Genomic DNA, 92,607 nt, shown 5'->3' with positions numbered 1-92,607 from the left:
AATTGTTAAAGAGCTTTGTTAATAATAATTATAATAATTCGTTATGCTAACTCTGTTGACCTTATTAGTCAAGTTTTTCTTGTCTAAATATACTGATTAATTATAAATATCTTGACTATATTATAATATTATTAAATATTGTCTATCGAGATATTATTATATTTTGATAATTATTAAATTAAAAGATTATTATTTAAATATCATAAAATGAAATATTTAGAATAAGTAGCAAAATATTTTATTGAAAATAAAAATTAATGTCATTTTCATGGTAATATTTTACTATTTTTACAAGAATATTAAAAATATTTTTTTATAAATCGATTTTAATATTATTAATTAAAAATAATTATCTATTATATCATTAAATAATGATTTAATTATCAATATGCAAAATCATATAATGATATTTTGTTTATTATTATTAATAAAACTAAAATTATTTTTTTTGATAAAAATAAATATTTTATAAGTTAAATAAATTATTTAAAATTATATTAATTGGATTGTTAATGCGTACTAGTAAATATTTATTATCCACTCATAAGGAGATTTCTGCCGAAACGGAAATAATTAGCCATAAACTAATGATACGTGCAGGAATGATTCGTAAATTATCTTCTGGTTTATATATTTGGTTGCCTACTGGTATTCGTGTCCTTAAAAAAATTAAAAATATAATACGCAGAGAAATGAATAAAATAGGCGCAATTGAAATCTCTATGCCAATGGTACAGCCTGCTGATTTATGGAAAAAAAGCGGTCGTTGGGAAATATATGGTCCAGAATTATTAAAAATAAAAGATCGTCACAACCGTTTATATGTTCTTGGTCCAACACATGAAGAAGTAATCACCAATTTGATAAGAAATGAATTAAGATCATACAAACAACTCCCAATAAATTTATACCAAATTCAAACTAAATTTCGTGATGAGATGCGTTCACGATTTGGTGTTATTCGTTCACGTGAATTTATTATGAAAGATGCTTATTCTTTTCATCTATGTAAAGAATCTTTAGAAAAGATGTATACAACCATGTATGATTCTTATAATAATATTTTTAATTATATGGGTTTAAATTTTCGGATAGTACAAGCAGATAATGGATCTATAGGTGGTAATATTTCACATGAATTTCAAGCAATAACAAATAATGGTGAAGATCTAATAGTTATTTCAAATCAATCAGATTACGCTGCTAATATTGAATGTGCTGAAGCAGTTTCACAAAAAAAAGAATTTATTTTACCAACTAAAAAATTACTTCAAATTGATACTCCAAATATAGATAGTATTGTATCACTTGTAAATAATTTTGGTATTTCAATAAAAAAAACCATTAAAACATTAATAGTTAAAGGTAGACAAGAAAAAGGATTTAATTTAATTGCATTATTAATTCGTGGAGATCACGAATTAAATGAAAAGAAAATAGAAAAAATTAATATAATAGCATCACCTTTAACATTTGCTAGTGAAAAAGAAATACGTTTTAAGATAGGAGCTGGACCGGGATCGATAGGTCCTATAGGTTTAAATATACCAATTATTGTTGATAGAACTGTAGCTAATATGACTGATTTTGTTGCCGGTGCTAATATTGACGGCAAATATTATATTGGAATTAATTGGGAAAGAGATTTACCATTAGCTAGAGTAGCTGATATACGTAATGTAGTTGAAGGGGATTCAAGTCCAGATGGAAAAGGAGTATTACAAATAAAACGGGGTATTGAAGTAGGACATATCTTTCAATTAGGTACTAAGTATTCTGAAATGATAAAAACATTAATTCAAGATGAATATGCAACTAGTAAAACAATATTAATGGGTTGTTATGGAATAGGTATCACACGTATTGTAGCTGCTATCATTGAGCAAAATCATGATAAACAAGGTATTATTTGGCCTATTTCTTTATCTCCTTTTGAAATAGCAATTATTCCAATAAACATACATAATTCTTCGAATGTAAGAGAATTTGTAGAAAATATATATAATATATTAATTAAAAAAGGAATTGATGTTATTGTTGATGATCGTAAAGATAATCCAGGTGTTATGTTTGCAGATATGGAACTAATTGGTATACCACATATTGTAATAGTCAGTGATAAAAATCTTCAAAATAAAGTAATCGAATATAAGTTACGTAATACTGGTGAAAAAAAATTGATTCAACAGAATAAAATTCTAGATTTTTTACTTAATATTCTTAATAAAAAATAATATTTTTTTAGATTAGAAATAACAAACAGAAATTTATTTATTGCAATTATTTTAATAGATTAACAATCTTTATTAATATATGAATATTTTTCTGTTTGATTGTGTTTATCTTTATTTTGATCCCATATTACTTGCCATCCATTATTATCATTTAAAACAGTTCCATCAACTGTAATGAATAAATTTACTGCACATATAAGAATTTGATTATAGTATATCAAAGGAATACGATGTCTATTCCATGGTGGAATATTGAATTCTTGCCATATTTTTTTTATTTTATATTTATTTTTACGTCCTACTAAATGACAAGAGCCATTCGCATAAAATTGAATAGTAACATATTCATTATAAATAGGTAAGCGTATCAATTTATTATTGTAATTAGCTTTAAGTAATCCTAAATTTTGAGGAAGAACTAATTCTGTATTTAAATTTTTCCAATTGATTGTAATATTTTTTAATGATTTGTTTATTGGTAATATATATAGATAATTACGAAATCTCCTTATTTCATATGAACCTAATTTAAGACGAGGTTGTGCGTCTTTACGACTTAAAATAATTTCATAATAAATTACTTTTAATTTGTTATAAGAAGGCATTAAACTTCCTTGTTTAGCAATCCATCTACGCAATAAGGCATAGACTTTAATATCACTCATTTTTAATAAAGGAAGAAAATATAAACTGCCATCTTTTGATATAAGATTTTCTAGCTGATCTAATAATAACTCATCAATTAAAAGCTCTTGTTTTCTACATAACAACGAAGTTCTTGTGGTAGTTTCTATAAAATTTGGCCATTTAGCAATTATTTTTGGTAAAATCAAATTACGCAAAAAATTACGATCAAAATCTATATTATAGTTGCTTTCATCCTCTATCCAATTAAGATGATATTTTTTTGCATAGCTTTTTATTAATTTACGTGGATATTCTAAAAATGGTCTTAATATTTTATTATTACCAATTATAATTAAAGGATATATAGCACCTAAACCTAATGGACCACTACCCCGTTTAATTGCCAATAAAAAAGTTTCGCATTGATCATCAAGATGATGTGCAGTCAATAAGATTTCTTCAGGATATAAAGAAGATATTAATGCTTTATATCTTTCTTTACGAGCTGTTGCTTCAATACCTTTTTTGTTAGTATTTTTAATTTTTATTTTTAATATGCTACAATTGATCTTCCATTTTAAACATAATTTTCTACAATGACTAGCCCAACTATTTGCATTTATGTTTAATCCATGATTTATATGTATGGCTCGTAAGTTAGATTGAGGATGAACTTTATGCCATATAGATAAATAATGCAATAATGCAGTTGAGTCTAAACCGCCACTAAATGCTATTACAACTCTTGAATTGTTATAAAGTAATGAGTCAACTTTATTGAAAAACATAAATATGTGATCCTTATTTTTAATAAAGACATAAAAATTATCCGTTAACTATTAACTATGAAATATCTTGCATTAATTTTCTAACTGTATAGGTTTATTAATGGTTAATTAATATACAATAAGTTTTGATCATTTATTAAATGATAATGAAGACTATTATGATTATTTCTTTATAATTAAAATATAATAAATAATTAATATTAAAATATTTAAACATAAATTTAATAAGATATTAAACATATCCATAACTAATTAAACGTTTATAACGGCGAGCGAGCAACATTTCAGTGGTTAATTTATCTAAATCATTTAAATCAAATAAAAGTTGTTGTTTCATATTATTTGATATTTCAATAAGATTTCGATGAGCTCCTCCTAATGGTTCCGGAATAATTGTATCTATTAATTTAAGTTCTTTTAAATAATTAGCAGTAATACCCATAGCTTCTGCTGCTAAAGGTGCTTTATTTGCATCCTTCCATAAAATAGAAGCACACCCTTCTGGAGAAATTACTGAATATGTACTATATTGAAGCATGTTTATTTTATCTCCAATACCAATTGCTAAAGCACCACCAGAACCTCCTTCGCCAATGACAGTACATATTATTGGTACTCTTAGCATTGACATTTCACTTAAATTATGTGCTATCGCTCCACATTGACCACGTTTTTCAGCACTTACACCTGGATAAGCACCAGGGGTATCTATAAAAGTAATTACTGGCATTTTAAATTTTTCTGCCATTTTCATTAGACGCAATGCCTTACGATATCCTTCTGGACCTGACATTCCAAAATTTCGGAGTATTTTTTCTTTAATTGCTCTACCCTTTTGATGACCTATTACCATTACTGGACGTTGATCTAAGCGTGAAATACCGCCAATAATAGCTTTGTCATCCGCATATAAACGATCTCCTGCTAGCTCGTCGAAATCATCAAATATATTGCAGACATAGTCATAGGTATAAGGACGCAAAGGATGACGTGATAGTTGTAAAATTTGCCATGCATTTAAACTTGAAAATATTTTATGAGTCAAATCAGCACTCTTTTTATTCAAGCTTTTTATTTCTTGATCAATATTTATGTGTGAATTATGAAAATAATTAATTGAATTAAGTGAATTAATTTTTGTTTCTATTTCTACTATCGGTTGTTCAAAATCTAAATATTTAAGATTCATATATTTATACTTTATCGAAATTTAAGTTCTACCTGATTATTTCCAATCAACAATCTTAAGTCAGTAATTAAATTATCGTTAAGAGAGACAAATAATTTTTTTTTGTTTTTTAACTTTGATAGTATATTATTTTTATTCACATAAATGTTTATAGGGATTTTTCCTGAGCAATATGATTCAATTAATTCATAAATTAAATTTAATAATTTGTTATTAAATTGTTCATCTTTAAGTAATATAGAAACCTCAGTTACATGTTTTTTACGTGCTTGATCTATATTCATTACTTCGTAAGCAACCATTTTAATGCTATCATTAAAATTATCAATCTTTATTTTGCCTTTAATAATAAAAATATTATCTTTCTTTAAGAATGATTTATATTTGCTAAAAATTTCACTATAAAATATTATTTCTATTCGACCATAACTATCATCTAATGTACAAATGGCTATATAATGTCCTGTTTTAGTTAACATCGTTTTTATGTTGATTATTATTCCAACAATAACAATTGTTTTTCTATGATCTAAAGAATGGATAGTACTTAAATTTATTCCATTAGAGTAATAAGCAACTTCTTTTAAATAAGCATTCATAGGATGACCAGTAAGATATAAACCAAGAGTTTCTTTTTCAGCATCAAGTTGTTTTTGTGGAGACCAAAATATGTGATTTTTATTAATCATGTTAATTTGTTTTGGTTTTTTAATTAACACTTCAAACATATCAAATTGTCCCGTAATTTTCTTTTTTATATTATGATTAGAAATCTTAATTGCTTCATCGATTGAATTCATCATTAAAGCACGATTCGAACATAAGCAATCTAAAGCACCAGACATAATTAATTTTTCTATTATACGACGATTTATTTTCCTTAAATCAATCCTTTGACAAAAATCAAAAAAATTACTAAAGCTTCCCTCTTTACATCTTGTATCAAGAATTGATTCAATATGAAGTTTTCCTATACCTTTAATTGCACCTATTCCATATAAAATTTCTCCTTCTTGATTAACATGAAATTCATATAAACTATGATTTATATTTGGTGGTAATATTTTTATTTTCATGCGATAACATTCTTCTACCAAGCTAATAATTTTTTCAATATTATCAATATCTGCAGTCATCGCTGCTGCAATAAATGCAGCAGGATAATTGGATTTTAACCACAACGTTTGATAAGATACCAAAGCATATGCAACAGAATGTGATTTATTAAAACCATACCCAGCAAATTTTTCTAATAAATCGAAGATCTTCATTGCAAGTTTAGTGTTAACACCCATAAGTTCTGCACCTTCTTTAAAGACTGATCTCTGTTTTGCCATTTCTTCTGGGTCTTTTTTACCCATTGCTCTACGTAAGATATCTGCTTTACCTAGAGTATAACCAGAAAGTACTTGTGCAATTTGCATCACTTGTTCTTGATAAAGAATTATACCGTAAGTAGATTCTAATATGGGTTTTAAATTTTCATGTTGCCACTTAATATCTGGATAATATATTGTTTCTTTTCCATGTTTTCTATTAATAAAATTATCGACCATTCTTGATTGCAAAGGTCCAGGGCGAAATAATGCTAATAATGCAATTATGTCTTCAAAACAATCAGGTTGTAAACGTTTAATTAAATCTTTCATACCACGCGATTCAAGCTGAAATACTGCAGTTGTTTCTGCTTTTTTTAGCATTTTAAAGCTTTTTTCATCTTTAAGGGAAATTGTTTCAATATTAATTAATGGTTTTTCTTGTTGCTTATTACGAATATTAACCATATTTATAGTACTATTTATAATAGTAAGAGTTTTTAATCCTAAAAAGTCAAACTTAACTAATCCGATGTATTCTATATCATTTTTATCAAATTGTGTAACCGTATTACAACCATTTTCATCACAATAAATAGGAGCAAAATCAGTAATTTTAGTTGGAGAAATGACTATACCACCAGCATGTTTACTTACATTACGTATAACACCTTCTAACTTACGTGCTGTATCTATAAGCATTTTAACTTCTTCATCTGTTTTGTATAAATTTATTAAACTTTTTTCTGTTATAAATGCTTTTTCTAATGTAATACCTATATCAGATGGAACTAATTTAGCAATTTTATCTATAAATCCATAAGGATATTCTAATACTCTTCCAACATCTCTAATGACGGCTTTTGCTGTCATAGTTCCAAAAGTAATAATTTGAGAAACTGCTTCTTGTCCGTATATTTCAGCAACATGTTCAATAACTTTATCTCTTTTTTCCATGCAAAAATCAATATCAAAATCAGGCATTGACACACGTTCTGGATTTAGGAAACGTTCAAATAAAAGATTGAATCTTATAGGATCTATATCAGTGATTTCAAGTGCGTAAGCTACTAGAGAACCAGCACCAGAACCTCTGCCAGGACCAACAGGTATATTGTTATTTTTTGCCCATTTAATAAATTCCATCACTATTAAAAAATAGCTAGGAAAACCCATTTTATTAATAATATTAAGTTCTAATTGAAGACGATGATCGTATTTAATTCGTTTTTTACTACATTCTATGCGATCCTTAAAGATAAATTTGAGACGTTTATTCAACCCTAATTTTGATTGAAAAACTAAAAAATTTTCTGGATTCATATTACCTGTTTTAAATTTTGGCAAATAATATTTCCCTAACTTTAGGGTAACATTACATCTTTTAGCAATTTCAACAGTGTTTTTAAGTGCTTCAGGAATTTCTGAAAATAAATCGCACATTTCATCTTCACTACGCATATATTGTTGATTACTATAATTACTATGAAGTTTAGGATTGCTAATAGTATATCCACTATTTATAGCTACGCGAATTTCATGAGCATTAAAATCTTCTTGATTAAGGAAACGAACTTCATTAGTAGCCACTACTGGTAAATTTTCGGTAATAGATAATTCTATTGCCTTATTTAAATAAATTTCTTCATGTGGTCGACCCGTTCTTGTTAATTCTAAGTAGTAATTATCAGTAAAATATTTCTTATAAAACTGTAAACACTTCGATACTAATAATTTATTATCAAGTAGTAAATTGCGGCCAACATCACCATAACGTCCACCAGAAAGAATAATTAATCCTTCTTTTAACTCACATAACCAATCTAACTCTATAGTAGGACCATTAAGTCCATAACCACGTTTGTAGGCACGAGAAATAAGTAAAATTAAATTTTGATAACCAATATTATTAGAAGCAAGAATAGTAATTTTAGTACAATGATTACTTAATATATTATTATTAACTTTAAAATCCGTACCAACAATGGGCTTAATACCCATATTATGTGAATTACAATAAAACTGTATTAATCCACAAACATTAGTAAAATCAGTAATAGCAATAGATGGCATACCAAGTAAAAATGCTTTTTTAACTATAGATTTGATTTTAATTAAACCATCAATCATAGAATAATCGCTATGAACATTTAAATGTATAAATTTAGGTTCAGTAGTCATTATAATATTTTATATTAATTTATATATTTTAAATTAGAGTATTTAATACAGGTGCAAAACTACGTCTATGATAAGGGGTAGCGCCATATTTTTTTAAATTATTAATATGCACCTTAGTAGGATAACCTTTGTGTTGTGCAAAACCATATTGGGGATATAATAGGTCTAAATTAATCATTTCTTGATCTCTTGTTACTTTAGCTATGATAGATGCAGCACTAATTTCACTGATAATGCAATCACCTTTTATTATGGTTTTTGTTGGATATATCATTTTAGGACTATGAGTGCCATCTACTAAAACATAATTAGGTGTAATAGATAATCCATCCACCGCACGTCTCATTGCCAACATTGTTGCATGGAAAACATTTATCCTGTCAATCTCTTCTACTTCAGCGTAACCAATACTTAAATCTAATGACTGTCTTATGATTTCATCATAAAGAATCGTTCTTTTCTTCACAGATATTTTTTTTGAATCAGATAAACCTCTTATTTGGCTACCAGGAAGTAAAATAACTGCTGCTGTTACTATTCTTCCGACCAATGCTCCTCGTCCTACTTCGTCTACACCAGCAATAAATTTAATATCAGGATAGCGATTAAAGTCAAACATTATTAAAAAATCCAATTTAAATTTGTTATATATTTAATTAATTTATACAATCTAAGATTGATAATAGAACTTATAATTAAAGTGTTTTAATAATTTTTTTAATTAATATATTAAAAAACATAGCTCCTTAATATTATCTAACTTCTAGGTCATACCATTAAAGTATGTTACACAAATACTATAAAAAATTTAATTTGATAATGTAACGATAATTTAAGAAGTGATATGTTTTTCAATGTCTAAATAATAACTAACCATTTTCTGATTTAATTATTATAATATAGTAAAATAATTAATTGCATCATGATTTAATAACGTCGTTTTGTTTTATATGTTTTAGATAATCAACTACAATATACTAACCAATTATCGTTACAAAAAATAGTTTAAATCTAGACTCACAATTTACTTATTTAAAATTAATTAAATTTACATACTAATATAATTAATAAGATAAATTATTAATTATATTCCTACGGACACACATCATAGTAGCTTCGCAAACTGTTTTTCCATCAACGGTAGCTACACCCTTAAAACGAGTTATACCAAAACGAGTTTTTTCTAATATAACTTTCATAATCATTTGATCTCCTGGTATTACTGGGTGTTTGAAACGAGCATTTTTAATTCCAGCGAAATAATAAAGCTCATTGGATTTTAATTTACCAACACTCTTGAAAGCCAAAATACCAGTGGCTTGAGCCATTGCCTCTAAAATAAGCACCCCAGGAAAAATAGATTTTCCTGGAAAATGTCCTTGAAAAAATGGTTCATTAATTGAAACATTTTTCAATGCATATAAATACTTATTTTTTTTAAATTCTAATACACGATCAACCAATAAAAAAGGATAACGATGTGGAATTAACCTTAAAATATCTTCAGCTTTAAGAGTATGAATTTCAATAGTCAAGATAGTTTTCCTGATTTAAAACCATAAAATCATATAACCATAGAATTAGTTTAAAATATTTTTGTAATTCAATAATAAATATCTCTTCATGATATAAGATATAATTTAAATTAAATAATATTCAGTATAACTGCATGAATATAAGTATTGTATAAACATCCTCAATTATACTGATTTAAGCAGTAAATATATCATTTTTTAACTATTTTTAATACTTCACCAGTAATGTTGTTTGCCTCAGAAGATATGTAAGCAGTCGCTTTAGAATCTATTACCATATCATAATTACGTTTCTTTGCTACCTGCGTTATTGCATTCTGGATTTTAATTAGGATTTTATTACGCTCTTCTATTTGTCGACGTATTTTATCTTGTTCAAAAATCTGTAATTTAGAGGAAAATATTTCTCTGTGTTTAATAATGTATTTTTCAAGCTTGTTTTTTTCACTTAATTTCATTATTGATTTATCACGATTATATGAATCAATTTTATTTTTTAAATTACGTTCTTGATTTTTTAGTTCATTTTCACGAATTTTAAATTCAATTTCTATTTTTTTAACGAAATTGGTTTTTGTTGATAATTTTTGTAAAATATCATATAAATTTACAACCGCAATCACCTTATTAGAAGCTTGTGAATAAGTTGAAAATGTAAAAATAATAACTAAAGATGCTAGAAATAAAAATTTTTTCATAAAAATACCTATACTTGATTAAAAATCAAGTTATAAAAATATATTTTTTTATACTATTTAAATTTAATATTACCATGTTTTACCAATAAAAAGCTGAAAATTTTCTATTTGATCTCCATCATATTTTTTAATTGGTATTGCATAAGATAATTCTATAGGACCAATAGGTGATAACCATTGTAAAGTAATCCCTGTTGACATTCTAATTTTTTCAGGAGAATTATAATTTGGTAGATTTTCTATTAACTTCCCGTCATAAGTTGTTTCCCACTTAGTATCCCATACGTTACCGACATCAAAAAATAATGATGTACGAAATGAACTTACATATTTTTCGTTAATAAATGGTGTAGGGAAAATTAATTCTAAATTAGAAGAAATTGTTGCGTTTCCTCCTACTGGTGTATCCGATAATATACATGTTCCCTTTTTAATGCAATCAGAAGTAACTGTATCTTGTTTTAAGTAAACAGCTTTTGGACCAATGCTATTAATTCCAAAACCTCTTAAGGTCTTTGGGCCACCCAAATAAAAATTTTCATAAAAAGGCATTTCATGATCTTTACCAAGACCATAACCATAACCTAAATGTGAATGTCCTAAGAGTATCCAATTTTTTTCTTTATCAATTGGTATATATTTAGTTCCGTCTAATGAAAATTTTAAAAATTTATTTGTTGATCCAACAAAGGTAATTTTATTTTTCAAGTTTATATAGTTACCTTCAGAAGGGAAAAAATTTCTATCTAGTGTATTGTAATTCCAACCATAATTAAAGTTAATATCACCTACAACAACACCTCTATAACTAGGGAAACATTCAAAGTCTTTAACTGATTTAAAATAACGATAGGCAGCTATTTGAGGGCCTACGTTGAGAATTTTAGAATTAATATAACCTACACCGAGATTTAATCTATTGTTTTCATTAAATGGAAAACCTATTGTACTATCAAAACCATAATTTTCATTACTATATTCATTAGATGAATTATCTTTGAATAATTTACTATAAAAAAAACGATTACTTAAACTAATACCATTTATTGTAAGGTATGGATCAATTAATAAGACTTCAGCTTCAGTTTGTTTTTTATTTTTAAGAGCATTCAAACTAATACTACTTCCAGTACCAAATAAGTTGTCTTTATTTATGCTAAATTGAAAGTTTAAATTATTAGTTATACCATATCCTAGTCCAAATTTAATACTACCAGTATTACTTTCTTTTACTTTATAAATCAAATCTACTTGATCAGGATGATTTGGTAGAAATTTTTTTTCTAATTCAACTGTTTTAAAAAAACCAGTTCTTTTTAACAGTTCTGTGCTTTGGTCAATAAGATTACCACTTAACCAAGTACCTTCCATTTGTTTTATTGTACGACGCAATACAATATCTTTTGATACGTTATTACCTTCAAAATCTATATTGCGTACATAATAACGATTGCCCACATTAGCATTGAAATCTAATCGAACTTTCTTATTTACATCATCTATTTTGTAATGGACTGTTACAACAGGAAAGGAATAGCCAAAATTCATAATTAACTTTTTAATATTATTTTTTACTTCTTTTATATCATTTATACTATACAAATCATCGACAGAAATAGAAATTGTAATTAGATCATGAGCTTCTTGCGTATGACCGTCTAAGTTACCTTTTAGAGATATGCCTGAAACTCTATACTGGTCACCTTCATCAATATATATCGTAATATAAATTCCTTTTTTATCTGGTGTTAAACTTAATTTAGTAGATTTTACTTTAAAACGTAAATAACCATTTTCAAGATAAAAATTACGTAAATTTTTAAGATCAGATTCTAATATTTCTTTTTGATATCTATTTATTTTTGTTATATTCCACCACGATCTTTTATCTCGTAATTTAAATAAAGAAATTAATTTATCTGAGGTAAATTTATTATTTCCAACTATATTTATTTGATAAATATTTGTACAAACACCTTCATTAAATATAAATTTAATATCAACATAATTATTAGGCAAAGGAGTGACAATCGATTTTATAACAGTATTATAATTACCTATATTAGGGTAAAAACTCTCTAATCCCTTGTTAATTGAAGATATTACAGATGGATTAAGAATATTGCCTACAAACACACCATGATCTTCAAGAACTTTTTCTATTTCTTCATTCTTAATTATTTTATTACCCATAAAAGTAATTCTAGATATTATTGGAAGTTCTTTCACTCTAATAGTTAATTTCTTACCATTTTGAAAAACTTTAATATCTTCAAAATTATGAGTAGAATACAATGAATTAATTATTTTTTTTATTTTATTATTATTAATTTTATCACCAATTTTAATTGGTATTTTTGATAATACTAAATTTGAAGATATTCGATGCAAACCTTCAAAATTAATTTTATTAATTTTATCAGAACCATAACTATTAATTGTTATGAAAAACAGAAAAAATACAAATAATTTTTTTATTGCCATTTTTTGTGACTTTCCCTTAATGTATTTATAGTTAATCAAATTTTACCAATAATAAAATTTGAAAAATCATTAGATAAAGCAACTATTATTAAAATTATTAAAACACTAAATCCTATTATATAAAAAATATTCTGAACTTGCTCAGATAATGGTTTACCTCTAATTTTTTCTACTATCAATAATAATAAGTGTCCCCCATCTAAAACTGGTAAAGGAAATAAATTAAAAACACTAAGATTAATACTAATTAAAGATAAAAATAATAAATAATTAATTATTCCATGTTTTGCTGATGAGCTTGCTCCTTTAGCAATCGAAATTGGACCACTTAATCCATTTAAATGCGTATTACCTTTAATTAAATTCAATAGTGAATAGAAAGTTAATTTCATTAATTGATAAGTTCTTTTAACAGCCTTAATGAATGAAAGTAATATATCATTATTTTGTGGAAATTTATAATAAATAACGTTATATAATGGAGCTAAAGACAAATTTTTTTTAACGTAATGTCTCATTATTTCATTTGAATTTATTACTAATTTTATGATCTTATCATGACGATTGATATCCAACGTTATATTTTTGTTTAAATATGGTTTTATATTATTGATAAAATATTTCGAATTAAATTCATTATATTGCAAATTTAACTCATTACCTTCTAATTTAGTAATTTCATCTCCTAATTGTAAACCATTTTTCACAATTTCTTTATTTATTTTAGTAACAACTAATTTTTTTGTTAGATCTAATGGAATAATCCCAATTATCTGTAAAGGATCTTTGATATTATTTGTAGTATATTTTAATTCACTTAAATTTATTTTTCTTCTGTAAGTAATTTTGTTATCAATATTTACAAGTGTTAATAAAATGTTTTCATGCATATCAATTTTTGACATCAATATCATACGTACTGTATTCCAATTTGGAGTATCGATATGGTCTATTTTTTTAATTGCCATTCTAGATTCAATTTGAGCTTTTTCTACTATAGATCCTTTTTTTATATGACCGATAACTGGGCAGGAAACCATTGATCCTTTTAAAAATACAAGTAGATAGATAAAAATAGCTAGTATTGCATTGGCAGCAGGACCTGCTAAGATAATAAAGGCTCTTTTCCAAATAGGTTTATTATTGAAGGTTTGATTAAGTAATGCTACAGGGATATCATCAAAACGTCCATCAAGCATCCTAATATATCCACCAATAGGAATTATTGAAATAGCAAAGTTAGTATCACGAATATTAAACTTGACTATTTGTTTGCCTAAACCAATAGAAAAAAGATTAACTTTAACACCATAAAAGCGTGCCATATAAAAATGTCCAAACTCATGCACTGTAATTAGCAAACCAAAAGTTATAATAAAAAATATAAAATCCCAGACCATATTTAACATAATAATCCTTACAATCTATTTAAATAGAATTTACTACTACCATTACGCCAAACATCGGAACAACTATAGTTAAACTATCTATGCGATCAAGAATACCACCATGACCTGGAATAATATTACTACTATCTTTAATACCAATTTCACGTTTTAGCATGCTTTCTGTAAGATCTCCTAAAAGAGATGCAAAAGTTATTATGAAAGAAAAAAATATTAAAAATTTTCTTGAAAAATTTATCAAATTTAAATTTGAAAATAAAAAAATTATCATAAATAAAAAAAACAAACTACCTAAAAAACCTTCCCATGTTTTATTAGGAGAAATTATAGGTGCGAGTTTATATTTACCAAAAACCTTACCAAAAAAGTAAGCGCTAGCATCAACACAAGATACTAAAAAAATAATAAATAATATTAACCAAGATCCAGCAAATCGATCTGTATCGTAATATAAGTATCTAAATGTAGTTAAAAAATAAAAAAAGGGAATAAGAGTAGACATTCCAAAAGATATACGAATTAAATAGGAATTTTTCCAAATAAAAGAAGATACAGGATAAGTTAATACCAATAACAATGCTATTAACCACCAAATTCCAGAAATAGATAATAAAAAAATTACTATAAACGAATGTATATCGTATCGATTAATTTTAAATAAAAATATTAATATTAAACCAAAAAATACAGCTACTAATAAACGTTGATAACATAATGTTATCCCTGATAATTTGCTCCATTCCCAAGCTGCAAGCATACATATTAATGTATTCACTAATGCAAAATTTAAAGGAGATAACAAGAATAATGAAATAATTACAAAAAAAGTTAAAATTAAAGCAGTAAAAAAACGGTTTTTTAACAAAAATATTACCTCTTAGTTAATTTTTTTATCAGACAAAACTCCACCATATCTACGTTCTCTTAAATAAAATGATTTTAAAGCTTTTTCAAAAATATTTTCATCAAAATCTGGCCAAAGAACTTTTGTGAAATAAAATTCAGCATAAGCAATTTGCCATAATAGAAAATTACTAATTCTATATTCTCCACCTGTTCTTATCAGCAAATCTACTGATGATAATTCTTGCATACAAAGTTGAGATGTCAAACTATCTTCAGTTATTTGATCAGGACATAATAATCCTTTATGTACCTTTTTTGCTAATTTTTTCACACCTTGAATTATATCCCAACGTCCGTCATAATTAGCTGCTATATTCAGTATCAGTCCATTATTGTTTTTAGTTAATGCCTCAGAATACTTAATACGATCTTGAATATTATCACTGAAGCAACTTACATCACCGATAATGCGCAATTTAATGTTATGCCTGTGAAGGCTTTTTACTTCAATTTCTAAAGTTGAAACAAATAATCCTATTAAAGCTGCTACTTCTTGTTGGGGTCGTTTCCAGTTATCTCTACTAAAAGCATAAAGTGTTAATGCTTTTATTTTATGATTTATAGCAAAATTCACTGCCCTTTTTACTGATTGAATACCAGCTTTATGACCGTGAATACGCAGTTTTCCTTTATTAATAGCCCACCGTCCATTGCCATCCATAATAATGGCAACATGATACAAATTATTTTTTTTTCTAATATCATAATTACTATTATAAAGTGACATAATACATAATCAGCTCGTTAATATTAAATAATTAGTTTAGTTAATAATATATTGATATTAATCATAATTTCTGTAGTATTTTATCTCAATATTTCTAACAATAATGTCGTTAAAAAAATTAATTAAATATTATTATTTAATAATATTTAATTAATTATTGAAAAAGACAAATATTTTTTTTTGCAATCTTACGAGCTGTTTGATCAATTTCAAGTACTGCTTCTATTGATTTTGGTTCTTGACAAGAAAAAGATGATAAAACTTCTTTATTCAATGATATTATATCCATAAATTTGATTTGATAATTTAGAAATGCTGAAACAGCAATTTCATTAGCAGCATTTAATGCAATAGTTGCTGCTTGTCCATCACTAAAAGCATCTATCATTAATTTTAAACAAGGATATCGGATAAAGTCTAGTTCAATAAAAGTAAAGGCAGGAACCTTAATAAAATCTAATGGTTTTACTCCTGTATTAATTTTTGAAGGCCAAGCCATATTTTGAGCGATTGGTATACGCATATCAGGAGTGCTTAATTGAGCCAATATACTGCCATCGCAATAACGTACCATTGAATGAATTATTGATTGAGGATGTAATATTAATTCTATTTGACTTGCACTAGCATTAAACAAGCATCTAGCTTCAACATATTCAAAACCTTTATTCATCATAGTTGCTGAATCTACAGAAATTTTACGACCCATAGACCAATTTGGATGAGTACATGCTTGTTCTGGAGACATGTTATTTAAATACTTTAAATCTATATTAAGAAAAGGACCCCCTGATCCTGTAAGGATAATTGATTCAATACCATTTTCCTGTAAACTACAAAAACCTAAATGGTTTTGTATAGAAAACGGTAAAACCTGAAAAATGGCATTGTGCTCACTATCTACAGGAAGTAGTTTTGCATTGTACTTTTTTACTGCCTCTATAAAAATTCGACCACAAGTAACAAGAGATTCTTTATTTGCAAGTAATACAGTTTTACCGGCACAAATTGCAGACCATGTAGGTAGTAAACCTGAAGTACCAACAATAGCAGCCATTACTTGATCAACTTCACCAAGTTCTGCTAATTCACATGCTACTTTAATCCCTGAGAAAACTTCAGTCTTTACATTAAGCAATTTTAATCTTTTGCTAACTTGTAAAGCCGATTGTTCATCAGCCATAGCAGCATAACGCGGTTGAAATAATTTACATTGTTGAACCATTAATTCAATATTGTGACCAGCAACTAATGCTATAATCTGGTAAAGTTTAGGATTAACACGAATTACTTCTAATGTATTAATACCAATAGATCCTGTTGAACCCAATATAGTTAATCTTTTCATAAAACCATCCACTCAAACTAAAAAATTATTAGTATAAATTTTTAGTTATAAATACTTAATAACAATTTGTTTTTATACTTATAATTTAAAATTTCATTATTTCTATCTCTTTTTCTAAAATAAAATTATCAATATTATTAACATATTTTTGAGTTATTTTTTGAATTTCATCTTGTATATTATATTCTTGATCTTCACTAATTTTCTTTTCTCTTAACATTATCTTTATTTTTTCATTATTATCTCGTCTAATATTACGTATTGAAATACGACTTTGTTCTGCTGAGTTTTTTATTATTTTAATTAGTTCTTTTCTACGCTCTTCAGTTAATGGGGGTATTGGAATATAAATATTATTACCTTCTGAAGAGCTAGGGTTTAAACCTAAATTAGATGATCTGATTGTATTTTCAATTACAGCAATAATAGAAGAATCAAATACATTTATTTTCAATGTACTTGAATTTTCTAAAGTTATATTAGCTAATTTATAAATAGGAGTTAAATGGCCATAATATTTTATAGAGATATTATCTAACAAGGTAGTTGAAGCACGTCCAGTACGAATTTTACTTATTATTTTTTTTAATAGTTCAATACACTTACTCATACGTATTTCAGTATCTTTTTTTATATCATTAATCACTTTACATAATCCTTATTTTTTATATTATTATACTATTAAATTAAAATGGATTATTTAATCTAGTTAATTTAATTATATATTTCATATTTCGTATGCGTATTAATTTTTTATTAAAGTTCCCTCTTTCTTTCCTATTATTATGCATTTCAATGCACCAAATTTATTTATATTAAAAACATGGATTGGCAGATTATGAGAACGTGCTAATGTAAATGCAGTAAGATCCATAATTTTTAATTCCTTCTCTATTACTTCGGAATATGTTAATTGATCATATAAAATTGCATCTAGATTATAATTTGGATCAGAAGAATATACACCATTGACTTTAGTAGCTTTTAATACTACATCGGCTTCTATTTCAATTCCACGTAGACACGCTGCAGAATCGGTAGTAAAAAAAGGATTACCAGTACCAGCAGAAAATATAACTACATAGTTCTTACGTAAAAGAGTAATAGCTTTTGACCAATTATAATTTTCACATAAATTATTTAAAGGAATTGCTGACATTAAACAAACATTTAGATAAACACGATTTAGTGAATCACGAAGTGCTAGACCATTTATTATAGTTGCTAACATTCCCATGTAATCAGCTGTTACTCGATTTATTCCTAACTCTGCAAGAGTTGCACCTCTAAATACATTACCTCCTCCAATAACAACTGCAACTTGCACACCTAGTTCAACCAATTCTTTGATATCTTGTGCTAAATAATTAAGAAAATTTACATCAATACCAAAACTTTCCTTTCCTTGTAGTGCTTCGCCACTTATCTTTAACAAAATACGTCGATAAACAGTACCTATGTTTTTTATCATGGTCAATTATTCCTGAGGCAAATTAGAGATAAAGGAAATATAAAATATGATATATTGCTTATTTATTATGACTAAATATCACTAAGATATAATAAGATAATAATCTTTATTATTGTTGTATATATTAAAAAAAAACCGCTATACTTTAAAGCGGTTTTTAAAAGATTAACATGATTTATTTTTTTTCAAAATTCCTATTTTTTCACCTAATTCAAAACGTATAAAATTGATTATTTCAGCCTTTGATTCTTTTAGAATATGACCAACAGTTTTATTTAAATCCATAATGAACATTTGACCAGTTAAAGAAATTTCATTTACAAACTTTTTCATTCTTCCCTCTACTATTTTTTCTGTAAAATTTTTAGAAGAGTTTGATTTTTTTGCAATTTCCATTTGGATTTTATATTCTTTTTCAAGAATATTACTAGGTATATCTTCTGGTGTAATAAAAATTGGTTGACTTGCTGCAATGTGCATTGCAATATTCTTAATTAATGTTTTATTAATATTTAAGCCAGAAACTAATACACCAATACGATCTCTATGTAAATATAAGCCTAACTCATTCCCTTTTAGTATATTTATACGTTTTATTAAAATATTTTCACCAATCTTAGCGATTAGTTCAGATCTTTCTTCTGCAAATTGTTTGTTTAGTTGAATAATATCAATTTTAGGATTTATACTAACTGCATCTATTAATTTGTCAGCAAAATTCAGAAAATCACTGTTTTTTGTGACAAAGTCTGTTTCACAATTTAATTCTAAAATTATTCCATAATTACCTAAAATTTTAGCTCTAATTACACCATTAACTGCAACATTATTTATTTTTTTCAGTGCCTTAATAGAACTAGACTTGCGTATATTTTCTATAGCTAAATCAATATCACCATTTACTTCAATTAATATTTTCTTGCACTCCATTATTCCTGCACCAGTATATTCTCGAAGTTTTTTTATTAATGCAGCATTAATGTCAGCCATTTTGTACCCTCAGTTGATGTTTTTATGAATTTATATCTTGTTAAAGGATATAATATATTCAAATAAAATTATATAAACAATCCAAGATAATAGCTATAAACTTAATAAAATAGCGAAAAATAAAATATCAAACCTAAAAATCATCAATTATTTAGTGAAATTATTTTATTTAATTTTAGAGTCAAGATCCTTGAGAATAACTTTCATGTATAGCAGTTACCACTATATTTAAATACAGGTTGACCGCACGCATTGCATCATCATTACCAGGAATAACAAAATCGATACCATCTGGATTAGAATTTGTATCAACTATAGCAAATACAGGAATACCCATATTGTTTGCTTCTCTAATTGCAATATTTTCCTTATTAGCATCAATAACAAATAAAGCATCAGGTAAACCACCCATATCTTTAATACCACCTAAGCTATTTTCTAATTTAGCTAATTTACGTATACGTAACAAAGCTTCTTTTTTAGTAAGCTTATTGAGAGTACCATCTTTAGACTGTATTTCAAGTTCTTTTAATCGCTTAATAGATTGCCGAACAGTTTTCCAATTAGTTAGCATTCCTCCTAGCCAGTGATTGTTAACAAAAAATTGTTCACATTTTAATGCAGATTTTTTTATTGATTCACTGGCAGCACGTTTAGTACCAACAAATAAAATTTTTCCTTTGCGAGAAGATACTTTACTTAATTCAACAATTGCGTTGTTAAACATTGGTATAGTTTTTTCAAGATCAATAATGTGAATTTTATTACGAGAACCGTATATAAAAGGTCTCATTTTAGGATTCCAATAACGAGTTTGATGACCAAAATGAACACCAGCCTTAATCATATTACGCATGGAAATAATTGCCATTAATACCTCTGGATTTTTTATAGTCTGAATTTATTATAGATAGACCTTTCTACTATATCTTAGTATAAAGCTAATTTAGCTTATTATAAGTATAAGCTGATTTTTTTAAACGATAATTTAAAATAAATTCTACAGCATATAGTTAAATATATATGATAATAAATAACTAGCAATTTATAAAACAAATTAAATGTACTGTCTTTAATGATGTTTATTTAATAAATGAATGTTAACATAAAAAAATTATTAATGTTAGACAAAATTTGATAAATTTGGATTAATACAATGTCTTTTATAATAAAAACTAATGAAGAAATAGAAAAAATACGCATTGCTTGTCATTTAGCTGCTGAAGTACTAGAAATGATAGAAAGATATGTTAAACCAGGCGTAACAACAGGAGAGTTAGATAAAATATGTCATGAATATATGATCAATAAACAAGGAGTTATTCCTGGTTGTCTCGGCTACCAAGGATTTCCAAAATCAGTATGTATTTCTGTAAATGAAGTTGTATGTCACGGTATTCCTAATGATAATCAATTATTAAAAAATGGAGATATTATTAATATTGATGTAACAGTTATTAATAATTCGTATTATGGCGATACATCTAAGATGTTTATAGTTGGAAAACCAACTATTCAAGGTCAAAATTTATGTAAAATTACACAAGAAAGCCTATATTTATCACTAAAAGTTATAAAACCAGGCATTAGTATTAATAAAATTGGTTGTGTTATCCAAAAATATGTAGAATCAAATGGTTTTTCCATTGTACGTGAATATTGTGGACATGGTATAGGAAATAATTTTCATGAAGAACCACAAATTTTACATTATAAAACAAAAAATAATAAACTGATTTTACAAGAAGGCATGATTTTCACTGTTGAGCCAATGGTAAATATTGGTAATCATGATGTTTACACTATGAAAGATGGCTGGACTGTAAAAACCAAAGATCATAGCCTTTCAGCACAATACGAACATACAGTTTTAGTGACTAACAAGGGATGTGAAATTTTAACATTGAGAGAAGATGATACAATTCCAGTATTATTAATTAATACATAATATTGATTATTTTCTATTAAGACTAGTGTTATCTTTGATTAAGAAAAACGTTTAATTCTTGATTAATTTAAACAATAAATTTTAAAAAATAATAATTTTTACTTTTAATTATATATAATTATTACAATACAGTCTAAATACAAGTTTCATAATTTTATATTATAGATATGATCATGATAAAATTTATTATATTATTTTAATAAAGACAGTTATACAAAAATTATTTATAAAAGTATCTGAATAATTATAATCTATTAAATCTATAATTTGATATAAAATTATTCAACTAACAATTAGAATATATTTTGGAAAAAATATGCAATACTTAAAAAATATTATAGAAGACTTTTTTGAAAAAAAAAACGATATTAAACAAAGTGTTAATAAAGAAATAAAAGATGCTGTAAATCACACAATAAATTTATTAGACCAAGGAAAATTACGCGTAGCTGAAAAGAAAAACGGCTGTTGGATTACTAATCAATGGATAAAAAAAGCAATATTGCTTTTTTTTTATATTACTGAAAATAATATAATATATGGTGCTGAAACTAATTATTTTGATAAAATTAATATGAAATTTTTCGGTTGGAACGAATCTGATTTTAAAAAACAAGGCATAAGAATTGTACCTCCAGCTTCTGTTCGTAAAGGTTCCCATATAGGATATGATAGCATAATCATGCCTTCTTTTATAAATATAGGTGCTTTTATTGATGAAAGTACCATGATTGATACATGGGCTACTATTGGTTCATGTGCTCAAATAGGTAAAAATGTACATATTTCAGGTGGAGTTGGAATTGGTGGTGTTTTAGAACCACTACAAACCAATCCAACCATAATTGAAGATCATTGTTTCATAGGAGCTAGATCTGAAATTGCTGAAGGAGTAATTATTGAGGAAGGATCAGTAATATCCATGGGTGTTTATATAGGTCAAAGTACCAAAATTTATAATCGCAATTCTGGAGAAATAAGTTATGGTCGTGTACCTGCTGGTTCTGTAGTTGTTTCTGGTAACTTACCATCTAAAGATAATAAATATAGTTTATATTCTGCTATAATCGTAAAAAAAGTAGACTATAAAACTCTTGACAAAATAAGTCTTAATAAAATATTGCGTAATCAATAAAATAAATTAATAATGTGTCACTGTTAGAACTTATTTAATAATTAATTTTAAATCTATATTATTACTTAATTTAAAGTGAATATTGGGAATTTCCCATAGTTTTTTTATAAAAATTCATTTTTATACCAGATGATAAAAATGATTATCTGGTATTAAATTAAGTATTTATTATCATCTATATCTTATATAAAAACTAGAAACGATTATCAATTTTCCCTAATTAGATATATGCGACCTTAGTTGCTAATAAATTCATTTTTAAAATTAATATTTTATCTTCAATTGAATTCAATATAATGCTAAAATGATTAAATTTTATTATAACTACTAGAGATAGTTTATTACATAATGATATTATCCTTCCAAAATCAGATCTGTAAAGACAGTAATAAAATTACAAGAATTGATTATTTAATCATATGTTATAAGATTAACTTTTTTTATACTACAATAACGATCAACATACGCATATTTAATATTATATTAAAAAAGAGATTTTTTATGAAAATAGCTATTATAGGAGCAATGGAAGAAGAAATTCAGTACATACGGGATAGTATTGATGAATATAAATTGCTTTCTATTAAAGGTTATAAAATTTATATAGGAAATACAAAAAAAAATAAAATATTTTTGCTAGAATCAGGAATTGGTAAAACTATAGTTACATTAACTACTACATTATTAATAAATTTATATAACCCAGATTTAATAATTAATATAGGTACAGCTGGTAGTCTTTCATCAAATTTAAAAATAGGAGATATAGTAATATCTAAATCAGTTTGTTACCATGATGTTGATATGACTGCTTTTGGTTATATGATGGGACAAATAAGTGGTTTTCCTGCTGAATTTACAGCTAATAAAAGTCTTGTAATCCATGCAAAAATATGTGCTAATCAATTAAAATTGAAATCCAAAATAGGTCTTATAGTTAGTGGTGATGCTTTTGTTAATAATATTCATTCGTTGATGAAAATTTGCAAATATTTTCCTAAAGCAGTCGCTGTTGAAATGGAAGCAACATCTATTGCTCACGTTTGTTATGTATTTCAAATACCTTTTATAGCAATACGTTCTATTTCTGATACTGTAGATAATAAATCTTATCTTAATTTTAGAGAACATTTAATTAATAGTTCTAAAAAATGTTGTAAAGTTGTTAATAAATTTTTAACAAATGTTTCTTTATAAATAATTATTGTTAGACATATTATTTAATAAGTATAAAAATAGTAAAAAATCATCATTTGGTTTTAATTAAATGTTATTAATTAAAAATTAAACACCAAAAGATAAACCACAACTACAAGTTATTTTAGCATTGGGATTTATTACCACAAAACGAGAACCTTCTAAACTTTCTTTATAATCTATTGAACTTCCTGATAAATATTGAAGACTTATAGGGTCAACAATTAAATTTATACCTTTTTTTCTGATTATTATATCCTGTTCATTAACTTTATCATCCAAAACAAAACCATATTGAAAACCACTACAACCTCCACCGGTTATATATATGCGTAGTCTTAATGATTTATTTTTTTTATCACTGATTAGATATTTTACTTTACTTGCCGCAGCACTAGTAAAATTCAAAGGTGTTGCTGATAAATCTATATTCATATTTTAATTCCAATTGAAATATTAAAGGCAATACATATTATTTTAAGTGTTTATTAACATAATAACATAAATGGATTAATTACATACTTAAATAAAATGATAAATCATTTTTAATTCTTCTATTTGATATTTTTTACTACAATTATAATGCGTGACAAATAATGTTGTTTTGAATAATTTTATAGTGATCAAAATGAATAATTCTAATAAACTATTTTTAATTGCAAAAAATTTTATGCCAGGAGGAGTAAATTCTCCAGTAAGATCTTTCAATAAAGTAGGTGGTAGCCCTTTTTTTATTCAAAGAGCTCAAGGAGCTTATCTATACGATATAGATAATAGACATTACATAGATTATGTTGGTGCATGGGGATCAATGATCCTAGGTCATAATAATACTGTTATTAGTGAATCAGTTATTAAAACCATAAAAAATGGTTTAAATTTTGGAATACCTACGAAAATAGAATTGCTTATGGCTCAGTTAATTTGCAAATTAGTGCAAAGTATAGAAATGGTACGTATGGTAAATTCTGGTACTGAAGCTACAATGAGTGCTGTTCGTTTAGCTCGTGGATTTACTAAACGTAAAAAAATTATCAAATTTAGAGGTTGTTATCATGGTCATGTAGATCAATTATTAGCTAACAATGAAGATCAAAATCCAACAGGAATACCTTATGATTTTATAAAACATACGCTAATTTGTGAATATAATGATTTGCATTCAGTACGTAAACAGTTTATTAGGTATCCTAAAGATATAGCTGCAATTATTGTAGAACCAATAGCTGGAAATATGAGTTGTGTTTTACCAAAATTTAATTTTTTGCAAGGATTACGTAATTTATGTGACGAATTTAATTCATTACTTATTATGGACGAAGTAATGACTGGTTTCAGAGTTGCATTAGGAGGAGCTCAAGAATTATATAATATAAAAGCAGATATTACTTGTTTAGGAAAAATAATAGGTGCTGGAATGCCTATTGGCGCCTTTGGAGGGAGCAAAAAAATCATGAGCAATTTATCTCCCACTGGAGAAGTTTATCAAGCTGGAACATGTTCTGGAAATCCGGTGGTAATGGCCGCTGGGTATAATTGTTTAAAACAAATTACAGAAATATATTCATATAAAACACTAAAAGATTTAACTGATAATTTAACTGTAGGTTTGCGTACAGTAGCAAAAAAAAATAATATTCCTCTAGTAATAAATAGTATTTGTGGTATGTTTGGTTTTTTCTTTACTGAAAAAGATAATGTAATTTATTATTCTGATGTTATAAAATGCAATACTGATATATTTAAGAAATTTTTTCATTTAATGATGAAACAAGGAGTGTACTTTGCACCATCTCCTTTTGAAACAAATTTTGTATCATTAGCACATAATGTAAAAGATATTAATAAAACTATAGATGCTGCTAATGTTTGTTTTTCTGAACTATAATTTTATATTAATGATTTAAATATATAATAAATAAAATTAATTTTTAATTTCATTATATTTGTTATTTTTAATATAAAATAAATATAATAACTATACATTAAATTGAAGTTTATTTGACTAAAAAATCATTAATAAACTAAATATATTTTTAAATAAAAAATTTTTATTTAATACTTTAAACTATAGACATTCTAAAATCAAAAATTTAGGATATTATATATAATATCCTAAAGGAAATGCATGTTATCATCATACTATTATGTATAGTAGATCTATACTCTAATATAACTTAAGGTATTATAATATAAGGATATATATTAGTGATTGAGATATAGTATTTTGTATTTATAACTTTTTAGTAATTTACATTATTTAACAAATACATAAATTTAAATTAGTTGTGTTTTATATAATTTTAATTAATCAATAATTGCATATTTTCTAATATATTTTTTTAAATTAGATTAACTTATTAACAAACATTAACTACTTATACATATAAATTAATATAATTTTTTATCTTTTATAAAAATTAGAATACAAAATATTTATGAACTATATCCATTATCTAATGGTATAAAAATTATTAAACTTTAAGATTATTATGTGGGAGAAACAATATGCAAGAAGGAAAAAAACGTAAGATTTCATCTTTAAGTATTCTTGCTATAGCTGGAGTTAAAGCTTATCAGGAAAAACCAAACGAAAAATATATGAATTCCAATCAATTAAATCATTTTCGTAAGATTTTAAAAGCATGGCGTAGCCAATTACAACATGAGATTAATCGTACTTTAATTCATATTCAGGATGAACCTTCTAATTTTCCTGATCCTATAGATCGTGCTTCACAAGAAGAAGAGTTTAGTTTAGAATTACGTACTCGTGATCGAGAACGTAAATTAATAAAAAAAATAGAAAAAACATTAAAAAAAGTGGAAGATGATAATTTTGGTTATTGTGATTCTTGCGGTATTGAAATAGGTATTCGTCGTTTAGAAGCACGTCCAACTGCTGATTTATGTATTGATTGTAAAACAATAGCAGAAATTCGTGAAAAACAGATTGCTGGTTGATAAATTATTAAAATTTATCGCACAATCAATAGAAGTATTGTTACTAATTGTGCGATATCTTTAAATCATTGTAAAGAAAATTAAATTTACCTAGTCTAGGTTATATTCTATATTTTTTATATCTTTATTATCTAATATTTTCATAAAATCTAGTATAATGATTTTGCATAATATAATATTATTTACTAAAATTTTTAATTGTTATACGATAAGTTGAAGTATAGTTCTTTATATTTTATTTGTAGTAATATCATAAATATGATATTACTACAAATATTAAAATTGATTATAACAAATTTGATTATTGTTTAGACAATAACAATTTGTTGTTTTTTAAAGTTTTTAAAAAGTATATGGTTAATGTCTTAAATTTTTAATAATATTTTAATAATAAAGGAGGTACCAGTAAGGTGTAAATATACTCATGATAATGACTTCTCGTATAAGAAAAATGATATCTAGAAAAAATATTAGCAAAAATGCTCTTAAGGTTCTCTACAGACTTAATAAAGCTGGTTATGAAGCTTATCTAGTAGGTGGTGGTGTTCGTGATTTATTGTTAGGACAAAAACCAAAAGATTTTGATGTAACGACTAATGCTACACCAGAACAAATGATCAGATTATTCAGAAATTGTCGTTTAGTTGGTCGTAGATTTATATTGGCTCATATAATTTTTAGTTCTGAAATAATTGAAGTCGCTACTTTTAGAGGTGATCATTTAGAAGAAGATCACAATAAAAAATATAGTAATTTTCAATTTAATAAAAAAAATGGTATGTTATTAAGTGATAACATATTTGGTAGTATTGAAGATGATGCATATCGTAGGGATATAACTATCAATAGTTTATATTATAGTATGACTGATTTAAGTGTACGAGATTATGTAGGAGGTTTAAGAGATTTAAAACAAGGTGTTATAAGGTTGATTGGAGATCCAGAAACTCGTTATCGTGAAGATCCAGTTCGTATGTTAAGAGTAACAAGATTTGCTGCAAAATTAAACATGAGTATCGCTCCAGAAACAGCTGAACCTATACCAAGGTTGGCACTATTACTACATAATATTCCATCATCAAGACTTTTTGAAGAATCTCTCAAGCTTTTTCAAACAGGTTATGGTTATATTACTTATTGCAAACTATGTAAATATCAATTATTCCAATTATTATTTCCAACATTAGCGCGTGATTTCACTAAAACTGGTAATAGCACAACAGAACGTATGCTAGTTCAATTATTAAAAAATACAGATGATAGAATACAAAATCAAATGCGTGTAAATCCTGTATTTCTATTTGCTGCAATGTTTTGGTATCCTCAATTAAAGACTGCTGAAATAATTTCTCAAAACAATTCTAGTTCTTTAACATATTATGATTCGTTCTCCATTGCTATAAATAATACATTAGGAGAAGCATGTCAAGTCTTAGCTATTCCTAGAAAAATAACATCTTTGATAAGAGATATTTGGAAATTACAACTATATATGTCACGTATATATGGCAAACCCGCTAAAAAATTAATGTTACACCCAAAATTTGGAGTAGCTTATAATTTACTAACATTACGTGCTACAGTTGAAAAAACTCCAGAATTAATAGAACTTAGTAAAAATTGGAATAAAAGACAATTGTTATAAACAAAGCAACGAGAAAATACTATCGTTAATGTCAATAGTTGTTACATTCAATTATCAAGGATAAATAATTACATGGTAAAAATATATGATTATAACTTATCTTGCCTTAGGAAGTAATCTCAACAATCCTTTCTGTCAAATTAAAACAGCTTTAACAACTTTAGATAAAATTCCAAAAACAAATCTTATTAAAACTTCTGAATTTTATCGTACCATACCGTATGGTTTAAAGAATCAACCCGATTACCTTAATACTGTTGTAAAATTAGAGACTGAACTTTCAGTAATTAAATTACTTGAATTTATTCATAAAATAGAACTTAAACAGGGACGTATACGTAAAAAGGAACGTTGGGGACCACGCACTTTAGATATCGATATACTTTTATTTGGTAATGAGATAATTAATACCAATAATTTAACTATACCTCATTATGATATGATAAATCGTATTTTTATGTTGCTGCCTTTAATTCAAATAGCTCCAAATATTATATTACCTAATGGAAATTCAATTAATAGTGCTATTGCTAAACTTAATACTGGTATTATTAAGCTGTGGAAAGCATAAATTATAAATTATGTGTGTAATTTATTACATTTTCTGATGATATTCATCAAGATAAAATCTTGACTTTTTAATTAAAAAAAAATGAAATTAACTACTATTTCTTGTTTAAATGATTTAAAAATAAAAAGAAAAAAATTTGCTGTTTTAACCGCATATGATTTTAGTTTTGCAAAATTATTCTCCAGTGAAGGTATAGAAGTTTTATTAGTAGGTGATTCTCTTGGAATGACATTACAGGGTCATAATTCAACTATCCCAGTAACAATTAATGATATTGCCTATCATACTTCTTCTGTACGTCGTGGAGCACCACATGCATTGATCATTTCAGATTTTCCTTTTTTGAGTTATGCTACACCTCAACAGTCTTTCAAAAATGCTGCAAAATTGATGCGTGCTGGAGCTAATATGGTAAAATTGGAAGGTGGTAGGATATGGGTTATAGAGACAATTCGTATGCTTACAGAACGTTCTGTATCTGTTTGTGGACATATAGGTTTGACACCACAATCAATAAATATTTTAGGTAAATATAAAGTACAAGGTTTTGATAAAAAAAATGCAGATATTATATTTGAAAATGCACAAGCAATTGAATCAGCAGGGGCACAATTATTAATTTTAGAATGTATACCAAATAAATTAGCTAAAATTATTACCAAGACATTAAAAATACCAGTTATAGGTATTGGAGCAGGAAATAATACGGACGGACAAATTTTAGTAATGTATGATATTTTTGGTATAACTGATGGTAATATTCCCAAATTTGCTAAAAATTTTCTTTCTGAAACGGGAGATATACGTGCAGCAATTCGTCAATATATTTCTGAAGTAAAAAATGGTAATTTTCCATCAATTGAGCATTGTTTTTAACAATTCAATAGGAAAAATATTGTGTTAATCATAAAAAAATTACCAAAATTAAAGTATATAATCAAGGAATTTCATAAAAAAAATAAAAGTATTGCATTAGTTCCAACTATGGGAAATTTACATGATGGACATTTAAAATTAGTTAGCGAAGCGCGTAAGAATAGCGATATATTAGTTGTGTCTATATTTATAAATCCCATGCAATTTAGTGATAATAATGATTTATTAACATATCCTCGCACTTTAAACGAAGATTATAAAAAATTAAAAAAACATCATGTTGATTTGGTTTTTGTACCAAAATCCACCGAAATATATCCCAATGGATTAAAAAATCAAACATATGTTAACGTACCTATATTATCTTCTTTTCTTAAAGATATGTATTGTCCTATTCATTTCCAAGGAGTTACAACTATAGTTAGTAAATTATTTAATTTAATTCAGCCAAATATGGCGTATTTTGGTGAAAAAGACTTTCAACAACTGGTAATTATTCGCAAAATGATTATTGATATGAATTTCAGTATTGATGTTATTGGTATTCCAACTGTACGTAATAAAGACGGTTTAGCATTAAGTTCTCGTAATATTCATCTAAATCCACAAGAACTTAAATTAGCAACTAATTTAAATAAAATAATGAACTATATTGCTTATCAATTAGTTAATAAAAAATTAAATATTAATCAAATTACTACACAAGCAAAAGAAATGTTACTTAACAAAGGATTAAAACCAGATGGTTTAGCTATATGTGATGAGATAACACTAGATAAATTAACAATACAAAGTAGAAATGCGGCTATTCTAATTGCAGCTAAAATAGGCAATACCAGATTAATAGACTATCAAAAAGTTATTTTATAATAACTAACTTTAAATTAATCAATTATTAAAATTTATTTTTATTTAATCAATATAACTTTTCCAATATAAGGTAAATTGCGATATTTTTGTTGATAATCAATTCCAAATCCAACAACAAACTCATCAGGTATAATAAATCCAACATATTCAATATTTATTTTTGTTTCTCTTTGTTTTGATTTATCTAATAAAGTACAAATAACTAATGATTTCGGTTGACGAGATTGTAAAATTTTACAAACGCTTTTCAATGTATTTCCAGAATCTATAATATCTTCAACGAGTAATACATCTTTATCACGAATATCTTCATCTAGATCTTTTAAAATTTTTACGTCATTTTGCCTAGACATACTACCATAATAACTAGACGCAGTAATGAAATCAACTATATGTGGTACCTTTATTGCACGACATAAATCTGCCATAAACATAAATGAACCACGGAGTAATCCTATAATTACTATATTGTTATTTCTGCCATGGTAATAGTTATTAATATCATTGCCTAATTCAATTATACGCATAGCAATTACCTGTTCTGGAATCATCATTTCAATAACATGTTTCATATTTTAGCCTAACTATTATAATTAAAACTTATTGAGTGGTTAATATTTAATTTAAGCTAATTTTTATAATTTAAGTATATTAAATTAAAAATTATTTTATGATTGCTAGTATAAATTTTTATTATTTAAATAAGTTACTTTTATTAATATTTTTAAACAGAATAACATATAATTATTAATGATATAATAATATAATAAACATAAACACCTTTAAGATAAAGTAAATTACAAAATTATAAATATAAAAGCTAATTTAAAATCAGTTATTACAGGCAAATTGAAATATATTACATTTAGATATTAGAAAATATTTATTTATAATTAGATTATTTATTAAGTATAAAAAATACAAACTTATCTAGTTTTAATCTTTAATATAATTGAATTTTGTTAATGTTACTTTTGAATAAACATTATATTTTATTGTAAAAATCATTTATTGGCTTTTTGTGTATTAATTAAATCAGTAATAGTACCTTCATAAATTTCAGCCGCCAACCCTATCGATTCATATAAAGTAGGATGAGCATGTATAGTTAAAGCAATATCTTGTGCATCACAACACATTTCAATTCCTAAACTTATTTCTCCTAATAGTTCTCCTCCATTACTTCCAACTATTGCACCACCTATAATGCGGTTTGTTTTTTTATCAAAAATTAATTTAGTAATACCGTTTTCACAACAAGAAGTTGTGGCACGACCCGAACATGTCCAAGGAAAAACAGATGTTTTATATTGGATATTTTTTTCTTTTGCTTCTTTTTCTGTAACACCTACCCATGCTATTTCTGGTTCAGTATAAGAAATACATGGAATAACTTTTGGATTAAAATAATGTTTTAATCCAGAAATAACTTCTGCAGCAATATGACCTTCATGTATACCTTTATGAGCTAACATTGGTTGTCCAACCATATCACCTATTGCATAAATATGAGGAATATTTGTACGCATTTGCTTATCAACAATAATATAATTATTATCTAGTTCAACCCCTATATTTTCAAGACCTAAATTTATTCTATTTGGAACTCGACCAATAGCAATTAATACTGCATCATATCGTTTAATTTTATCCGGATAATCCTTTTGTTTAATAGATACATAAACACCATCATGTTTTGATTGGATTTCTGTTACTTTTGTTTCTAACATTATTTTAAATTTATTACTAATAGTAGCAGTAAACATTTTAACAACATCTTCATCAGCAGATGGTATTATCTGTTTATTAATTTCTATTATTGAAATTTCAGAACCTAAGGCTTCATAAATAGTAGCCATTTCTAAACCTATTATACCACCCCCTATAATTAATAAACTTTTTGGTATTTCTTTTAACTTAAGAGCATCAGTTGAATCCCATATTCTATTATCATTTGCTTCATAAGGAAAATAAGTAGGTTTTATTGGACTAGAACCAGCAGCAAGAATAACATTGTCAAAAATGATTTTTATTATTTTATTTTCATTTTCTACTACTATAGTTTTTGCATTAACAAACTTACCAAATCCATTAACAATTCTAATTTTACGAATTTTTGCCATACTTGCTAAACCATTATTAAGTTTAGCAATGATATTGGATTTCCAAGATCTGACTTGATCTAGATTGATAGATATATCATTGAAATCAATACCTTTATGTTTTAGAGATTTTGCTTCTTTAATCGTTTTAGCTATATGTAATAAGGCCTTGGATGGAATACAACCTACATTTAAACATACACCACCAAGATTACAATAACGTTCTATTAGTACTGTTTCTAAACCTAAATCACTACAGCGAAAAGCAGCTGAATAACCTGCTGGTCCTCCTCCTAATACAACAACTTGTGTCTTAATATCAATATTCACTTTAACCTCTTTCTTATACTTAACCAATTTATTAGTTTCTTAAATTATTAATAAACGAATATCTGTTAGTATATTGCTTATGAATTTTATGAAACGAGCACCATCAGCACCATCAATTACTCGATGATCAAAAGAAAGCGAAATAGGTAACATCAAACGTGGGGAAAATTCTTTATCATGCCAAACCGATTCTATGGAAAATTTTGAAATTCCCAGAATAGCAACTTCTGGCGCATTAACAATAGGTGTAAAAAATGTTGTACCAATATTTCCTAAGCTAGAAATAGTAAATGTTCCATCTTGCATATTTTCTGGAGTTAATTGACCTTTAATTGCTTTTTTTGAAACATCTATCAATTCTGTAGATAATTGAAGAATGCTTTTTTGATTAATTCCTTTAAATACAGGAACCACTATCCCTTTCGGGGTATCAACAGCAACACCAATATTAATATTTTTTTTAATTATTACCTTTTTAAAATCTGTAGATAACGAACTATTAAACCTTGGCATTTGATTAATTGAATAATTAACTGCTTTCATTATGAACGCTAAAAGACTAATTTTTTCATTTGGGTTTGTCTTTTTTATTTCTATATTTTGTTTATTACGAAATTCTTCTAAATTAGTAACATCAATTTTTTCAAAAAGTGTAACATGTGGAATAGTTTGCCAATTTTTAGTTAAATTACTACTAGAAATTTTCTGAATATGACTTAACTTAATTTCTTCAAAATCATTATATTTATCAATATTACTAATGTTTTCATGCAAAGATTGTTTATTTACTTCATTGAAGTTATTTATCTTATTTCTGGATGATAACTCAAAAAATTTAACAGATTCTTTTATATAATCGTAAACACATTCTTTTAGAATTCTATTTTTTCTACCAGTTCCCTTAACTTTGGTCAAATCAATATCAAACTTATTTGCTAAACGACGAACAACTGGAGTTGCATGAACAAAATTTTCATTTGATTGATCTAAATTTAGTAATCCTTGTATATCTTTATCAAAGTTAATACATGATTCATCTTTCAATACCATAATTAACGAACCAGTTTTTACTTTATCACCAGTAATAATTTTAATATTTTCTACAACTCCATTTTGTGGAGATGGTATTTCTAATGCTGTTTTATTTCCTTCTACAGTAATTAGTGATTGCTCTATTTTTACTTTGTCACCAACTTTAACTAGAATTTCAGTAACTTCAAATTCCCCTTCCCCAATATCTGGTATATTAACTTTAATATTCATTATTATATTATCTCTTAAGCCAAACGTGGGTTTATTTTATTGGTATCAATATTAAATTTAATAATCGCATTTGATACAACATTTTTATCAATTTTACCACATTTAGCTAATTCAGCTAAAGCTGCAACTACAATATAAGATACATCAATTTCAAAGTGATGTCGCAAATTTTCGCGACTATCAGAACGACCAAACCCATCTGTACCTAATACTCTATAGTTACTTGTTGGGATATAATTACGAACTTGTTCAGCAAATAATTTCATATAATCTGTTGAAGCAATAGTAGGTATATTTTTCATTATTTGAGAAATATAAGGTACACGAAATTCTTTATCTGGATGTAACATATTCCAACGTTCACAATCTTGACCATCACGAGCTAATTCAGTAAATGACGTAACACTGTACACATTAGAACTGATATTATAATTTTTTAACAATACCTTGGCAGCTTCACGTACGTGTCTTAATATGGAACCAGAACCTAATAATTGAACTTTAGTTTTTCCTCCTTCTAAAGTTTCTAGTTTATACATACCCTTACATATACCTTTTTCAACTCCTTTAGGCATTTCAGGCATATAATAATTTTCATTTAGAGTTGTAATATAATAATAAATATTTTCTTGCGATTTTCCATACATGCGTACTAGACCATCATGCATAATTACAGCTACTTCATAAGCATATGCAGGATCATAAGATATACAGTTTGGAATAGTTAATGAATAAATATGACTATGCCCATCTTCATGTTGTAAACCCTCACCATTAAGAGTAGTTCTACCAGAAGTACCTCCTATTAAAAACCCTCTTGCTTGTTGATCTCCAGCTAACCACATTAAGTCTCCAATTCTTTGGAAACCAAAAATTGAATAATAAATATAAAAAGGAATCATTGGTAAATTATTTGTGCTATAAGATGTAGCAGCTGCTAACCAAGATGAACCAGCACCTAGTTCGTTAATCCCTTCCTGTAAAATTTGACCTTTCCTATCTTCCTTATAATAAGCTACTTGTGATCGATCTTGAGGAATATATTTTTGGCCGTTCGGATTATATATGCCAATTTGACGAAACAAACCTTCCATACCAAAAGTACGTGCTTCATCAGCAAGAATAGGGACTAACCTATCTTTAATTGAATTATTTCTTAACATTATATTTAAAGCACGAACGAAAGCTATTGTAGTTGAGATCTCTTTTTTTTGTTGTTGCAGTAATGAATTAAATTCATCTAAACAAGGGATTTTTAAATTTTCCGTAAATTGAGATTTACGTTTTGGTAAATAACCACCTAATTTTTTTCTTTGTTCATGTAAATAATTATATTCTTTAGAGTTATTTTTAAAAATTATATAAGGCAATTTTGCAATTTTTTCATCTTCTATTTCCAGATTAAATCTATCTCTAATATACTTAAGATTATCTGTATTTAAATATTTTACTTGATGTGCAGTATTTTTACCTTCAGCAACATTTCCAAGCCCATAACCTTTAATTGTATGAGCTAAAATTACAACCGGTTTATTTTTAGTATTTTTTGCTTTTTTTAAAGCAGCATAAATTTTTTTAGGATCATGACCCCCACGATCTAATGCCCATATTTCTTCATCAGACATATCTTTGACAAGGGCAGCTGTTTCTGGATATTTGCCAAAAAAGTATTTACGAACATAAGCACCGTCACGTGATTTAAAAGTTTGATAATCACCATCAACAGTTTCATTCATTAATTGTATTAATTTACCACTTTTATCTTTATTTAATAATTTATCCCAACAACTACCCCAAATTACTTTGATGACTTCCCATCCTGCACCAATAAAAATCCCTTCTAATTCATCAATGATTTTACCGTTTCCAGTAACAGGTCCATCTAAACGCTGTAAATTACAATTAATTATAAAAATTAAATTATCTAATTTTTCACGAGTTGCAATAGTAATTGCACCTTTTGATTCTGGTTCATCCATTTCTCCATCACCAAGGAATGCATAAACGGTTTGTGCTGAAGTATCTTGTAAACCACGGTGTTTTAGATATTTTAAAAACTTAGCTTGATAAATAGCTGATAAAGGACCAAGACCCATGGAAACTGTTGGAAATTGCCAAAAATCTGGCATCAATTTAGGATGTGGATAAGAAGACAAACCATTACCGTAAACTTCTTGACGAAAATTGTTCATTTGCTCTTCAGTTAAACGACCTTCAAGAAATGCTCTGGAATAAATCCCTGGAGAAATATGTCCCTGAAAATATACTAAATCACCTCCATCTTTACTATTTGATGCACGAAAAAAATGATTAAAACATACTTCGTAAATAGTGGCAGAAGATTGGAAAGACGAAAGATGACCACCTAAATCTAAATCCTTATTTGACGCACGTAACACTGATATAATAGCGTTCCAACGAATTACAGAACGAATACGACGTTCTAGCAAAAGATTACCTGGATAAATTGGTTCATCTTCAACAGATATAGAATTAATATAATCGCTAATTAATGAACTTGATGTAGTTTTAACACCGTTTTTGCGGGCTAACATTGATATTTGGTTAATTAAGTATTGTGCCCTTTCAATACCTTCTTCACGGATAACCGATTTAATCGCCTGCAACCATTCACGAGTTTCAATCGGATCCACGTCATTGCATACACCACCACCTGACATGGCATCTTCCTTATTTCTCCTACACATACATTATTCTATTTTAAAACAAAAAAGTGATTAACTTATAATTATAAATTATATTATACATATTTTCTTATATTTGTAATTAGTTATTAAATAATAAATTATTTTTACAAAATTTTTCCGAGTAATATTTATCATTTATAATGATAAAATTTCTATTATTCATAAATAAAAACAATAATTATTAATGTTTTTTAATTTTTATAATAAAAAATCTGAACGTATTTTTTATTATATATTAATATTGAGTTTTAACACAAAATTATTTTAATTTATTATATATACTTTATAATGACCTAATGATTACATTTTAATTATTTAATATTTCATACTTTATTAGTATGAAACTATAGTTAACATCATTTTTTCATAACATAATAATATTATTATTGTTTTTAGAAAACTGATAATAAAAGACAACTGTACGTTAATTTATTCAAGAAAATAATGATTATTAAAATAATGTAATTAATTTTATAGTATATTTTTCATTATCTGAATTATGATTTAATAATCAATAAATAAAAATCTTATTAAGATTATTAACCTCAACAATTTTATATCAATTCCAGTTAATTTATTTAAATTATTATATTTAAACGAAGAAATGACAAAAACAATAATTACTTAATGATTTTAAATATATTTTTAATTAAAACTTCACTGTTACTATTAATAATTAATCTTTTTACTTGTTTAATAATATAACAGTTATTAATAGTAAAATCAATATTATACTTTATATTATTTACTATAAATTAATATACAATATTTAAATAATTATTTTTTTGAAATTATAAATTTTTACCTTCAATAATTTTTATGCTTTAATATATTTTATGATTATATCAATAATATTTAATGAATAAAATTTTTAATTTGTTGAAATTATTTATTTTATGTTTACATTAGCAATTAATATATGATCAAGCAAATTTATTATTTATATAAATCAATTGATTATTATTATAATAATATAAAATATTTTTTAGATTAAATTAAAAATTTTTATTTTTATAAATTTATTAAGGATAATAATAAAATAACATATGTCTAATATATGTGATTTAAACAGACGTTATTACGAATTAATTGAATTACTAAAAAAAGATATACCACAAGTTGTTATTAGAGCTTTAAAAGAAGATTTAGGAGGACAAATTGATGTAAGTAACGACATTACTTCTAATTTATTACCAACAAATATTAAGGCATTTGCTCGGATTATAACTCGTGAAGTAGGAATTTTTTGTGGCAAACGTTGGGTAAAAGAAATATTTAATCAATTAAATCAAAATATAACTATAATTTGGCATGTAACAGATGGACAAAAAATAACACCAGGACAATTGCTATTTGAAATTGAAGGATCAGCACGTATACTTTTAACAGCTGAGCGTACTGTTTTAAATTTTATACAAACTTTATCCGGTATTTCAACTAAAGTTAGTTATTATGCTTCTTTATTAAAAAACAGTAGTACAAAGTTACTAGATACACGCAAAACTTTACCAGGATTACGTACTGCTTTAAAATATGCTGTAATATGTGGTGGAGGCATTAATCATCGTATTGGGTTATCAGATGCTTTTTTAATTAAAGAAAATCATATTATTGCGATTGGATCAATCAAAAAAGCTATTAAAAAAGCTATTTCAATATTTCCTGATAATCTGATAGAAATAGAAGTAGAGTCGATAGATGAATTAATTCAGGCTATAAATGCTGGAGCTCATATTGTAATGCTAGACAATTTTGGTTTAGAAGAAATACATCAAGCAGTAAAATTTAATAAAGGACGTGTAATTTTAGAAGTATCTGGCAATATTAATGATTTTTTTATAAAAAATATTGCCAAAAGTGGTGTAGATTATGTTTCAGTTGGTGATTTAACTAAAAATATATGTTCAATCGATATGTCAATGAGGATAAAAATAAAATAACAACTTATTTCTTAATTAAACTTTAAAAACTAATTTTCTAACAATTATTATTTGAACAAAAATCGCTTAATATAAGATAAAACGTTAATTTTTAATTTAGTGAAATTATATATTTGATTGCTATTATATTAAAATTGTTATTTGTTTAGTTCATGCTATGTTTTATTTATAAGTATTATTTAAATTTACTTAAAAGAGTTAATAAGTGAATAATGCTCCTTATGTAGTAGCGCTAACAGGTGGAATTGGTAGTGGTAAAACCACTATTGCAAGTATTTTTGCTAAATTTAATATCAATATTATAGATTCTGATTTAATTGCACGTAAAATAGTGCAACCAGGTTCATATACTTTAAAAACTATTATTAATCGTTATGGTAATTCAATCTTAACTAAAAAAGGTTGCCTTTTTCGATCTCGTTTACGTGAAATTATTTTTCAAAATGACAATGAAAGAAACTGGTTAAATAAAATTTTACATCCAATAATTGAAGAAAAAACTAAAAATCTAACAATAATATCAAAGTCTCCTTATGTTTTATGGGTGGTTCCTTTATTAATAGAAAACAAACTACAATATCAAGCTGATCGTATATTAGTAGTTAATATAAATAAGTCTATTCAATTTGAAAGAGTACGGACTCGTGACAATGTTTCTATAACACATATAGAAAAAATAATTTCAATACAAGCATCAGAAGAGCAACGGATTACTTTTGCCGATGATATTATAAATAACATTGGCACATTAGAAAATACGTTTTTGCAAGTTGCTAAATTACACCAATTTTACCTTAAGTTAGCAAAAATGAAACAGGAATAATCTCATGAGTACATCTGTGCTATTTGAACATCCGTTAAATGAGAAAATGAGAACATGGTTAAGAATAGAATTTCTTATCAATCAAATAGATGAAACTACTCCTATAGATAAAACCATAAATGCATTGATTTTCTTTAGGCTTATTGATGAACTGTTAGATATTTTTGAGCGTGGTGATATAAGAACTCAATTACTACATGAACTAGAACGTCAAAAACAAAAGTTACTTATGTGGTCTAATACACCAGGTGTTGATGTAGCAATTATTGATAGAATAAATCACAAATTAAAAATCCTATCAGATCAATTAATGAACTCACCAAAAATAGGCCAACAATTAAGAGAAGATCATTTAATTGGACTTGTACGTAAAAGATTAAATATTCCAGGTGGTTGCTGTAGTTTTGATTTACCAGGATTACATATTTGGTTACATTTTTTACAAGCAAAACGTAATAACCAAGTCAGATCATGGATTGAAACCTTATCACCAATTCATAAAACTTTATCTATAATTTTGAACTTAATTAGACAAGCGGGAACTTTTAGTACACAAACTAGCATAAATGGATTTTATCAAGATAATGCTATAGGAGCAGATTTACTACGCTTACAAATTGATATTAAAGATAATTTCATTTATCCAAAAATTTCAGGACATAAAAGTCGTTATTCTATCCGCTTTGTACCACTTAGTAAAGAACATGGAAAAATTCCGTTAAAGTTTAATTTTAAAATATCTTGTTGTTAGACATATTGAATAAAATATATTAAAGTATTAATTGCAAAAATTTTTAAATTAAAGCACCATGACAACGTTTGTATTTTTTACCAGAATTACACGGACAAGGGTCATTACGTCCGATTTTATAATTAATATCAATGTCTTTTATTGAAAGATTTTCTTCATCTAATGACAATTTAAACTTGCTTAATTTACTAATTACTTCATATTTTATATTTTCTAGCATTGAAGTAAACATTAAGAAAGACTCACGTTTATATTCTTGTTTAGGATCTTTCTGTGCATATCCTCTAAGATGAATTCCTTGACGTAGGTAATCCATAGCTGCCAAATGATCTTTCCACATTGAATCTAAAGTATGTAACATTATTTTTTTTTCTGTGTTACGCATCATCACTAGGCCTATTTCTTCTTCTTTTTTCTTATAATGTTCTTCTGCTTTTGTATTAATATAATTAAATAAGATACTTTCTTCCATTTTTAGTTTTTTGTTTTTATTAAACCATTCTGTAAGGTTAATATATAAATCAAAATCACTAACTAAAAGCTCATCTAATATAGAAATATCCCAACTATCTTCTAGTTGTGTAATTATATAGTCTTTAACTATTGTTTTATAAACGTCTGTATGGATGTTTTTAATGGTTTTACTTATATCACAAACATCTAGAATATTATTACGTTGTTCATAAAAAACACATCTTTGTTCATTTGTTACATCATCATATTCAAGTAGCTGTTTACGAATATCAAAATTACGATTTTCAACTTTACGTTGAGCGTTTGCAATTGCTTTTGTAATCCATGGATGCTCAATTGCTTCTCCTTTTTGTATTCCTAATTTACGCATTATTATAGAAATGCGATCTGATGCAAAAATTCGCATTAGTGTATCTTCCATTGATAGATAAAAACGAGAAGATCCAGCATCCCCTTGACGACCAGCACGCCCACGTAATTGATTGTCTATACGACGAGATTCATGACGTTCAGTCCCTATAACATGTAACCCTCCAGAAGATATAACATAATCATGACGTGTTTTCCAAGATGATTTTATTTCTTCAACTTTGTTTTTAGAAAATTCCTTTGTTTTAGATATTTCTGTACGCCAATTACCACCTAGTACAATATCAGTACCACGACCAGCCATATTAGTAGCTATAGTTACTGTTCCAGGTCTACCGGCTTGTGCAATAATATCTGCTTCGTGTGCATGAAATTTAGCATTAAGTACACTATGTTTAATACCAGCTTTTCTTAATTTGTTTGATATTATTTCAGATTTTTCAATTGAGATAGTACCTACTAACACCGGTTGTTTACGTTCTATACATTTACGAATATCCTCAATAATAGCATTTATCTTTTCTTTCTCACTTATATAAATTAGATCAGGTAGGTCTTGTCGTATCATTGGTCGATTAGTTGGAATTACCACTGTATTTAGCCTATATATAGAATTAAATTCAAATGATTCTGTTTCGGCAGTACCAGTCATACCAGCTAATTTATCATAAATACGAAAGTAATTTTGGAAAGTAATTGATGCTAAAGTACGATTTTCATTTTGTATTGTAACATTTTCTTTTGCTTCTATAGCTTGATGCAGACCATCAGACCAACGACGACCTTGCATAATACGACCAGTATGTTCGTCGACAATGAGTACTTCATCATTCCTTACAATGTAATCAACATCTTTAATAAATAATATATGGGCGCGTAAAGCAACATTCACATGATGCATTAGTATTATATTAGTTGAAGAATAAAGTGATTCTCCAGGCTTTATAATATTTTTATTAAATAATAGTTCTTCTATTTTAATCAAACCGCGTTCAGATATGTGCACTTGCTTCATTTTTTCATCGATCCAAAAATCACCTTCTCCTTGAAAGGTATCTGAATCTTCTTTGTCTTGACGTATTAAATAGGGCACTATTTTATTGATTTTAATGTATAAGTCAGAGCTATTTTCTGAAGGACCTGAAATAATTAAAGGTGTACGTGCTTCATCAATTAAAATAGAATCAACTTCATCAACGATTGCATAATTTAATTTTCTTTGTACCCGTTCTTCTGGGAGAATTGCCATGTTATCACGTAAGTAATCAAATCCATATTCATTATTTGTACCATAAGTGATATCAGCAGCATAAGCTAATTTTTTATTCGGTATAGACATTCCTGGTAAATTAACACCAACAGTTAACCCTAAAAATTCAAATAAGGGAGTATTATTATCTGCATCTCTTCTAGCTAAATAATCATTAACAGTGACTATATGAACTCCTAATCCTGTCAAAGCATTTAAATAGGCAGGTAAAGTTGCTGTTAATGTTTTACCTTCTCCAGTGCGCATTTCAGCAATACAACAGTTGTTTAATACTAGACCGCCAATGATTTGTACATCAAATTGACGCATCCCAAATATTCGTTTACTAGCTTCTCGTACTGTTGCAAATGCTTCTGGAATTAAATTGTCTAGTTTTTCTCCTTCTTTTAATCTTGCTCGGAAAATTTCCGTTTTATTTTTAAGATCATCATTAGATAATTTTTCAAATTCAGGTTCTAATCTGTTAATATTTTCTACTATTTTATGTAATTGGAGAAGAACGCGATCATTATTATTAATGAAAAATTTAGTTACCCATTTTATTAAATTCATAAATTTATTCTCATATTTAATTTAATCTTTGATAATTATAGTAATAATCATAAGATTAAAATTATATAAAATAGCTAAAATAAACATTATTAAATTAGTTAAATATCATTTTATGCCATAATATATAGTAAATTAATCAATTTAATAAATTATTAAAATCTAACCATAATTAATGGTTATTATTAAACATGAAGTTAATTAATTTTACTAAGCACAAAATAAAAATCAGTTAAATATCTTTAATAAAATTCTATTTAATACATATATTATTCAAATTACTTAATTCTAATTACTAAAAAAGATAGATCAACAAATTTAATTAACTGTTTTATAAAAATCAATTTATATCCCATGATTCTTAGATAATTTTTTATTCTAGGAAATTTATTAAAAATAAATAATATCCACAAATAAGGAAAATAATTTCAATAAACTAATAAAAACATATAATAAAGTTCGGTATTACTAAAAAACTTATTTCTAAAAATATTTTTATTTAATTTAATAAAATTATTGCATAATAAAACGTTTGTAAATTATGTGATTATTAAATTTGTTTTTTAATGTTTTTATCAGTAAAATACTAAATAACATATAATATTTATTAAATATTAAAATACCTTAAAATAATTATCTTTAATACTTGTTTCATAATCACTTATTAAGTTATAAATAAAAATTCTAATATTTAGTATCTAATCACGTTATTTAGTAAATAAGATATGCATTAATTAAATTAATAATTACTAAGTTCAGTAATTAAATTGTATAAATTAATATATAGCTTTTTATTGGATTTCAAAGTAATTATTATTCATATGTTTTATCTTAATTTAAAAAAACGACATAATATTCATGATTAACTACAGTAAAATATATGATTAAGACTATTTTAAGCAAAATTAAATTTTAATATACTCATTTATTGTAACTATTTTTTAATAATATTTAGTATTATTTAATATTATTATTGTAATAAATATTAGATATTGATTATTCAAGATAATTTTTATTTAATCAGCCTGTTTGCGTAAAAAAGCTGGAATATCTAAATAATCAGGTTCCTTATTTATTTTTTGTATTTGATTAAATAACTTAGCAGATTTTTGTTCTTTTTGCATTAATGAAATTTCATTTTGTTGATAACGACAATCTATAATTGGTTGATTTGATGATTTATTAGACAATACTTTAACATCTTGATTTTTATCATTTCCAATACCTGTGGCAACCACAGTAACACGTAATTCATCATTCATTTCTGCATCTAAGGAAGTCCCAATAACAACAGTTGCATTATCAGAAGCAAAAGCACGAATAGTATTGCCAACAGTTTCAAATTCATCTAAACGCAAATCAAATCCGGCAGTAATATTAACCAACACTCCTCGTGCACCAGATAAATCAATATCTTCTAGTAACGGACTGGAAATAGCTATTTCAGCAGCATCTTCAGCTCGGTCTTCTCCACAAGCTATGCCAGAACCCATCATTGCGTATCCCATTTCTGACATCACAGTACGTACATCAGCGAAATCAACATTAATTAAACCAGGACGAGTAATAAGTTCCGCTATACCTTGAACTGCACCCTTAAGTACATCATTAGCTGCACCAAATGCATCTAGTAATGAAATACCGCGACCTAACACTTTTAGTAATTTATCATTAGGAATTATGATTAAAGAATCAACATACTTAGATAACTCTGCTATACCCTTTTCAGCAAAAGACATGCGTTTTTTACCTTCAAAATTAAATGGCTTAGTAACAACTGATACAGTTAAAATTCCTAAGTCTTTCGCTAATTCTGCTACTACAGGTGCAGCACCTGTTCCAGTACCACCACCCATTCCAGCTGTAATAAATATCATATCTGCACCTTCTAAAGATGATCTTAGTGAATCACGATCTTCTTCAGCTGCATTACGACCTATTTCTGGATTTGCACCAGCCCCTAAGCCTTTTGTAATTTTATTCCCAATCTGTATAGTTTTCCCCACTGCTGCTTTTCTTAATGCTTGTGCATCAGTGTTTATAATAAAAAATTCTACTCCTTCAATGCGTTCACGTACCATATGTTCTACAGCATTGCCACCACCACCACCTACACCTATAACTTTTATTATTGCATCGTTATTTAATTCAATAGATTCTAACATTGTTTTCTCCTGAATGGATCTATTTCTTATTAAGTAAAATTACTTATAAAAATTTAAATTTTTTATAAAAATAAAGATGTAATTTAATTAAAATAAAATCAACCATGTTAATATTTGTAATATTAAAATATGAAATTACAATACTTAATTACTGATATTCGTTACATTAATTAGCTAATTCCAAAATCTTAATAACTAATTTTGAAAACGATATTCCTGCTTGTTCGGCAGCCAAAGGAATTAAGCTATGATCAGTCATACCAGGGGAAGTGTTGACTTCTAGTAAATAAAATTCTCCATTAATATCTGTCATCACATCTATACGACCGCAACCTTTACATCCTAAAACATGCCAAGCCGATAATACTAACTTCTGTAAGTTTATTTTTTGTTTATTACTTAGTTTATTAGAAAAACAATATTGAGTATTATTAGAAAAATACTTATCCTGATAATTATAAAAATTACTACTAGTTTTTATTTGTATTAAAGGTAAAATTTTATCTCCTAAAATACCGACAGAATATTCTTCTCCAACTATAAATTGTTCAATTATTATATCCTTATCGTAATTAAACGCAATTTCTAACGCTTTTGGTAACTCATTTATTGTATTTACTTTACTGATACCTATGCTAGATCCCTCTCGATTTGGCTTAACTAACAGAGGTAAACCTAAAATTGAAATAGCATGCTTAATTTTTTTATTTAATTCATCTGATACTTGATCATATGTTAACCAGATAAAATTACTGGACTTTAATCCATACCCTTTCCATATTAATTTAGTTCTAATTTTATCTATAGAAATAGATGAGGCCATAACTCCACTTCCAGTATATGGTAGATTTAAAAAATCTAAAATTGCTTGTACTGTACCGTCTTCACCACCACGACCATGTAATGCAATAAATACTTGATTAAATCCTTCTCGTTTAAGATCTAATATAGAATATTTTTTTGTATCAATAGCGAAAGCATTTTTATTTTCTTTATGTAGACTAGCTAAAATTGCATTTCCTGACATTAAAGAAATTTCACGTTCTGATGAATTACCTCCCATTAATATTGCTATTTTTTTGTTATTATTCATAATATTTTTTTATTTAATCTGTTGGTATTAACTTAAAATTAGCAAGATTGATAGCAATATTACCAATATTGCCAGCTCCTTGAGTTAAAATCACATCATTACCAGAAATGAATGATGCTATAGTTTTTGATATCAAATTATGTTCTTTTATTAAAATTGGATTTCTTTTCCCATAACTACGAATTATATTGCAAAGTGAATCACTGTCAGCGCCAGAAATTATCATTTCTCCTGCTGAATAAACATCTAACATTAATAATATATCCACTTTTGATAATACATAAGCAAAATCATTCAACATATCACGAGTACGCGTATATCTATGTGGTTGAAAAAGCATTATTAATTTTCTTTTCGGCCAACCTGATCTAATAGATTTAATTGTTACATCAATTTCAGTAGGATGATGACCATAATCATCTATTAGTATAGCGTTTCCAATATTACCATTTATAGGTTGTGTTGGAAATTTACCTAAAATTTCAAAACGTCTTTTAGTTCCTTTAAAGCTTTTTAAAGAATTAACAATATGTTCTTCATTAATTCCTTCTTCATAAGCTACTGCTATAGCAGCTGCAGCATTTAGTGCATTATGATGTCCTGGAATATTTAACACTATTTTTAAACATAAATAATTTTTTATTTTTAACTTAAAATAGCTTTTATGACCATGTTGTACATAGTTTTTAATTATTAAATCAGCATCTTCGCTAAAACCATATGTAATAATTTTTCGATTTATATAAGGTATCAAATTACGAATAACCATATCGTCTATACAGATAACTGTATAGCCATAAAAAGGTAAATTATGTAAGAAATTGATAAAAGTTTTCTTAAGATTCTCAAGCTTGCCCTTGTATGTATCCATATGGTCACACTCAATATTTGTTATAATAGCAACTATTGGTTTTAGATATAAAAATGATGCATCGCTTTCATCTGCTTCGGTAATAAAATAATTACTACTACCTAAATGTGCTTGAGTACCTTTTATATTTACTATTTCAGCATTTATGAATGTTGGATCTAAACCACTGTTAATATATATAGTTGATAAGATAGCAGTAGTAGTAGTTTTGCCATGAGTACCAGAAATGGCTATTCCATAACGAAAACGCATTAATTCGGCTAACATTTCAGCTCGATTTATTATAGGAATATTTTTTTTTCTTGCAGATATTAACTCTGAATTATTATGTGATATAGCACTGGAAACAACTATAACATTAGCATTGTTTATATTTTCAGGATAGTGATTAAGATAAATCTTTGCACCTAATTGAGATAGATTTTGAGTAATTAAGTTAGAAACAATATCAGATCCACTAACATAATATCCTAAATTAATTAATATTTCAGCTATTCCACCCATACCACAACCACCAATACCTATTAAGTGAATGTGTCTAATTTGGTTCATTTTGGGTATAGTATAATTTACTTTTAATAATTTTATTTTATCCATTCTTATAAATAATCTTTTTGCTTTAAATTAAATAATAAAAGAAAATAAATTTTATTTATTAGATACAATATCAACTATTTCTTTAGATATACGTTCAGTTGCTTTGCAATTTGCCAACCGTCTTGCTTTTTTAGCCATTTCAAGCAAGATTGATCTATCCCAAAAAAGAAGTATTTTTACTATATTTGCAACAGTAAATTCTTTAGGTTCAAATATTTTAGCAGCACCTATTCGTACAAGATGTAAAGCATTCAAATATTGTTGACGATCTTTATGTTGGAATGGTATAAAAATAGCTGCTAATCCTACAGCTGAAATTTCGCTAACTGTTAGGGCACCTGATCTACAAATAATTATATCTGCCCATGAATAAGCAAAGAAAATATCATTTATGAATTCAGTTATAATATGTTGATTTTGACCTGAATTAAAATAAGATTTTTTAACTTCTTGTTGTTTATTTTTTCCAGTTTGATGCCATACAATAATTTTTTTATTTAGATAAAATGCGACTTTTGGTAAAATATTATTGATAATTTCTGCTCCCTGACTACCACCTATTACCAAAACCCTTAAAGGACCAGTACGGCCTATAAAACGTTCAGTTGGTAAAGCTACTTTCGATATATCTTTACGGATAGGGTTGCCAACTACATTTGTATTAGGAAAAGCACCAGGAAAACCTTGTAATACTTTAGTAGCAATTTTTGATAACCACTTATTAGTCAAACCAGCAATACTATTTTGTTCATGCAATAATAAAGGAATACCATAACTCCAAGCAGCTAATGAACCAGGACCTGAAACGTAACCACCCATACCTATGACCACATCAGGTTTATATAGTTTAAGAATTTTTCTTGACTGAAGAAATGCATTTAAAATAGATATAGGAGCTAATAATTGGGTTGTGATTCCTTTTCCACGTAGCGCATTTATTTTAATAAAATAGATTTTAATATCATATTGAGGAACTATATTACTTTCCATATTGTTAGCAGTTCCTAGCCAACATACATTCCAACTTAATTTTTTTATCATATAATCAGCAATAGCTAATCCTGGAAAAATATGTCCTCCAGTACCTCCTGCTATAATCATTAACTTTTTATTCATTTATTAACCTCAAATAATTATTTAGTCTTTTTTGCTATTTAAAAATATTTTTAATTGACTATTAAATTATTCGGAACTCATATCATATATGATCTTATTTATACTAAATTAAGATTAATTTAGTAAAATTATTTAATATCTATTTCATAGAATATGTTTCAATAAACATGATAAAGTTACTTTACATGTATATTTTAAATAATATATTGATTAACATCAATCTATTAATTTAAATTATTAATATGTTATCAAACATTATAATTGTAGTACTAAAATATAATTGTGTAATTAATAATGTATGAGAAATATATTCTTGTATCCATAAAATAAATAACTTATTTATTATTTATATAATTTTCGTTAGATAAAATAATCTAATTATTGACTATTTTTTTTACTAATTTAATAAACGTATCACCACGGTGCTCAAAATTATCAAACTGATCAAAACTAGCACATGCAGGCGATAAAAGTACTACATCACCAGGTCTAGCTAAAATGGTTATTTGTTTTACTGCCTGTTGCATTGTTTCAGTAAGTGTTGATATATTAGGATATAGATTAGCTATCTTATTACCATCTCGACCAAAACAAAAAATTTTAATATTTCTGTTAAATATATAGGGCATTAATAAAGAAAAATCAGCATTTTTACTATCGCCACCAAGTAGTAGCCATAATGTAAATCTGTAATAATCTAATTTTAGACTGCATAACGCAGCTTCAGTACTTTTAATATTAGTTGCTTTAGAATCATTAATCCAACTAATGTTATTATGTTTGCATATCAACTGAAAACGATGTTTTAAACCTATAAAAGAAACTAATGCCGATAAACTAGAATTATATGGAAATCCGATTGAACCTGCTAAAGCTAACGCTGATAATGCATTAATATGATTGTGTTGTCCTAATATTTTCATTTCTTCAGTATTAAAGATATCATCATAAAACATACTTTTTATCCATACCTTCCCATTTTTATTAATAAGATGATAATCACCTTTTTTAACACCAAAACTAATAAAATTTTGAGTCTTACTAAGTATAGGAACGGTCAATAAATCATCTTTATTAATTACACAAGATAAAGCATTTTTATAAATACGCATCTTGGTATCTTGATATTGTTTTAGTCCTAATGGATATCGATTTAAATGATCCTCTGATATATTTAATACAGTAGCTACACTAGCCTGCAAACTATTAGTAACTTCTAATTGAAAACTAGATATTTCTAAAATATATAATTGCTTTATAGGCATTTTTAATAATTTAAGTACAGGAAAACCAATATTACCTCCTACACCTACTTCATAACCTGATTTTTTTGCCATTTCCTTTACTAAAGCAGTAACAGTGCTTTTACCGTTTGATCCTGTAATTGCTATTATAGGAACATTTAATTCCCGACAGAATAATTCTATATCACCAACAATATCTATCCCTTTATAAATTGCTTGTTGTAAATCTGGATGCGCTAAACTTACTCCTGGACTAATAACTATCAAATCAGCTTTTAATAACCAATCAGTATTAAATCCTCCCAAATGTGATTCAATATATTTAGGTACCATTTTGAATTTATGAGGAGATATATTAGTATCAATTACACGAGGTATAACTCCTTTTGTTAAGAAAAAATCAATACATGAAAGTCCAGTTATACCTAATCCAACTATAACAACTTTTTTATCTTTATAATCAACCATAATTAACGCATCTTTAGTGTAACTATACCCAATAAAAATAATATTAAAGAAATAATCCAAAAAGATAAAATAATAAGGGGTTCCGGCCATCCTTTTAATTCATAGTGATGGTGAATAGGAGTCATAAGAAAAACTCTATAACCCAATAATTTAAATGAACTTACTTGTAAGATAACTGAACATGCTTCAATTACAAATATGCCTCCCATTATAAATAATAATAGTTCTTGACGTAATAAAACTGCGATAGTACCCAGCGCTCCACCAATTGCCAAAGAACCAACATCACCCATAAAAACTTTTGCTGGATAAATATTAAAATACAAAAACCCAACACTCGAACCAATAATTGCGGTACAAAAAGTTACTAACTCATTAGTATTTTCTATATAAGGAAGATGTAAACAATGAGCGAATATTGCGTTACTTGTTAACAAAGATACTATAGCAAAACCTGCTGATATAAAGATAGTTGGAACAATTACTAAACCATCTAAACCATCAGTTAAGTTGACTGCATTACCTGTTCCAACTATAACAATATAAGCTAACCCTACATATAGTATTCCTAATTGTGGCATATAACGAAAAAAAGGGATTACTAATTGAGTTAAAGGAGTATTTTTACCAGCAAAATATAATAGAAGTACAATAATTATTGAAATAATAGACATCCAAAAATATTTCCATCTAGCTAATAAACCTCTTGAATTTCCGTGAATTACCTTAAGATAATCATCTACAAAACCAATAATGCCAAAACCAATAAATATTATAAGCAAATACCAAATATAAATGTTAGATAAACATGACCACATCAATACTGAGATTATAACTGCAGTTATAATCATAAGGCCACCCATTGTTGGCGTACCATGCTTGTTAAAATGGGATTTGGGACCATCATCACGTACCATTTGATTAATTCGTAATTTTTTTAACCAAATAATTAAATTTTGTCCCATATAAAGTGAAATAAACAAAGCAGTTAATAAACTATTAACGGCTCTAAATATTAAATATGAAAGAATATCTAAACCAGAGTAATATTTATTTATGTAGTTAAATAGAAAAACAATCATATTTTTTGTTCTGTAATAAACCTTCAACTACTTTTTCCATAGCTGAGCTTCTTGAACCCTTAATTAATATAGTTATTTTTGTATGCTCAAGTAATAATAATTCTAATCGTTTAATTAATAAGTTTTTGTTTTTAAAATGCTCACCTTTTTTGCTATACTTACCAACTAAAAAACTTAGATTTCCTATACTAATGACTAGATCTATGGCTTTATTTCTTATATAAATTCCCAATTCACGATGAAGTTGTTTGCTGTCTTTACCTAATTCGGCCATATCAGCAACGACCATTACACGATAACCAGGCATCAATGATAATACTTCTATTGCAGCTTCCATTGAAGCCACATTAGCATTATAACTGTCATCTAACACTATTTGATGTTTTGATAAGTAAATAGGAAATAATCTTCCAGGAAGAGCATGAAACTTACTTAGACCATTATTAACAGCCTTCAATGGAATTCCTACAGAAAGTGATAATGCTGCAGCAGCTAATGCATTATAAATATTATGTTTTCCTGTTAATTTAATAAACGATTGGATTATACCATAAGGTGTTTGCATAAAAAAACTAGTATTAGTTTGGTTTATTTTTATATTATAAGCAAAAAAATTACTATTGTTATTTTTGAGAGAAAAACTCCATACTGTTCTTTCATTTAAATGATTTTTCCAATTTAACCAATCATTGCTATCAGCATTAATAATAGCAATTCCTTTAGGTGGCAAATTATTAAAAATCTCACCTTTTGCTTTTGCAATGTTACTTAAAGATCCAAAACCTTCAAGATGAGCTAATGAAATATTATTTACTAATGCATTTTCAGGACTTATCAACTTAGTCATATAATCAATTTCACCTAAATTGCTTGCTCCTATTTCAATAACTACATATTTGTGTTCTTTTGTAAGTTCTGATAATGTGATAGGAACTCCAAGTTTATTATTTAAATTGTTTTTATTGCATAAAGTCTTTCCACACTCCCTAAAGATAGAAGCAGTAATTTCTTTAACAGAAGTTTTTCCTGAAGATCCAGTCAACGCAACAACACGTGCACTGACTTGTTTTCTTACCCAAGATGATAATGCACCTAAAGCTAAACTAGTATCTTGCACTATTATTTGAGGAACAGATATAGGAAGATATCTACTAATTAATAAAGCTTTTGCACCATTATTGACTGCATCAACAGCGAAATTATGAGCGTCAAAACGTTTACCAATAATAGCAATGAACAAGGTATTTGATTTTACATTTCTTGAATCTATAGAAATATTATTTAATAATAAATCATTTCCATGAAGTTTACCGTTAATTATTTCAGATAACTCACTTAAAGAAAATGTAATCATATTATATTTCTAGTAAAGATTTAACAATAGCACAATCTGAATATGGAATATAATTATTACCAATAATTTGATAGTCTTCATGGCCTTTTCCTGCGATTAAAATTAAGTCATTAAGTTGAGCTTCTTTAATAGATTTATTGATTGCCTTTGTTCTTTTATCTATTACATGAACAAAATTTAAGTCTGTAAAACCACTTAATATGTTGTTATTAATCTCAGTTTGACTTTCATTACGAGGATTATCTTCAGTAATGATAACTATATCAGCAAGTTTTTCAGCTATTGATGCCATAATTGGTCTTTTATTTCTATCGCGTTCACCACCACATCCAAATATACACCATAGTTTACCTTTACAATATTGACGTGCCGTTATTAAGGCTTGTTTTAGTGCTGCGGGAGTGTGAGCATAATCTACTATTATTTTGGGTTTGCCTTTTTTAACAAATAATTCCATACGACCACTTACCGGTCGTAATTTAGAGGAAACATCTAATAGTGAACTTAATGAGTAATTAAGAGTTAATAAAGTTGTCAAAGCAAGCAGTAAATTACTAATATTAAAATCACCAATTAAATTACTAGTTATTTTTCCACAACCCCAACTTGAATTAAAATAAATATTTACTCCTAATCTAAAAAAATCTAATCTTGTAGCTTTTAACCAACGTCTATTAAGATTTATTTCATAATTTTTTTGATCTAAACTTACTGAAACTGCGTTTGGAAGTTTAGTTAACCATTTAAAACCAATTGCATCATCAGCATTAATTATAATTTGATTTACTATATGCTTAGAAAAAAAAGACCATTTAGCAGATTCATAAATATCCATTTCATTATGATAATCAAGATGATCATGACTTAAGTTAGTAAATACACCAGCAGAAAAAGTTATATCAGCTACACGATGTTGCACTAAAGCATGTGAAGATATTTCTATTGCTGTTGTATTTATATTATTATTATCTAAAATATGTAAAATTCTTTGCATATCAATTGCAGACTCTGTTGTATTTTTTGTTTTTTGTAAATTTTCAAGCAATCCATAGCCCATAGTTCCTATTATTGCACTATTTTTACCAAGTAATTTTACCCATTGTGCTAATAGTTGAGTAATAGTAGTTTTACCATTTGTTCCTGTTACTCCAATAATAGTTTGATTTTTACCTGGATGTTTATAAAATATTTTAGCTAAAGTTGATAGCTTTTTATTCAGTTCTAATAAATAAATAATAGGAATACCGCATATTGAACTAATTTGTCCATGAGGATACTTGCCAGTAGATTCTGCTATTACAGCAATAGCACCGTTACTAATTGCTTCTGAAATAAAATTTCTTCCGTCTTTAAAATGTCCTAAAATAGCAACAAATAAATCCCCTTTTATTACTTGACGACTATCCAATTGTATATTATTGAAAAAACATGTTGGTGCATTAGGAATCCATGGACTTAGTAAGAAACGAAGATTGTTAGTTTTTTTCAATGATTATCTCATTTGTCATTAAATATTTAATTTAATTGATTTATAAAATATAATTTAATTATACGATTTTGTATAATATCCCCGATATAAATTAATACTTAAATATTTATAAAATTATAATATTTCAAAAAAATATAATAATTTCATATATTGTAAAATTACTAAAATAAATAAATAATTTATCAACATATTTTTTCTGCAACACGTAATATAGAACTTCGTGATCTTGGATTTATTTGTAGTTCTAAGCAACTTGGGACTGATTTTCCTAATAATTTTAGCCTATGATTGTTACATCTAATTAATTTTTCTTCTGGAATTGGCATGCCATAAGGAATTTGTAAATTTCTGCTATGATTTCGCATGAAACGTTTCACTATCCTATCTTCTAAGGAATGAAAACTAATGATAGATAAACGTCCTTTACAAGACAACAAACTAATAGAATGTTCTAGTATAGTTTTTAATTCTTCTAGTTCTTTATTAATCCAGATACGTATTGCTTGAAAACTACGTGTAGCTGGATGTTTAAATTTTACTTTTATTGGAATTGCTGATGAAATAACTTCAGCTAGTTCTGTGGTTCTCGTTATTGGTTTTTTTTGATTGTGTTTTATAATTGCACGAGCTATACGTTTTGCAAACCTCTCTTCTCCAAATGATTTTAATACAAAGGCTATCTCTTTTTCATTTGCATTTAATAACCAATCTGATGCTGGAATATTAGAACTAGGATCCATTCTCATGTCTAGAGGTCCATCTTTTATAAAAGAAAACCCACGTTCATTATCATCTAGTTGTGGTGAAGAAACACCAAGATCTAGTAAAATTCCATCAATTTTACCTACTAAATCAAATTTTGATACATATGTTTTTAATTTTGAGAAATTTCCTTGAATAATTGTAAAACGAGAATCTTTTATATTATTAGCTTCTAGAATAGCTTGAGGATCTCTGTCTATTGAAATTAATTTTCCTTTAACTCCAAGTTTTGAAAGAATTAAATGCGAATGACCTCCTCGACCAAAAGTTCCATCTATATAATTACCATTTTCTTTTATATTTAAACTATTAACCGCTTCATTTAATAAGACAGTATTATGATTAAAAATTTTTTGCATTGATAACTGATGACCTACATTAATTAATGTACTTTAATAAAAGTATAATTTTTCATTACTAAATATATATGGAATTTTATATCTGATTACTTAAATATTATTATAATATAAAATACCTATAATACCCGAACGAACTATCTCAACAATTTCAGCTATATTTTTAGTAATTTTTAAAAATTCATTTAATTTATTAGCTGTTCCTATTAGTTGTACTATATAGATAACTTCAGTAACATCAATAAATTTTCCATAAAAGTCTTCTACTATCTTTTTTATTTCTTTCCGTTCATTATTACTTACTTTAATTTTTACTAACATTATTTCACGTTCAATACAATTTTCTTGTTCTAATGAAATAACATGTAAAACATCAATTAATTTATGTAATTGTTTTTCTATTTGTTCTAATACCTTTATATCACCAAAAGTTTGAATAGTCATACGTGATAAACTAGGATCTTCCGTAGGAGCTACAGTTAAACTCTCGATATTATATCCACGCTGCGAAAATAATCCAACAACACGAGATAATGCACCAAATTCATTTTCTATTAAAATAGATAAAACACGACGCATAATTCAAGTTCTCTCCGTTTTGCTTAACCACATCTCATTCATACCACCACCTCTAATTTGCATTGGATATACATGTTCGTTTTCATCAACATTTATATCAACAAAAACTAACCGACCTTTAGATAAAAAATCTAATGCTAATATTAATTTTTTTTCTAATTCAAAATATTTTTTAATTTTAATACCAATATGACCGTATGATTCTGCTAAATTGACAAAATCAGGTAATGATTGCATATATGATTGAGAATACCTACCTGAATAAATCATATCTTGCCATTGTTTTACCATTCCTAAAAAATTATTATTTAAATTTATTATCAATACCGATAAATGATATTGTAATGCAGTTGAAAGCTCTTGAATATTCATCTGAATGCTACCATCCCCAGTGATACAGATAACAGTTTCTTTTGGTAAAGCAACCTTAACACCTAATGCTGCGGGCAATCCAAAACCCATAGTTCCTAAACCTCCAGAATTAATCCAACGACGAGGTTTATCAAAATGATAATAAAGAGCTGTAAACATTTGGTGTTGACCTACATCTGAAGTTATATAAGCATTGCCTTTTGTTAATTTAAAAATAGTTTCAATTACTGATTGGGGTTTAATTTTTTTACTTTTGCAATCAAATAATAAACATTTTTTATCTCGCCAATAATTAATTAGTTTCCACCAATCTTTTATTGAATTAATATTTTTAAATTCAACCTTCTTAAGGTAATCTAACATAATTTGTAAAATTTCTTTTATATTACCTAATATTGAAATATCTGAAGCCACAGTTTTTGATATTGAAGTTGGATCTATGTCAATATGTATGATGGTAGCTTCAGGACAATATTTTTCTACATTATTAGTAGTACGATCATCAAAACGAACTCCAATAGCAAGAATAAAATCAGAATTATGCATAGCCATGTTAGCTTCATAAGTGCCATGCATACCTAACATGCCAAGGAATTGAGTATGGGTTCCTGGAAAAGAACCTAAACCCATAAGTGATGTAGTTACCGGAACATTTAAATATTCCGCAAATTTTAACAACTCATTTGCACAATTAGAATTAATTGCTCCGCCTCCAGAATAAATAATAGGTTTTTTCGATTTTATAAATTTTTTTAATGCATATCTAATTTTTCCATTATTTAATGGAATAATAGGATTATATGAACGTATGTTTATTGAATGTGGCCATTTATAAGGTAATTTATTATTAGGATCTAATATATCTTTGGGCATGTCTATAACAACTGGTCCTTGACGTCCAGTTGATGCTAGCCAAAAAGCTTTTTTAAAAATCATTGGAATATCTTCTGTACATTTTATTAAGAAACTATGTTTAACAATTGGACGAGATATTCCAACCATATCACATTCCTGAAATGCATCGTGGCCAATTAATGAAGAAGAAACTTGACCGGACAATATAACCAATGGAATGGAATCCATATATGCTGTAGCAATACCAGTAATAGAATTTGTTGCTCCAGGACCAGATGTTACTAATACAACGCCTACTTTACCAGTTGCTCGTGCCAAACCATCAGCCATATGTACTGCACCTTGTTCATGACGTACTAAAATATGATGAATACCTCCAACAGTTTGTAAAGCATCATAAATATCTAATACTGACCCACCTGGGTAACCAAAAATTTGTTTTATGCCTTGGTCTATTAATGAACGAATAACCATTTCAGCTCCTGACAACATTTCCATTTTTTGACTCCAAGCTTTAATAATAATTTTAATATTATTAATATATTATTTGATTTTTATAATATTTATATAATATAAAAAGATATATTCTGTTTTTTTTTATTATTTTAAATAAATATTTATACTTTATATATAATAATAAAATTATTTTAATAGAATTTTTTAAATGTTATTATATATATTATAAAAAATACAAAGATTATTTAGTATTACATTGTTTAATTAATTTCAAATAAAATAAAGACATACGTTCTAAAATCAAAAAAATAACTTACCATTTCTAATTTTTTTACATTCAATTATTAACCAATATAATCTTAAAAATATTTATTTAATTTTTAATATTGAATTAATTAATGTTAAGAATTTTAATTTTAATATCTTTTTTATTTTCTTATTAAAAGCTAAATCAGTTGAATATAAATTCAATGTTTTTTTAAATTTAAAACCCGTGCTTGTCGCGGGTTTTAATTCATAAGATAACAAGTAAAAAAATAAAAGGATAAAATAATAATGAAAAATAAAGTTATTGTTTTTGACACTACTTTACGTGATGGTGAACAAGCATTACAAGCTAGTTTAAATGTTAAAGAAAAATTACAAATTGCCTTGGCATTAGAAAGAATGCAAATTGACGTAATAGAAGTTGGTTTCCCAGTTTCTTCTCCAGGTGATTTTGAATCTGTTCGAACCATTGCAAGTACTGTTAAAAATAGTTGTGTTTGTGCTTTAGCTCGTTGTATTGAAAAGGATATAGATATTGCTAGCAAATCTTTATCTATTGCTGAAAGATTTCGTATCCATATATTTATTTCTACTTCTCCTACACAAATTAAGACTAAACTTCGAAGCACCTTAGCGGAAGTGATTGAAAGAGCTTCATACATGATTAAATATGCTCGCAAATACACTAATGATGTGGAATTTTCATGCGAAGATGGGGGTCGTACGCCAATTGAAGATTTATGTCGTATAGTTGAAATTGCAATTAAATCAGGTGCTACAACAATTAACATACCGGATACTGTTGGTTATACAACACCAAGTGAATATGCCAATATTATTAGCCAATTAATAAATCTAGTTCCAAATATTGATAAGGCAATATTATCTGTTCATGCTCATGATGATTTGGGAATGGCAGCAGGAAATACTATAGAAGCATTAAAAGCTGGAGCACGTCAATTTGAAGGGACTCTAAATGGTTTAGGTGAACGTGCTGGTAATTGTGCATTAGAAGAAATAGTTATAGCTATAAAAACACGTCAACACATATTGAATATGTATACAAATATTAATTTGAAAGAAATTTATCGAACTAGTCAAATAATAAGCCAAATATGCAATATGCCAATTCCATTAAATAAGGCAATAGTTGGTTCTAATGCTTTTTCTCATTCCTCTGGTATTCATCAAGATGGAGTATTAAAAAATCGAGAGAATTATGAAATTATAACATCTGATTGTATTGGATTACATAAAATTCAATTAAACCTTACATCTCGCTCAGGTCGAGCTGCTGTAAAATATAGAATGGAAGAAATGGGATATAAAGAAAATGATTATAATATAGATTCTTTATATGATGATTTTTTAAAATTAGCAGATAAAAAAGGTCAAGTATTTGATTACGATTTAGAAGCATTAGCTTTTATAAATAAAAGAAATGAAGATCCAGAATACTTTCAATTAAATTATTTTAGTATAAGATCAGGATCCAATATGAAATCACAAGCGTGTGTAAATTTAATTTGTGGTGTCAACGAAAAATTTAAAATATCAACTGGGAATGGCCCAGTAGATGCTGTGTATCAAGCAATAAATTTAATTAGTAAGTTTAATGCTGAACTCTTAAATTATAAATTGACCTCTAAAGGTCATGGCGAAGATGCATTAGGTCAAGTAGATATATTAGTAAGTTATAAAAACCGTAAATTTCATGGAATAGGATTAGCAACTGATATAATTGAATCATCTGTTAAAGCTATGATTAATGCTTTAAATAATATTTGGCGCTCTAAACAAGTTGAAAAAGAACTAGAACGCAAATTTAAAAATTAAAAGGGAATTAATATTATTATGTTAAAAAATATTTGCATAGCAGTCTTGCCTGGAGATGGCATAGGTCCAGAAGTCATGTCGCAGGCTATGAAAGTATTAAATAAGATTTGTAAGTGTTTTGATATTAATATTAGTACAAAAGAATATGACGTAGGAGGTATTGCTATAGATCGTCATGGTGAACCATTGCCTCAAATAACAATTGATGGTTGCGAAAAATCTAATGCGATATTATTTGGATCTATAGGAGGGCCAAAATGGGAACATTTAAATCATAATTACCAACCAGAACGAGGTGCGTTACTAAAATTACGCAAGCATTTTAAATTATTTAGTAATTTACGTCCATCTAGATTATATAATGGTTTAGAACATCTTTCTCCTTTACGTATTGATATTGTAAAAAAAGGTTTTGATATTTTATGTGTTCGTGAATTAACTGGTGGTATTTATTTCGCTGAACCTAAAGGACGTAAAGGCAATAAAATGAATGAATACGCATTTGATACTGAATTATATTACCGGTATGAAATTGAAAAAATCACTAGAACTGCATTTGAATTTGCATGTAAGCGTCGTAAAAAAGTAACATCTATTGATAAAGCTAATGTATTACACACTTCTCTCATGTGGAGAGAAATAGTATTAGAAATTTCTAAGGAATATCCAGATATAGAATTAAACCATATGTATATTGATAATGCTGTAATGCAATTAATTAATAATCCTTCACAATTTGATGTATTGCTATGTTCTAATCTATTTGGAGATATTATTTCGGACGAATGTGCAATGATATCTGGTTCCATAGGTTTATTACCGTCTGCTAGTCTGAACGAAAAAGGGTTTGGACTGTATGAACCTGCTGGAGGTTCTGCTCCAAATATTGCTGGATGTAATGTTGCCAATCCGATAGCACAAATTTTATCTCTATCCTTATTATTACGCTACAGTTTAAAATTGGATAAAGCAGCTAACAGCATTGAAAAGGCTGTTAATAATGTTTTAAGAGCAGGTTATTATACTAAAGATTTATCAGATTTAAATCCATTAAGTACAGAAGAAATGGGTAACATCATTACTAATTATATACGTTAAGAGAAAAAAGTAATGAAAACATTATATCAAAAGATATTTGATACACATATTGTTTTTGAAAAAATAAATAACATACCTCTTTTATATATAGATAGACATTTGATTCATGAAGTTACTTCTCCTCAAGCTTTTAATGGAATTAGAATGCATAAAAGAAAAGTACGCAAACCAAATAAGACTTTTGCAACGATGGATCATAATGTTTCTACAAAAACTAAAGATATTAAGGGATCAGGTGAATTATCAAGAATTCAAATGCAAGAATTAATAAATAATTGTCATGAATTTAATATTAAATTATATGATATAAATCACCCCTTTCAAGGAATTATTCATGTTATAGGTCCAGAACAAGGTATAACATTACCAGGAATGACCATAGTATGTGGTGATTCTCATACATCAACTCATGGTGCTTTTGGTGCTCTTGCATTTGGTATCGGGACTTCGGAAGTAGAACATGTTTTAGCTACACAAACTTTAAGACAAAATAGAGCTAAAACAATGAAAATTGAATTAATAGGTGATATTTCATATGGTGTAACTGCAAAAGATATAATTCTTGCAATTATTGGGAAAATTGGTAGTGATGGAGCCACCGGTTATGTAGTTGAGTTCTGTGGTCTTGCTATTGATAATATGAGCATGGAAAGTCGAATGACTTTATGTAATATGGTAATTGAAATGGGTGCTAAATCAGGTTTAATAGCACCAGATGCAATTACATTTAGTTATTTAAAAAATAAAAATTTTTCTCCAAAAGGTAATATATGGGAAAAAGCAATTAACTATTGGAACTCATTGAAATCAGATAATGACGCTAATTTTGACTCTGTGCTAAAGATTAATGTTTCAGAAATAGTTCCGCAAGTAACATGGGGTACAAACCCAAGTCAGGTGATCCCTATAGATCAATTAATACCTGATCCTAATTCGTTTTCTAATCCAGTTGAACGTGCTTCAGCAAAAAAAGCATTGAATTACATGAACTTAAAGCCATTAACAAAACTAACAAATATAAAAATTAACAAGGTATTTATTGGATCTTGTACTAACTCTAGAATCGAAGATTTGCGTTCTGCTGCTATGATTGTCAAGGGTAAAAAAGTTGCATCAGGTGTCTTTGCAATGGTAGTTCCAGGTTCTGGATTAGTAAAAAAACAAGCAGAATCTGAAGGCTTGGATAAAATTTTTTTAGAAGCAGGTTTTGAATGGCGTTTGCCAGGATGTTCAATGTGTTTAGCAATGAATAATGATCGATTAAATCCGGGTGATCGTTGTGCTTCTACAACTAATAGAAATTTTGAAGATCGTCAAGGTCGTGGTGGTCGTACTCATCTTGTTAGTCCTTTAATGGCAGCAGCTGCTGCTATAACTGGTCGCTTTGTTGATGTACGTAAAATGAAAACAGGAAATTAGGTTAAAATGTTAAATAAATTCATCCAACATGTTGGAATTGTCGCGCCTCTAGATATATCAAACATAGATACTGATGCAATTATTCCCAAGCAATTTTTACATAAAGTATCACGTAGTGGCTTTGGTGAAAATTTATTCCATTATTGGCGGTATAATGATACTGAAGGTGAGATACTAAATTTAAATTTTGTTCTAAATAAACCAGAGTATAAATTTTCAAGTATATTGTTAACTAGAGAAAATTTCGGTTGTGGATCATCAAGAGAACATGCTGTTTGGGCTCTAATTGATTTTGGTTTTCGTGTGATTATAGCACCTAGTTTTGCAGATATTTTTTATGAAAATAGTATCAATAATCAACTTTTATTAATAAAATTAAGCAAAAAAGAAATAAACGAAATGTTTTATCTAGTTAATAATAATTTTGGTGTTATATTTAAAGTTGATCTTCAGAAATTATGTATAACTACAGAAAATAAAATATATTTATTTAAGATGAATAAGACTCATCTTAAATATATTATCAATGGTATTGACAATATTAAATTAACCTTACAATATGAAAGATTTATCGTAAATTATGAGAAGAATAACCCTGACTTTATGGATTAACCAAATAAATTAGTATTATTATACTTAATTATTTTTGTATTATATCAATTATAAATAATACAGTTTTACTTTTATTAAAATATATAAATATCTTTAGGGATAAAGATAAGGTTCTTATTTTATATAATATGTTACATTTTTGTATTGATTTTAAATTTCTATTGATATAAATTTATTGTAATAAATATCTTAAATTAGATTATTATCAATACTAATTTATTATTGTCATTTTTAAAAGATAGTTTATTTAAAAACATAAATTTATTTTAGATATATCATGATTTATTAAATATTACTATTTTAAAAATCAAAATAAATAAAACATTAAAATGGATTTGATATTAGAAATATAATTAAATATCAAATAATGTCTAAGTTCTATTTTAATTTTTGTATTAATTTAATTAATTAATCATTTATTAATGTATAGATACAGATTATCTTTGAATTTCTGCAAATAAATATAACCCATGATTAGTAAATTTTATTTCGATTTAAGGAGAATAATCATTAAGACATATGTTTTAATGATTACTATCATATAGTAATTGCGATAGTTATATTTTCCTAAAAAAGATATTATTATGTCAGATAAATTTTAATTCGAGTGTAATTTACTGTAAACATTTCATCAATATGATTACAATTATATTAAATATTTAAAATAATATTGTATATAATTATAATCACAAATGGATACAAAAAATGAAAAAATTAATTATGTTACTTATCGGTTTATTAATAAATATTAATTTAGCATTAGCATCAACTAAATTAAATGATAAGATAGCAGTTATCGTTAATAACGATATAATTCTTGAAAGTGAAATAAATAATTATGTAAAAGCATTAAAAGTTGCACAATATAATACAGACATAAATTTACTAAATGATGAAAAATTACGTGATCAAGCTGTGCAAAAAAAAATAATAGAAAAAATACTTTTCCAATTAGGAGAACAAATTGGACTAAACATAACTAACGAAAAATTAGATGTTATAATTAAGAAAATATCTGATATGAATAATATTGATATAAACCAATTTCGTAAACAACTAACTAATAAAGGTATAAGTTATCAGACCTATCGGGAACAAATAATTGCACAAATAATAATTTCTATAATACGTAGTAAAGAATTAATTAATAAAATTGTTATTTATCCGCAGGAAATAAACAGATTAGCCAAACAGGTTATTTTAGATAAACTTAATGAAAGTAAGGTTAAATTTAGTCAAATTACATTACCATTATCAGAAAACCCATCAAAACAACAATTATATAAGAAAAAAAAATTAGCTGAAAATATTATTATTAAACTTAAAAAAGGTCAAAACTTAAATACATTAAGAAAAAAATACTTACTAAAAATAAAAAACATAGATTGGACTAAAATTAAAAACACCCCTAGTGTTTTTAATAAACTAATAATAAACTCAAAGAAAGGTGATATATTAGGTCCTATTCATTCTGGAATTGGTTTTAATATTTTAAAAATAAATGAGTTTCTGATACATGATAATAATCAAAATACTAAATTTAGTAAAATGAAACTTAGATTTTTTCCTTTAAAATCATATTATAAAAAAGTTGATTATGAAAAAAAATTTAATGCATTAAAGCATATCATATCTGAATTTAATAATAAAAAAATTGATTTTAAAATCATGACAACAAAATTTAATAATAATTTATTTTCCATCAATCAAAATTATGTAAAATTGATTGTATTTAATCAAAATTCTAAGCAAAATAATTATAATATGTTATTAAAATTAAAAAATAACCAAATAAGCCAACCAGTTAAGTTAAATTCAATTTGGTATATAATTCAAAAATTGAATACCTATAAAACGAACAAAAATGATATAATACAGAAAAAAGAAGCTCTTATAAATATTATTAATACTAAATTAAATGAAGAATTTAAATACTGGATAAAACAAAGAATAGCTAACTCTTATATAAAGATAATAAAAAATGAAGCTACTCACTAGCCCTCGTATAATTATTACTTCAGGAGAACCTGCAGGAATCGGTCCTGACATTATAGTTCAATTAGCTCAAAGAAACTGGTCTAATATTGAATTAGTAGTATGTAGTTCTCCGGAATTGCTATATCAACGTGCTTTTCAACTCAATTTACCATTAAATTTATATAATTACCATCATGATATTTATACTCAAAAGCAAAAAGCAGGAAATTTAGCAATAATTCCAATTGAGTTATCAAGCCCAGTTGTTCCCGGGAGACTATCTATACATAATAGCAATTATGTAATAAAAACTTTAATAAAATCATGTGATGAATGCTTAAATGGAAGATTTAATGCAATGGTTACAGGACCAGTAAACAAAAAAATTATTAATGATGCTGGAATTCCATTTACTGGTCATACTGAATTTCTAGCTAATCGCACAGCTACTGAAATAGTAGTAATGATGTTGGCTACTAAAAAATTACGTGTAGCATTAGCAACTACTCATTTACCATTAAAATCTGTTTCATTTTTTATAACTCAAAATAAGTTAAGTAAAATTATTGCTATTTTAAATGATGAACTTAGGAAAAAATTTTTTATAAAACAACCATCTATATATGTTTGTGGATTAAATCCACACGCAGGAGATGGTGGATATATAGGTAGAGAAGAAATTGAAGTTATTACCCCAGTTATCAATAATCTTAAAAAAAAAGGTATTAATTTAACCGGACCATTATCAGCAGATACCATATTTCAAAAAAAAATTTTGAAAAAAGCTGACGTGATTTTATCTATGTATCATGATCAAGGGTTACCAGTATTAAAATTTTGTGGATTTAAAGAATCAGTGAATATAACTTTAGGGTTGCCTTTTATTAGAACTTCAGTAGATCATGGTACAGCTCTTGAATTAGCTGCAAAAGGGAAAGCTAGTATAAAAAGTTTTTTAATGGCGATTAATCTTGCAATCAATATGATTGATAGAAATAATGAATAACTTTATTTATAAAGGACATTGTGTTCGCAAACGTTTTGGACAAAATTTTTTGAATAATAATTCTATTATTAATGAAATAGTATCTGCTATTAATCCTAAAAACGATCAAATATTGATAGAAATTGGACCTGGTTTAGGTATTCTAACAGAACAGATTTGCAAATATACTGATAAATTAATTGTAATTGAATTAGACGATATCCTTGCAACACGATTAAAACAAAATCCAATATTTAGTTCTAAATTAACTATCTTTAAACAAGATGCAATGAAATTTGATTTTGAATCATTTTCTTTTAAGGAAAAAAAGTTACTTCGTATATTCGGAAACTTACCTTATAATATTTCTACTAAATTAATATTTCATCTTTTTAATTATGTTAGTTTTATCAAAGATATGCACTTTATGTTACAAAAAGAAGTAGTTAATCGTATGGCTACTTGTCCAGGAAATAGAACATATGGTCGTCTTAGTGTAATGACACAATATCATTGTGAAGTAATTCCATTATTAGCAGTTAATTCTAAATTTTTCACCCCTACTCCTAAAGTAGATTCTATGTTTGTTCGTTTAGTTCCTTTTAAAAACCGACCGCATTCAATAGTAAATAATATTAATTTATTAAATTACGTTACTAATATAGCTTTTAGTAAACGTCGCAAGATATTGGCTAATAGTTTAGATACAGTAATTCCAATAAGTGTGTTTAAAGAGCTATCTATTGATCCTACTTTACGACCTGAAAATATTTCAGTTTCACAATATTGTGATTTAGCTAATTGGTTATCAAATAATTTAAAGAACACAGGAGCGGTTAATGAATGATTGAATTAACTCACTCATTTGTCTATGCTAAAAGTTTATATGTAGAATCAAAATCTTATCCAGAACAATCTCATTATGTTTTTACATATACTATAGTAATTCGTAATATGAATAAATTTCCAATTAAATTCATTAGGCGCTACTGGTTAATTACTGATGGTGATGGTCGTGAGGTAGAAATTCATGGTGAAGGTATAGAAATAAAACCTTGTGTCCTATCAGGATGTGAATTTCGTTATACTAGTGGTTTAGTTCTTGAAACACCTATTGGTACAATGCAGGGTTACTATATAATGGCAAATGAACTAGGTGAAAAGTTTAATTTAGAAATTCCTATTTTTAGAGTTGCTATAAGAAGTTATGTTCATTGATATTCGCTTTATTTAATTAATGAAACAATTTAAAATTGGATCTAAAAATTTATGAGTACATATCTAATTGGTGACATTCATGGCTGCTACAAAGAATTACGCACTTTATTAAAAAAAGTTAACTTTGATTCTAGAAAAGATACCTTGTGGTTAACAGGTGATTTGGTAGCACGAGGACCATATTCATTAGATGTATTACGTTATGTTAAATCAATTGATAGGTGTGTCAAGTTAGTTCTGGGGAACCATGATTTAAATCTTTTAGCAGTTCATGCAGGGATTAATAGTGATAAGACTAATAAGGATTTAAAAAATCTTTTAAAAGCTGAAGATATCGATGATATAATTAACTGGCTACGTTGTCAACCATTAATACAAGTAGACGAACAAAAAAAATTAATTATGGCACATGCTGGAATCAGTCCTCAATGGGATTTAAAAACAGCAAAAATGTGTGCATATGAAATAGAAAAAGTGCTTTCTAGTAATATTTATACATTATTTCTTAATTCTATGTATGGTAATACACCTAATGATTGGAATGAAAAACTTAGTGGATTATCAAGACTTAGATTTAGTACCAATGTATTAACTAGAATGCGTTATTGTTTTAGTAATGGTCAATTAGAAATGTTTTCTAAAAATATTATAAAATCTAGTAAATTATCAATAAGACCTTGGTTTAACATTAAAAATAAATCAATAAGTGATTATACGATAGTTTTTGGTCATTGGTCTGCTATCAAAGGAAAAGGAACCCCTAAAAAAATTATAGGATTAGATACAGGTTGTTGTTGGGGGGGGAGGCTTACCCTTTTACATTGGGAAGAAAAAAAATACTGTAGAATAAATAAAATAACTCACTCTTAAGTATTTAAAAATAATTTTATTTATTATCAATAAAGTTTAAAACGACGACGCAATATTTCAAAATTACAACTGTATATATTTTTTTTATCAATATTATGAAAATTTCTAAATATAGGTTTCCATTCATAAGGGTTGTAATATGGAAATTTTTTATCACCAAAAATATCTACATTAACATGAGTTAAGTATAGTAAATCAGCGTAATTTATCATTTGTTCATATATACTAGCTCCCCCAATTATCATTGTTTCATTATATGAAATAGTTAATTTAATTGCTTCATTTAAAGACTTAACCCAAATGACATCTTTTGATGTTCCTGGATTACTACTTACCACAATATTAGTTCTTTGCGGTAATGCTCGTCCAATAGATTCAAAGGTAATTCTACCCATGATTATCGGTTTATTTATAGTATTTTTTTTGAACCATAATAAATCTACTGGAAGGTTCCAAAGCATATTATTTTTCAATCCAATAAAACGATTATCTTCAAATGAAGCAATAATACTTATCATATTTTATTTTCTACAATATTAATTGTTTATAGAAATTAAATTTTAATTTAAATTAATTAATTGGCTATGTAATTCTTGTAAAGAAATTATTCTTTCTAATGGATCAGCATTTAATGACATTACTCTAGCAAAACTTCCATTTATTGTTGTATTATAACATACGTTAAACTTAAGCGCACTGTTTCTAATTATTTTAGAATCTTCAATAGACTTACGACCTGAAGCAGTATTTACAATATAAGTATATTCACCGTTATTTAAATGGTTTTGAATGTTTGGATATCCTTCTTTCATTTTTTTTACTATACGCACATTAATACCTGCCTTACTTAAGATTAGAGCTGTACCGTATGTAGCATCCAATTCGAACCCAAATTTTTGCAATTTAATTGCAAGATCAACTATACGTCTTTTATCATTAGCTCTCACTGATAAAAATGCTTTTCCATTTTTCTCTAAATTGTCTTTTGCACTTAACATAGCTTTGGCAAAGGCTTCTTCAAAGGTTCTACCAATTCCCATAACTTCACCAGTTGAACGCATTTCTGGACCAAGAATTGGGTCAGATCCTTGAAATTTAATAAATGGCAATACCACTTCTTTCACAGAGTAATAGTGTGGAATTATTTCCTTAGTAAAATTTTGTTCAGATAGTGTTTTACCTACCATCACAAGAGCAGCTACTTTTGCTAAAGGAATACCAGTAGCTTTAGAAACGAAAGGAATAGTACGGGCAGCACGTGGATTAATTTCAATTAAATAAATATCTTCATCTTTAACAGCAAATTGAACATTCATAAGTCCACAAATTTTTAATGCAGCAGCTAATTGTTTTGTTTGTTTGCGTATTTTATTTTGAATTTTATTACTAAGGGAATAAGCTGGTAACGAACATGCAGAATCTCCTGAATGAATCCCTGCTTGTTCTATATGTTCCATAATACCTCCAATAAGTAAATCCTTCCCGTCATAAATAGCATCAACGTCTACCTCAATAGCATCTTCTATAAAATGATCTAGCAATATTGGATTATTATTGGATATAGTTGTTTGGAAGTAACTCTTTAAATCAAATTCATCATATATTATTTCCATAGCACGTCCACCTAAAACATATGAAGGCCGTACTAACAATGGATAACCTATATCTGTAGCTTTATTTATAGCTTGATTTAAATTGAAAACAGTAGCATTTTTTGGTTGTTTTAAATCAAGATATTTAATTAATTGTTGAAAACGTTTTCTATCTTCGGCACAATCAATAGAGTCTGGGCTAGTACCAATAATTGGCACATTATGTTCTTCCAGTAAATGTGCTAATTTTAATGGTGTTTGACCTCCATACTGTATAATTACTCCTTTAGGTTTTTCAACCCGTATTATTTCTAATATATCTTCTAATGTAATTGGTTCAAAATAAAGTCTATTAGAAATATCATAATCAGTTGAAACTGTCTCTGGATTACAGTTAACCATAATAGTCTCATAACCATTTGCACGTAATGCCAACGAAGCATGAACACAACAATAATCAAATTCTATACCTTGACCTATGCGATTTGGACCTCCTCCTATTATCATTATTTTTTCTTTATTTTGATTTGGTTCAGATTCACATTCTTCTTCATAAGTTGAATACATATATGCAGTATTCGTAGCAAATTCAGCAGCACAAGTATCAATTCTTTTATAAACAGGGTGCAAATTATAAAGCAATCTAAGTTGGCGAATGTTTTTTTCTTTTAGTTTTGTTAAATATGCTAAACGAATATCTGAAAAACCTTTACGTTTTAACTGATATAAGAATGATTTATTTAAACCATTTCTACCTTTTAAAATGACTTGCTTTTCTAAATTTACTAATTCTTTAATTTGAATCAAAAACCATTTATCAATATTAGTGAGTTTAAATACGTTATAAATAGACATTCCAGCTCTAAACGCATCAGCAATATACCAGATTCTATCTGAGCTAGCACTTTTAAGTATATTTTTAATATTATTCAAATTATTATAATTATTTAATTTAGAATCTAAACCACTAACTCCTATTTCTAAACTACGTAATGCTTTTTGTAATGATTCTTGAAAAGTACGACCAATGCCCATTACTTCCCCAACTGATTTCATTTGAGTATTTAAAATATTGTTTGCACCTGGAAACTTTTCAAAATTGAATCGAGGAATCTTAGTAACAACGTAATCAATAGAAGGTTCAAATGAAGCAGGTATTATATCCCCAGTAATATCGTTAGTTAATTCATCAAGAGTATATCCTACTGCTAATTTAGCTGATATTTTTGCGATAGGAAAACCAGTAGCTTTAGAAGCTAATGCAGATGAACGTGATACACGTGGATTCATTTCAATAATGATTGATCTTCCGTTTTTTGGATTTATTGCGAATTGAACATTAGAACCACCAGTTTCTACACCTATTTCTCGCAATACTGCTATTGAAGAATTACGCATAATTTGATATTCTTTATCTGTTAATGTTTGAGCCGGAGCTACTGTGATAGAATCACCTGTATGAATACCCATAGCATCAAAATTTTCTATTGAGCAAACTATTATACAATTGTCGTTTTTATCTCGTAAAACTTCCATTTCATACTCTTTCCAACCAAGTAAAGATTCATCAATTAATAATTCATGAGTCGGTGATGCTTTAAATCCTTGATTGCATATTTCTTGAAATTCTTTAAAATTATATGCTATACCTCCACCAGAACCTCCCATAGTAAATGATGGGCGAATAATACATGGAAATCCAACGTAATCTGCTATAACTAACGCGTCCTTAATTGTTTTTGCCATACCAGAACGAGCAGTTTCTAGACCAATACTTTTTATTGCTTTATCAAAGAGATATCGGTTTTCTGCTTTATCAATACTTTCTGCGTTAGCACCAATCATAATTACATTAAACTTTTCAAGTACTCCTTGACGATTAAGCTCTAAAGCACAAGTTAATGCTGTTTGACCTCCCATAGTGGGAAGTAATGCGTCAGGTCTTTCTTTTTTAATGATTTTTTGTATTATTTCCCAATTTATTGGTTCAATGTAAGTAACATCGGCCATTTCTGGATCTGTCATAATAGTGGCTGGATTGGAGTTTACTAAAATGATACGGTAACCTTCTGTTTTTAAAACTTTACAAGCTTGTACACCAGAATAATCAAATTCACAGGCTTGTCCAATTATAATTGGACCTGCACCAAGAATCAGGATAGATTTTATATCTTTACGTTTTGGCATTATTAACTCCTGATTTCTTTTTTAAAGAAAATTTATTAATTAATTCAATAAAATGATCAAATAACACCATTGCATCAAAAGGTCCTGGACTTGCTTCTGGATGTCCTTGAAAGCTAAATGCTGGTTTACAAATATGATGAATGCCTTGTATTGTGTTATCAAATAGCGAAATATGTGTTATATACAAGTTAATTGGCAAGTTTACTTTATTAACTACGAAGCAATGGTTTTGTGCAGTTATCATTATTTTTTTACTACTAAGATCTTGTACAGGATGATTTGCTCCATGATGACCGGTTTTCATTTTTATTATTTCTGCACCACTTGCTAGTGCTAAAAGTTGATGACCAAAGCATATACCGAATATTGGAATTTCTATCTGTAGAAAATATTTGATATTATCAATAGCATACTTACATAATTTAGGATCACCAGGACCATTAGAAAGGAAAATTCCATCCGGTTCCATTTTCATTATTTCATTTACAGAAGTATATGCTGGAACAACAGTTAAGAAACATCCTTTGTCAACTAAAATGCGTAAAATATTACGTTTTACACCGTAGTCATAAACAATCACATGGTAAGGCAATTGTTTTGATTTTTTTTTCTCTAATAATGTATTTGTTAACTTTACATTACCTTTGTTCCAAGTATAGATTTTAGAGGTAGTAACTTCTTTTGATATATCTATGTCTTTAAGCTTTATAAAAGATCTAGCTTTTTGCAAAGAAATTGTAATATCTGGATTTCTTTTAGCAATTATACAGCCATTTTGAGTACCCTTTTCACGTAATAAACGAGTTAACTTTCTAGTATCAACATCAGCAAGAGCAATAATATTATTACGTTTTAAATATTTTGATAAACTTTCTTTACTACGAAAATTGCTAACTAATAATGGTAAATCACGAATAATCAGACCTTGAGCGTAAATTCTGTTAGATTCCTCGTCTTCAAAATTGGTTCCAACATTGCCGATATGAGGATAAGTTAAAACAATAATTTGGAGAAAATAAGACGGGTCAGTTAGTATTTCTTGATAACCGGTCATTGAGGTATTAAATATAATTTCTCCTACTGTCGAACCTATAGCCCCAATAGTCCGCCCGTAAAATTGAGTTCCGTCTTCCAATACTAAAAGAGCTGATTTACGCAACATATTCTCCCTAATAATAAAATATTATTAAAATAATAAAAAACATTTTAAATTCATTTTTATTGTTTTAATAAAAGTAAATTTAATATTAAACATCTCTTAAATTTAAAGATGAAAATAATAAGACAAAAAAACTCAATCAAATTGAATTTATTAAATAGTTTTAATAAATTCAATTTAAATAAAATTTTATATTTTAGTTTTTATGTTATGATAGTGATCTATAAACAAGATAAATTTAATACATCACACATGTCAAAAAGACCATATTTTTTGTATTTTAACCATTCTGCTGCTTTAATTGCACCTATAGCAAAATTCATACGACTAGAAACTTTATGATTTATTTCTATGATTTCACCTATGCTTGCAAATATTGCGGTATGTTCACCTATAATATCCCCAGCTCTCACTGTAGAAAGACCAATTGATTGTTTCTTACGTTCTCCTATTATTCCCTCTCTTTTACATACTTTATGTTTATCAAAATCTAAATTCATTACATTAGCTATTGTTTTCCCCATAACCAATGCCGTACCTGAAGGAGCATCAATTTTACGACTATGATGTTTTTCAATAATTTCAATATCTGAATTAGATCCTATTACTTTAGCTGTTTTTTCTAGTAATTTAAGAACTATATTCATTCCTATGCTAAAATTGGCAGATAAAACAATTGCAATTTCTTGTGATACGCGATTAATTAAATCTTGTTCTGTTTGATTAAAACCTGTAGTACCAATAACCATAGGTTTTTTATATTTTAGACATATATCTAAATATTTCATGGTAGCTTGAGTATTTGTGAAATCTATTAACAAATCAAAGTCATCAATTATACTATATAAATTATCTGAAATTTTAATATTAAATTTATAACTACCTATTAATTCTCCGACATCACGACCAATTACTGAAGATCCTGGTTTGACTAAAACACCTCCTAAATTCATATGTTTTTGTTGAGCTGCAAGAATTAAACTACGGCCCATACGTCCTTGACCGCCTGTAATAGCAATTCTAATATTATCATCCATTATTACCACCTTAACAAAAACCACTATAAAATATTTTTGTATTTTAATATTAACTTAATTTGTAATGTTTTAAATTATATTTATTTAAAATAAAAACTTTTATTAATTATTATAATAAATTAGATATTAAATTAATTTATTTGGCAAATTAAATACAAATTTTTCTTTTTCACCTATTAGCTCTGTAATATTATTACCACCTAATTTAATTAAATATTCTACTACTTTATTAACTAAAATATCTGGAGCTGAAGCACCTGATGTAACACCAACATAGTTAATATTTTTAAACCAATTTTTTTTAATATCTTTATATGAATCAATTAACTTAACTACTTTCCCCATATTTTGTACTACTTCAACTAGTCTATTAGAATTAGAAGAATTTTTTGAACCAACAACTAATATTAGTTCTGTATAACGTGCCAAAACCTTTACTGCTTTTTGCCTATTAGTAGTTGCGTAACAAATATCTTCTTTGTGAGGTCCGTTAATCAATGGAAAATTCTGTCTTAATTTATTAACAATCTTAGCAGTATAATCAACTGATAGAGTACTTTGTGTCATAAAATTCACTTTTTTTTCATTTTTTATTTTTAATTTAGATTTATCTTCAATAGAATTTATTACATAAATTCCACCATGATCATTATCATATTGCCCTAAAGTACCCTGCACTTCTTGATGATTATAGTTTCCAATTAAAATAACTTCTATACCTTTACGACTCGCATTTTTTACTTCAAAATGAATTTTTGATACTAATGGACATGTTGCATCTAATAAAACTCTAGGATTGTTTTTTTTTGCTTCATTTCTTATTTTTTGTGATACACCATGTGCAGAAAATATCAAAACAGCGTGAATTGGTACTTCATTTATTTGTTTTACAAAAATTACACCAAGCTCACGTAAATTACTAACTATATAACTATTATGTACTATTTCATTATAAACATATACAGGAGGTCCATATATGTCTAATGCTCTTTCAACAATAGTGATTGCTCTTGTAACGCCTGCACAAAATCCACGAGGATTAGCTAGTAGAATTTTCATTCTAACTCCAGCTTAAATATATTCATTTATATTTTAACATTAATAATATGACACCAATAACTATACTACAATCTGCTATGTTAAACGTAGGAAAGTGTGAATTTTTAATATGAAAATCAATAAAATCTATTACAAATCCATAATAAAAACGATCAATTAAATTACCTAATGCACCACTAATTATTAATATATATGCAATACAAATTTTATTGTTTAAATAATCATAATATGAAATAACTAATAAAAATATAATAACAATAATAGATACAATAGTGAAAAACCAACGCTGCCAAATTTTACCATCATCTAGAAAACTAAATGCAATCCCATAATTATGGCAATAGAATATATTTAGAAAAGATGTTAGCTGATATGTTTCATGCAAATACATGTTTTTCATTATCGTTTGTTTAATAGCAATATCTATAAAAATTATTACAAATGATAGCCATAACCAACTTAAGCAAATTAATTTAATAATTTTTTTCATTATACAAATTTACGTTCCTCACCTTTTCCTACTATGTTTTCAATACAACGATTGCATATTTCAGGATAATTAGAGTTTGTCCCAATATCTTTAGTATAATGCCAACATCTAGAACATTTTTCCCCTTCTGCTTTATAAAACTCAATTTTTAAATCCTTAAATATTTCACTTTGATACGCCTTATTAGTAGCAAATTTATAATCTAGTATTTGAATACTAGATGTTAAAAACACAAATTTTAATTCATGACCTAAAAATTGTAATTTTTTATATAAATCTAATCCAATATATAACTTAATATTTGCTTCCAAAGAACTACCAATTAATTTATTTTTTCTTGCTTGCTCAATTACTTTATTAACTTCGCTTCTTATTTTTATAAGATCATTCCAATAATGATCATCTAAAATATCATCTTTTGACAAACTGAAAAGACCTTTATACCATTCTTCAGTAAATATATACTTTGAACGATCACCTACTAAATAACTCCAAACTTCATCAGCTGTGAAAGATAAAATTGGTTCTATCCATCTAACTAATGCTTCTATGATATGCCATAAGGCTGTTTGACAACTTCTTCTTGATGTATTATTTGCTTGTATGGTATATAGACGATCTTTGATTATATCAAGATAGAAAGAACTCATTTCTATTGAACAAAAATACATCAATCGTTGAACAACATTATGAAAATCATATTTTTCATAAAATGAAACAATGTCTTTTTGTGCTGCTTGAGCACGACCTATTGCCCATTTATCTATTAATATCATATTATCTTTTTTTATTAGATTTTCTTTCGGATTAAAATCATTTAAGTTAGCCAATAAAAAACGGATAGTATTACGTATCCTTCTATAATATTCAGATGAACATTGTAAAATATCATCAGAAATCGTCATTTCGCTTGAATAATCAGTTGATGCCACCCAGAGTCTTAAAATATCGGCACCAAACTTTTTAATTATATTTTTTGGAGATATTACATTGCCAAGTGATTTTGACATTTTTCTTCCCTTACCATCTACAGTAAAAGATTGTGTTACTACTTCACGATAAGGGACTGTATTATTTAGAGCAGTAGAAATAACTAATGAAGACATAAACCATCCACGATATTGATCTAACCCTTCAAGATACATATCAGGCTGACTATTAAGAAAATCTGGACGTGTTTCTACTACTGACAGAATAGTAGAACCAGAATCAAACCATACATCAAGAACATCACATACTTTTAAATAATCATTAGTTTCTTTTATAAGAATACCTGAATCTAAATCCCACCATATTTGAATTCCATGTTTTTCAACAAGAGATGCAACCTTTTCTATTATGTTTAGTGTATCGGGATGCAATTGTTCGGTTTCTTTGTGTATAAACAATGGAATAGGTACACCCCAAAGTCTTTGACGTGATATACACCAATCTGGGCGATTTAATAACATAGATTCCATGCATGATTGACCCCAACTGGGCACCCATTTAACATTTCTAATTTTATTCAAAGATTCTATGCGCAATTTTTTATGGTCCATATCAATAAACCATTGAGGTGTGGTTCGAAAGATAATTGGAGTCTTATGGCGCCAACAATGCGGGTAATTGTGTGAAAAATCCTTATTACTTAATAGTAAATTTTTGTTTTTTAGTAAATCAATAATAATAGTATTACTTTGAAATATTTTAATATTATCTAACAAAGGATGTATTCCTGCTAAATAATATCCATCAGGTCCAATTAAATTTATATTTTTAATGCCATATTTCTTAGAAACAATATAATCATCCATACCGTGACTAGGAGCAATATGTACGGCACCAGTACCGATATCTCGTGTAACATGTTCACTAAGGACTACTGGAGAATAATTATTAAAAAAAGGATTTTTAAAATTTTTCAATTCCAGTTGCTTACCTTTACATTCACCTAGTATGGTCCAATCACGTATTCCAATGCGTTCTAAAGAAGTTAATAATAAATCCTTAGCTAAAATCAAAAACAAGTCGTCGGCTTTTATTAATTGATAATAAAATTCTGGATTTACAGCTATTGCGCGGTTTGCAGGGATAGTCCAAGGAGTTGTTGTCCAAATAACTAATGAAATAGGATTGACAACTTGTGATATTTTAAATATTTTAGAAATTATATCGGGATCAACACATTTAAACATAACATCTATGGAAGATGAAATGTTATCATGATATTCAACTTCAGCTTCTGCTAAGGATGAACAACAATCTATACACCAATGAACTGGTTTTGTTCCTTTATATAAATATCCGTTTTTAATAAATTTTCCTAATACTCTGATAATGTTAGCTTCAGTTTCAAAGTTCATTGTTAAATAAGGATTATTCCAATTTCCTAATATACCTAATCGCATAAAGTCAACTTTTTGTTTTTCAATTTGTTCATATGCAAATTTACGACATAATGTTCGAAAATTTGCATAACTTACTTTATCTCCTGGCTTACCAATCATTTGTTCAATTTTATGTTCAATAGGTAGACCATGACAATCCCAACCTGGTATATATGGAGAATTATAACCTGACATTCCCTTGGACTTAATAACAATATCTTTTAGAATTTTATTAACGCAATGACCAATGTGAATTTGACCATTTGCATATGGAGGTCCATCGTGTAATATAAATATTTTTTTGCCTTTTTTATTTTCTCTAATTATTTGATATAGATTATCATCATTCCAGCGTTTTAATATTTCTGGTTCCCTATGCACAAGCTTTCCTTTCATGGGAAATTTAGTCTCAGGTAAATTTAAAGTTGACTTATAATCAATCATTATATTTTACATTCCATTTTTTATTATTTTATCATCGATAATAGTTGCTTCGCAGCTATTATATCTCTTGAAATTTGTTTTTTTAATGAATCTAAAGATGTAAAACATCTTTCATTTCTTAACTTATGTATTAAAATTACTTCTATATATCTACCATATAAATTTATATTTATATCAAATAAATGCACTTCTAGTCTTTGATGATAGATTTTTTTTAAAGTCGGACAAATTCCTATGTTGGCCACTCCGTATATAGGTTTTAAAGAAACGCCTTGTACTTTAACTATAAAAATTCCTTTAACTGGACATATTCTACGACATAAATTGATATTTGCAGTAGGAAAACCCAACTCTTGTCCTAATTTATTACCATGTATTACTCTACCAGAAATAATAAAAGGACGACCTAACCAATATTCTGCTAGAATTAAATTATCATTAGCAAGAGCATCACGTATTGCTGTACTACTGATTTTATTTATACCATCATACAGTGTTTTAATTATATCTACATTAAAGTTGTATTTATTACTAGCTTTTTTTAATAAATTAAAATTTCCTTTACCTCCTGCACCAAAACGAAAATCATTACCTATAGCTAAATATTTAACACCTAATTTATTAATTAATAAGTCAGAAATAAAACGATATGCTGGTAACATGGCTAAATGACGATTAAAACGAGCACAAAGTACATTATCCACTCCTATTTCCGATAAATATTTTAATTTTTCCCGTAGAGATGTTAAACGTGCTGGTGCGTTTTTTCCATTAAATAATTCAAGAGTTTGTGGTTCAAATAACATTACCATTACTGGTAAGTTATATTTCATCCCTTCTTTTTTTAATTTGAGTAATAAAGATTGATGGCCTAAATGAACACCATCAAAATTTCCAATTGTTAGAACACAACCGTAATGATTTTTCTTAATGTTATGAATACCGCGGATTAAATTCATAATAAACTCTAAATTGATGGTGATTAAAATCAGAATAAAACAAAAATATAATATAAATTATGTAGTTATATATTAACATAGAATATACATTCTTAATTAGATTTTGATTTTATATTTAATATAAAATATATACTCGTTAAGAGCATTTATGAATATCAATTATTATAAAATTTAAATTTCATCAAAAATAATAATATTTAAATTTTTAAAGAGAAAACATGTTGACAAAAAATATATTATGTGGATAATTGAGTTCGTGCTTTTGTATACACTAATTTTAGGAAATAAAATTTTGGCAAATACTCCATCAGCTAAAAAGAGAACTTTTACATCTGAAAAACGTCGTAAATTTAATTCTAGTTGTCGTTCTATGATACGAACTTTTATTAAAAAAGTTTATTTAGCTATATCTTCAGGAGATAAAATTATCGCGCAAAACGCATTTAATAAAATGCAACCAATAGTTGATAGACAAGCATCTAAGGGATTAATTTGTAAAAATCGAGCTGCCCGATATAAATCTAGATTAATTGCACAAATAAATAAGATGCAAAAAGGATGAAGATTAAAAACTAAAACATTATATGTTATTGATATTAGGATGTTTTTATTAAATAATATTTTATTAAGTAAATTTTTAAGCAAATTTACTCATATATTTATTTGGTTAGGTCTTCAAAAAATTTCTTTACTCCATCGAAGAAACGTTTAGATCTTGGACTGTTGCGTTCCCCAGTAGGTCCACCAAAGCTTTTTTCTAATTGTGAAAGTAATTGTTTTTGTATCTCATTAAGGTTAACAGGGGTTTCTACTACAATTCTACACAATAAGTCACCTACTACGCCATTGCGAACCGATTTAACTCCTCTTCCACGTACTCGAAACAACTTACCAGTTTGTGTTTCATAAGGTATTTTTAGTTTCACTCTACCATTTAAAGTAGGAACTTCAATTTCACCTCCTAACGCTGCCATTGCAAAATTTATTGGTACTTCACAATATAAATTATTATCTTCTCGTTCAAAAATTGAATGTTTTTTTACTGATATCTGAACATATAAATCTCCTGCTTGAGCTCCATTTTTACCTGCTTCTCCCTCACCGCTTAAACGAATTCGGTCCCCTGTGTCTACTCCTCCTGGTATTTTTACTGATAAAGTTTTAGATTTTTCAATACGACCATGACCATGACAAATATTACAAGGATTTTTAATAATAGAACCAGAACCATGACAAGTAGGACATGATTGTTGAACTGTAAAAAAACCTTGACGCATTTGAATTTGACCAGAACCATGACAAGTATTACATGTTTGAGGTTTAGTTCCTATCTTTGTTCCACTTCCACGACATAATTTACATGCAACTAATGTAGGGATGTAAATTTCTTTTGTTACACCTAATACCACTTCTTCAAGAGTAAGTTCTAGGTTATAACGTAAATCTGAACCCCTAGATGATCTTTGCTGACGACGACTGTTACCAAAAATATCACCAAAAACGTCACCAAAAATATCACTAAAATCTGTCGTATTGCCACCACCCATATTGACTCTTTCAAAAGCAGAATGACCGTATTGGTCGTAAGCTGCTCTTTTATTTGAATCCGTTAAAATTTCATACGCTTCCTTGATGTCTTTAAATTTTGCTTCTGCCTTTTTATCACCAGGATTGCGATCAGGATGAAATTTCATTGCTAGTCGTTTATAAGCCTTTTTAATTTCACGTTCATCAGCTGACTTATCAATACCTAAAGTTTCATAGAAATCTTTTTTCGCCATTTTTCACAATCCTTACCTTAATATATTTCACGGGCGTAAAATCACTTTATACGCCCGTGAAAATTTTATTAAACAATAATCTAATCAATTAAAGATGTTTTTATAAAAGATTATTTTTTATTATCTTTAATTTCTTCAAATTCGGCATCTACTACATTGTCGTCTTTTTTTGCTGTTGTAGTATTTGCATTCATATCACTATTATGAGATTGTTGAGCTGTTTCTATTAATTTGCTTGATACTTCAATTACCGCTTGAATCTTATTTTCAATTTCAATTTTATTTTCACTTTTTAAAGCATCTTCAAGTTTGGATAAAGCTGCTTTAATAATACTTTTATCGTCAGGAGATATTTTTTCACCAATTAAATCAAGTTGCTTACGAGTACTATGAATAATTTGGTCACCTTGATTACGTACTTTAATTAAATCTTCAAATTTACGATCAGACTCAGCATTTGCTTCTGCATCACGCACCATTTTTTCTATTTCCTGATCGTTTAAACCAGAAGAAGCTTTAATAGTTATTTTCTGTTCTTTTCCACTATTTTTATCTTTTGCAGAAACATGCAAAATGCCATCAGCATCAATATCAAACGTAACTTCTATTTGTGGCATCCCTCTAGGTGCTGGCTGTATGCCATCTAAGTTAAATTGTCCTAAAGATTTATTATCGTTAGCACGTTTACGTTCTCCCTGAAGTACATGAATAGTAACTGCAGACTGATTATCTTCAGCAGTAGAAAATACTTGACTATGTTTGGTTGGTATTGTAGTGTTCTTACTTATTAATGATGTCATTACACCTCCCATAGTCTCAATACCTAATGAAAGAGGAGTAACATCTAACAAAAGTACATCTTTAATATCTCCGCCTAAAACTCCACCCTGTACTGCTGCACCAACAGCAACTGCTTCATCAGGATTGACGTCTTTTCGAGGTTCTTTTCCGAAGAATTCAGTCACTTTTGACTGAACTAAAGGCATGCGTGTTTGCCCACCCACTAAAATTACATCATTTATGTCAGATATAGATAAATTAGCGTCTTGTAAAGCTACTTTTAATGGTTTAATAGAGCGATCCACTAAATCCTCTACCAATGATTCTAATTTTGCCCTAGTTAATTTTATATTTAGATGTTTTGGTCCAGATGCATCAGCAGTGATATAAGGTAAATTAACATCAGTTTGTTGCACAGAAGAAAGTTCAATTTTTGCTTTTTCTGCCGCTTCTTTTAAACGTTGCATTGCCAATGGATCTTTATGTAAATCAATCCCTTGGTCTTTTTTAAATTCAGCTACCAAATAATTTATCAAACGGCTATCAAAATCTTCTCCACCCAAATGTGTATCACCATTAGTTGCTAATACTTCAAAAGTTTTTTCACCGTCAACTTCATCTATCTCAATAACGGAAATATCAAATGTTCCTCCACCTAAATCATAAACGGCAATAGTTCGGTTTCCTTTGGCTTTATCTAACCCATATGCTAAAGCTGCTGCTGTAGGTTCATTAATTATTCTTTTAACCTCTAAACCAGCAATTTTACCTGCATCTTTTGTTGCTTGGCGTTGTGCATCATTAAAATAAGCAGGAACAGTTATAACTGCTTCATTAACAGATTCACCAAGAAAATCCTCTGCTGTTTTTTTCATTTTTTTTAAGACTTCAGCAGAAATTTGTGGTGGAGCCATTTTTTGTCCTTTCACTTCTATCCAAGCATCACCATTATCTGCTTTGGTAATTTTATAAGGCATAATTTTAATATCACGTTGTACTTCTTCATCTTGAAACCTACGACCAATTAAACGTTTTATCGCAAACAAGGTGTTTTGTGGGTTGGTCACTGCCTGACGTTTAGCCGGTTGACCGACCAGAATTTCGGCATCCTGCGTGTAAGCGATAATAGAAGGTGTAGTACGATCACCTTCAGCATTTTCTAACACACGCACCTGTGTTCCATCCATTATGGCTACACAAGAATTGGTTGTACCTAGGTCAATACCAATAATCTTACCCATCTAAACGTCTCCTCCTTAATTTTTTCAAATATCAAATTGGATTGTGAGCCCTATAAGGTCAGGTCACTAACTTTCAACCTAAACTAGCCTTTTTTTGCATTGGTTTCACAACATCTAATGACAGGTACATGGGGGTCGGTTACATAAGCATCAAGGGTTGATCTAAAAAAATATTTTTATATTTACGTGATTTTTAATAAATATTAAAGACAAAACAAATTTTGAAGTTTTTATTAATACTATATTTTCATAATTTCAATCATCTAAATAATTTCACCATATCTTATATATTAATAAGTTATTTAGAGTAATTATACACTTCAATCACGTTTTTTTTAAAGGAATTTTTATCTCAAATAGATAATATTTGAAATATGATTAAAAATATAAAATTGTCATTAATACTTAATATTTTATTTGTGATTTATTAAGTTTTTGAAAAATATATAGTTAAATATATCTGCAATAAATTAATACATTAAGATTAATTTTCATTTTTTCTTTCTAGGAAGAAATTTATTTTGATTGTCTTAGTAAAAAATCACGTAATATCTTATATTTTGGCCTTATACTATAAGATAGTGTAGGAAGTGTGCTACATTTAGATAATGCATAAGGTAATATTATTTTTTTACCTGTAGCTTTTTCTACTATATCTTGAAATTTAGCCGGATGAGCAGTACTAAGAAATAAACCGTATTCATCATTTTTTAAATTATTACGTAATACATGCCAAGCTATAGTAGAATGAGGTTCCGAGATATAACCAAGCTTTGCAAGCTCATACATTGATGAATTAGTAATTTCATCTCGTACTGAACCATACGCTAAATCTTTTAATTTCCAAGATTTACGAGAAAATATTTCTTCTATTCTAGACCAATTGTTTGGATGACTAACATCCATTGCATTTGATATAGTTGAGACAGTTTTTTTTGGATTCCATATGCCACTTTTTAAAAACCTAGGTATAGTATCATTAATATTAGTAGCTGCTATAAAACGTTTTATTGGTAAGCCAAGAGACTTTGCTAAAAAACCAGCAGTTAAATTTCCAAAATTTCCACTTGGTACGGACACTACTAATTTATTACGTATTTCTTTAGGAAAATGAGATACAGCCTCAAAATAATAACAAATTTGTGCTAAAAGACGACTGATATTGATGGAATTTGCTGAATTCAAAGAAATTAATTTTTTCAATTTTATATCATTAAATGCCATCTTCACTAAAGATTGACAAGTATCAAAATCACTTTCTACAGCAATTGTTTCAATGTTATCACCTATAGTACAAAATAGCTTTTCTTGTAAAGTACTAATTTTATGTTTTGGATATAAAATTACAACTCGTATATTTTTCATACCATGAAATGCATGTGATATAGCTGCTCCAGTATCTCCAGAAGTTGCAGTCAAAATAGTAATTTTTTCATCTTGATCAATAATATTTGATAATACCTGTGCCATAAATCGGCCACCAAAATCTTTGAATGCTAATGTTGGACCATGAAATAGTTCAACACAAGAAATGTTATTGGATATATATTTTATTGGAACAGGAAAAGAAAATGCTTTTTTAACACAATTTTTTAGATCATTAGAGACTATCTCATCACCAACATAAGATAAAATGAGTTCACAACTTCGACTTATAAAATCCATTCTTAATAAACTATCAATAGTATCAGAATTTAATTCGGGGAGTTCCATAGGAAAAAACAATCCTTGTTTAGATCCTAAACCTTTTTTAGTTGCTTGAATAAAACTAACCTGTTCACTATTATCAATTATATTATATAATTTCATATGGCTATCCTAATCTGCGTGCACCTAAATTATCAACCCTACAAATCCGAACAAAACCATCTTTATTTTTTAGATAATTATATTTTAGCCAAGTTGCTATTTGATTAGCTATATTTATTTTATTACATATGGTAAAAATAGTAGGACCTGATCCAGAAATGCCAGATACTATAGCGCCCATTTCTTGTAAATTTTTTCTAATTTTTAGAAAATCTGGTAACAATTTAGCGCGATAGGGTTCTGCTATTATATCTCTCATTAATTTAGCAGCTAAGTATGGTTGATGTGTATAACAAGCATGGATAAATCCAGCTAATAACTGGCTATGTTTAATACAATCTTCTTTAGAATATTTTATTGGTAAAATTGAACGAGCTTGAGCAGTGGATATTTTAATACCTGGATATGATATAACCCATAGCCAATCATTAAAAATAGGTATATTCTGACTTATAATATTATTTTCTTGTAAAATAAGTTGAAGCCCTCCTAAAAAACATGGGGCTACATTATCGTAATGAGTGCTGTTTGAAATATAGCCCTCTAAATTGCCCATTAATATTAATAATTCATTCTTACTAAGAATCTGACCACAAAATTCGTTCATTGCTACTAAACCAGCTACTATAGAACAAGCGCTAGATCCTAAACCTGATCCTATTGGCATATTTTTTTCTAAAATTATGCTGACAGGTATGATTTTATTAATTTTTAAGCAAAAATGCTTCCAGCATTGATAGATAATATTATTTTCTACAATGGTGGGTAACTTATTTGCAAACATGCCAGCATTAACTAATTTAAAGTGATCAGAAGATTTAATGGTAACATAATCACCTAATAATGAACCATCTATGGGTGCAAGTGCTGCACCTAATACATCAAATCCTACATTAACATTACCAATAGATGCCGGCGCATAAATTTTTACCATTATTAAAATCCTAACTTTTCATTTCATTATAAAGTACGAAGTAAATCAGCAAAAACTCCAGCCGCTGTTACATCATTACCAGCTCCGTATCCTCGTAAAACCAATGGAATTGGCTGATAATAACGACTATAAAATGCTAATGCATTTTCACCATTTTTAATTTTATAAAGTGGATTATTTTCCCCCACTTCATCAATTTTCACTTTACATATACCTCCTTTTTCAATAGTACCAACAAATCTTAAGACTTTATTACAAGTATGAGCTTTAGATACTCTATTTTTAAATAATTCATTAAATGATGATAAATATTTCATAAAATTGTCAATATCATTAATATGATCAATATCATTTGGTAATAATGGTTCAATATTTATATCTTCTAACTCTAATTTATATCCTAATTCTCGAGCTATAATTAGTAATTTGCGAGCTACATCCATACCACTAAGGTCTTCTATAGGATTTGGCTCTGTATAACCCATTTTACGTGCCATACTAGTTGCCTCTGATATAGAAAAGCCTTCATCTAATTTACCAAAAATAAAAGAAAGGGAACCCGATAAAATTCCAGAAAATTTTATCAATTCATCCCCGCTATTTAATAAATTTTTTAGATTTTCAATTACTGGAAGACCTGCTCCTACATTAGTTTCATACAGAAATTTACAGTTAGAATTATTAGTAATATTACGTATTTTTTTATAGTAATCCCAAGAAGAAGTATTAGCTTTTTTATTTGATGTTACTATATGAAAACCGTTTGATAAAAAATTTATATATTTATTAGCAATTTCTTCACTAGCAGTGCAGTCTACAATAACTGGATTTAGCATATGATTTTGATTAATTAAAGATATTAAGTGATTAGTATCAAATATTTTATTAGTTTTTGAAAAATCTAATCTCCAATTATTTAAATCAATCCCTTCTAAATTAATTAGAATCTGTTGAGAGTTAGCTATTCCACAAACACATATTTTTATATTTTTTTCTTGCTTTAAGTATTTTTGTTGCTGAGCTATTTGCTTCAATAAAGCATTTCCTACTCCTCCAATTCCAATTATGAATAGCTCAATTATCTTATTATTAATAAATAATGATCGGTATATTAGTTTAATTAAATTTGTAACTTTATTTTTCTTCAAAATAATTGAAATTGAGTTTCCAGACGAATTCAGTAAAACTGATATAATATCAATATTGGCACGTGTCAATGGTGAAAGTACTTTGTTACATAACCCTTTAACACTGCATATACCATTACCTATCACTGAAATCATCGTTAGATTTTTAGTTGTTATAATAGGATTAAGTAACTTATTTTGCAGTTCGAATTTTAATTCTTTTTTAAGAGTTTGTTGAATAAATTTTAGGTCACTTTCTAATACACAAAAACTAATATTAGTTTCCTGGTAATGAACCATAAATGAAAATATAAAAATACCAGATTTTGAAAGACTGTTTATTATATGTGATAACATACCAGCTACATTTTTTAATTTTGAGCCAGAAATGTTTAACATCACTACGTTATTCAAATCAACAATACCTTTAATTAAACTTTTATCGCGATCAATTTTATTGCTGATAACAGTCCCTTCTGATATAGGATTAGTAATATTTTTAATTAAACACGGAATTTGAAAACGAGTAAGAACATTGATAGTCTTAATATTAAGAATATTAGCACCCAAATAAATTAATTCTATAATTTCATTATAAGATATTGATCTTAATATATTTGCATTAGGAACTTGATTTAAATCACAAATATATAAACCATCTGCATCGGTCCATATTTCACAACGATCTGCTTTAAAACATGCTGCTAAAAACGCTGCTGAATAGTCTGAACCTTTGTTTCCTAATAATACTGTTTCACCACGTTCATTTCCAGCTATAGCACCTGCTACAAGTATAATATTTTTTTCTGGAATTTTATTAAGTTTAATACGATTAGAAGATTCAATGATATCAATTGTAGAATTTAAATAACTTCCAAAAGCAAGGATTTTCTCTACAGGATTTATTATACTTGTGTGATTATTACGTACCTTCAATATTTCTCCTAGAATAACAACTGAAATTTTTCCACCAATACATGTAATAGAGGCTTGTATATTATCTGGACATTGTTTTAATAATTTTACTCCATATAGCATCTTTTTTATTTTATTAAGTTCTAGTCCTATAAAACTTTTTAGATAACCAAAATTTAATTTTGGTTGAATATCAACCAAGTCTAATAATAAGCTAGAAAAAATATATTCTGCATCCTTAATACTTAATAAATTATCTTGATTACTAAGTCTGGTTTTAATTATTTCCAACAAATAAGTTGTAATTTTAGTTGGAGAAGATAATACAGCAATAACTTGTCCTTTTTGTGCGCTATCTTCTAAAATTTCGGCTACACGAATTAAAAGTTTCGCATTACCCATTGATGTTCCACCAAATTTTAGCACTCGCATGATGTAAAATCTCCTGAATCTTAACAAAAAGTTAAGAAATTTATACTTCAGATAGGTGATGTTTTCTTTTTTTATTTATATCAGCTCATATCACTATGTATAATAACAGCGATGCCAATAATTAAGGTGTTAGCAAGATGTTTAAAACTTAATTTAAGTATATGATATTTATTATAATCTTTAGTTACAAAAATTTTATGCAACTAAAAGAATTAATATATGATTTACCAAGTAAATGTCCGTATTAAATAATATTTTAAATATCATTCAACTTACATGCATTCTCCCCTATCGGGATAAAAAATTAATGACTAAATTTTGAATATAGATCATATGTAATTATATAAAAAATATAAATAAACTAATTTATCTTTTAAGAATATTATATAAAAAATTTATATAAGCATTGTTAGCAGAATAGTTGTTAATTAAAGTAGTGATTAAATTATATTAAATCTTAAGTTTTTATTTAATAAAATCATTAAAAACATATTAAAAATAAATCTATTTTATCGAAATTATATTAATAAATTTTTGTTTTTTTACTTTTAATGTTAAATTTAATTATTAAAAATTTTTATAATATCAATTATTAACTTATAATTCAGTAGCGATGATTCCATTCAACAGAAGTTAAAATATTTCTAGGTTTTCCAGTAAGATAATTATAATAGGCATTATATAATAAAACATTTTTGACATATTGTCTTGTTTCTAGAAATGGAATAGCTTCAATAAAGGCTATTGCGTTTATTTTGCCTGCACTTCTATGTTTCCATATATTTATATTTGATAATCCAGCATTATATGCTGCAGAAGTTAAAATCCGGTTTTTTCCAAGTTGTTTAAAAATATATTCTAAATAATTAGTACCAATCCAAATATTTATTTCAGGATCAAATAATTTATTTATAATATCATCTTTAATATGGTATATTTTTATGACTTGCTTTGCAGTATTTGGTTCAATTTGCATCAGTCCTATAGCATTCATTAATGAATGTGCATCTGGATCCCAACCACTTTCCTGTCTTGAAATAGCCATTGCATAATTTTTAGAAATATTTTTATTATTAGTATATTTGATATATAGATTGTTCCATGCTAGTGGAAACCTTTCTTTAATATTATCCCATATTTTAGCTTGAATAGTAGTTTTTACACTGAAATTCCACCATTTTTGCTCGTTAGCATAACGTGCTAACATTTTTAATTGTCTAACAGTTTTATTAGAAATCAAATGATTCCATTCATTGCTTGCTAAATTATATTGTTTCCAATACATTAATTCACGTATTCTTGGCATTTCTTTGAGTGTTAAAATAGTATTGTCAGGCGCTGGTGCTATATCGTTTTTAAAAAAATAATTTATGCCTAATCTTTGTGCTGCTACTAAAGAATAAAAATTACGTTTTTTTATTAATTTATAAAAAATACTTTTAGCTTGTTTTTTCTTTCCCTGTAAATAAAGGATATCTGCTTGCCAATATTGCCATTCTTCTTTTTCCTTTGCTTTTAATGGTAGACGAGAAATCCAAAATTTCAGTTCTGTACGATTATTATTCATTAAGGATTTACGAATATGCTGTTCAATCAAAGATGTAGATTTGCTATTAGCTATTACTGAATTACGCCATATATTTAGTTCATTACTGATATTTTTTTGTATCATATTATTTGCTACTATTTCTTTTAATACTTGAATATCAGATGGTGTCATATGATAAGATTTTATTATTATTGACATTGTTTTTTTTGCTAATTCAGGATTTTTACGAGATAAATGTAATAAAGAATAACGGATTACCTGTAAATTAAAGTTAAAGGAGCTATAATGCATTTTCTTAATTAAATTAAGAATAGATGATGGATTGTTTTTTATTTGTAGGATCAAATTTGCAAAATTTTTATAATTTGGTGGCAGCATCTTTGTTAAACAAGTTATTAATCTGTCATTGTTAGCCTTCATAGCAAAACCAATAAGTTCAAGTATAATATTTGAAGGTATTTTTATGTGCTTATTTGAAATTAATAATAATTTATTGCAATCATGCAATATATTAACACGACTTAGCCAAATTTTTTTCAAAGCTTCAATATTTATTGATTTTTTGTCAAAAAGCCATTTAATATAGTACCAATTACATAATGCTTGTGTTTGTTTTGGTTTATTTGGACTAAAATTAAGTAAAGTTTTTCCATTATTATGTTGAGCTAATAAATTTATAAAATAATTATTCATTGAATTGGCAATTGGTATATCAGAATATTTATTAATGAATTTTTTTACCAAACCTTGTATTGATGCTAAATTGTTTTCTTTTTTGATTTTTTTTATCAAAAATTCATATTGCAAATAAGGATAAAGGGGATATTTTTTTAGTTTAGGTAACAAACTGGATATAATATCTATATCATGATTTATGTAAGCAGTTTTAATTTGTTTGTAATTTTGACGTTGCTGTTTAATAGAAGTAGCATATATATTTTCATTAAAAAAAATAAATTGAATTAAAATCAAGCATTTAAAGATCATTTTCACTTATTATTTTTTTCCTATTTTATTTGTATTTTATAGATATAAAATATATTTTTTTATAAGAAATTAATACTACTTAATAGTATATATATAAATAATATAGTATAGATTTTAATATAACATTTTAAAGAATTATGTTTTGTCTAATTAAAATATATCTAATTTTATTAGTATTCTAAAGAAAAATAAAACAACATTTATAGAAAATGATTAATAAATTTAAAAAACATATAAGATCTGCAAAAATTAATTATAGGATATTAATTTAATGTAAGTTAATTATTAAAATCAATTCGATATACAATATTTCTATATATTAGAATTAAATTAAATTTTAACAAAAATAAAAAAACAAATTAATAATTTATTAATTCAATGAATTTTTATAGTTTTTTTTTAAACATACAAATCAAATTGACAATATATTTAATATTTTTCTATTAATTGAATAATAATTTTTAATAAAAAGATAAATTTCAAAGTAATGGATGTATATTTATCTTTAAGAGCTTAATATCTTAGAACACATCTTATTTTAAATTCAAGTTTTAAATATCCGTTAAATAATCCATTATGATATTATTAATAATGTCTTTTTTTTTAAATGATGTTCAATGCTTAAATATAATCTTTTTATAAACTAGATAAAAAAGATTATATTATTTCTTAATTATAAAATATAGTTTTTTGATAATTAATAATTTTACCAATAATTTTTCTATTCAGAATGATTAATATCACTAAATGATTTAGATAACTATTTAAATTTAAAAGATTATTAATAATAATATAAAAAATCAAACTAAAATAAAAAAGTATAATATTTCACTTGTTGGTAAATAATAAATAATTCAAGTTTAATAATTAAATTATTATCTTATAACTAAATTTAATAAATTACTATTAAATAGTTTACTTGATTCATGT

69 protein-coding genes are annotated in these 92,607 nt (G+C 26.9%); 23 read left to right on the top strand and 46 right to left on the bottom strand.

Features of this window, described 5'->3' with window-relative positions; genetic code table 11:
* Positions 1-512: 512 nt before the first annotated feature.
* On the top strand, positions 513-2,234 hold the full coding sequence (locus CRV09_RS02300) for a proline--tRNA ligase (protein ID WP_136132524.1): 1,722 nt from the start codon (positions 513-515) through the stop codon (positions 2,232-2,234).
* Between the two features lie 59 nt (positions 2,235-2,293).
* Here CRV09_RS02300 and tilS read toward each other — a convergent pair whose 3' ends face one another.
* From tilS to rpsB, 15 genes are all read right to left on the bottom strand, one after another.
* Positions 2,294-3,649 (bottom strand): tRNA lysidine(34) synthetase TilS, encoded by a 1,356-nt coding sequence (gene tilS / locus CRV09_RS02295; protein WP_136132523.1) that lies wholly within the window; start codon positions 3,647-3,649, stop codon positions 2,294-2,296.
* 232 nt (positions 3,650-3,881) lie between these two features.
* Positions 3,882-4,838 (bottom strand): acetyl-CoA carboxylase carboxyl transferase subunit alpha, encoded by a 957-nt coding sequence (gene accA / locus CRV09_RS02290; protein ID WP_136132522.1) that lies wholly within the window; start codon positions 4,836-4,838, stop codon positions 3,882-3,884.
* Positions 4,839-4,849: 11 nt separating this feature from the next.
* On the bottom strand, positions 4,850-8,335 hold the full coding sequence (dnaE, locus tag CRV09_RS02285; protein WP_136132521.1) for a DNA polymerase III subunit alpha: 3,486 nt from the start codon (positions 8,333-8,335) through the stop codon (positions 4,850-4,852).
* Positions 8,336-8,363: 28 nt separating this feature from the next.
* Complete coding sequence (gene rnhB / locus CRV09_RS02280; protein ID WP_136132520.1) at positions 8,364-8,954, bottom strand: ribonuclease HII; 591 nt, start codon at positions 8,952-8,954, stop codon at positions 8,364-8,366.
* 445 nt (positions 8,955-9,399) lie between these two features.
* Positions 9,400-9,870 (bottom strand): 3-hydroxyacyl-ACP dehydratase FabZ, encoded by a 471-nt coding sequence (gene fabZ, locus CRV09_RS02275; RefSeq protein WP_136132519.1) that lies wholly within the window; start codon positions 9,868-9,870, stop codon positions 9,400-9,402.
* Between the two features lie 191 nt (positions 9,871-10,061).
* Positions 10,062-10,568, bottom strand: a complete 507-nt coding sequence (locus tag CRV09_RS02270; protein ID WP_136132518.1) for an OmpH family outer membrane protein — start codon at positions 10,566-10,568, stop codon at positions 10,062-10,064.
* 69 nt (positions 10,569-10,637) lie between these two features.
* Positions 10,638-13,052: an outer membrane protein assembly factor BamA gene (gene bamA / locus CRV09_RS02265; protein ID WP_136132517.1), complete on the bottom strand. Its 2,415-nt coding sequence runs from the start codon at positions 13,050-13,052 to the stop codon at positions 10,638-10,640.
* 35 nt (positions 13,053-13,087) lie between these two features.
* The gene (rseP, locus tag CRV09_RS02260) at positions 13,088-14,461 is read right to left on the bottom strand and encodes an RIP metalloprotease RseP (protein ID WP_136132516.1); all 1,374 of its coding nucleotides are present in this window, start codon (positions 14,459-14,461) and stop codon (positions 13,088-13,090) included.
* A gap of 19 nt (positions 14,462-14,480) precedes the next feature.
* Positions 14,481-15,323: a phosphatidate cytidylyltransferase gene (locus CRV09_RS02255; RefSeq protein ID WP_136132515.1), complete on the bottom strand. Its 843-nt coding sequence runs from the start codon at positions 15,321-15,323 to the stop codon at positions 14,481-14,483.
* Between the two features lie 12 nt (positions 15,324-15,335).
* Positions 15,336-16,091 carry a polyprenyl diphosphate synthase gene (uppS, locus tag CRV09_RS02250; RefSeq protein ID WP_136132514.1) on the bottom strand — a complete coding sequence of 252 codons (756 nt, stop codon included), beginning with the start codon at positions 16,089-16,091 and terminating at the stop codon, positions 15,336-15,338.
* A gap of 154 nt (positions 16,092-16,245) precedes the next feature.
* Positions 16,246-17,439, bottom strand: coding sequence for a 1-deoxy-D-xylulose-5-phosphate reductoisomerase (gene ispC / locus CRV09_RS02245; RefSeq protein WP_136132513.1), 1,194 nt, complete (start codon positions 17,437-17,439; stop codon positions 16,246-16,248).
* A gap of 85 nt (positions 17,440-17,524) precedes the next feature.
* Entirely contained in the window at positions 17,525-18,085 is a 561-nt protein-coding gene (gene frr / locus CRV09_RS02240) for a ribosome recycling factor (protein WP_136132512.1), read from the bottom strand.
* A gap of 99 nt (positions 18,086-18,184) precedes the next feature.
* On the bottom strand, positions 18,185-18,910 hold the full coding sequence (gene pyrH, locus CRV09_RS02235; protein WP_136132511.1) for a UMP kinase: 726 nt from the start codon (positions 18,908-18,910) through the stop codon (positions 18,185-18,187).
* A 165-nt stretch (positions 18,911-19,075) separates the two neighbouring features.
* Positions 19,076-19,900, bottom strand: a complete 825-nt coding sequence (tsf, locus tag CRV09_RS02230; protein WP_136132510.1) for a translation elongation factor Ts — start codon at positions 19,898-19,900, stop codon at positions 19,076-19,078.
* 181 nt (positions 19,901-20,081) lie between these two features.
* A complete protein-coding gene (rpsB, locus tag CRV09_RS02225) occupies positions 20,082-20,771 on the bottom strand; it encodes a 30S ribosomal protein S2 (protein ID WP_136132509.1) in 690 nt (229 codons plus the stop codon).
* Positions 20,772-21,056: 285 nt separating this feature from the next.
* Between rpsB and map the strand changes: the two genes are divergently transcribed.
* From map to CRV09_RS02210, 3 genes are all read left to right on the top strand, one after another.
* Positions 21,057-21,848 carry a type I methionyl aminopeptidase gene (map, locus tag CRV09_RS02220; RefSeq protein ID WP_136132508.1) on the top strand — a complete coding sequence of 264 codons (792 nt, stop codon included), beginning with the start codon at positions 21,057-21,059 and terminating at the stop codon, positions 21,846-21,848.
* A gap of 316 nt (positions 21,849-22,164) precedes the next feature.
* A complete protein-coding gene (gene dapD / locus CRV09_RS02215; RefSeq protein ID WP_136132507.1) occupies positions 22,165-22,983 on the top strand; it encodes a 2,3,4,5-tetrahydropyridine-2,6-dicarboxylate N-succinyltransferase in 819 nt (272 codons plus the stop codon).
* A 501-nt stretch (positions 22,984-23,484) separates the two neighbouring features.
* Positions 23,485-24,180, top strand: a complete 696-nt coding sequence (locus tag CRV09_RS02210) for a 5'-methylthioadenosine/adenosylhomocysteine nucleosidase (RefSeq protein ID WP_136132506.1) — start codon at positions 23,485-23,487, stop codon at positions 24,178-24,180.
* An 87-nt stretch (positions 24,181-24,267) separates the two neighbouring features.
* On the opposite strand, the gene erpA is transcribed toward CRV09_RS02210, so the two are convergent.
* Positions 24,268-24,615, bottom strand: coding sequence for an iron-sulfur cluster insertion protein ErpA (gene erpA, locus CRV09_RS02205; protein WP_136132505.1), 348 nt, complete (start codon positions 24,613-24,615; stop codon positions 24,268-24,270).
* Positions 24,616-24,808: 193 nt separating this feature from the next.
* On the opposite strand from erpA, the gene hemL reads away from it, so the two are divergent.
* The 6 genes from hemL (at position 24,809) to panC (ending at position 31,106) form a co-directional block, all read left to right on the top strand.
* Positions 24,809-26,068 carry a glutamate-1-semialdehyde 2,1-aminomutase gene (hemL, locus tag CRV09_RS02200; protein WP_136132504.1) on the top strand — a complete coding sequence of 420 codons (1,260 nt, stop codon included), beginning with the start codon at positions 24,809-24,811 and terminating at the stop codon, positions 26,066-26,068.
* Positions 26,069-26,688: 620 nt separating this feature from the next.
* Positions 26,689-27,144, top strand: a complete 456-nt coding sequence (dksA, locus tag CRV09_RS02195) for an RNA polymerase-binding protein DksA (protein WP_136132503.1) — start codon at positions 26,689-26,691, stop codon at positions 27,142-27,144.
* 424 nt (positions 27,145-27,568) lie between these two features.
* Positions 27,569-28,789, top strand: a complete 1,221-nt coding sequence (gene pcnB / locus CRV09_RS02190; protein WP_136132502.1) for a polynucleotide adenylyltransferase PcnB — start codon at positions 27,569-27,571, stop codon at positions 28,787-28,789.
* An 85-nt stretch (positions 28,790-28,874) separates the two neighbouring features.
* A complete protein-coding gene (gene folK / locus CRV09_RS02185) occupies positions 28,875-29,360 on the top strand; it encodes a 2-amino-4-hydroxy-6-hydroxymethyldihydropteridine diphosphokinase (protein WP_136132501.1) in 486 nt (161 codons plus the stop codon).
* Between the two features lie 81 nt (positions 29,361-29,441).
* On the top strand, positions 29,442-30,236 hold the full coding sequence (gene panB, locus CRV09_RS02180) for a 3-methyl-2-oxobutanoate hydroxymethyltransferase (RefSeq protein ID WP_136132500.1): 795 nt from the start codon (positions 29,442-29,444) through the stop codon (positions 30,234-30,236).
* Positions 30,237-30,257: 21 nt separating this feature from the next.
* Positions 30,258-31,106 (top strand): pantoate--beta-alanine ligase, encoded by an 849-nt coding sequence (panC, locus tag CRV09_RS02175; RefSeq protein ID WP_136132499.1) that lies wholly within the window; start codon positions 30,258-30,260, stop codon positions 31,104-31,106.
* A 38-nt stretch (positions 31,107-31,144) separates the two neighbouring features.
* Here panC and hpt read toward each other — a convergent pair whose 3' ends face one another.
* From hpt to aceE, 4 genes are all read right to left on the bottom strand, one after another.
* Positions 31,145-31,678 (bottom strand): hypoxanthine phosphoribosyltransferase, encoded by a 534-nt coding sequence (gene hpt, locus CRV09_RS02170; protein ID WP_136132498.1) that lies wholly within the window; start codon positions 31,676-31,678, stop codon positions 31,145-31,147.
* A 432-nt stretch (positions 31,679-32,110) separates the two neighbouring features.
* A complete protein-coding gene (lpdA, locus tag CRV09_RS02165; protein WP_136132497.1) occupies positions 32,111-33,538 on the bottom strand; it encodes a dihydrolipoyl dehydrogenase in 1,428 nt (475 codons plus the stop codon).
* Between the two features lie 39 nt (positions 33,539-33,577).
* The gene (locus tag CRV09_RS02160; RefSeq protein WP_136132496.1) at positions 33,578-34,801 is read right to left on the bottom strand and encodes a 2-oxo acid dehydrogenase subunit E2; all 1,224 of its coding nucleotides are present in this window, start codon (positions 34,799-34,801) and stop codon (positions 33,578-33,580) included.
* A gap of 14 nt (positions 34,802-34,815) precedes the next feature.
* The gene (gene aceE / locus CRV09_RS02155) at positions 34,816-37,482 is read right to left on the bottom strand and encodes a pyruvate dehydrogenase (acetyl-transferring), homodimeric type (protein ID WP_136132528.1); all 2,667 of its coding nucleotides are present in this window, start codon (positions 37,480-37,482) and stop codon (positions 34,816-34,818) included.
* Between the two features lie 1,073 nt (positions 37,483-38,555).
* On the opposite strand from aceE, the gene nadC reads away from it, so the two are divergent.
* The 3 genes from nadC (at position 38,556) to zapD (ending at position 41,023) form a co-directional block, all read left to right on the top strand.
* A complete protein-coding gene (gene nadC / locus CRV09_RS02150; RefSeq protein WP_136132495.1) occupies positions 38,556-39,449 on the top strand; it encodes a carboxylating nicotinate-nucleotide diphosphorylase in 894 nt (297 codons plus the stop codon).
* 205 nt (positions 39,450-39,654) lie between these two features.
* Positions 39,655-40,272, top strand: coding sequence for a dephospho-CoA kinase (coaE, locus tag CRV09_RS02145; RefSeq protein ID WP_136132494.1), 618 nt, complete (start codon positions 39,655-39,657; stop codon positions 40,270-40,272).
* Between the two features lie 4 nt (positions 40,273-40,276).
* Entirely contained in the window at positions 40,277-41,023 is a 747-nt protein-coding gene (zapD, locus tag CRV09_RS02140) for a cell division protein ZapD (RefSeq protein ID WP_136132493.1), read from the top strand.
* Between the two features lie 43 nt (positions 41,024-41,066).
* Here zapD and secA read toward each other — a convergent pair whose 3' ends face one another.
* The 12 genes from secA to ilvI form a co-directional block, all read right to left on the bottom strand.
* Positions 41,067-43,688, bottom strand: a complete 2,622-nt coding sequence (secA, locus tag CRV09_RS02135; RefSeq protein ID WP_136132492.1) for a preprotein translocase subunit SecA — start codon at positions 43,686-43,688, stop codon at positions 41,067-41,069.
* A 1,013-nt stretch (positions 43,689-44,701) separates the two neighbouring features.
* Complete coding sequence (gene ftsZ / locus CRV09_RS02130; protein ID WP_136132491.1) at positions 44,702-45,850, bottom strand: cell division protein FtsZ; 1,149 nt, start codon at positions 45,848-45,850, stop codon at positions 44,702-44,704.
* Between the two features lie 166 nt (positions 45,851-46,016).
* Entirely contained in the window at positions 46,017-46,943 is a 927-nt protein-coding gene (locus tag CRV09_RS02125) for a D-alanine--D-alanine ligase (protein ID WP_136132490.1), read from the bottom strand.
* Positions 46,944-46,956: 13 nt separating this feature from the next.
* Positions 46,957-48,411 (bottom strand): UDP-N-acetylmuramate--L-alanine ligase, encoded by a 1,455-nt coding sequence (murC, locus tag CRV09_RS02120; protein WP_136132489.1) that lies wholly within the window; start codon positions 48,409-48,411, stop codon positions 46,957-46,959.
* Between the two features lie 51 nt (positions 48,412-48,462).
* Positions 48,463-49,527, bottom strand: a complete 1,065-nt coding sequence (murG, locus tag CRV09_RS02115) for an undecaprenyldiphospho-muramoylpentapeptide beta-N-acetylglucosaminyltransferase (protein WP_136132488.1) — start codon at positions 49,525-49,527, stop codon at positions 48,463-48,465.
* 374 nt (positions 49,528-49,901) lie between these two features.
* Complete coding sequence (gene murD / locus CRV09_RS02110) at positions 49,902-51,239, bottom strand: UDP-N-acetylmuramoyl-L-alanine--D-glutamate ligase (protein ID WP_136132487.1); 1,338 nt, start codon at positions 51,237-51,239, stop codon at positions 49,902-49,904.
* A gap of 2 nt (positions 51,240-51,241) precedes the next feature.
* On the bottom strand, positions 51,242-52,321 hold the full coding sequence (gene mraY / locus CRV09_RS02105; protein ID WP_136132486.1) for a phospho-N-acetylmuramoyl-pentapeptide-transferase: 1,080 nt from the start codon (positions 52,319-52,321) through the stop codon (positions 51,242-51,244).
* Complete coding sequence (gene murF / locus CRV09_RS02100) at positions 52,302-53,675, bottom strand: UDP-N-acetylmuramoyl-tripeptide--D-alanyl-D-alanine ligase (protein WP_136132485.1); 1,374 nt, start codon at positions 53,673-53,675, stop codon at positions 52,302-52,304. The genes mraY and murF overlap by 20 nt, the downstream gene beginning before the upstream one ends.
* Position 53,676: 1 nt before the next feature.
* Entirely contained in the window at positions 53,677-55,164 is a 1,488-nt protein-coding gene (murE, locus tag CRV09_RS02095) for a UDP-N-acetylmuramoyl-L-alanyl-D-glutamate--2,6-diaminopimelate ligase (protein WP_136132484.1), read from the bottom strand.
* A 182-nt stretch (positions 55,165-55,346) separates the two neighbouring features.
* On the bottom strand, positions 55,347-56,285 hold the full coding sequence (gene rsmH, locus CRV09_RS02090) for a 16S rRNA (cytosine(1402)-N(4))-methyltransferase RsmH (RefSeq protein WP_136132483.1): 939 nt from the start codon (positions 56,283-56,285) through the stop codon (positions 55,347-55,349).
* Positions 56,286-56,375: 90 nt separating this feature from the next.
* Positions 56,376-56,861 (bottom strand): acetolactate synthase small subunit, encoded by a 486-nt coding sequence (gene ilvN / locus CRV09_RS02085; RefSeq protein WP_136132482.1) that lies wholly within the window; start codon positions 56,859-56,861, stop codon positions 56,376-56,378.
* 3 nt (positions 56,862-56,864) lie between these two features.
* Positions 56,865-58,586, bottom strand: a complete 1,722-nt coding sequence (gene ilvI / locus CRV09_RS02080; RefSeq protein ID WP_136132481.1) for an acetolactate synthase 3 large subunit — start codon at positions 58,584-58,586, stop codon at positions 56,865-56,867.
* 513 nt (positions 58,587-59,099) lie between these two features.
* Here ilvI and leuA point away from each other — a divergent pair.
* The 9 genes from leuA (at position 59,100) to apaH (ending at position 68,826) form a co-directional block, all read left to right on the top strand.
* A complete protein-coding gene (leuA, locus tag CRV09_RS02075) occupies positions 59,100-60,647 on the top strand; it encodes a 2-isopropylmalate synthase (protein WP_136132480.1) in 1,548 nt (515 codons plus the stop codon).
* 18 nt (positions 60,648-60,665) lie between these two features.
* Positions 60,666-61,745: a 3-isopropylmalate dehydrogenase gene (gene leuB, locus CRV09_RS02070; RefSeq protein ID WP_136132479.1), complete on the top strand. Its 1,080-nt coding sequence runs from the start codon at positions 60,666-60,668 to the stop codon at positions 61,743-61,745.
* 12 nt (positions 61,746-61,757) lie between these two features.
* On the top strand, positions 61,758-63,164 hold the full coding sequence (leuC, locus tag CRV09_RS02065; RefSeq protein ID WP_136132478.1) for a 3-isopropylmalate dehydratase large subunit: 1,407 nt from the start codon (positions 61,758-61,760) through the stop codon (positions 63,162-63,164).
* 6 nt (positions 63,165-63,170) lie between these two features.
* Positions 63,171-63,776: a 3-isopropylmalate dehydratase small subunit gene (leuD, locus tag CRV09_RS02060; protein WP_136132477.1), complete on the top strand. Its 606-nt coding sequence runs from the start codon at positions 63,171-63,173 to the stop codon at positions 63,774-63,776.
* A 705-nt stretch (positions 63,777-64,481) separates the two neighbouring features.
* Complete coding sequence (locus CRV09_RS02055) at positions 64,482-65,774, top strand: peptidylprolyl isomerase (RefSeq protein ID WP_136132476.1); 1,293 nt, start codon at positions 64,482-64,484, stop codon at positions 65,772-65,774.
* On the top strand, positions 65,758-66,759 hold the full coding sequence (gene pdxA / locus CRV09_RS02050; protein ID WP_136132475.1) for a 4-hydroxythreonine-4-phosphate dehydrogenase PdxA: 1,002 nt from the start codon (positions 65,758-65,760) through the stop codon (positions 66,757-66,759). Before CRV09_RS02055 ends, pdxA begins: the two co-directional genes overlap by 17 nt.
* A complete protein-coding gene (rsmA, locus tag CRV09_RS02045) occupies positions 66,752-67,585 on the top strand; it encodes a 16S rRNA (adenine(1518)-N(6)/adenine(1519)-N(6))-dimethyltransferase RsmA (RefSeq protein ID WP_136132474.1) in 834 nt (277 codons plus the stop codon). Before pdxA ends, rsmA begins: the two co-directional genes overlap by 8 nt.
* A complete protein-coding gene (gene apaG, locus CRV09_RS02040; protein WP_136132473.1) occupies positions 67,582-67,956 on the top strand; it encodes a Co2+/Mg2+ efflux protein ApaG in 375 nt (124 codons plus the stop codon). Before rsmA ends, apaG begins: the two co-directional genes overlap by 4 nt.
* A 51-nt stretch (positions 67,957-68,007) precedes the next feature.
* Complete coding sequence (gene apaH / locus CRV09_RS02035) at positions 68,008-68,826, top strand: bis(5'-nucleosyl)-tetraphosphatase (symmetrical) ApaH (protein ID WP_136132472.1); 819 nt, start codon at positions 68,008-68,010, stop codon at positions 68,824-68,826.
* Positions 68,827-68,852: 26 nt separating this feature from the next.
* On the opposite strand, the gene folA is transcribed toward apaH, so the two are convergent.
* The 8 genes from folA to ribF form a co-directional block, all read right to left on the bottom strand.
* The gene (folA, locus tag CRV09_RS02030; RefSeq protein WP_136132471.1) at positions 68,853-69,344 is read right to left on the bottom strand and encodes a type 3 dihydrofolate reductase; all 492 of its coding nucleotides are present in this window, start codon (positions 69,342-69,344) and stop codon (positions 68,853-68,855) included.
* 42 nt (positions 69,345-69,386) lie between these two features.
* Positions 69,387-72,605, bottom strand: a complete 3,219-nt coding sequence (gene carB, locus CRV09_RS02025; protein ID WP_136132470.1) for a carbamoyl-phosphate synthase large subunit — start codon at positions 72,603-72,605, stop codon at positions 69,387-69,389.
* Positions 72,592-73,764: a glutamine-hydrolyzing carbamoyl-phosphate synthase small subunit gene (gene carA / locus CRV09_RS02020; RefSeq protein ID WP_136132527.1), complete on the bottom strand. Its 1,173-nt coding sequence runs from the start codon at positions 73,762-73,764 to the stop codon at positions 72,592-72,594. The genes carB and carA overlap by 14 nt, the downstream gene beginning before the upstream one ends.
* A 221-nt stretch (positions 73,765-73,985) precedes the next feature.
* Positions 73,986-74,804: a 4-hydroxy-tetrahydrodipicolinate reductase gene (gene dapB, locus CRV09_RS02015; RefSeq protein ID WP_136132526.1), complete on the bottom strand. Its 819-nt coding sequence runs from the start codon at positions 74,802-74,804 to the stop codon at positions 73,986-73,988.
* A gap of 123 nt (positions 74,805-74,927) precedes the next feature.
* A complete protein-coding gene (ispH, locus tag CRV09_RS02010) occupies positions 74,928-75,860 on the bottom strand; it encodes a 4-hydroxy-3-methylbut-2-enyl diphosphate reductase (RefSeq protein WP_136132469.1) in 933 nt (310 codons plus the stop codon).
* Positions 75,861-75,882: 22 nt separating this feature from the next.
* Positions 75,883-76,350, bottom strand: a complete 468-nt coding sequence (lspA, locus tag CRV09_RS02005) for a signal peptidase II (RefSeq protein ID WP_136132468.1) — start codon at positions 76,348-76,350, stop codon at positions 75,883-75,885.
* Positions 76,350-79,163 (bottom strand): isoleucine--tRNA ligase, encoded by a 2,814-nt coding sequence (gene ileS / locus CRV09_RS02000; RefSeq protein ID WP_136132467.1) that lies wholly within the window; start codon positions 79,161-79,163, stop codon positions 76,350-76,352. The genes lspA and ileS overlap by 1 nt, the downstream gene beginning before the upstream one ends.
* A 23-nt stretch (positions 79,164-79,186) precedes the next feature.
* A complete protein-coding gene (ribF, locus tag CRV09_RS01995) occupies positions 79,187-80,122 on the bottom strand; it encodes a bifunctional riboflavin kinase/FAD synthetase (protein WP_136132466.1) in 936 nt (311 codons plus the stop codon).
* Between the two features lie 292 nt (positions 80,123-80,414).
* Here ribF and rpsT point away from each other — a divergent pair, with 292 nt between their 5' ends.
* A complete protein-coding gene (gene rpsT / locus CRV09_RS01990; protein WP_136132465.1) occupies positions 80,415-80,684 on the top strand; it encodes a 30S ribosomal protein S20 in 270 nt (89 codons plus the stop codon).
* Positions 80,685-80,781: 97 nt separating this feature from the next.
* Here the strand turns inward: rpsT and dnaJ are convergent, their stop codons facing one another.
* The 6 genes from dnaJ to sltY form a co-directional block, all read right to left on the bottom strand.
* Positions 80,782-81,903: a molecular chaperone DnaJ gene (gene dnaJ / locus CRV09_RS01985; RefSeq protein ID WP_136132464.1), complete on the bottom strand. Its 1,122-nt coding sequence runs from the start codon at positions 81,901-81,903 to the stop codon at positions 80,782-80,784.
* A gap of 110 nt (positions 81,904-82,013) precedes the next feature.
* Positions 82,014-83,924: a molecular chaperone DnaK gene (dnaK, locus tag CRV09_RS01980; RefSeq protein WP_136132463.1), complete on the bottom strand. Its 1,911-nt coding sequence runs from the start codon at positions 83,922-83,924 to the stop codon at positions 82,014-82,016.
* A gap of 516 nt (positions 83,925-84,440) precedes the next feature.
* A complete protein-coding gene (thrC, locus tag CRV09_RS01975; protein ID WP_136132462.1) occupies positions 84,441-85,733 on the bottom strand; it encodes a threonine synthase in 1,293 nt (430 codons plus the stop codon).
* Between the two features lie 4 nt (positions 85,734-85,737).
* The gene (gene thrB / locus CRV09_RS01970) at positions 85,738-86,667 is read right to left on the bottom strand and encodes a homoserine kinase (RefSeq protein ID WP_136132461.1); all 930 of its coding nucleotides are present in this window, start codon (positions 86,665-86,667) and stop codon (positions 85,738-85,740) included.
* Between the two features lie 26 nt (positions 86,668-86,693).
* The gene (gene thrA, locus CRV09_RS01965) at positions 86,694-89,141 is read right to left on the bottom strand and encodes a bifunctional aspartate kinase/homoserine dehydrogenase I (protein ID WP_136132460.1); all 2,448 of its coding nucleotides are present in this window, start codon (positions 89,139-89,141) and stop codon (positions 86,694-86,696) included.
* A gap of 604 nt (positions 89,142-89,745) precedes the next feature.
* Positions 89,746-91,677, bottom strand: coding sequence for a murein transglycosylase (gene sltY / locus CRV09_RS01960; protein ID WP_241973709.1), 1,932 nt, complete (start codon positions 91,675-91,677; stop codon positions 89,746-89,748).
* Between the last annotated feature and the right edge of the window lie 930 nt (positions 91,678-92,607).

It is taken from the genome of Candidatus Pantoea edessiphila, assembly GCF_002933345.1.
Lineage (GTDB): Bacteria > Pseudomonadota > Gammaproteobacteria > Enterobacterales > Enterobacteriaceae > Pantoea_C.
This window is presented reverse-complemented; position numbering and strand designations above follow the sequence as displayed.

Coding starts and splice junctions, on each gene's coding strand:
- CRV09_RS02300 (WP_136132524.1), top strand. CDS start 513: ATGCGTACTAGTAAATATTTATTATCCACTCATAAGGAGATTTCTGCC.
- tilS (WP_136132523.1), bottom strand. CDS start 3,649: ATGTTTTTCAATAAAGTTGACTCATTACTTTATAACAATTCAAGAGTT.
- accA (WP_136132522.1), bottom strand. CDS start 4,838: ATGAATCTTAAATATTTAGATTTTGAACAACCGATAGTAGAAATAGAA.
- dnaE (WP_136132521.1), bottom strand. CDS start 8,335: ATGACTACTGAACCTAAATTTATACATTTAAATGTTCATAGCGATTAT.
- rnhB (WP_136132520.1), bottom strand. CDS start 8,954: ATGTTTGACTTTAATCGCTATCCTGATATTAAATTTATTGCTGGTGTA.
- CRV09_RS02270 (WP_136132518.1), bottom strand. CDS start 10,568: ATGAAAAAATTTTTATTTCTAGCATCTTTAGTTATTATTTTTACATTT.
- bamA (WP_136132517.1), bottom strand. CDS start 13,052: ATGGCAATAAAAAAATTATTTGTATTTTTTCTGTTTTTCATAACAATT.
- rseP (WP_136132516.1), bottom strand. CDS start 14,461: ATGTTAAATATGGTCTGGGATTTTATATTTTTTATTATAACTTTTGGT.
- uppS (WP_136132514.1), bottom strand. CDS start 16,091: ATGTCACTTTATAATAGTAATTATGATATTAGAAAAAAAAATAATTTG.
- ispC (WP_136132513.1), bottom strand. CDS start 17,439: ATGAAAAGATTAACTATATTGGGTTCAACAGGATCTATTGGTATTAAT.
- pyrH (WP_136132511.1), bottom strand. CDS start 18,910: ATGATAAAAAACATAGGTACTGTTTATCGACGTATTTTGTTAAAGATA.
- tsf (WP_136132510.1), bottom strand. CDS start 19,900: ATGGCTGACATTAATGCTGCATTAATAAAAAAACTTCGAGAATATACT.
- rpsB (WP_136132509.1), bottom strand. CDS start 20,771: ATGGCAATTATTTCCATGCGTAATATGATTAAGGCTGGTGTTCATTTT.
- map (WP_136132508.1), top strand. CDS start 21,057: ATGTCTTTTATAATAAAAACTAATGAAGAAATAGAAAAAATACGCATT.
- dapD (WP_136132507.1), top strand. CDS start 22,165: ATGCAATACTTAAAAAATATTATAGAAGACTTTTTTGAAAAAAAAAAC.
- CRV09_RS02210 (WP_136132506.1), top strand. CDS start 23,485: ATGAAAATAGCTATTATAGGAGCAATGGAAGAAGAAATTCAGTACATA.
- erpA (WP_136132505.1), bottom strand. CDS start 24,615: ATGAATATAGATTTATCAGCAACACCTTTGAATTTTACTAGTGCTGCG.
- hemL (WP_136132504.1), top strand. CDS start 24,809: ATGAATAATTCTAATAAACTATTTTTAATTGCAAAAAATTTTATGCCA.
- dksA (WP_136132503.1), top strand. CDS start 26,689: ATGCAAGAAGGAAAAAAACGTAAGATTTCATCTTTAAGTATTCTTGCT.
- pcnB (WP_136132502.1), top strand. CDS start 27,569: ATGATAATGACTTCTCGTATAAGAAAAATGATATCTAGAAAAAATATT.
- folK (WP_136132501.1), top strand. CDS start 28,875: ATGATTATAACTTATCTTGCCTTAGGAAGTAATCTCAACAATCCTTTC.
- panB (WP_136132500.1), top strand. CDS start 29,442: ATGAAATTAACTACTATTTCTTGTTTAAATGATTTAAAAATAAAAAGA.
- hpt (WP_136132498.1), bottom strand. CDS start 31,678: ATGAAACATGTTATTGAAATGATGATTCCAGAACAGGTAATTGCTATG.
- CRV09_RS02160 (WP_136132496.1), bottom strand. CDS start 34,801: ATGAATATTAAAGTTAATATACCAGATATTGGGGAAGGGGAATTTGAA.
- aceE (WP_136132528.1), bottom strand. CDS start 37,482: ATGTCAGGTGGTGGTGTATGCAATGACGTGGATCCGATTGAAACTCGT.
- nadC (WP_136132495.1), top strand. CDS start 38,556: ATGTCTAATATATGTGATTTAAACAGACGTTATTACGAATTAATTGAA.
- zapD (WP_136132493.1), top strand. CDS start 40,277: ATGAGTACATCTGTGCTATTTGAACATCCGTTAAATGAGAAAATGAGA.
- secA (WP_136132492.1), bottom strand. CDS start 43,688: ATGAATTTAATAAAATGGGTAACTAAATTTTTCATTAATAATAATGAT.
- ftsZ (WP_136132491.1), bottom strand. CDS start 45,850: ATGTTAGAATCTATTGAATTAAATAACGATGCAATAATAAAAGTTATA.
- CRV09_RS02125 (WP_136132490.1), bottom strand. CDS start 46,943: ATGAATAATAACAAAAAAATAGCAATATTAATGGGAGGTAATTCATCA.
- murC (WP_136132489.1), bottom strand. CDS start 48,411: ATGGATAAAATAAAATTATTAAAAGTAAATTATACTATACCCAAAATG.
- murG (WP_136132488.1), bottom strand. CDS start 49,527: ATGAATAAAAAGTTAATGATTATAGCAGGAGGTACTGGAGGACATATT.
- murD (WP_136132487.1), bottom strand. CDS start 51,239: ATGGTTGATTATAAAGATAAAAAAGTTGTTATAGTTGGATTAGGTATA.
- mraY (WP_136132486.1), bottom strand. CDS start 52,321: ATGATTGTTTTTCTATTTAACTACATAAATAAATATTACTCTGGTTTA.
- murF (WP_136132485.1), bottom strand. CDS start 53,675: ATGATTACATTTTCTTTAAGTGAGTTATCTGAAATAATTAACGGTAAA.
- rsmH (WP_136132483.1), bottom strand. CDS start 56,285: ATGCAAAAAATTTTTAATCATAATACTGTCTTATTAAATGAAGCGGTT.
- ilvN (WP_136132482.1), bottom strand. CDS start 56,861: ATGCGTCGTGTTTTATCTATTTTAATAGAAAATGAATTTGGTGCATTA.
- ilvI (WP_136132481.1), bottom strand. CDS start 58,586: ATGGAAATGTTGTCAGGAGCTGAAATGGTTATTCGTTCATTAATAGAC.
- leuA (WP_136132480.1), top strand. CDS start 59,100: ATGAAAAATAAAGTTATTGTTTTTGACACTACTTTACGTGATGGTGAA.
- leuB (WP_136132479.1), top strand. CDS start 60,666: ATGTTAAAAAATATTTGCATAGCAGTCTTGCCTGGAGATGGCATAGGT.
- leuC (WP_136132478.1), top strand. CDS start 61,758: ATGAAAACATTATATCAAAAGATATTTGATACACATATTGTTTTTGAA.
- leuD (WP_136132477.1), top strand. CDS start 63,171: ATGTTAAATAAATTCATCCAACATGTTGGAATTGTCGCGCCTCTAGAT.
- CRV09_RS02055 (WP_136132476.1), top strand. CDS start 64,482: ATGAAAAAATTAATTATGTTACTTATCGGTTTATTAATAAATATTAAT.
- pdxA (WP_136132475.1), top strand. CDS start 65,758: ATGAAGCTACTCACTAGCCCTCGTATAATTATTACTTCAGGAGAACCT.
- rsmA (WP_136132474.1), top strand. CDS start 66,752: ATGAATAACTTTATTTATAAAGGACATTGTGTTCGCAAACGTTTTGGA.
- apaG (WP_136132473.1), top strand. CDS start 67,582: ATGATTGAATTAACTCACTCATTTGTCTATGCTAAAAGTTTATATGTA.
- apaH (WP_136132472.1), top strand. CDS start 68,008: ATGAGTACATATCTAATTGGTGACATTCATGGCTGCTACAAAGAATTA.
- folA (WP_136132471.1), bottom strand. CDS start 69,344: ATGATAAGTATTATTGCTTCATTTGAAGATAATCGTTTTATTGGATTG.
- carB (WP_136132470.1), bottom strand. CDS start 72,605: ATGCCAAAACGTAAAGATATAAAATCTATCCTGATTCTTGGTGCAGGT.
- ispH (WP_136132469.1), bottom strand. CDS start 75,860: ATGAAAATTCTACTAGCTAATCCTCGTGGATTTTGTGCAGGCGTTACA.
- lspA (WP_136132468.1), bottom strand. CDS start 76,350: ATGAAAAAAATTATTAAATTAATTTGCTTAAGTTGGTTATGGCTATCA.
- ileS (WP_136132467.1), bottom strand. CDS start 79,163: ATGATTGATTATAAGTCAACTTTAAATTTACCTGAGACTAAATTTCCC.
- ribF (WP_136132466.1), bottom strand. CDS start 80,122: ATGAATTTAATCCGCGGTATTCATAACATTAAGAAAAATCATTACGGT.
- dnaJ (WP_136132464.1), bottom strand. CDS start 81,903: ATGGCGAAAAAAGATTTCTATGAAACTTTAGGTATTGATAAGTCAGCT.
- dnaK (WP_136132463.1), bottom strand. CDS start 83,924: ATGGGTAAGATTATTGGTATTGACCTAGGTACAACCAATTCTTGTGTA.
- thrC (WP_136132462.1), bottom strand. CDS start 85,733: ATGAAATTATATAATATAATTGATAATAGTGAACAGGTTAGTTTTATT.
- thrB (WP_136132461.1), bottom strand. CDS start 86,667: ATGGTAAAAATTTATGCGCCGGCATCTATTGGTAATGTTAATGTAGGA.
- thrA (WP_136132460.1), bottom strand. CDS start 89,141: ATGCGAGTGCTAAAATTTGGTGGAACATCAATGGGTAATGCGAAACTT.
- sltY (WP_241973709.1), bottom strand. CDS start 91,677: ATGATCTTTAAATGCTTGATTTTAATTCAATTTATTTTTTTTAATGAA.